The following is a 111566-nucleotide window of genomic DNA, read 5'->3' as shown; positions in this document are numbered from 1 at the left end:
CCTCGCCGACCATGTCGATCACGATGGGGTTGTTCAGGTACTTCTTCGACAGGCGGTGAATGTCGTTGGTCAGCGTGGCGCTGAACAGCAGCGTCTGGCGGCCTTCGGGCGTGCGCTGGAGGATCGTCTCGATGGCGTCGGCGAAGCCCACGCTGAGCATCTCGTCGGCCTCGTCCAGCACCGCGAACTCGACGGCAGCCAGGTCGATGTTGCCGCGTTCGATGTGGTCGATCAGGCGGCCGGGGGTGCCGACGATGACGTCGACGCCGCGGCGCAGCGCGTTCTCCTGCGGGGCGTAGGCGGCGCCGCCGTACACGGTGACGGTCGTCAGGCCCTGGCCGCTCTTGCTGAACTCCTCGGCGACCTGCTTGGCCAGCTCGCGGGTCGGGGCGACCACGATGGCGCGGGGCAGACGGCCGCGTTCACGGCTGGGTTCCAGCTTGGTGATGATGGGCAGCGCGAACGCCAGCGTCTTGCCGGTGCCGGTGCGGGCGCGGCCGATCATGTCGCGGCCCTGCAGGGTGTGGGGCAGGCTCTCGGCCTGGATGGGGCTGGCTTCGGTGATACCGCGCTCGGCGAGACGCGCCGCGAGTTCGGGCGCAATCAGTTGGTCAAAGTTCATTTGTGGTCCTTTCGGGAAAGCACAGCCCCAGTGACCAGCAAACGCCTTGAATCCCGGCATCACGCATGTCCTGAAAGTGGGGGCACTCTCCAGCCGCCCGGGTATCTCCCGCTGCGGCGCACGAATTAAGAGATTACAGCAAGTTCGCCCGGAATGCAAGTGACAGACGCACGAGAACAGCCGGACCCGGCCTGACCGCCTGTCCATCCTGATCCGCGCCGCGAGACGCACCGGGTTTGATCTGCCCGGCAGTCTAGCGCACGCCGGGCGCCGTGCGGTGCGCTGACCTGCCCCCTGCGCGCCGCAGCCTGGGCCGGGGTGCGTCGGCAGGGCGGGGCCGCAACAACGGACGGAGTCCGTATCACCCGTCGCGCGGCGGAACGTCCAGGGTGACGGGCAGGCGGCCGCCCAGGCTGATCCAGGCGCTCAGCATGTCGTCCGGAACCGGAGCGTGCAGGTGCAGCGCGCGGCCCGTCACCGGGTGCGGGATGGTCAGGAACTGCGCGTGCAGCGCGTGCCGGGGCATGAGTTCACTCTCGCGGCCGTACACGCTGTCGCCCAGGATCGGGCTGCCTAGGTGCGCCAGATGCACCCGGATCTGGTGCGTGCGGCCTGTGCGTGGCTGCGCCCGCACCAGCGTCAGCGTGCGCCCGTGCCCGTCCGGCAGGCTGTCCAGCGGGGTGAACAGCGTCTGCGCGTCACGCGGTTGCGCGCCGCCGACCGTCATGCGTTGCCGCTGCACCGGGTGCCGGCCCACCGGGGCGTCCACCTGCGCGGGCCCCTGCGCCTTCCACTGCCCCGCCGCGATCGCCAGGTACGTCTTGCGGGTCCGGCGGTCTTTGAACGCCGAGGCCAGGGCTGCGTGCGCCGCGACCGTCTTGGCGACCACGATCACGCCGCTGGTATCGCGGTCCAGGCGGTGAACGATGCCGGGCCGGTAGCCGTCCGGGCCGTCGTGCCCGTCCTGCTGCGGCAGGCTCATGCGGCCCAGCAGGGCGTTCACCAGCGTGCCGGTACTCACGCCCGGCGCGGGGTGCGTGATCATGCCGGCCGGTTTGTTCACGGCGATCAGGGACTCGTCCTCGAACAGCACGTCCAGAGGCACGTCCTCGGCGCGGACGGTCGCGTCGGGTGGGGGCGGCACGCTCACGCCGATCACCTCGCCGCCACGCAACTTCAGGGCGGGTTTCAGGGCTGTCTGTCCCGCCACCTGCACGGAGCCGCCCGTGATCCACCCGGCCACCTGCGAGCGGCTCGCGCCGGTCAGGGCCGACAGCACGGCGTCCAGCCGGCCCGGCGTGGCGGTCAGGAGGCTGGACTCGGGGCGCGGCGCGTCATTCACGGCGCGCAGTGTACCGCCCGTCGCCGCCGCGCACGCCGGATTCTTCATGCGGTCTTCACCCTGCGGCCGGCCCGTGATCCGATCAGCCGGACCCTGCATATGGCTGTTCGAGTGAGGACAGGAGGGGGGCGTACGCGCCGACCTACCCAGCCGGAACTGGAGCTTCTGCCCAGCAGGGAAGAAGGTCAGGTCGGCGCACACCGCTCAAGGAGGCTTCAATGCCGGACGACACCCAGATCACATCTGCCGTCAACAGCACCTCACGCCGTCAGTTCATGGGCTACGCCGCACTGTTCGGCGGAGGCATGGCCCTCGTTTCCTGCTCTGTCACCCTGCCCCCCAAAACGGCAGCCGAGCAGCAGGACATCGACATCCTGAACTACGCCCTGACCCTAGAATACCTGGAAGCAGAGTTCTACAGCGCCTTCATCGGCAGCGGGCCCTACGCCAGCAAGCTGACTGACCCCCGCGTGATCGAGTACGCCAAGGAAATCGCCGCGCACGAGATCTCGCACGTCGAGGCGCTCAAGAAGACGATCGACAGCCTGGGCGGTAAGTTCGTCGCCAAGCCCAACTTCGACTTCAGCCCCCTGATCGGCAACGCCACCGTGAACGATCAGCTGTTCCTGCAGCTGGCCGCTACCCTCGAACCCGTCGGCGTGCGCGCCTACCTGGGTCAGGTGGCCCGCCTGAGCAACCCCCAGCTGATCGCTGCCGCCGCCGCCATTCACGCGGTGGAAGCCAACCACGTCTCCGCCGTGCAGGAACTGCGCGTCAAACTGGGACACAACACTGCGCCCACCCGCCAGACGGACATTGCCCCCCAGAGCGCCGCGAAGCCCACCAGCACCGCCGCCGCCGACTTCGACGCGAACTACTCCCCGACGCCCACCGCGTTCTGGAAGCCCCTGACGATGGCAGAAGTCCTGGCGATCGTCAAACCCGTCATCAAGTGAGCGGCACTGCACGGAAAGGAGACCACACCATGACCACACCCAACCGCCGTTCCTTCCTGAAATTCGCCGGCGTCAGCGCCGGGGCCATGACCCTGGGGGGCCTGAGCCTGCCCGCGCTGGCTGCGACCAGCGTCAGCACCAAGAGCGCCGCGCAGGACCTCGTGATCCTGAACTACGCGCTGACCCTTGAGTACCTGGAAGCCGAGTTCTACAACGCCTTCACCGGCAGCGGTGCCTACGCCAGCCGACTGGTGAACGCCCGCGTGCGCGAGTACGCCCGCGAACTGGCCGAGCACGAGAACATTCACGTGAAGGCCCTTCAGGACACCATCCGGAAACTGGGCGGCACGCCCGTCGCCAAACCCAACATCGATTTCAGCCCCCTGCTGACCAACAGTGACGGCACGGCCAAGACCGTGAACGACGAACTGTTCCTGGCACTGGCGAACACCTTCGAACCCATCGGCGTGCGCGCCTACCTGGGTCAGGCGGACAAGATCATGAACGGCGACGTGCTGACCGCCGCCGCCAGCATCCTGGCCGTCGAGGCCAACCATGCCAGCGGCATCCAGGAACTGCGTACCCAGCTGAACCTGAACAAGAAACCCACCCGCCAGACCAGCCGCGCCCCGCAGAGCGACGCGAAGCCCACCAGCACCAACGTCGCGGACTTCGACGGGGACTTCTCACCCACCCCCACCGACTTCTGGGCACCGCTGAGCATGGACGAGGTGCTCGCCATCGTTAAGCCGCTGATCAAGAGCTGACACCGGACACCAATCCTGCATCATCCGGGGGGATGAGGAGGTCGCCGTCTGCGGCCCCCGTCCCCCACGTCCTTCCGGCCCCGCCTTCCCACCACAAGGAGAACACCATGCCCAACATCGGAGCCCCTGAACTGCTCGTGATCCTGCTCGTCGCCCTGGTCGTGTTCGGCCCCCGCAAACTCCCGGAACTCGGCAAGAGCCTGGGCAACGGCCTGCGCGAATTCCGCAAGAGCACCCAGGGTCTGAAGGACAGCATGAACATCGACGCGCCCACCCCCGCTGTCACGCCCGCCGCGCAGCCCGTGCCGGTCACAGCCGCCGCCGTCAGCGCCACCCCCATCAGCGCCCAGGCCGTGACGGCCGTGCCGGTCAGCAGCGTCACGCCCCAGGCCTGATACGGCTTCCGGTTCCTGCCGCAGGTGCCCGACTGATCGCCCAACTGGTGGATGCACGACCAAACCCTCCCCGGCGGGCCTGATAGGCTGACCAGTACCCCATGAGCCTGCCTTCCCTTCATCCCGACCTGCCCGACGAGGCACTCATCCAGGCGATGGCCCAGGGCCGCGAGGACGCGCTTCAGGAATTGCACCGCCGCTACGCGCGACTCCTGTACTCCCTCGGTCACCGGATGCTCCGCCAGACCGACGATGTGGAAAGCTGCGTGCAGGACGCGTTCATGAACGCCTGGCGTCACGCCGGACGCTTCGACGCACGCCGGGCCGCCGCGAAGACCTGGCTGGTCAGCATCGCCCACCACCGCTTCCTGCAGGAACTGCGCGACCGTCCCGACACCAGCCTCGAGATCGAGGACTGGGACGCCCCAACCGCCGCCGCCGACCCCGCCGACCGCATCATGGCCGAACGCGCCGTGCAGGGCCTCGAGGGCACGCACCGGGAACTGGTGGAACTCGCGTACTACCGGGGCTACTCGCACAGTGAACTGGCCGTCATCACCGGCCTGCCCGTCGGTACGGTAAAGTCTCGACTGCGCGCCGCGCTCGACCGGATGCGCGCCCACCTGAGTACCGGCGGCCCCGCTTGAGCCTCCCATCCCGCTCCATCCCGCTGCCCGACCGCCCTCTCACGCCACCCAAGGCAGGTGAATGACACGTGACCATCAACCGAGACGACCTTCTGGCCCTGGCGCTGGGCCTGTTGACTCCCGAGGAGGAGGCGCGTGTGCAGGCCGCGCTGGACGCCGACCCGGCCCTGATGGCCGAGTACCGCGCCGACCTGGAGGCCCTGCACCACCTGCCGGACGACCTGCCTCCCGCCGAGGTGCCCGCCGGGGCCGAGGAGCGACTCCTGGCCCGCCTGCACGCCGAGCGGCCTGCCGCCCCAGTCCAGTCGACCCCAGCCACACCAGCGCCCGCCACGCCAGCACCCGCCGCGCCAGCCTCCGCCGCGCCGGTCAGTCAGCCGCTGTTCCCCACCGGCCGCGCCGCCCCGGCCGCCCGACCCGCCCGATTGAACTGGCGCGGGGGCCTGCTGGGACTCGTGGCGGCCGTCGCGCTGGGCGTGCTGTTCCTGCGGCCCGCCGCGCCCACCGACCTGCTCAGCGAGTTCGCCGGAGCGCCCGGCGCGGTCACGCAGGAACTCGCCACGGCCGGGCAGCCGCTGGGTCAGCTGATCCGCCTGCCGGACGGCCGCGCGTACCTGCACCTGACCGCCGCCGCCCCCAGCGAGCGCGTGTACCAGCTGTGGCGCATCGAGAACGAGACGCCAGTATCGGCCGGCGTGTTCGACGGGCAGGGCATCCTGATTCCCACTCTGAACGAGGGGCAGACCATCGCGGTCAGCGTGGAACCGCGCGGCGGCAGCCGGCAGCCCACTACACAGCCGATCCTGGTGCAGTCGCTGTAACGCGCGGGGCGTGGAGAAGGCGGGCCGGGAGATCATGCTCCCGGCCCGCCTTCTCCTATGCCATACGGGTTCCGTCTGTTTCGTTGACAGATCGGAACACCACCGATCTGCCAACTCCACGCCCGGAACCCGTTTCTCTCCTTCTCGCTCCGCTCGGATTGAACGGCTCTGCAAGCCACTCAATCGGAGTCCGTAGCATTCAGTACAGCCAGTCCTCGCCGACTTCCTCGACCTTCTTGCCCTGCAGGTCGTCCACCTCGTCCAGGCGGGTGGCCCAGGCGGGGAAGGGGTAGTTGACCAGCACCGGGTTGGGCACGTCCGGCTGGCTGACCAGCATGGTGCCGGGTTGCAGGATCCCGGCGCGCGCGCGGAAGCTCTGCGGCAGGAAGCGGTACTCGGGCCGCTCGGCCTCCGCGAGATCCAGGCGGCCCACCACGCGGATCGCGGCGTTCGACACGATGCGCCGCTCGACCTCGCTGGCCGTCTGCTGCGCGCCGATCAGGATGATGCCCAGCGAGCGGCCACGCTCGGCGATGTCCAGCAGCACGTCCTTGATGGGGCTGTCGCCGTCGCGGGGGGCGTACTTGTTCAGCTCGTCGAGAACCACGAACACCGTGTCCTGCCGCCCCACGCGTTCCTTGTGCTCGAACAGGTCGCGCAGCAGCACGCCCACGATGAACATCTGCGCGGTGGCGGACAGCGTGTGGATGTCGACCACGGTCGTCTGCACGCCGGGCTTCAGCGGGTCCGGGCGGAAGCGGGCGGCCTGCTCGGCACTCACGTCGCCGCGCACCAGGGGCGTCAGGTGCTTCTGCACGCCCCGCAGGCGTCGGATGAACGCCTGGAGGGTGGCCGGGGACTGCTTGCCGACCCATTTGCGGTCGCCCTCGCCGTCGTTCGCGTCGAGCAGTTTGTATTCCAGGTACGCGACCAGCTGCGCGAAGGTGCTGATGCGCACGCTGCCCATCTCGTCGAAGCGCACGTCCTCGTCCAGTACCTGCTCGGTGTCGGGCTGCCAGTCGTCCACGGTCAGGTACGGCGTATCGGCCGTGCCGCCCGCGCTGGGCTGCGCCATGCGGTACAGGCGCTCCTCGATACTGCCGATCACGAAGCCCAGGTTCACGCTGGCGTCCCGGTCCACGAACACGTACGGCAGCATCCGCCGCGCGCAGAACTCCCGCAGCGAGTACAGGAACGGCGTGACCCCCTCGCCGCGCTGCTCGACGTGCGGCACGATGGCCGCGCCCGCACTGCCCGGCCGGGGCGGCGCGAGGAACTGCACGTCCCGGAACGCCTCGACCGGCAGACCCATCAGCGCGTACCGGTGGTCCGGCAGCCCCTTCTGCGTCTGCGCCTGCGCCTCGCGGGACTCGACCTCGCGGTTGCGCTTGTCCAGGAACAGCAGGTCCTCGCCCTTCACGTTGAAGATCAGCGCCCGCCCCGCCGACGCGCCCGTGCCCATCACGCCGCTGCGGAAGATGGAATGCAGCAGGAACAGCGCGTAACTGGTCTTGGTCGCCACGCCCGAGATCCCGCTGATGTTGATGTGCCCGCCGTTCTCGCCGTTCACGAAGCGGTAGTTGATGGGCAGCACCTGCCCGTCGGCCAGCAGCCCGCCGGGGAAGGCCTTCTCGCCCATCTTGTCGGCGCTCAGGGCCATGCGCAGGTCGTCGCCCCGCGCGTGCCGCACCCCGTCGCCCGGCTGCGGCGGAATGAAATTCTCGGGGTTCACGCGCGTCACCAGCACCCGCGCCGCGTAACTCACGCTGGCCGGCAGCAGGCCCGCCGCGACGTCCTGCACGTCACTGTCGAAGGTCACGCCCTCATGACGGGTGCGCACATGATCCACGATCCCGTAAAAATTGACGAACGAACCGTCCGGTTTGCGCGTCTGCACCGCCACCAGATCATCCAGTTGCACGCTCGCGCCGGGCAGCACCGCGAACCAGAAACTCACAGGCGTCACGTCCTGCGTGCCCAGCACCATGCCCACCTGCGCGCCCGCCACGTCCGGGCCGCCGAACTTCAGGTTCGTCACGCGACCCCCTGCAGGCCCGCAATGTGCGCCCGGATGCGCCGCGTCACGAGGTCCGCGCTGCCCATGCTGCGGCCCATCGCCTGCTCCAGCGCCGCCGTGGGAATCAGGTTCTGCGGCGCGCGCGGGTCCTTGTGCGCGTGACTGCCCAGCCGCATCAGCAGCGTGCCGCTGAGGTTGGCGACCTCGCGCACGGTGGGCGGCAGGAAGTCCGGTTCGGGCGGCGCGTACATCTCCAGACGCATGACGCCGCTCATGGGGTGCTGGTAGAAGGCGGCGCCGGACAGGCGCACGTACCACGTGAAGCGCGTGCTGCGGCCCGTCTCGGATTTCATGTGCAGGATGGGGGTGCGTTCGCCGGGTTTCAGGTCGCTCAGCAGGCCCACCCGGTCGGCACTCAGGTACTGCGTCTGCATGGTCTTCACGTACCCGACCACCGCGCCGCCCAGCGTGGCCCCGCCGCGCCGCAGCGTGCCGTCCTGCAACGTCAGCGAGGTCAGAGCCTCGCGGTCATCGGTTTCCTCGGACGGTACCAGCGAGGCGTACCCGTGCGAGAGGGTCTGTTCGGCGTCCAGCATCAGCGCCTGAAGGCGGTGCAGCGGCGCCATCGGGTCGGCGCTGTCGGTCGGGACCGGGTTGTACAGCAGCGTGCCGCTGTGCGGGTCGCGCGGCGAGAGGCTGGTCGGGTCGAGTTTCAGGGCCGGGGCATGGGCCAGAACGCGCATGGCGCGCACGTCCAGCAGTTCGGCGGCGCGCGAGCCGTGCGGGCACAGACTGACGGCGCCGACCACGTACGCCCCGAAACCGCCCGTCCCAACGTTCCCGTGATCATCCTCCACGAACACGCGGCCTTCCATGCGGCGTTTGCCGTCCACCACCTGCACGGTGCTCAGCTGACGGGGGATGGGGCGGGCGGCGATGGCGGCCCAGCGCGGCGTTTCAATGTCGATCAGGGTGCCGTCGAAGGGGTCCAGGGTCAGCTGGCCGCCCTCGATGTCCACGGGCCAGGGGTCCAGGCGAATACGCATGCCCGCAATTCTACGCGCTGGACAGAATGTTTGGTCGTTGCTCTGGTGCGCCGGTGCCTGGGGTGTGTGAAAACGCCGCCGGTCCGGGTCGGGACAGGCGGCGCTGGTGGGGTGGTGCGGTGTTCAGCCGTGGTAGCCGCTCAGGAGGCGCAGGCCGTCCTCGTCAGTCAGGGTCAGGCAGCGGTAGGCGGGGCTCAGCAGGCCATCGTCGCGCATCTCGCCGATCAGTTTGCTGACGCTCTCGCGGGTGGCGCCGGTGCCCTCGGCGATCAGTTCGTGCGTGGCCCGCACGAAGCGGGTGCCGTCGCTGTGCGCGCCGCCCAGGGTGCTGTCGGCGAGGTTCAGCAGGTAGCGGGCGATGCGTTCGCGCAGGTCGCCGTCCTGAATGTGCACGCCGTCGGTCATCATGCGCTGCAGCTGGGCGCTGAGGCTGCGGGTCAGGTCCCACAGTTCGGCGGCGCTGAGGTGCTGCGGGTGAATGGGCACTAGGACCGTGTCGGTCAGGGCGACGACCTGATGGCCGCGCGTCTGGCCGTGCAGGCATTCCTCGCCGAAGATGTCGCCGGGGCGGATGTGCCGCACGGTCAGGTTGCGGCCCTGGGGCGTGAGGCGCACGGCGCGCATCAGGCCGCTCTCGAGGCGGTAGAGGCTGGGGGCGCTGTCTCCGGCGTAGTACAGGGTCTGGCCACGGCGCACCGTGCGGTTCAGGTCATGGTTCTGGGGCAGGGTGATGGGGGCAAGGTACGTCATGGCGACTCCTGTGGACTGGCGCTGAAAAACTGGCGCTGAGGGGGAAAACCGGGGGCTGAACCTGCTCTTGTGCCCAGAGTGTACAACCCTTGTACAACCCTGAAACGTTCACAGCTCACACTGTGAAAAGTAAATCAATCCAGTTCGGAAAGTAGCCCCCCGGTCGCCCGGTCCTCACCCCCTTGTCTGCGTTCAGGTCAGCAGGTCCAGACCGTCCAGCACGACACTCGCGTGCGCCTCGACCGTCAGCGCATGATCGTGGTTGTACCCGCCGGCCATCATGGTCACCACCGGCACGCCCGCCGCCCGCGCCCAGCCCAGCACCGTGCGGTTACGCTCGCGCACGCCGTCCAGCGTCAGCGCGAAGCGCCCGAACCGGTCCCCGGCCAGCACGTCCGCTCCCGCGAGGTACAGCAGCAGGTCCGGCCGGAACGCCTCCAGCGGCGGCAGCACCCGCTCCCGCACGACAGACAGGTACTCGTGGTCGGTCACGCCGTCCCCCAGCCCGATATCCAGCGAACTGACCTCCTTGCGAAACGGGTAGTTGCGCTCGCCATGCACGCTCAGCGTGAAAGCCCGCGCCTCGGTACCCAGCAGCGCCGCCGTGCCGTTGCCCTGATGCACGTCCAGATCCACGACCGCCACCCGCTGTGCCAGCCCGTCATCCAGCGCGATGCGGGTCAGGATCGCCGCGTCGTTCACCAGACAGAACCCCTCGGCGCGGTCCCGGAAGGCGTGGTGCGTGCCGCCCGCCAGATTCGCGCCCCACCCGACCCGCAGCGCGTCGTGCAGCGCCGCCAGCGACCCCCCGGCCGCCCGCTGCGCCCGCTCGACCACGCCCGGCGACCACGGCAGCCCGAAGGCGCGCTCCTCGTGCCGGTCCACCTCGCCGCGCCGCCAGCGCCTCAGCCAGTGCGGGTCATGCACGCGCGCCGCGTCCGCCCAGCGCAGCGGCGGGGTGTCCAGCACCGGCAGCAGCGGGAGCAGGCGCCGCCGCACCCCCTCGTACTTGTAGTACGGAAAGCGGTGCCCGTCCGGCAGCGGAAACCCGTAATCCGCCGGCGAGTACGCCCGGAACGCGTGCCGGAACCCCGACTCCGGCGGGACAGGCTCAGCGGCGTCAGGCTCAGTGGCGTCAGGCACGGCAGCGGCCGCTCCCCGTATGAAGTCAGTCACGCCCGGCAGTCTGCCGCAGCCCGCCCCGCCGCACGGCAAGCGAAGCCACAGCCCAGGCCACAGCGCGGCATGCAGGTGCCCTTCAGTCCTGCCCGCGCAGGCCGCGCAGCACCCGGAAGCCCAGCGCGTCCACCACGATCAGCGTCACTAGCGAGCCCAGTCCCGCCAGCCACTCGCCTCGCCCGAGTTGCAGGATCACGCTCATCAGGCCGCCCAGGTTGATGCTGAGCAGCATCAGCACGACCAGACCGATCAGCACGCCCGCCTCCCTGCACACTGCCACCCGTTCACGGCCCGCAGTGTACCCGCGTGCTTCACACTGGAGGGGTGACCCTGCGCCCGTCCGTCCGCCTCGCCGCGCTGCCCCTCGTGTGCGCGCTGCCCGCCCTGCTGTCCGGGTGTCTGCCCGCGTCGGTCGGCCCGGACCTGGGCCGCCTCATGGTCGTGCCGGACGCCGCGTGGCAACCCGCCGACCTGATCTACCGCTCGCGCCTGCCGCAGTCGCGGGTGCTGCCGCTGTCCGAGGCGATCCGCCGCGCCCCGGTCGGCAGCGTGATCGTCGCCTGCCAGACCACCCGCGCGCTGTGGGGCGCCTGCACGCACCTGACCCGCAAGGTGGCGGCCGCGACCCTCAGCGAGGAGACCGGCGTGGTCGGTACCGGCGCGCGCCTGCGACCCGCCGACAGTCTGCTCGACCGCGACCTGATCCTGGTGATCGACGCCGGGATCCGCGAGCAGCACCTGGACGCCCTGAACGCCGGGATCCGCCGCCTGAGCGGCGCGCCGTACCAGCTGAACGGGCAACTGAACGCCTTCGACTGCTCCACGTACCAGAACGCCCTGCAACGCGCCGCCGGGCTGCCGGACGCCGTGCCCCTGGACCCGCGCTGGGGGGCGTTCCTGCCGCTGGGGGCGCTGAACGTGCCCGGCCATTCGCTGCTGTGGGCGGGCGTCAGCGACCGCGTGACCGTGGCGCCCGTCACCCCGTCACCCTGACCGGCATCCCACTGCCCGCCGCCCGGACTGGACACCGCGCGGCGGGCAGGTGCGCGGGCGTGTTAGCGTCGGGGGCGTGATTGACCGTTACCTGACCCCCGAGATGAAGGCCCTGTGGAGCGAGGCCAGCCGATACCGCGCGTGGCTGCGCGTGGAACTGGCCGCCATGCACGCCCAGGCGAACCACGGCGAGGTGCCCGCCGAGGCGCACGCCGCCCTGACCGCCCGCAGCGAGGCCGACCCCCTGGACGACGCCTTCGCGCACAGGGTCGCCGAGATCGAGGCCGTCACCCGCCACGACATCGTCGCCTTCACCCGCGCCCTGACCGAACGCTACGGCGAGGAAGCCCGCTTCGTGCACCACGGCCTGACGAGTACCGACGTGGTCGACACCGCCCAGAACCTGCTGCTGGACGAGGCGCTGGGCATCATCATCACGGACGCCGAGGCGCTGCGCGAGGTCTGCCGCACGCAGGCCGTGGCGTTCAAGCACACGCCCACCGTGGGCCGCACGCACGGCATTCACGCCGAACCCATGACCTTCGGCCTGAAATTCCTGAACTGGATGGCCACCCTGGACCGCGACCTCGAACGCCTGCACGCCGCCCGCAAGCGCGTGCAGGTCGTCATGCTGTCCGGCAGCGTGGGTACGTACGCGCACGTCTCCCCGAAAGTCGAGGAGGAAGTCGCCGCCGCGTGGGGCTGGCAGGCCGCGCCCGTCACCAACCAGACGCTCGCCCGTGACCGCCACGCCGAGGTGCTCTCGGCCCTGGCGATCTTCGGCACGACCCTGGAACGCATCAGCGTGGAAATCCGCCACCTGCAACGCAGCGAGGTCCGCGAGGCCATGGAACCCTTCGGGAAGGGCCAGACCGGCAGTTCCTCCATGCCGCACAAGAAAAACCCCATCCTGACCGAGAACGTCACGGGCTTCGCGCGGCTGCTGCGCGGCTTCCTGACCACCGGCCTGGAGAACGTGGCCCTGTGGCACGAACGCGACATCAGCCACTCCAGCGCCGAACGCGTCATCCTGCCCGACGCCACGAGTGCGGCCAGTTACGCCGCGCGCCGCCTGACCGGCGTGCTGCGCGACCTCGTGGTGTTCCCGGACCGCATGCTGAAAAACCTGAACGACCTGGGCGGACTGGTGTTCAGCCAGCGCGTCCTGCACGCCCTGATCGACGAGAAAGGCATGATGCGCGAGGCCGCCTACACCCTGGTGCAGCGCAGCGCCCTGCAGAGTTGGGAGACGGGCGAGGGACTGCGCGACCTGCTCAGGGCCGACCCGGAAAACCCCCTGAACGACGCGGAACTCGACGCCGCCTTCGATCTGGCGTGGTACCTGCGGCACGTGGACGACATCTACGCCCGCTTCGGGCTGTAAACCCGGCCCACTCCGTCCGGCGCGCAGGGAAATGGGGGAGAGGCCCCCTTCCTGCGCGCGTTCCCATTCCGGCGCGGCGCATCCCGTATCCTGCGGGCATGGGTTTCATTCTTCGGTTGCTGGTGAACGCACTGGCCCTGTACCTGCTGGCCCGCGTGTACGCAGGCGTGAGCTTCGAGCCGGGCGCGGACATCGTGAGCGTCCTGATCGCGGCGGTGGTCATGGGCATCGTGAACGCCCTGATCCGCCCGGTGCTGCTGCTGCTGTCGCTGCCCGTGAACGTCCTGACGCTGGGCCTGTTCACGCTGGTCGTGAACGGCGTGGTGCTGTACCTCGTGGCGGCCGCCACCGCCCTGAACGTCGCGGGCTTCGGCGCGGCGATCATCGGAGCCATCATCCTGGCCGTGATCTCCTGGGTGCTGGACGCCGTGGTGGGCGCCCTGAAACTGGACGGTGGCCGGGATTAACGCCGTGACCCTCCCGCCCGAACCGCAGGTCGGCCCGCAACCCACGCTGATCACGGACCCGGCCGACCTGCGCGCCGCGCTGCGCGGGCACGCGGTGGCGTTCGTGCCCACCATGGGCGCCCTGCACGAGGGGCACGCTGCCCTGATCCGCGCGGCTCGCTCGGCCGTGCCCGGCGGGCGCGTGGTCGTCAGCGTGTTCGTGAACCCCCTGCAATTCGGGCCGAACGAGGACCTCAGCCGCTACCCCCGCGACCTGGAAGGCGACCGGCGTGTGGCGGGCGCAGCCGGCGCGGACCTGCTGTTCCACCCGGACGTGCCCACCATGTACCCGGACGGCTTCAGCACCAGCGTCAGCGTGTCCGGCGTCAGCGAACCGCTCGACGGCGCGGCGCGGCCCGGTCACTTCACGGGCGTGGCGACCGTCGTGCTGAAACTCCTGAACCTCGTGCGTCCGGACGTGGCGCTGTTCGGCGAGAAGGACTGGCAGCAACTGGCCGTCATCCGCCGCATGGTCCGCGATCTGAACCTGAACGTGGACGTGCGCGGCGTGCCCACCGTCCGGGAGGACAGCGGACTGGCCCTGAGTAGCCGCAACGCCTACCTGAACGCCGATCAGCGAGCCCAGGCGGCCGTGCTGTCGCGGGCGCTGCGGGCCGTGCAGGCCGCGTACGCGGGCGGGGAACGCCGCAGCGCCGCGTTGCGGCAGGCCGGACTGGATGTCCTGAACACCGCCGCCGACCTGAGTCTGGATTACCTGAGTGTCGTGGGTAGTGACATGCATGAAAGGGAAATCATGGACAATGACCCCATGAACCGCGTCCTCGTGGCCGCCCGCCTGTTCGGGGTCCGGCTGATCGACAACATGCCCCTCGCCGCCCATTCCACAGCGAGCCAGCCCACGGTGAGCCCGGCGTGACCCTCGACGAGCTGCTGCGCGAGATGGTCACCCGCCGCGCCTCGGACGTGCACCTCCAGGCCGGCAGCCCCCCCATGGGCCGCATCGACGGGCAGCTCGTCCCGTTCGGCACGCAACCGCTCATGCCGCCCGACACGCAGATGCTGGCGCAGGCCCTGATGACCGCCGACCAGTGGGACGACTTCACGTACCGCAACGAACTGGACCTCGCGTACAGCGTCTCGGGCCTGGGCCGCTTCCGCTGCAACGTGTTCCGTCAGCGCGGCGCGGTCGGCATGGTCATGCGTATCGTCTCGGACGCCATTCCCGGCTTCGACGCACTGGGCCTCCCGGCCGACGTGCTGCGCCAGCTGGCCGACGCGCCGCGCGGCCTGATCCTCGTGACCGGCCCCACCGGCAGCGGCAAGACCACCACCCTGGCCAGCCTGATCGACCACATCAACCGCTCGTTCGCGTACAACATCATCACGGTCGAGGACCCCATCGAGATCCTGCACAAGAACAAGAAGAGCATCGTCGTGCAGCGCGAGATCGGCAGCGACACCCGCGACTTCCGCACCGCCCTGAAGTACGCCATGCGCCAGGACCCGGACGTGATCATGATCGGCGAGATGCGCGACAAGGAAACCGTGGAGGCCGCCCTGAGCGCCGCGCAGACCGGCCACCTCGTCCTGAGCACCCTGCACACCCAGGACGCCGTGCGCAGCGTGAACCGCATCATCGATTTCTTCCCGCCCTACGAGCGCGATCAGGTGCGCCTGCAACTGGCCGAGTCGCTGGTCGGCATCATCAGCCAGCGCCTGCTGCGCCGCGCCGACGGCGTGGGCCGCGTGCTGGGCCTGGAAATCATGATGAACACCCCGCTGATTCAGGAGTACGTGAAAGACGAGGACAAGACCCACCTGATCAAGGACGCCCTGATCGAGGACAACATCCGCGGCATGCACACCTTCGACCAGCACCTGTCGCAGCTGTACCGCAACACCCTGATCACCATGGACGAGGCCCTGGCCGCCGCGACCAGCCCGCACGAACTGAAACTGATGCTCACCCGCAGCGGCGTCGCGTACTGACCGGACCGGTCTTCCGGAACCGTTACCCCTGACCCGCCCCCACCCGTCCGGCCAGCCGCGCCGCCCGGGCCTGGGGGCGGGTCACTGTCTGTACACCGGCCCCCAGGGGCACTGGCAACGGCTGGGTGGCGTGGTAAACTGCAGGCTGTCAGCAAGGCGTCAGCGTAAACCCCGGGCATTCTCGTTCATGCACCCCGGTTACCCGATCTCCAACCCCGGTTTCACGGGCGTTGGGCCACTCGCGGGTAAGAGTAGGGGCAAAGGTAGGCACACCATGGCAGAAGTCATCCTCGAGCACATCAACAAGCGCTACGGCAGCAAGCACCACGCGGTCAAGGACTTCAACCTGCACATCCAGGACCGTGAATTCATGGTCTTCGTCGGGCCGTCCGGCTGCGGGAAGTCCACCACGCTGCGCATGATCGCCGGCCTCGAAGACATCAGTGACGGCATCCTGAAGATCGGTGACCGCGTCGTGAACGACGTGCCGCCCAAGGACCGCGACATCGCCATGGTGTTCCAGAACTACGCCCTGTACCCGCACATGAACGTGTACGACAACATGGCCTTCGGCCTGAAGCTGCGCAAGACGCCCAAGGACGAGATCGACCGCCGCGTGCGCGAGGCCGCCAAGATCCTCCAGATGGAGCACCTGCTGGGCCGCAAACCCAAGGAACTGTCCGGCGGTCAGCGTCAGCGCGTCGCGATGGGCCGCGCCATCGTCCGCGAGCCGAAAGTCTTCCTGATGGACGAGCCGCTCTCCAACCTGGACGCCAAACTGCGCGTCGAGATGCGCTCGCAGATCAGCCAGCTGCACCGCCGCCTAGGCGCCACCATCGTGTACGTGACCCACGATCAGGTCGAGGCCATGACGCTCGGCAACCGCATCGTCGTCATGCGTGACGGCGTGATCATGCAGGTCGACACGCCCATGAACCTCTACGACTTCCCGCAGAACAAGTTCGTGGCCGGCTTCATCGGCAGCCCCAGCATGAACTTCGTGACCGCCCGGATCCAGAACGGCGAGTTCGTGATCGGCCAGAACCGCGTGGCCCCCATGGGCCGCCTCGCGCAGAGCGTCAAGGCCTACGAGGGCAAGGACGTGTTCATGGGCATCCGCCCCGAGCACGTGGGCGTGGTCGGCATGAGCGACCTGCCGCACGGCACCAACGTCCTGAAGGGTCAGGTCGTGGTCGTCGAGCCGCTCGGCGCGCAGACCGACCTGATCATCGACGTGAACGGCCAGAACCTGACCGTGAAGGTCGAGGGGCAGGCCACCGTGCTGCCCGGCGATCCCATCGAACTGCTGATCGACCAGACCCGCATGCACGCCTTCGACACCACCACCGAGGCCGCCATCGACCGTGGTACGCCCGCCGGAACGCGCGGTCAGGCCGACACCCCCGGCCTGGGCTACGAGTACGCGCACGCCGTCAGCGCCGACTGAATACCGCCCGTCACGCGCCGTCCCCTGTGCGGGGCGGCGCGTTGCTACGTGTCCAGACCTCCCCCCCCGCGCGGGGTCCTGCGTGCCCGCCCGGATGGGATAGAATCGCGGTATCCAGCACTGGAATCTGCTTCTGATGAGGCCCGCCCCGGCGGGACCACAGCCGAACCGGAACAAGGAGTCCCGATGAAGAAAACCCTGCTGACCCTGACCGCCCTGGCCCTGCTGGCCACCACTGCCCAGGCCCGCTCCTGGGAAGAGATCAAGAAGAGCGGCACCATCAAGATCGCCACCGAGGGCGCGTTCCCGCCCTTCAACGTCATCAAGGGCAAGGAACTGACGGGCTTCGAGGTGGACCTCGCCAACCAGCTGGCCCGTCAGCTGGGCCTGAAAGTCCAGTGGGTCACGCAGCCCTTCGACAGCCTGCTGATCGGACTGCAACAGGACCGCTACGATTTCGTGATCGCCAGCCACGGCATCACGCCCGAGCGTGCCAAGGCCGTGGATTTCAGCAACCCGCACTACTGCACGGGCGGCGCGGTCGTCAGTCGCGTGGGCGGCCCGAAAACGGCCGCCAGCCTGAAAGGCAAGACGGTGGCCGTGCAGGTCGGCACCACCTACCTCGAGAACGTCCGCAAGGTGCCGGGCATCAAGGAAGTCAAGACCTTCCCCAAGGACACTGACGCGCAGGCCGCGCTGATGGCGGGCCGCGTGGACGCCTGGGTGGGCGACAAGTTCACGGGTCTGGACCTCGTCAAAGCCCAGAAGGGCAAACTGGTCGCCGGAAGCCTGCTGTTCAACGAGCGCATCGGCATGGCCGTCAAGAAGGGCAACTCGGGCCTGCTGAAGGAACTGAACGCCGCCCTCGCCAAGTCCCTGAGCGACGGCAGCTACGCCAAGCTGAGCGGCCAGTACTTCGGCACCGACGTCCGCTGCAGCAACTGATCCGGACTCCGGTTTTTTCTAGCCATTTAACCGGAGTCAGGATGAGAGCGGCCGACGGGTCGGCCCGGGGATAAGCGGTCGGTCAACACGGTTCAACCGGTACCGGAACGCCGGTCGGGGGTGGCGGCCACAGCCCTCCCGGCCGGCGTTCCTGTCTGCCTGCAAGGGCCGGAGTTACGGGCCGGACGGTTCGGGCGGGACGGCCCCGGCGCTGCCCCGGTAGGCGCGGCTGGTCATCCAGTACCGTTCCATCCAGCGTTTCAGCAGGGTCGTGAGCGGAACCGCCAGGATCGCGCCGGTGACGCCCGCGACGGCCAGTCCGACCAGCAGCGCGATCAGGATCGCGGCCGGACTGAGGCGGACGGTGCGGCCCATGATCAGCGGCCCCAGCACGTTGCCCTGCAGCTGGTTGATGATGAAGTACAGCAGCGCCACCAGCGCGACGGTCCCGGCCCCCTGACCGACAGCCAGCAGCATCGGCACGGCGGCCGCCACGACAATCCCCACGTAAGGAATCAGGCTCAGCAGGCCGCTCAGCAGGCCCAGTGCCAGTGCGTTCGGGACGCCCAGCCCGATCAGGCCTGCGCTGGCCAGCACGGCGCTGGTGATCATCAGGAGCAGCTGGCCGCGCAGGAACCCGCCGAAGGAGCCGCTGACGTCCTCCGAGAGGCGCAGCACGGTGGGCTGCCAGCGGCGCGGGAACACCCGTAGCAGGCCGTGACCGACCCGGTCGTAGTCGAGCATGAAGTACATGGCGAGCGTCACGATGAAGCCCACCTGTCCCAGCCAGCCGACCAGGTACGTCAGGGTGCCCAGCACGTCCGGGCCGGCACTGACGAGCCGTTCCATCAGCAGGCCCGTGTTCGTGGTGAGGTTCGCGGTCTGCTCGTCGATGTACTTCGAGAGGCTGTCCTTGATGCCCTCGGCGCCCTTCACGCTGTCCAGCCGGTCGAGGCTGGAGTTCAGGAGACCCTTGAGGTTCCGCGCGAGGTCCGGCAGGCCGTTGATCAGGCCCGTCACCTGCGAACTGACGGTCATGAACAGCAGCGTGGTCACGGCCAGCGTCAGGACGACGATCAGCAGCACGCCCACCATCCGGCTCACGCGGCGGCGCTGTAGCCACGACAGCACCGGGTTGGCCAGGAACGCCAGTCCGTAGGCGACGAGGACCGTCACGATCACGCTGGTCAGCAGTTGCGACCACCACAGCAGGGTCCGCACGCCCACGATCAGCAGCGCGGCGTACACGATCAGACGAACGGCCGGCAGTTTCCACAGGGCGCGGAGCAGTTCCGGAACCGTGCGGGCCTGCCGCCAGTCCGCTGCCGGTACCGCCCGGCGCGGCGCGGAAGGAGAGGAGGGGGAAGGGGAGGGGGAACTCACGCTTTCCATCCTGCCACCCGCACCGGGCCAGCGGAACGCCCCGGACGGGGAATCCGGGGCGTGAAAGCTTGGGCGTTTCTTCAGGCAACCCTGAAGTCAGCTGAGGACCGGCGTGACCGGGGGCTGCGCGGGCGGTTCGGAGCGCGCGGCGGCCTTCTGCCAGAAGTACACGGCGGCGATCAGCGCCAGCGCCGCGAGGTTCCACAGGAGCTGCGTGGGAATGATCAGGATGAACGACGCGATCAGCAGCAGCAGGATCTGCACGGGGTTCGTGCGGCGGTGCAGGAACCGCATGGTGGCGGCCGTGAACGCCACCAGCCCGATGAACGCGAACACGATCATGGGAACGGCGTCCGCGAAGCTCAGGCCGCTCAGGCGTCCCCCCGCGATCAGCAGCAGGGCCGGGTTGAAGAACATCATGTACGCCAGCAGCGCCGTGCGCAGCTCGTACTTGAAGGCCTGCACGCCGGTCGCGACCGGGTTCCCGCCGCTGATGGCGGCCGCCGCGAAGGCCGCGAGCGCCACCGGGGGCGTGCTGTCGGCCATGATCCCGAAGTAGAACACGAACATGTGCACGGGCAGCATCTCGGCCGGGTTGCCGGTATCCAGACCCGCGACCTTGGCGATGATCGGCACGATCAGGGCGCTCATCAGGATGTAGTTCGCGGTGGTGGGCAGGCCCATGCCCAGGATCAGGGCGATCAGCTGCGCCATGACCAGCACGATCAGGATCGCCGCGAAGCCCGCGACCTCGGGTCCCGCGAAGCCCAGCAGCGAGCGCACGCCGTCGCTGGCGAGCTGCACGATGTCGGCCAGTCCGAAGCCCAGGCCCGTGATGGTCACGATGCCCACGATGATCCCGGCGGCGGCCGTGGCGATGGCGATGCCGATCATGGACCGCGCGCCGCCCTCGAAGGCCTCGATCAGTTTGCGCCCGCCGTCCAGCAGGCCCCGGCCCGTGCCGCGCCCGTCACGCGCCGCGAAGAAGGCCTCCTGCACGAACATCATCCCGATCATCCCGAAGATGGTGTTCAGCGCCACGCGTTCCGGATTGGCTTCCGGGTTGATGGTCAGCGTGCCGATCAGGTACCCCAGCGGCAGCAGGTAGTACCAGCCGCTGATCAGCGTCTGCCGGACGCGCGGCAGCTCGTTTTTCGGCAGGCCCCGCAGGTTCAGTTTCAGCGCCTCGATGTGCGTGGCGACCAGCAGCGCGCCGTAGCACAGGAACGCCGGGATGGCCGCCGCGAGAATCAGGGTGCGGTACTCGATGTTCAGGTTCTGCGCCATGATGAAGGCCGCCGCGCCCATCACGGGCGGCATCAGCTGGCCGTTGCTGGAGCTGGCGACCTCGATGGCCCCGGCCTTCTCGGCGGTGTAGCCCACCCGCTTCATGGTGCCGATGGTGATGTTCCCGCCGGTCACGACGTTACTGACCGCCGAGCCCGAGATGATGCCGTTCAGGGCGCTGCTGAACACGCTGGCCTTGGCCGGGCCGCCCCGGAAACCGCCCAGCAGTCCCTGCGCGATGTTCATGAACCACTCGCCGGCCCCGAGCTTGTCGAAGATCGCGCCGAACAGCACGAACAGGAACACGATCTGCGCCGAGACGCCGATGGCCGTCCCGAAGATGCCCTCGGTATTCGCGAACAGCTGGCCCACCACCTGCGGCCAGGTCTGCCCGGCGTGCAGCTGCAGCTGCGGGCCCAGGTCACCCCGGATCAGGCCGCGCGGGCCGGTCAGGGCGTACAGCATGAACACGCCCGCCACGATCGGCATGGCGATCCCGATGGTTCGCCACGCGGCCAGCAGCAGCAGGATCACCATGCCGCTGCCCACCCACACGTCGGTGGCGTTCAGGACGGCGCCCTGCTCGCCGGCGATCTTGGGGTACTGCGTGATCAGGTACGCGGCGGTGCCGGTCGCGCCGATGCCCAGGACCCAGTCGTACCAGGGCACGCGCGTCTGCGGGCGGCCCGGCGTCTTGCGGAAGGGGAAGACCAGGTACGCCAGGAAGAAGGCGAACCCCAGGTGCGTGGCGCGCAGGGTCAGGGTGTCGATGTTGCCGACCTGCGCGGCGTACATCTGGTACAGGCACCACGCCACGGCGACCACCGTGACGAGGGGCCGCTGCCAGCCTCCGAGTTTGCGTCCGCCGGTCTCGGCGGCCTCGACCATCTCGATGGCGCGGCGTTCGCCCTCGGTCATCTCGGTGCCGGGCGGGGTCAGGGCAGGGTCAGTGCTGATCGGTCGGGTAGGGTCACTCATGAATTCCTCGGTATGTGTTCAAGGCGAGGGGGCCAGCGTCCTCACGGTAGCTGGCCCCGGCTGGTCTGATACGGATTCCGTCTGTTCCGCTGACAACCCGGAACTTCACCGGATTGCCAACTCCACGCCCGGAACCCGTTTCTCTCCTGCTCGCTTCGCTCGGATTGAACGGCTCTGCAAGCCATTCAATCGGAGTCCGTATTACTTGACGTTCAGGCCCTTTTCCTTGAAGAACTTCACGGCGCCCGCGTGCAGCGGTGCGGGAATCCCCTTGACCGCCTTGGTGTAACTGAAGTTGCTGTTCAGGCTGGGGTGCAGGCCCTTCACGTCGGCCTCGCTGTCGAAGATGGCCTTCATGGCGCGGTACACGGCGTCCTCGCTGAGCGCCGTGCTGGTGACCAGGGTGGCCTGCACCGCCACGCTGGGCACGGTGGCGTTCACGCCCTTGTAGCTCTTGGCGGGCACGTTGAAGCGCACGTAGAAGGGGTACTTCTTGATCAGGCTGGCCGCCTGGTTGCCGCTGACCGGCACCATGTTCACGTCCACCGTCTGCGCGATCTGGCTGATAGCGCTGGCGCCCACGCCCACCGTGTAGAACAGCGCGTCGGCGCGCTTGTCCTGCATCAGGGTGATGCCCTGCGCGGGCGACACGCGCAGCGCCTGCCCCAGGTCGTCGAAGCTCACGCCGTACGCCTCCATGACCTGCTTGGCGGTCAGTTCCGTGCCGGAACCCAGGTCACCGATCACCACGCGCTTGCCCTTGAGGTCCGCGATGGTCTTGATGCCGCTGTCCTTGCGGGCCACGACGTGCAGGACCTCGGGGTACAGGACGGCCATGGTGCGCAGCTTGCTGTTCGCCTTGCCCTGGAAGGCCTGCAGGCCCGTGCCCTTGTAGGCGTAGTACACGACGTCGTTCTGCGCGACGGCCGCGTCGAGTTCACCGCTGGCGATGGCGTTCATGTTGAACACGCTGCCGCCGGTCGAGCGGGCGTTGGCGCGCAGGCCGTTACCGCCGTCGTTGACCATCTTGGCCATGCCGGTCGCGACCGGGAAGTACACCCCGGTGGTACTGCCGGACCCGATGGTGAGGAAAGTGGTGCCCTGCGCCAGAGCGGCAGCGGTCACGCCGAGAATCAGGACAGCGGTCAGCTGACGGGTGCGTTTGTTCATGGGGTCCTCCAGAGGGTGGCACAGAAACGAAACCGTTCCTGAAGCCGGGTTGAGAATAGCCCTGATGCTACCACGCACCCGCCAGCAGAGGGAATTCCCGGCTATCCACACGGTTGCCCAGAGGCGCAGTCGCCTGACGAACGAAAGCCGGAACGGCCCACCGGCATCAGACCGCAGAAGGCCCCGGTGCGGCGGAAACCCCAGCGGAACTCGTGGCACGGTACGGACGGATCAGGCGTCCCGGCGCAACTTCCCGCACTGCCACCACGCGGCGGCGCACAGCGCGCCACTCAGGACGAACACCGGCGTGTACCCTACCCGGTCGGCCAGCAGGCCACCCAGGACCGGCGTGAACAGCGCCGCGCCGACCAGGGTATTCAGCGTCCCGATGTAACGGCTGCGGGCGTGTTCCGGCGCGATGTTCAGCAGGTGGTTCGTGTGCCCCAGGTTGAACCCCTGCGTGGCGACGCTGGACAGCACGAACACACCCAGGTAGGCCCAGGCGTTCAGGCCCAGCGCGCCGACCAGCACGGCGTACAGCGGCGCCAGACCGTAACAGACACTGGCGTACCGGATGATGCGCCGCGAGCCCTTGCGCTCCGCGACCCGCTGCCACACGATGTTCGACAGCGGGGCCGCGCCGGTCAGCGCCATGACGAAGATGCCCAGCGTGGCCGCCGGGTAGTTCAGTTCGCGCAGCGCGTTCACCGCGAAGAACGGTTCGCTCATGCTGGCCCCGGCCAGCAGCAGCCGCACCGTCAGGAACGCCCGGAAGTGCGGGTCACGCAGCGTCTGCGGCATGGCTCGCAGTTCCCCGCGCAGCCCCAGCGCCAGCAGCGGCGGGTCCGGCGGTTCCTTCACCAGCCCGAACACCCAGTACCCGAACGTGAACGCCGCCGTGCCCAGCGCGAAGATCAGCGCGTAGTTCAGCGGGAACGGCAGGTCCGACGCCAGAATCCAGCGGACCAGCAGGCCCGCCGCGAAGGCCAGCAGCCCCCCGTACAGGTTCCGCGTCCCGAAGAACCGGGGGCGCCGCTCGGCCGGGACGGTCTTGCTGACCACCTCCAGGAAGGGCAGGCCCGACACGCCGGACGCCAGGGCATTGAGCATCATGGCCAGCACGAACAGCGTCAGGCACAGCGCCGGGTCGTGGCTCAGCAGCGCCGCGATCAGGACCATCGCCACGTACGTGCCGGTCCGGACGAGCGCCGCCGAGCGGTACACCGGTAACTTGAACGGCAGGCTCCGCACGCGCGCGGCCACCAGCAGCTGCGGCAGCATCCACCCGCCCGCCGCGATGGCCGGGAGCAGCCCGATCACCCAGTTGGGCGCGCCCAGCCGCGCGGCGAACCCCACCACGACCACCGACACGTTCAGGAACCCGTCCCCGGTGAACACCGCCCAGCCGTTCAGGATGCCCAGCCGTTCGTTCCGGTCCCAGGCGCGGGGGGGCGCAGGCGTCATGCGGGGCATTATCCGCGCCCGGCATGGCGGGGCGTGCAGTTCCGGGTGGGCCCGGTTCCGCATGCCGGGACGCTTCGGCTACGGGTTCAGCTGCCCGGCAGGCGCAGGATGCCTTCGAGCGCGTTGTAGGCGTCCGGGCGCGCCAGGAACACCAGTTCGTCCTGCGAGGTCAGGCGCAGCTCCGGGCGGGGCAGCCGCACCGCGCCGTCCCGCACTACACCCACGACCTCTACGCCGGGCGGCAGGCTCAGCAGGCTCAGGCGCGCGCCGCGCCAGCTGGGCGGCACACCCCGGCGGTACAGCTCCCGCTCGGCGGTGGGGCCGGGAAGCAGGTCCGTGTCGAGCGGCACGTCCGTTCCGGGCGTGGGGGCCGGGGCGTCGAACGGGACGCCCGGCTGGTCCGGCGTGGCCCGGCGCACGATCCGGACCGTTTCCGGCAGCCACGCGGAACTGGCGTGCACGGCGCTGTCCCGGCGCGACTGGATCTGCGACGGCACGAGGCCACTGGTGCCGCTCAGCAGGTGCGCCACGCCACTGGCGACCAGTGCCAGCGGCAGCAGCGTCTCGCCGCCCCACGCGACTGCCAGCAGCGCGGCCGCGAGCGGCACGTTCAGCGTGACGGTCAGGAACGCGACCGCGCCCACCATGCTGCCGGTCGCGGTATCCACGCCCAGCAAGCTGCTCAGGCCCGCGCCCAGCAGGCCGCCCACCCCCACGGACGGCAGCACGCCGCCGCCCAGCGCGATCTGCGCGCCCAGCGCCAGCAGCAACCAGCGCCACGCGCCCTGGCCGACCCCCTCGGCGCCCACGAACCCGGCGGCGCCCAGTTGCACCCAGCCGCTCCCGTCGCCCAGCACAGCTGGGGTGCTCAGCAGGGCGATCCCGGCGGTCAGCGCCCCGAAGATCAGGCCCAGCAGCGGCCGGTACCGTCCCTCGGACCACGCCTCGGGCACGACCCGGCACGCCAGCAGCGACAGCCAGCCCAGCAGCGTGGCGATCAGTGCCACCAGCACGAACGACAGCACCTGCGAGCCGGCCGGGACCTGCACGTCCGGGAACGACAGCAGCGGCGCGAATCCGAACGCCAGTCCGTACACGGCGGTGCCGGCCACGGCGGCCAGCACGCAGGGCATCAGCACCTCGAACTCGAACTCGAAGCGGCGGTACAGCACCTCGGCGATCAGCACGGCGGCGGCCAGCGGGGCGTGCAGCACCGCGCCCAGCGCCGCCGCCGCGCCCGCCAGGGTCAGGGTGCGGACCTCCACGGCGTCCAGGCGCGCGACGCGCTGCATCAGGCGTGCGCCCAGCTGACCGGTCATGGTGAACGCCGCGTCCCGCCCGACCAGCAGGCCCGACCCGTAGGCCAGCACGGTCGCCAGCAGTGTCCGCGCCTGCATGAGCGGGCCGGGCCACTGCCCGCGCGCGTGGTAGCCGCGCACCAGTTGCGTCAGCGGGTCGCCGCTGCGGGCCGGGACCAGCCACGCGTACAGCGCGCCCACGGCCGGCAGCAGCGCCAGCCCCCACGGCGCGGCGGTTCCGAAGGCCATCATCAGGCCGCCCTCGCCGGTCGTGCCGGGCGGCGCGTAGTCCGTGATCAGGGTGCCCAGCCGCACAGCCGCGTCCAGGGTGAGCCGCAGGATGATACTCAGGCCGCCTACCAGGGCGCCCAGCAGAACACTGAGCACCACCAGCCGCCCGGTTTCCAGACGGTTGAGAACGGCGCGGGGCAGGGGAGAACGCATTGCCCGCCATGCTAGAGCATTTGCCGGATACCGGCACGCGCCTGGACGCCGCGGGGCCGCGCCGTGCAAGATAACCGTCCACAGGCCGGATCACCGACGGGACAACATGAACCTCCCCTTAACCCGCCGGGCCTCCACGCGGCGGCGCGGCGGCGCGTAAGATACACAGCGGTCGCCGGGAACGGCCCGCACCGTGCGGGACCGTCCACCCGGCCTGTAAAGGAGCTCATCATGGCTTACGAACTTCCCCAGTTGCCCTACGCCTACGACGCCCTCGAACCCCACATCGACGCGCGCACCATGGAAATCCACCACACCAAGCACCACCAGGCGTACATCGACAACGCGAACAAGGCCCTCGAAGGCACCGAGTTCGCTGGCCTGAGCGTCGAGGAACTGATCACCAAACTCGATCAGGTGCCCGCCGACAAGAAAGGCGCGCTGCGCAACAACGCCGGCGGCCACGCCAACCACAGCCTGTTCTGGACCGTCATGGGCCCCCAGGCCAGCGGGCAGCCCAGTGGTGAACTGGCCGACGCCATCACCGCCGCCTTCGGTTCCTTCGACGCTTTCAAGGAGAAGTTCGAGGACGCCGCCAAGACCCGCTTCGGCAGCGGCTGGGCGTGGCTGGTCGTCAAGGACGGCGCGCTGGCCGTCGTGAGCACCGCCAACCAGGACAGCCCCCTGATGGGCGAGGCCGTCGCCGGCGTCAGCGGCACCCCCATCCTGGGCGTGGACGTGTGGGAACACGCCTACTACCTGAACTACCAGAACAAGCGCCCGGACTACCTGAAGGCCTTCTGGAGCGTCGTGAACTGGGACGAAGTCGCGCGCCGCTACACCGCCGCTAAGTAACCCCAACCATTAGCAGACAGGCGCCCCCGACCGTGATGGCCGGGGGCGCTGTCTGGCTCGATTAGCCCCGGCGGGACGCGCGGGCTTTCAGGACAGCCGGGACGATCAGGGCGGCCAGGACGGTCAGCAGGATGAACACCGTCAGGGGGCTCTGCAGGAAGATGGTGGGGTTGCCGTTGCTCTGCTGCAGCGCCGTGCGGAACTGACTCTCGGCGACCGGCCCCAGGATCACGCCGATGATGGCAGGCGTGACCGGGAAGTCGAAGCGGCGCATGCCGTACCCGATCACGCCGAAGATGGCGAGCAGGATCAGGTCGAACACCGAGTTGTTCAGCGAGTACACGCCGACCGTGGAGAACACCAGAATCCCGGCGTACAGGAACGGGCGGGGAATCAGCAGCAGCCGCGCCCAGACGGGGGCCAGCGGCAGGTTCAGGGCCAGCAGCATGACGTTCCCGATGTACAGGCTGGCGATCAATCCCCACACCAGGTCGGCGTTCGTGATGAACAGCAGCGGCCCGGGTTGCAGGCCGTACTGCTGGAACGCGGCGAGCAGGATGGCGGCGGTGGCGCTGGTGGGCAGGCCCAGCGTCAGCAGCGGCACGAGTACGCCCGCCGCGCTGGCGTTGTTCGCGGCTTCCGGCCCGGCGACGCCCTCGATGGCGCCCTTGCCGAATTCCTCGGGGTGTTTGCTGAGTTTCTTCTCCAGGGTGTACGACAGGAACGTGGGAATCTCGGCGCCACCGGCGGGCACCGCGCCGAACGGGAAGCCCAGGGCCGTGCCGCGCAGCCAGGGTTTCCAGGAGCGGCGCCAGTCGTCGCGGGTCATGCTGGCGTTGCCGTCCAGCTTGATGACACTGGCCTTGTCTTTTCGCAGGCGGCTGGCGACGTACAGCGTTTCGCCCACGGCGAACAGGCCGATGACCACGGTCACGAACTCGATGCCGTCGAGCAGTTCCGGGCGGCCCAGCGTGAAGCGCGCCTGTCCGCTCTGCAGGTCCGTGCCGATCAGGCCGATGGTCAGGCCGAAGAACAGGCTGATCAGGCCGCGCAGCGGGGACGTGCCGAAGGTGGCGCTGATGGTCACGAACGCCAGCATGATCAGCGCGAACTTGGCGCTGGGCGGGATCATGACGGCCACGTTGGCAATGGCGGGTGCGGCGAAGGTCAGCAGGATCGTGCCGATGGTCCCGGCCACGAACGACCCGATGGCTGCCGTGGCGAGCGCGGCGGCGGCGCGGCCCCGGCGGGCCATCTTGTTGCCTTCGAGCGCCGTGATGATGCTGCTGCTCTCGCCGGGCGTGTTCAGCAGGATGCTGGTGGTGCTGCCGCCGAACATGCCGCCGTAGTAGATCCCGGCGAACATGATGAACGCACTCACGGGCGGCAGCTTGGCCGTCACGGGCAGCAGCAGCGCGACCGTCAGGGCCGGGCCGATGCCGGGCAGCACGCCTACCAGGGTGCCCAGCGTCACGCCGATCAGCGCCCACAGCAGGTTCATGGGCGTCAGGGCCGTCTCGAAGCCCGCGAGCAGGGAGGCGACGGCTTCCATCACAGCACCCCGTTCAGGAGGCCCGCCGGGAGGGTCAGGCCCAGGCCGCGCGTGAACACCACGTACGTGACGAGCGCCACGATCAGCGCCACGCCCGCCAGCAGCGGCGCGCGCCGCTCACCGAACGCGAAGCCCACCGTGAAGTACATGATGGCCGTGCCGATCACGAAGCCCAGCGGTTGCAGCAGCGCCGCGCCCAGCAGGAACCCGCCCAGGATCAGGGCCGGCTGGCGCAGGTCCGGCCGGGCGTCCGGGTCGGTGTCCTCCTCGGCGGCCGGTTCGGCGCGCCCGCCTCGCAGGACGTTCACGGTCAGCAGGGTGCCCAGCAGCAGCGTGCCGACCGACACGATCAGCGGAAACACGCGCGGGCCGACCACGGCGTTGATGCCGAACGGAATCTGGAGTGTGCCGATCAGCAGCAGCGCGCCCAGCAGCACGACGCCCAGCGCGACCAGCAGGTCCGGGACGCTCAGACCGGGCCGCGCGCCGGCACCTGGGGGGGTGGGTGGAAGGGTGGGGTCAGACATTCAGGACACCTCGAAAGGAGAAGGGGGACACGACAGAGCCGGGCGGGGCGAAGGAAACTCGCCGCCGCCCGGACTGCCGAAACTGTCGGTATTACTTGACGAGGCCGATGTCCTTGAGGACTTCGCGCGTGCGGACCGCCTCGAGTTTCAGGAACACGTCGAACCGGCTGCCGCTCATGTACAGGTCCGTCCAGTTGCGGGTCTTGAGGGTGTCCTTCCAGGCCTTGCTTTTGTGCATCCTGTCCATGGCGGCGACCAGCGCGGCCTTCTGGCTGCTGCTGATGCCGGGAGGGGCGACGATGCCGCGCCAGTTGGCGAGGTCCACGTTGAAGCCCTGCGATTTCATGGTGGGCACCGGAATCCCGGCCTGCGCCTTGGGCGCGCTGATGCCCAGTGCGCGCAGTTTCCCGGCCTTGATCTGCGCCTCGAACTCGCCGTACCCGGCGACGCCCGCCGCGACCTGATTGCCCAGCACGGCTGCCAGGGTCTCGCCGCCGCCGCTGAACGGCACGTAGTTCATCTTTTTGGTATCCACGCCCGCTGCCTTGGCGAACAGGCCGACCAGCATGTGGTCGGTGCCGCCGGCGCTGCCCCCGGCGAAGGCCAGGGCGTTGTTCGCCTTCCAGGCAGTGGCCAGGTCGCCCAGCGTCTTGTAGGGGCTGCTGGCGGGCACCACGATGACCTCGTACTCGCCGGTCAGGCGGGCGATGGGCGTCACGCGGCTCAGGTCCACCTTGGAGGAGTTCGTCTGGATCGCGCCGACCATCACGAGGCCCATGGTCATCAGCAGGTTGCCGTCGCCCCGGCTGTTGTACAGCTGCGCCAGCCCGATGGTGCCGCCCGCGCCGGGCACGTTGAACACCTGCACGGGCTTGGCGATGCCCTCGTCCTGCAGGACGGTCTGGATGGCGCGGCTGGTCTGGTCCCAGCCGCCGCCGGGGCTGGCGGGCGCCATGACGCGCAGGTTCAGGGTCTGCGCGGCGGCAGGGGCGGCGGTACTCAGCAGGGCCGACAGGGCAAGGGCAGCAGTTTTCACGTTCATGGTGAACCTCCGGTGGGTGGGCTGCCGCTCGGATGGGCAGCCGGTCTGGGTTGTCAGTACCCGGCCACCCTACTCCGGCGCCGGGCACGCCGCAAGGGATTTATTGCGTGCAGCACGGCCGTCGGCGCGCACGCAACGCACAGGTGTGAACTCAATGAACGCAACCCGGCGCGCCGGGCGCCGCCGCCTACAATCAGGGACGATACCCATGACCGTGTTTTCCCGCCGCCCCGACCTGCAGGGCCGACTCGTGCGCCTGCACCTGCTGGTGCTGTGCGGCATGACCATCCTGCTGGTCGCCGTGCAGACCACGCACCTGTACTCCGAGGCCCGCGCGCGCCTGGGGGAACGCGCCCTGACCGCCAGCCGCATCGTGGCGCGCATTCCGGTCGTCGTGCAGGGCGCCGGGGCCGGCGTTCAGAACCCGGAACTGAACGCCCGCGTGAACGACCTGCGCCTGGAGGCCGGCGCGGACTTCATCGTGGTGGGCAACCGCGCCGGGGTGCGGCTGGCCCACCCGCTGCCGGAACGGCTGGGCCTCCCGATGGAGGGCGGCGACAACGCCGCGCCCCTGGCCGGACGGGAGGTCGTGAGCGTCGCGCGCGGCAGCCTGGGCCTGAGCGTGCGCGGCAAGGTCCCGGTCTGGCAGGACGGCCGGAGCGGCGGGACCGTGGTGGGCGTCGTCAGCACCGGTTACCTGATGCCGCAGGTGTGGCAACTGGTGGGCCGCGCGCTGGTCAGCCTGCTGCCCTGGTTCGTGCTGGCCCTGGCGCTGGGCACGGTGGGCGCCGTGTGGGCCGCGCGGCGCCTGCGCGCCGAGATCCTGAACCTGGAACCCGAACAGATCGCCGCGCTCGCCCGGCAGCAGCGGGCGGTGCTGGCCGCGCTGCGCGAGGGCGTGCTGGCCGTGGACCGCGCCGGGCAGGTCACGCTGACCAGCGCCCGCGCCGCCCGGATGCTCGGGGACCGCGCCGCGCCCGCCGCCCTGACGGACCTGTGGCCGGAACTGGCGCGGGTCGCCGCGCCCGCCGCGCCGGAACGCCTTCACAACCTCGAACTGACCCTGCGTGGCCAGCCGGTCCTGGTGAACCTCGAACCGCTGGACGGGGGCGGGTTCGTCGCCGTGTTCCGCGACCGGGCCGAGGCGCTGGCGCTGGCCGAGGAACTCACGCACGCACGCGGTTTCGTGGACGTGCTGCGCGCCCAGACGCACGAGTACCAGAACCGCCTGCACGTCCTGTCGGGCCTGCTGCAACTCGGGCGCGGTGACGAGGCCCTGCGCGTCCTGAACGCCGAGATCCACGCCGACGCGCAGTTCCGGCAACTGCTGCGCGACGTGCAGGTGCCCCGGCTGGTCGCGCTGCTGGCCGGCAAGCGCGAGCGGGCGCAGGAACTCGGCATCGACTTCAGCGTCACCGAGGGCAGCAGCCTCGGCCCGCAGTGGGAACGGCACGCCGACACCCTGGTCAGCGCCGTCGGGAACCTCACGCAGAACGCCTTCGAGGCGCTGGCCGGGCAGCCCGGTCGGGTCACGGTCCTGATCGGCGAGGACCCGGAAGGCATGCAGATCGAGGTCGAGGACAGCGGCCCCGGCGTGCCCGCCGACCTGAGCGGCGCGCTGTACACCCGCGGCGCGAGCAGCAAGGGCGAGGGCCGCGGCTACGGCCTGCACGGCGTCATGGGGCGCGTGCAGGCGCTCGGCGGGCAGCTGCGCCACACCCGCCGCGACGGCCGCACCGTGTTCCAGCTGAGCCTCCCGGCCCCCACGCCGCCCACCCTGACCGTCCCCGACGAACCCGGCGTCCGGAGCGGCCCGTGACGCCCACCCTGCCGGTCCGCGTGCTGCTGGTCGAGGACGACCTGCGCGTGGCCCGCGTCAACCGCGACCTGCTGGAACGCGACCCGGACGTGCATGTGGTCGGTAGCGCCGCCACCTGCGCGCAGGGCGACGCCCTGGCCCGCGCCCTGAACCCGGACCTGATCCTGCTGGACGTCCACCTGCCCGACGGCAGCGGCCTGGGCCTGCTGCGCCACTGGCGCGCCCAGGGCCTGACCACCGACGTCGCCCTGATCACCGCCGCCGACGACGAGGCCAGCGTGCGCCTCGCCCTCGCGCACGGCGCGTTCGACTACCTGATCAAACCGTTCACCGGCGCGCGGCTACAGGAACTGCTGGCCCGGCACCGCGCCCGCCGCCAGTCCGGCCCGACCGACACCCGCCTCGACCAGGGCCGCCTGGACCGCCTGCTGGGTGTCAGCAGCCTGCCGCCCGCCCTGCCGCGCGGCATCGACCCGCACACCCTGGAACGCGTCGCGCAGGCCCTCGCGGACGCCGCCCAGCCGGTCAGCGCCGAGGAGATCGGCGAGCAGGTCCACCTCAGCCGCGTGACCGCGTGGCGGTACCTCGAACATCTCGTGCGCAGCGGCCGCGCCCAGCTCGACCACCAGTACGGACAGGCGGGCCGCCCCGCGAAGCTGTACCGGGCGCAGCGCCGACCGCCCTCACCGCCCTGACGCCCGCCAGACCTGAGCGCCACGACTGACCCCTACACTGTGGTTCCGAATGCGTGCCCTGCCCCACCCTCCACTGCTGTCACAGATCCGCCTTCCGGCCCCGCGGCCGACAGGACTGCTGCTGGCGGCCCTGCTGTTGCCCGCGCTGCTGGCCTGCTCGCCACGCCTCTCGCCGCAGGTGACCCGGACCGCCCCGCTGGACCTGACCGGCCCCGCGCCGGACGTGGTGATCCTGAGCGTGTCGGGCCGCTGCGCGCCGTCGTGCGCCGCGCCGCGCGACAACTGGGATTACCTGGGGTCGCGCGGCACGCTGGACGCCCTGGCCGACGCGTTCACCACGCGCGGCCTGAGCGTGCAGGCGCGCGGGTACGCCAGTCACCCCGCCCACACCTTCACGCCGCCCGCCCTGAACGTCCCCCAGCGCGGGTACGCGGCATTGCAGGACGACCTGAACGCCCTGAAACCCTGGCTGGGCGCGCCCCGACCGCCCCGGCTGGTGCTGCTGGGCCACTCGCAGGGCGCGGTGTGGCTACACCACCTGACCCGGGTCAACCCGTCCGTGCCCATCGACGTGCAGATCGACCTGGACGGCATCTGCCTGGGCTGGCGCGGAGATTTCGCCTCCCTGCTGCGCGCGCGGCCGGCCGACCCGTCCCCGCTGGAAGCCTGCGACGTGATCCGCGTGGCAGGCCGGAACCTGAACATCAAGGACGTGGTCTGGCCGAACGTGAAACTGAACCTGGAAGTGCAGAGCAAACGCCTGCCGGCGCGCACGCAGACGCTGGGCCTGCCTGTGAACTACCTGTTCGAACTGACGCCGAACACCCGCCTGGACGGCACCCGCACCGGCCTGGAACGTTTCGTCTCGACCCGTGAGGACCACAGCGCCGTGTCGTACCCGCGCAGCGAGGCGATGGGCTGGGTCACGGGCCGCCTGCTGGCCCTGACGCGCGACTGGACGCCCGCGCCGCCCGGCCCGGCCACCACCGACGTCGGTTCCCGGCCCTGACGACCGCGCCCAGACGACGGTGCTCAGACGACGGTGCCCTCAGACCGTGCCGGTTCAGTGGGAGGTCGGCGGCGTCAGCCCGACCCCGGCCAGCCACGCGGCGGCCTGCTCCGGCCCGAGCAGCTGCGCGCCGCGTTCCGGCGGGAACCAGTCCAGCAGCGCCTGCACGGCGACCGGGTCCGGCGCGGCGTCCGGCCCGGCGAAGATGACCTTGTGATCCCCGTCGAGCAGGTGCAGCAGCCCGGCCGGCGGGAGCGTCAGCTGCGTCCCGACCGGCAGGGGCGCGCCCAGCCACACGGCGTCCACCTCGGCGTCGTCGGCGGGGTTCAGGGTGCCGGGCAGGCAACCGTAATTGACGGGCGCGTTCCAGCGTTCGGTGCGGAGCGGTTCCAGTGTGCCGCCGCGCCAAACGAACCGCTCGCGGGTGCCGGCCGTCCACTCGACCACGCCCGTCCAGGTGCCGCCGGCGTCACTCACGGCGCGACCTCGTACAGTTCGACCTGCCGCAGCGCCGCCCCGCCGAACGACAGGACCGCGCGGTACGTGCCGCGTGCGGGCGCGTCCAGCGTGAAGGTCGCGGCGCGCTGCCGGTCGTCCAGGTAGACGCTGTCGGTGCCCAGTTCGCGGCCCCCGTCGAACCAGCGGACCGTCAGGAAGCCCGGCTCGAAGCGTCCGTCCAGTTGTGCCGTGACGCGCAGCGTGTCCCCCTGCCGGGTCAGGGTGGCGTTCGTGAGCCGCGCGGGCAGGTCCACGTTCACCTGCGCGGGAATCAGTGGCACGAACGCGTAACGGCAGCCGCCCAGCAGCGGCGCGCACGCCAGGGCAACGAGGAGCAGGGCGGAGCGGGACATGCGCCCAATCTACCGCCCCGCCCGTCCCGCCGGATTATCTGCCGATCACTTCAGGCGGCCGTCATTTCAGGCGGCGTTCCTCGATGAAACGGATGACCTGCGCGCGCGTGTCGCCCAGGAACGTCAGCGGCCGGGACATGGCCGCGATGATCGTGATGTGCCCCACGCCCGGCAGCACCTTCAGTTCCACCGGCACGCCCGCCGCGCGCAGGGCGCGTTCCATGTTCACGCCGTTCTGCGGCGCGACCGTGTCGTCGTTCTGCGCGACCAGCAGCAGGTGCGGGGGCGCGTCGGCGCGCACGTGGCGGTCCGGCATGACCTCGTCCGGCGTCGCTCCTTTCGGGAAAGCGACGGCCGACTGGAAGGACCGGAAGTCGAAGGAGTACGGCCCGGCCACGCCGATCACGCCCCGGATACTCCCCACGGGCACGTTCACCTCGGCCAGCCAGCGGGCGTTGTCGACCATCTCGACGGCGTTGAACCCCCCGGCCGAGTGGCCCATCACGAACAGGTTGTCGGGGTTCCCGCCGAGGCCCGTCGCGTCGGCCCGCAGCACCTTCAGCGCCTGCGCGGCGTCCTGCACGTACGACGGGTACACGTTCTGCGGCGCCAGACGGTAACTCATGACGCCCGCCACGTACCCGGCGCGCGCCAGGGACTCACCGACAAACTTGTGACCGTCCTTGTCGCCGCCCTGCCAGGAACCCCCGTGGATGAACAGCACCACCGGCGCGCCCTGCGCGTTCTGCGGCGCGTAGATGTCCATGACGTTGCGGCCGTCCGGGCCGTACGACACGTCACGGTTCACGGTCAGGCCGCCGGTGCTGGTCAGGTTGTTCAGGAAGCCCTGCGCGCCGTCACGCGAGCAGGCGGCCAGGGACAGGCCCAGGGCCAGGGCGCCCGCCCCGAGCAGCAGGCGGCGGGCGGCGGGGCGGCGGGAGTGGGCAGGAGTGCTCATTCGCGCAGGTTAGAGTGCCGTCCGCGCGGGCGGCTGCGTGCCGGGGCACACTCGGCCCTTAGAGGCCCTTGATGCTTTCGCCGCCCCCGGCTCCTGTGGCCCGGCCGGTGCGGGCGGGTGCGGGCGCACACTCGCGCCGGGCCGGGCCGCGCTAGCCTGCGGGCCAGATGACCGCCGACGCCCCACTCCTGTCCGGACCGCCCACGGACGCCCTGATCGTCGGCGCTGGCCCCGCCGGACTGGCCCTGGCCGCCGAACTGACCGCGCGCGGCCTGAGCGTCCGCGTGACCGACCCCGCCCCGCACGCCCCGTTCCCGGCCACGTACGGCGCGTGGCACGACGACCTGCCCGGATGGATGCAGGACTGCGCGGCGCACACCTGGGCGGACGTGCGCGTGCACACCGGGCCGCAGCCCACGCCGCTGCTGCGCCCGTACACCCTGCTGGACAACGCGGGCCTGCGTGCCGCGCTGCTGGGCCGGGCCGGGCCGGGGCTGACCCTCACGGCCGCGCGGGTGGACGGCGCTGTCAGGATGGACGGGGCTGCACGCAGCGGAAACGGCTGGACGGTGCAGGGCACCCAGGACGGCCAGCCCGCCCGCTGGAAGGCGCGCGTGGTCATCGACGCCAGCGGGCACCGCCCTGCGCTGCTGCGGCAACCGGACCGCCACCCGGACGGCGCGGCCCTCCAGACCGCCTACGGGATCGTGGCGACCTTCGACCGGCCCCCCAGCGCGCCCGGCGCGGCCGTGTGGATGGACTACCGCACGCCACACGGGGACCCGCCCGCTGACCGGCGCGGCGGCGCGACGTTCCTGTACGCCATGCACCTGGGCGGCGACCGGTACTTCGTGGAGGAAACCAGCCTGATCGCCCGGCCCGCCCCCACCCGTCAGGATCTGGAAGCCCGCCTGCACGCCCGCCTGCGCGCCCAGGGCACCCCACCGCGCGAGATTCTCAGCGACGAGTGGGTGTCCTTCCCGATGAACACCGCGCCCCCCGCCCCGGACGGCGTGCTGGCCTTCGGGGCGGCCGCCGGACTGGTCCACCCGATCAGCGGTTTTCAGGTGAGCGGCGCGCTGCGGGACGCTCCGGCCGTCGCCGACGCCATCGCCGGGGCGCTGCGGGATGGCCGTGACCCCGCGCAGGCCGGCTGGGACGCCCTGTGGCCCCCGGAACGCCGCGCCGCCCGCGCCGTGCACCTGCTGGGCGTGCAGGCACTGCTGAACCTGCCGCCGCGCGCGCTGCCCGCCTTCTTCGCGGCGTTCTTCGCGCTGCCGCCCGCGCGCTGGCACGCCTTCCTGGACCCGCGCACCCCGCCCGGCCCGCTGGCACGCACGATGTTGCGGCTGTTCGCGCACGCGCCCGCCCATGTGCGCCTTCCGCTGGCCCGCGCGGCCCTGCGCCATGCCGGGACCAGCCTGCACGCCCTGAACGCCGCCGCGCGTACACTGACCGCATGAGCCTCCTGGACATGATCGGCCCCGTCATGATCGGCCCCAGCAGCAGCCACACGGCCGGCGCCTGCCGTCTGGGACTGGTCGCGCACCACCTGCTGGGCGAGGAGGCCCGCAGCGCGGTCATCGACCTGCACGCCTCGTTCGCCAAGACCGGACGCGGGCACGGCACGCACCTCGCGCTGATCGCCGGACTGCTGGGCATGCGGCCCGACGACCAGCGCCTCCCTCACGCCTTTGCAGAGGCGCAGGCGGCCGGGCTGACCTTCGAGTTCCGGGACGCCGACCTGGGCGACGTTCACCCCAATACCGCCCGGATTGCCGTGCGGGGCGACACGCAGGCCGTCACGGTGCAGGGCAGCAGCACGGGCGGCGGCGTGATTCAGGTCGCGCAGGTGCAGGGCCTGGGCGTGAACTTCAGCGCCGCCAGTCCCACCGCGCTGCTGCGCTACTCGGACGCGGTCGGCATGATCGCCCGCATCGCCAGCACCATCGCCGCCGACGCCGTGAACATCGCCACCCTGACCTGCACCCGCGACACGCGCGGCGGGCAGGCGCTGCTGGCCATCGAACTCGATCAGGCCCTGAGCCCCGAGGCGCTGGCGTTCCTGAACCGCTGGCCCGACGTGAACTGGGTGCGGATGCTGCCCAAACTGATGGACGGCTAGCGCCTGAAGGTCACGGAAGTGTGACGTTTCTGTGGTGCGCCGCCCCCTACTGTGAGCGCAGGATCCGCGCTGGCAGGAGGTTCCCCCGTGACGCAATCAGGCCGCTCCGTCCCCACCCCGCCCGGCACGCTGCTTGGGCAGTTGCAGGCGCTGGAAGCCGCGATGTACCACACGCCGGAACGCTCGCAAGGCGAGATCGCGGCCCTGCTGCGCCGCGCGGAGGCGCAGGGCGACCGGGCAGCCCGCGCGCAGGCGCACCTGCTGCTGGCCGGGTGCGCGCTGTACACCGGGGACCTGCCGGCAGTCCTGACGCAGATCAGCCACTGCCTGCCGCTGGCGCGTGAACTGGGCGACCCGCAGACCGAGGCCCGCGCCCTGAACGGCCTGGGCCTGGGACACGACCGCCTCGGGCAGTACGATCAGGCGCTCGAGGCGTTCCTGCACAGCCTGCGAATCACGCAGGACACCGGGGACCGCATGGGCAGCTTCCGGGCGCTGAACAACCTCGCGAGCCTGTACACCGACACCGGCAATACCACGCAGGCCCTCGCCTTTCACCGGCAGGCGCTGGAGATCGCCGAGGCGCTGCGCTCCCCGGTGATGCTGGCGTCCTCCATGACGCACCTGATCGCCATTCGCGACCAGATGCACCGCAGCGAGGAAGTCCTGACCCTGGCCGCCGAGCACCTGGACGTGATCCGCGAGTCCGGACCGCCCCGCTGGACATCCACCGTGCAGGAGTGCGTGAGCCGCGCCCTGCTGCGCCAGGACCGCCCCGAGGAGGCGCTGCGCGTGGCGCTGGACGACCTGAACGCCAACCGCGCCCGGCAGGACCTGGAAGCCGTGTGCCGTCAGGGCGTCACGGCCGCGCGCGCCCTGCTGCGCCTGAACCGCCCCGACGAGGCCGAACCGCTGCTGCGCGAGAGCCTGCGCATCAGCCGCGAGGCCCGCACACGGCCGCAGGAGGCGCTGGCCCTGGAAGCCCTCGCCGAGCTGTTCGAGCAGCAGGGCCTCCACGCGCAGGCCCTGAGCGTCGCCCGCGAGCACTTCGACCTGGAACGCCAGATGCACGCCCGCGAGGTCGACGCCCGCTCGCAACTCCTGACCGCCGAGATCCGCCTGGAACTCCTGAACCGCGAGGCGGAAATCGAGCGGCTGCGCAACGTGGAACTCGCGCAGGCCAACCGCGCCCTCCAGGAGACGCAGCAGGTACTGCTGCACCGCGCCACGCACGACCCCCTGACCGGCGTCGCGAACCGCGCGCACTTTCATCAGGTGACGCACGACACGCTGGGCAGCCTGGAATGCGGGCAGCAGGCCGCGCTGATCTTCATCGACCTGGACCGCTTCAAGCAGGTCAACGACACGTTCGGGCACCCGGCCGGGGATAACCTGCTGCAACAGGTGGCCCGCCGCCTGGGCGAGAGCGTGCGCGGCACCGACCTGGTGGGCCGCATGGGCGGCGACGAGTTCACGGTGCTGCTGAGCCGCGTGACCGCCCGCGAGGACGTGACGCTGGTCGCGCAGAAACTCGCGGACGCCCTGGCCCGCCCGTTCACGCTGGGCGGGCAGCGCGTGAACATCACGGCGTCCGTGGGGTGCGCCGTGGCCCCCGCCGACGGCACGGACGCCGGGGCGTTGCAACAGCACGCCGACCTCGCCATGTACCGCGTCAAACGCAGCGGCGGGAATCAGGTCCTGCACTTCGAGGCGCAGATGGGTGAACCCGGTGAGCGGCAACAGCTGGAACGCGACCTGCGCGGCGCCTGCGAACGCGGCGAGATGCGCCTGCACTACCAGGGTCGCCACGACCTGTGCGGCCGGCGGCTGGCGGGGTTCGAGGCGCTGGTCCGCTGGGAGCACCCCACGCGCGGCCTCGTGCCGCCCGGTCAGTTCATTCCGCTGGCCGAGGACAGCCGCGCCATCCTGAACATCGGAGAGTGGGTCCTGCGCGAGTCGTGCGCGCAGGCCGCCGCGTGGGACTTCGAGCCGCGCGGGCTGTGCATGTCCGTGAACGTCAGCCCCCTGCAATTCGAACTGCCGGACTTCGTGCAGACCGTCCGCAGCGTGCTGGAGCACACCGGCCTGAATGCCCGGCACCTGATCCTGGAAGTCACGGAGAGTCTGGTCATGCACGACCTGGAACGCGCGCAGACGCATGTGCGGGACCTCAAGGCGCTGGGCGTGCAGATCGCCATCGACGATTTCGGCACCGGGTACAGCAGCCTCAGCATGTTGCAGGCGCTCCCGTTCGATCAGTTGAAGATCGACCGGTCGTTCACGAACGCCCTGACCGGCCCGCGCGGCCCCAGGGTCACGGCCCTGATGACCGCCATGATTCAGCTGGCGCAGACGCTGGACATGACCGTGACCGTCGAGGGCATCGAGACCGAGGAGCAGCGCCGGATCCTGGCCGGACTGGGCTGCGACCACGCGCAGGGATTCCTGCTGTCGCGCCCGCTGCCGCCCACGCAGGCCGCCGAACTCATTCCGGACGCCACCCCAGCTCCCAGCTGACCGCGTCCGCCGCGTCCCGCAGCGAGCGCAGCGGCGCGTCCCGCCCGCGCAGCGCCTGCGTGGGCAGACTGACGCCCAGCGCGGCCAGCACCCGCCCGCCCGCCTCCCGCACCGGCACGGCGAGACTGGCGGTCCCGACCGCCCACTCGTCCGCCGTGACCGCGTACCCGTCCCGGCCGATCGCGGCGGCCTGCGCCTCCCACGCCCGCCCGTCCGTGACCGTGTGCGCTGTGAACGGCGGCGCTCCCGCTGGCAGGGGCCGCCCGGCCAGCGCCAGCAGCAGTTTCCCGCTGGCGGTCGCGTGGGCGGGCAGCTCGAAATCCAGTTCTCCCGCCACGGGCGGCCCGTCCCGGCCCTGCACGCTGCGCGCCACGCACAGCACCCGGTCCTCGCCGTCCAGCACGCACAGGAACGCCAGACAGTGCGTGCCGCGCGCCACGCGCTCCATCGCCGCGTGCGCCGGGGCGTACCAGGGCAGGCTGCCGTACAGGGCGCTCGACAGTTTCAGCAGCCGCCAGCCCAGCCGGTAGCGGCCCCGCCCCACTCGCACCAGCAGGCCCGTCCCACACAGCGCCAGCAGTTGCTCGTGCAGGGTGCTGGTCGGCACGCCCAGCTGCCGGGACAGGTCCGAGAGGCGCCACTCGGTGTGATCCGCGTCGAAGGCACTCAGCACGTCCACCGCGCCGGACAGCAGGGAAGAGGATGATGCCACGGGCGCAGAATGGCACGATTCCGACAGGACCGGAAAGTTATCGCGGGGAGCTACAGCTTCAGTCCCGAGATTACTTTCGCCGCGCGCGCCACGCCGTCCTCCGTGCGGATGCGGGCGCCAAGGGCCGCCGCCCGTTCCTTCATGCCGGCGTCCGTGACGGCGCGCGTCAGGGCGTCCGCCAGCGTCCGCTCGTTCAGGGCGCGGCGCGGCACCGGGGCAGGCCCCACGCCCAGCCTCTGCACACGGTCGCCCCAGAACGGCTGATCCCCGAAGAACGGCACGACGACATTCGGCACGCCCGCCGCGAGGCCCGCCGCCGTCGTGCCCGCCCCGCCGTGATGCACCACGGCCGCCACGCGCGGGAACAGCCAGTCGTGCGGGACGCTGTCCGTCACGAACACCGAATCCGGCACGTCGGCGGCGCTCAGGCCACCCCAGCCGCTCAGGAGGACCGCCCGCTGCCCGCTGCGCTCCAGCGCCCGCACGACCGCGCGGGTGGTCGCCGGCGGGTCCGGGGTGGTCATGCTGCCGAAGCCGATGGACACCGGGGGAGGGCCAGAATTCAGGAACGCCTCCAGCGCGGGCGGGGGCGTCCAGGCCTCCTGCGGGAGGAACCAGTAGCCGGTCAGGTGCTGCGCCGCGTCCCAGTCGGCGGGGCGGGGCAGGACCGCCGGGCTGATGCCGTGCAGGGTCGGCAGGGGCCGCAGCGGGCGCGGGCCGAGCAGCGGGGCGGGAGAGAGGCCCAGCACCTCGCGCCGCGCGCGCGAGTCGGCCGAGCGGAACATCTGCCACATCACCTGCCGCGTCAGGACGTGCGACAGGCGGTTCGCCCAGCCGCCCAGCCGCGCGGTGGCCGGCGGGAAGATCGCCCCCGGAAAGGCCCGCGTGGGATGGAATGGCACCACGTGCGCCTCCACGAGCGGCATACGCAGCTTCTCCGAGAGGGCCTGCGCGACGTTCAACCCGCCGATGCCCGCCACGAGCAGGTCGGCGTCCCGCGCGGCCACGAGGCCGTCCTCGGCCCACAGCAGCGCCCCCTGCTGCGTGGCGCGGGCGGACACCCGGTTGATCGCCAGCATGTTCCCGCCCGCCAGCGCGGCGCGCATCTCGGGGCTGTTCACGACCTCCTGCACGTCCCCGCGCATCGGGGCGAACTCCAGACCCGCGCCCGTCACGAGCGCGCGGAACGCCTCGTGCGAGGCGAGCCGCACCGCGTGCCCCGCCCGGCGCAGCCCCAGCCCCAGCGCCACGTACGGCTGCACGTCCCCGCGCGACCCCAGCGCGATCAGCGTGACCCTCACGCGCGCTCCGCTGCGAGCAGGGCCAGCAGCACGTCCGCCACGCGCGCCGCCGTCACCTGCGGATCGGGGAGAGGATCGCCCGACAGCGCGCCCCGCACGCAGTGACCCAGCACCAGCGTCAGGCCGGTGCGCAGCAGCTCGCCGGTGTCCACGTCACGCAGCTCAGGCCGAGCCGAGAGGGCCTGCGCGCCCAGGTCCGCTGTCCCGTTCAGGCCCTCGGCGAACGCGCGGCCCAGGTCGCGGCGGATCAGGCCCTCGGACAGGATCACGCGCAGCAGCCCCGCCTCGTCCTGCGCCAGCGCCGCCAGTGGCGCGGCCAGGAACGCCCGCAGGAAATCCCGCAGGTTCAGTGCCGCCAGCGCCGCCGGATCGAGCGAGTCGCGCGCCTGCTCCCCCAGGGCGCCGAACAGGCCCAGCAGCAGGTCGTCCTTGCTGCGGAAGTGATGGTAGAGGGTGCCCTCAGCCAGTCCCGCCTGCCGGGCCACGGCGCGCATGGTCGTGCGGTGAAAGCCGTCCTGCGCGAAGCAGACCTGCGCTGCGTGGAGGATGGTGGCCCGCCGCTGGGGGTCGTCTGCCGGGCGGGGCGAGGTCCGCTTCGCCCGTTCATTCCCGTCCGAGTGAGTGTTCACTCATTCAGAATGCTGCATGTGCTGACTGATAGCAAGGGAGGCGGGTCGCTTTCCGGGCAGACCGGAAAAGGCGATTGCGGGAGGCAGATGGCGGATGGAAGATGGCGGCACAGAAATGGGCTGTGAGTTCTGAGCGATGGGCTCTGAGGACAACCACTGAAGCTTGTGCTTCAGCTTTGCCCCAACGCACAGCTCACGGCTCAGAGTTCACAGCCCCCACTCCCCGGAGGACCCCCCATGACCCAGCCCACTACCGAACCCGCTCCCGTCGTCCGCGCCCCCCGTGGCCCACACAAGACCGCGAAGGGCTGGGTGCAGGAGGCGGCCAAGCGCATGCTGATGAACAACCTCGACCCGGACGTCGCCGAGCATCCCGACACCCTCGTCGTGTACGGTGGGCGCGGCAAGGCGGCGCGCAACTGGGATGCGTACCACCGGATCGTGGAGACGCTCGACCGGCTGGAGGACGACGAGACGCTGCTGATCCAGTCCGGCAAGCCCGTCGCCGTGCTGCGGACGCACGAGTGGGCGCCGCGCGTGCTGCTGGCGAACAGTAACCTCGTGCCGCACTGGGCGAACTGGGAGACCTTCGACAAACTCGACCAGGCCGGGCTGATGATGTACGGCCAGATGACCGCCGGAAGCTGGATCTACATCGGCACGCAGGGCATCCTCCAGGGCACCTACGAGACCTTCGCCGGGGCCGCCCGCAAGCACTTCGGCGGCAGCCTGAGGGGCACCGTCACCGTCACCGCCGGGCTGGGCGGCATGGGCGGCGCGCAACCGCTGGCCGTGAAACTCGCCGGGGGTGTGAGCATCACCATCGAGATCGACCCGACGCGCATCCAGAAACGCCTCGACACCCGCTACCTCGACGAGGTCGCCACGAGCCTGGAGGACGCCATCGCCCGCGCCGAGCGGTACAAGGCCGAGGGCGTCGCCCGGTCCATCGGCGTGCAGGGCAACGCCGCCGACCTCGTCCCGCAGCTCGTGACGATGAACTGGACCCCGGACCTCATCACCGACCAGACCAGCGCGCACGATCCCATGTGGGGCTACCTGCCCCTCCTCGCGCCCGACGAGGACGCCGACAAACTCCGCACCGACCACCCCGACGAGTACAAGGGCCGCGCTTACGAGGCCATGGCCGCGCACGTCCGCTCCATCCTCGAACTCCAGCGGCGCGGCGCGGTCGCGTTCGACTACGGCAACAACCTCCGCCACCGCGCGCAGGAAGCGGGCGTGGAGAACGCCTTCGACTACCCCGGCTTCGTGCCCGCGTTCATCCGCGACTCCTTCTGCGAGGGGCGCGGTCCCTTCCGCTGGGTGGCCCTGAGCGGCGACCCCGAGGACATCCGCGCCACCGACCGGGCGCTGCTGGACCTCTTCCCGCACGACGAACGCCTGCAATCCTGGCTGACGTACGCCGCCGACCAGATCGCCTTCCAGGGCCTCCCCGCCCGCATCTGCTGGCTCGGCTACAGGGAACGCGACCGGGCCGCGCGGCTGTTCAATGAGATGGTCGCCGACGGCCGCCTGAAAGCCCCCATCGTCATCGGCCGCGACCACCTCGACGCGGGCAGCGTCGCCAGCCCCTACCGCGAGACGGAAGCCATGCTGGACGGCAGCGACGCCGTGAGCGACTGGCCCCTCCTGAACTTCGGCGTCGGCATCGCGTCGGGCGCCAGCTGGATGAGCTTCCACCACGGCGGCGGCGTCGGCCTGGGCTTTTCACAGCACAGTGGCCTCGTCATCGTCGCCGACGGCACCGAGGAAGCCGCCCGGAAACTCAGCCGTGCGCTGACCAACGACCCCGGCATGGGCGTCATCCGCCACGCCGACGCCGGATACGACCACGCCCTGAACGTGGCGCGGGAACGCGGCCTCGACCTCCCCAGCCTCGGCATACAGTCCGGAGAATGAACACTCCTGTTGCCCGCTCAGGCCTGCTTCGGCAAGCCGTTGCCACGACCCTGACCCTCGGCGCGCTGGCCCACGCGCAGACCGACACGCCCCCCACCCCTCCCGCCTACCCGGTGACACTGATCGGCGGCCGGGTGGTCTCGGTCAGCGCCCCGGCCCCTGACCCTCACCCGGATGGCGGGTGGATGGAATGGCAACTCGATCAGCGCCAGCCCAGCCTGGACGGCCGGTTTCACGCCCTGCTGTTCCGGCAGAGTTCCAACAACCCCAAGCACGACCCCATCGTCGTTCATCTCGTGAAGCCAGATGGTCGTGTCCTGCCGCTGAAGAACGGTGACGTGTTCGACGTGACCTGGATGCCGGACGGGCAGTACCTGCTGGGACGCGGCGGGAACACCCTGCGCCTGTGGAACACCAGCGGCGGCCTGCGCACCCGCGTCCTACCGGGCATGGAGGCGCTGGACGTGAAACCGGGCGTGGTGTGCGTCGCGACCCTTCCCGCCGGGAACACGGTGGGACTGATCGTGCAGCGGTTCCACGTTCCGTCGCTCCGCCCCCTCGGTGAGTACACCATCACGGGTGTTCCGACCAACCGGAGGTTCTGCCGATGACCCAGCCCACACACCTGCCCTACGGCGGAATATCCACCTTCGCCCGCGCACCCATCGTGCAGCCTGATGCTGACTGGACGGCGGACGTGGCCGTGCTCGGCATCCCCTTCGATATCGCGCTGGGCTTCCGCCCCGGCGCACGCTTCGCCCCGCGTGCCCTGCGGGAGGCGAGCCTGCGGAGCGTGCCCCCTTTCACGGGCCTGGACGGCGTGACGAGGCTGGCGGGCGTGACCTTCGCGGACGCGGGGGACGTGGTGCTGCCCAGCCTGGAGCCGGAACTGGCGCGGGAGCGGATCAGCGCGGCGGCGGAGTCCGTGCGGGACCGGTGCAGTCTGCCGGTGTTCCTGGGCGGGGATCACAGCGTCACGTATCCGATCCTGCGGGCCTTCGCGGGCGTGCCGGACCTGCATGTGGTGCAGCTGGACGCGCACCTGGACTTCACGGACAGCCGCAACGACACCCGCTACAGCAACAGCAGCCCTTTCCGCCGCGCCTGCGAGGAACTGCCCAACCTCGTGCACATCACGACGGTTGGCCTGCGTGGGCTGCGCTTCGACCCGGAAGCGGTCGCAGCGGCCCGCGCGCGGGGGCACGCCCTGATCCCCATGACGGACGTAGCGGGCGATCTGCCGGGCGTGCTGGCCCGCCTGCCACGCGGGAAGAACGTGTACCTCAGTGTGGACGTGGACGCCTTCGACCCCAGCGTCATCCCCGGCACGAGCAGCCCCGAACCGGACGGCCTGACCTACGCGCAGGGCCTGCGGATCCTATCGGAGACCGCGCGGCACAACACCATCGTCGGGCTGGACGTGGTGGAACTCGCCCCGAACCTCGACCCCACCGGCCGCAGCGAACTGCTGATGGCGCGGCTGATCATGGAGACGCTGTGCGCCGTGGACGAGTTCGGTTCCGCGCAGCCGGGGTGGACACGATGAGGGAAACTCTCTTCACGAACATCAGCCAGCTCGTCACGCCTGCACCGGGTGCGCAGCGCGGCGCGGCCATGCGCGACCTAGCCGTCATCCCCGACGCGGCGATGCTCGTGTCGGGCGGCGTGATCCGCTGGGTCGGCCCGTGCGCCGACGCTCCCGGCATGGTGCAGGAGTATGACCTGGGCGGCGTGGCGGTCGTGCCCGGCCTGATCGATCCACACACGCACGCGGTCTGGGCTGGCGATCGCCTTGCGGACTTCGAGGCTCGCGTGCAGGGCGTCCCGTACGAGGAGATCCTCGCGCGGGGCGGCGGCATCCGCTCCTCCATGTGGGCGACCGGGTCCGCCAGTGTCGACCAACTCGTGGCACTCGCCCGGCCCCGCCTCCGGGCACTGCGGGAGTCCGGCGCGACCACTATTGAGGTCAAGAGCGGGTACGGCCTGGATTTCGACGCCGAACGGCGGATGCTCTACGCCGTCCGCGCCCTCCAGTCTGAATTCGGGCTCGTGCCGACCCTCCTGATTCACGTCCCGCCCACCGGGGGCCGCGCGGAGTACGTGCAGGCGGTCTGCCACGACCTCATCCCCGGCGTGGTGCGTGAGGGGCTGGCGACGGCTGTGGATGTGTTCACCGAGCGCGAGGCGTTCACGGTGGATGAGACCCGCGCCATCCTCCAGGCTGCGCGGGCACACGGCCTTCAAACGAAGCTGCACGCCGATCAGTTCCACGCCATCGGCGGCACGGAACTGGCGTGCGAGCTGGGGGCGCTCAGCGTGGATCACCTGGAGGCGAGCGGCCCGGCGCAGATCGCCGCGCTGGCCGCGTCGAACACCGTGGCGACCATCCTACCCGGCGTGACGCTGCACCTGGGTCTGCCCGCCGCGCCGGGCCGCGCCCTGATCGACGCGGGCGCGGCGGTCGCCGTGGGCACCGACCTGAATCCCGGTTCGTCGCCCGTGTTCAGCACGCAATTTGCGCTGGCGCTGGCAGTGCGACTGTGCCGCCTCACGCCTGCCGAGGCGCTGACCGCCTGCACCGTGAACGCCGCCGCCGCCCTCGGCCTGAGTGACCGGGGGGCCCTCACCCCCGGCCAACGGGCCGATTTCCTCGCCCTGCACAGCCCCGACTGGCGCGACCTGCCCTACACGCTGGGCGCAAACCCGGTCCGGAACGTGTTCGTCAGCGGAAGTCCCGTCTGAGCCACCTCTATCAACCATCGACCATCCCCTATCAACCCTCCGAAGGAGCCCCCGTGATTCTCGATCAACACCTGTCCCTGTCTGATTTCCTGTCTGTCGTGCGTGGCGGCGAGGCCGTCCAGCTGGCCGATGCCGCGCGGGAGCGCATTCTTCGTGCGCGGGCGGTGATCGAGCGGATCGTGGACGGTCAGGCGGCGGTGTACGGCGTGAACACGGGCTTCGGGAAGTTCGCGTCCGTGCAGGTGCCGCGTGAGGGCCTGGAGGAGTTGCAGTTGAACCTGATCCTGTCGCACGCGATCGGGGTGGGGGAGAATCTGCCGGCCGAGGTGGTGCGCGGGATGCTGCTGCTGCGGGCGCAGTCCCTGGCGTTGGGGCATTCCGGCGTGCGGCCGGAGGTGGTGGAGCTACTGCTCTCGTTGCTGAACGCGGGGGCGCACCCGGTCATTCCGGCGCAGGGGAGCGTGGGCGCGTCGGGGGATCTGGCGCCGCTGGCCCATCTGGCGCTGGGCCTGATCGGGCTGGGCGACATGGAGTTCCGGGGGCAGGTGCGGCCGAGTGCGGACGTGCTCGCGGAACTGGGCCTGAGTCCACTGACCCTGCAGGCGAAGGAGGGTCTGGCCCTGATCAACGGCACGCAGCTGATGGGGAGCCTGCTGGCCCTGGCGGTCGCGGACGCGCGGACGCTGCTGGGCACGGCGAACCTCGCGGCAGCCATGACGGTCGAGGCGCTGTACGGCTCTCACCGACCGTTCCAGCCGGACGTGATCGGCCTGCGCCCCCACCCCGGCGCGGTCGGGGTGGCCGAGGAACTGCGTACCTTCCTGCGCGATTCGCAGATCGCGCCGTCACACGCGGTGGGGGACGGGAAGGTGCAGGACGCGTACTCGCTGCGCGCCGCGCCGCAGGTGCACGGCGCGAGCCTGGACGCCCTGGCGCACGCCGAGCGGGTGCTGGCCGTCGAGTTCGCGTCCGTGACCGACAACCCCCTGATCTTCCCCGACACCGGCGACGTGGTGAGCGGCGGGAACTTCCACGGGCAGCCGCTCGCCGTGACCATCGACGCGCTCAAGGTCGCGGTGGCGGAACTCGGCAGCATCAGCGAACGCCGCTGCGAGCAGCTCCTGAACCCGGCCCTGTCCGGCCTGCCGGGCTTCCTCGCGCCGCAGGGCGGCCTGAACAGCGGCTTCATGATCGCGCAGTACACCGCCGCCGCCCTCGTCAGCGAGAACAAGGTCCTCGCGCACCCCGCCAGCGTGGATACCATTCCCACCAGCGCGAACCAGGAGGATCACGTCAGCATGGGCGCGCACGGCGCCCGGCAACTGCGCGCCATCCTGGAGAACGTGCAGAACGTCATCGGGATCGAACTGCTGTGCGCCGCGCAGGCCCTCGACTTCCAGAACCTCCACGCCGGGCGGGGCGCGCAGGCCGCCTGGGAGCACATCCGGGCGCACATCCCCAACATGACCCGCGACCGCTACTACCGCCCGGATCTCCTGAAGATCGTGAAGATGGTCCGCAGTGGAGAACTGCTGCGCGTGGCGCGGGAGGCGTAGGCGACCCCTCACCCTTCCGTCGCTCCGCGACTCCCTCCCTCTCCCCAGGGGAGAGGGGCTGGGGGTGATGGGTTCCCTTACCGGTTCAGCCACTCCAGTCCGCCCACGCGGCCGTCTGCGGGCAGGTCGAGGAGGGCGGTGCCCAGGTGCGCGAGGTGGAAGGTCGGCGGTGTGTCGGTGACGGGCCAGCCGAGCGCGGCACGGATGAGCGCCCCGGCGAAGTCGTGATGCGTGACCAGCGCGACCCGGTCCTGGGCGTGGTGTCGGGTGCGGAGTTCCGTCAGGACGTGCGTGGCGCGGGCGTGGAAGAGGGGTTCCTCCCAGGCCTCCGCCCCGCCGTCCCAGGGTTGCCCGGTCAGGTGCGCAGGCCAGATCAGCGCCGGGCAGTGCGCGCTGAGGCTGGCGTGGTCGCCGCCCGTGACGGGAGTGAAGCCTCCGGCGGGGCCGGTGGTCAGGCCGCCGTACTCGTAGGCCCGTTCGATGCCGTGCGCGGGGAGGTTCAGCCGCGCGGCGATGGGTGCGGCGGTCTGCACGGCGCGGAGCATCAGGCTGGTGTACAGGTGCGTCACGCCGCCCAGGTCGGCGTCCTGCGCGAACTGCCGGGCGCTGGCGTGCCCGTGCGCGGTCAGGGGCGGGTCGGGTTGCCGCGCCTGCACGTAGTCGGGTCGGTCCTCGATCACGTTGTTCTGCGACTGGGCGTGGCGGATCAGCAGGAGCTTCACGGCTGCACCGTACATTGTCCGGGCGGCACGGACGACCTCATGCGGCGCTGATTCGGCTAGACAGGTCCGGCCTTAGGATGGGAGCCACTTCCCGATGCCCACGCTCCTCACGCCTCACCGAAGGAACCCATGACCACCCTCGACGACATCCTGAACGCCCCCGCCCCCGCCTCCGAGTGGATTCTCGCGCAGGACTGCGCCGAGACCGGCCTGCACCCCGACGACATCCGCACCGAGATGCTGCGCCGCATCCGCGAGATGCGCGACAGCATCCAGCGCGGCCTGAGCAGCGACGCCCGCAGCATCACCGGCATGGTCGGCTGGAACGCCAAGGGCCTCTGGGACGCCCCGGACGCCCTGAATGCGCCCCTGCTGCGCCGCGTGCAGGCCTACGCCATGGCCGTAAACGAGGAGAACGCCCGCATGGGCCGCATCGTCGCCGCCCCCACCGCAGGCAGTGCCGGCACCATTCCCGGCGCGCTGATCGGCGTGGCCGACCACCTCGGCATCCCGGACGAGCGGCTGGTCAGTCCCATGATCCTCGCCGCCGGGATCGGCAAGGCCATTTCAAAGCGCATGTTCATCAGCGGCGCGGCGGGTGGCTGTCAGGCCGAGATCGGCAGCAGCGCCGCCATGGCCGCCGCCGCCATCGTCGAACTGATGGGCGGCACGCCCCGCGCCGCCGTGCACGCCGCCAGCATGGCCCTCATGAACACCATCGGCCTCGTCTGCGACCCCGTCGGCGGGTACGTGGAGGTCCCCTGCGTCAGCCGCAACGCCTTCTACGCCGTGCACGCCGTGAGTGCCGCGCAACTCGCGCTGGCGCAACTGGAATCCTTCATCCCCCCTGACGAGGTCCTGGGCGCGATGGCCAGCGTGGGCCGCATGATGCCCGCCGCGCTGCGCGAAACCGCCGACGGGGGCCTCGCCCAGACGCCCACCGGACTGGCCGTCACCGCCCGCATGGAAGGCAAGGACGGGGACTCGGGCGGCATGATCGAACTCCCGCTGGCGTAAGCGAACAGAAGCGGGCCGACCTGAATTTCAGGTCGGCCCGCTCTCGTCACGGATTCAGACGGTGCGGGAACGACGCACCGCAGCCCAGCTCTGCACACTCCCCGCCGCGCACGCTGCGATCACGGCCAGCACCGTCACCCCCTGATTGGCCACCCCCGGATCACGCGGGGCTGCGTCACCCAGCGTGGCCTGTAACGCCACCAACGCCAGCCACGCGCCCGGCAGGAACGCCAGCGCGCCCGCCCCGGCCTCCAGCGGCCCCACACGGCGCAGGCCCAGCAGGGCGCCCAGTACGCCCGACCCGACCATCACGCCCAGCCACAACTGATCCGGGGCATCGTGCTGCCAGAAGAACTGGGTCAGCCCCACCAGGCCCACGCCCAGCCCGGCGAACACGGCCGCTGCCACACCCGCGCCGCGCCACCCGAACCGTCCCGCCGCCAGTTTCGTCTGCATGGCCCACGACTGGTCATTCACGCTGTCGGCCTCGTTGCGCATGGCGGCCCTCCACTCTTCGGGCGTCACGAGGGGTTCCGCAGGCGTGTCCAGCCGACCTGCACGCGCCGGTACAGGCCCATGCCTCCCAGCGTGAGACCCGTGACTCCCAGGGCCGCGAGGATCAGTGCGGCGGGGGAGGGAGGCTGTGCGGCCCAGCCGGGCAGCAGGTCCGACACTCCAGGCAGGTGCGACAGCAGGCCCCACCACAGCGGTGTGGTCAGGAACGCGGCGGCCACCGCGCCGGGCCGCGTTCGGTCGGCCGCGAGGATCATCCCGGCGATCAGGGGGATCAGGCCGGCGTTCAGGCCCAGCCACCACTCCTGCGAGGGGCTCGGGACGCGTGTGCCTGCGCCGGTCAGCAGGTGCGCTGCCAGGATCAGGCCCACCAGGGACACCGTGACGCCCAGAGCAGCCCCGGTTGCGAACAGCACGTCACCGGGCGCGGTCCGGCGCGGCAGGAGGGCGGCGGCCCGCCGCGTCTGGGCGGCCCAGCGGGCGTCCTCGGTGCTGTCCGCTTCGTTCTGCATGCCGGTTCTCCATTCTTCGGGGGTCATGTCAGGGCTCCTGTGGTGTGGGTGGCGGTGCCCGGTTCGTGGCGGTCGCGGGCCAGTTGCAGGCCGCTCTGGGTCAGGCGGTAGATGTGGCGGGGGGGTCTGCCGGGGTGGGGGGAGTCTTCCCACTGGGCGTCCAGGTGGCCCTGTTCGTGCAGGCGTTGGAGGATGGGGTAGAGGGTTCCGCTTTTCAGGTTGGTGCTTCTGCTCAGGTCGTAGCCGTAGGTGTGCGCGGGGTAGGTCTGCTGGAGGGCGTGCAGGACGGCTTTCGTGTGGGGGCTGGAGTTGGGTGGGCGCGGCATACCCCATTAACAACATATGTAGAGTTTCCTGTCAAGGGGGAGCAGGGCCACCGGCCGCCCCGCCCTTCATACGAACTGCCGTCTGTTTCGCTGGCAACCCGGAAGGTCGCCGGGTTGCCAACTCCACGCCTGGAGGGGCGTTTTTCTCCTACTCTGCGGCGCAGCTCTACGAGTCGCATCCGCTCGGACCCAGCGGGCTTTGCAGCCCATTCAATCGGAGTCCGTATCAGACCGGAACGGCCAGCCCCAGCGCCTCCTGCAACTGCGTGTGCGAGGTCACCACGCGGCTGACTCCGGCGGCCAGCAAGTGCGCGGCGTCGTCCGGGTGGGCGTGCCCGGTGGCGAGCAGGCCGATCACGGTCGCGCCGGCCCGCACGCCCGCCGTGGCGCCGGGAACGCTGTCCTCGACGACCACGCAGCGCGTGATGTCCGCACCGATCTGCGCGGCGGCGAAGGCGTACAGGTCCGGTTCCGGCTTGCCGCGCCCGCCCACCCACGACGGGTCGTAGGCGTGCGCGCCCACCAGCCCCGCCAGTCCCGCCGAGGCGAGTTTCATGTGCAGCCGCCCGCGTTCGCTGTTGCTGCCCACCGCGAACGGCACGCCCGCCCGCCGCAGGGCTTCCAGCGTGGCGCGCGCGCCCTCGATGGCGTCCAGGGTGTCGAAGGCCGCGTTGAAGCGGTCTTCCAGGGTGGGCAGGAACGCGTCGGTGGGCGTCCAGCCGTGCAGGTCGCTCAGGCGCACCAGCACGTTCGGGAAGGTCTGCCCGACCGCCAGGTGCGCGAAGTCGTTCAGGGGCAGCGGCAGGCCGTGTTCGGCCAGCGTGCGGACCCACACGTCCGCCGCCAGCGCCTCGCTGTCCACCAGTACGCCGTCCAGGTCGAACAGCACCGCGTCGAAGGTGCCGGTCAGCGCCGGGCCATGCGTGGGGGCGGTCACTGGCCCAGGCCCGTGTCGTCGGCCGGGCCGTTCTCCCACCCGGCCAGGATGTGCACGTGCGTGTGGAACACCATCTGGCCGCCGCCCGGGCCGCAGTTCACGACCAGCCGGTAATCCTGCGCGTGCTGCCGCGCGACCCGCGTGGCGGTCAGCCACAGCTCGCCCATCTCGGCGGCGTCCGTGATCTCGTCCACCCGCGCCGACACCTTCTTCGGAATGACCAGCAGGTGGATGGGTGCCTTGGGCGCGATGTCGCGGATGGCGATGTAGTGCTCGTCCTCGAACACGATCTGGCTGGGAATCTCGCGGGCGATGATCCGCTCGAACAGGGTGGGAGAGGCTGTCATGCGCCCCACTCTAGCCGCCGCGCCCGCACCGCCCGCCTGCCCGGATCAGCCCGCTTCTTTAGGGCGCGTTCATGTTACGCCGGGAGCCTGATCCGATCCGGAGTGCGCCGCATATACCCGGTTGTCAGGAAGGAACCGCGCGGCCCCCACCGGAAAGCCGCCGGTTCCACCCGAACACCCCAGCCAGCAGCCGCCCAGCGGAACGTCACGCCCGTGACGTCCACGGGTCACTGCGCCCACAGGAGAGACCACCATGGATAACCGCACCAGCACCGAACAGATCATCGCCGCCGCCACGAACGCCGACACCATGAACCGCCGCGCCGCCATGGGCTTCCTCGGCAAGATCGGCATGGGCGCCGCCGCCATGGGCCTCGCCGCCACCAGCGGCACCGCCGCCGCCGCGCCCGCCAAGGACATCGACGGGGCCGTCCTGAACTTCGCCCTGAACCTCGAGTACCTCGAAGCCGCCTTCTACCTCGCCGCCGTGGGCCGCGTGGACGAACTGCGCCGGATCGGCGGCGGCGCGAACATCATCCTGCCCGCCGGCCTCGACCAGAGCCGCGGCATGAACTTCAAGGACGCGAACGTGCAGGCCCTGGCCCGCGACATCGCCGAGGACGAACTGCAGCACGTCAAGTTCCTGTCCGGCGCGCTCGGCAAGGCCGCCGCCCCCCGCCCCGTCATCGACCTGAACGGGGCGTTCCGCGCCGCCGGGAAGGCCGCGTCCGGCGGGAAGATCGACGGATTCAACCCCTTCCTGAACGATTTGTTCTTCCTGCACGGCGCGTTCATCTTCGAGGACGTGGGTGTCACCGCCTACAACGGCGCCGCGACCCTGATCACCAACCCCGCGTACCTGCAGGCCGCCGCCGGCATCCTCGCCGTCGAGGCGTACCACGGCGGCGCCATCCGCACCATGCTGTACCAGCAGCGTCAGGTGAGCGCCGCCGCCGGACTGTACGTCGGGCAGGTCGTGCAGGCCATCAGCAACCTGCGCGGCTCGGTCGGCGGCATGAAAGACCAGGGCCTCAGCGACAACGCCGGCAACATGATCGTCGCGCCCGCCGACAGGAACGGCGTCGCCTTCGGCCGCTCCACCCGTGAAGTGCTGAACATCGTCTACCTGGCCCCCAACGCCACCAAGGGCGGCTTCTACCCCAACGGCCTGACCGGCAGCATCAAGTAAGACGGACTCCGATTGAATGGGCTGAAAATCCCGTTCAATCCGAGCGAAGCGAGTGAGAGAGAAACGGGTTCCGGACGTGAAGCTGACAAGTCGGCGATGTTCCGGGTTGTCAGCGAAACAAACGGAATCCGTAGGAGACGCAGGAGTCAGCAGGGGCAGGAAAGGGAGGCTGGGCCACTTGGTCCGCCTCCCTCCCTTGCGTCGTACCCGCACGTTACCCTGGCTGTGTGACTCTCGATCCCACCCTGGCAGCCCTGCGCGCGGCGGCGGCGCGCACGCTGGAACCGCAGCGGAGCGTGCAGGCGGCCCTGAACGCGATGGGTTTCGTGCAGGCCGACCCGATCCGCTCGCCGGCCCGCGCGCAGGACTTGACCCTGATGGCCCGCGTGCCCGGTTACCGTGCCGGGCATCTGGAGCGGCTGTACCCGACCCTGGACGCCGAGGAGGACATGCTGCCCAACTACGGCTTCATGCCCCGGGCGGTGCAGGCGCTGCTGCATCCGCGTGAGGTGCCGCCCACCCGCCTGGAGGCCGCGCACCCCGACCTGCTGCCCGAGGTGCGCGCCGCCGTGCAGGGCCGCGAGGAAGTGCACCCGCGCGAGGTGGCGCTGCGGCTGGGTCAGGGCCGTACCGTGAACGCCTGGGGCGGCCAGTCGAGCGCCACGACCCGCGCGCTGGACGTGCTGCACCGCCGGGGCGAGTTGCGCGTCACGCGGCGCGTGGGGGGCGTGCGGCTGTACGGCCCGGCCCCGCACCTGCGGGCGCTGCGCGAGTCGCCCCTGCCGGAACCGGAGCGGCTGCGGGGCGTGGTGCATCTGCTCGCGCGGCTGTACGGGCCGCTGCCGCAGGCGAGCCTGGGGTACCTGATCGGCCTGTCGCACTACGGTCTGCCGCACCTGCTGCCGCAATTGCGCGCCGCGTTCCGGGCGGCGGTGCAGGACGACCTGCACTCGGCCCGCGTGGACGGCCTGACGTACGTGTGGCTGCCTGAACAGGACCCCGCGCAGGCCCCGGCGCCGCGCGGCGTGCGGATCGTGAATCCCTTCGATCCGCTGGTGTGGGATCGTCGCCGCTTCGCGCACCTGCACGGCTGGACGTACCGTTTCGAGGCGTACACGCCCGCCCCGAAACGCCAGTTCGGGTACTACGCCCTGCCAGTCCTGCACGCCGGGCGGGCAGTGGGCTGGGCGAACCTGAGCGCGCAGGGAGGTCAGCTGCACACGGATCTGGGCCTCGTGCCCGGCGTGCGACAGACCGGCACCTTCACCCGCTCGCTGGACCGCGAACTCGACCGCTGGCGCGCCTTCCTGGGAGCGGACTGATCCTCACCCGGCCGGTTCCACCCACGCAGCCGTGACCTTCAGCGCCGCCTCGGCCGTGCCCCGCTCCGGCGTGCGGGCGGCCTGCCGCACCACCGACAGCAGATTCAGGGCCAGTCCCGCGCGTTCCTGCGCCGCCAGTTCCGTATCCGTCAGGCGCAGGCCGCAGCGGGCCAGTTCATCCCGGTACGCGCCGCGCAGCTCCGGGCCCAGGCGGGCGCGGTCGGCGGCGTCCAGGCGCACGGCCAGCAGGTGCGCGAGGTCCTCGCCCGGCACGCTGGCATGCACCTGCCCGTAATCGATCAGGACCGGCTCCGGCCCGCGCCACAGCACCTGCCCCGCGTGAATGTCGCCGTGGACCAGGGTCGTCAGCGGGGCCGCCGCCAGCAGCGCCGGCAGCTGCCCGGCGGCCTCCCGCGCTGCCCGCACCACCGGCTCTGGCAGCGGCGCGGGCCGTCCGTCCGGGCCGCTCAGACCGCCTGCTGCCAGCCCGGCGTGCATCCGGGCGGCGCGCTCCAGCACCCGCTCCAGCTGCCACGCCCACGGGCCGCGTAGCGCCGCCTGCCCCGGACCCGCCCAGAACGCGTGGTGCCGTGCCAGCAGCCGCGCGATCTCCAGCAGGGCCGCGCCGCGCGCCGCGTCGTCCTCAAACGCCCCCCAGCCGGTCGTCTCCTCGGTCAGGTCGCGGGTCAGCAGGTGCGCGTGCGGCGTATGCGCGGACTGCGCCGCGTGTCGGAACGGAGCGTGCGGCACCGGCGACAGCGGCGCGAGGTCGCGCAGGTACGCCGCCTCGCGCGTCAGGCGTTTCCAGGCGCGGCGGTCCCGCCAGCCGGCCGGGATGAACTTCAGGAACAGCGGCTCCCCGCCTGCGTTGAAGCGTGCGAAGGCCGCCCCCTCACCCACCCAGCTTTCCAGCGGGCGGCCCGCACCCGGAAACAGGGCGTGCAGGTCGCGCGGCCAGCGGCGGGCGTGCAGGATCACCGGCCCGTCGCCGCGCAGCACGGTCAGCGTGTCGGCCAGCGCGGCGGCCGGCCCTGCGCGCATCAGGCCAGCAGCGTCAGCAGGCCTGCCGCGCCGCCCGCCACGGTGACGGTCACCAGCGCGACCACGCCCAGGCAGCCCAGGCACCCGCCGCGCCGCTGCCGGTAGTGCCCGCGCCGTCCGTAATGGGCGCGGCCCCCGCTGAAACTGCTGCGGCTGTGACGCCCGCCGAGCAGCCCACCCAGACCGCCACCACGTCCGCTGCGACTGAACGAAAACGACCCGCCAGAGAATCCACTCATGCCTCCGGTACGCGGCTGCGCCCCGCCGGGTTGCCGGGACTGAACCCGGTGCAAGAAGACCGTTCCCGCTGGTCAGTCATGATACGGACTCCGATTGAAGGGGCTGCAAAGCCCGCTGGGTCCGAGCGAAGCGACTCGTAGAGCTGCTCCGCAGAGTGGGAGCAAAACGGGTTCCGGACGTGGAGCCGGCAATCCGGTGAAGTTCCGGATTGTTGGCGAAACAAACGGAATCCGTATGAGTCAGGTACTCACGGCACTCCCACGCGTATGATGGGCCTCATCATGAGTGAACGGAAGTACTTTGGAACGGACGGCGTGCGCGCCGTGGCGGGGGCCTTCCCCCTGACGGCCTCCTGGGTCATGCAACTCGGCGCGGCGGCCGGTGAGGTCCTCAAACAGCAGAACCCGCGCGCCAGCGTCGTGATCGGCAAGGACACCCGCCAGAGCGGCGACATGCTCGAAGCGGCCCTGGCCGCCGGCCTGACCAGCCGGGGCGTAAACGTCATCCACGTGGGCGTCCTGCCCACCCCCGGCGTCAGCTACCTGACCCGCCACCTGAACGCCGACGCGGGTGTGGTCATCAGCGCCTCGCACAACCCCTATGAGGACAACGGCATCAAGTTCTTCGGCGCGGACGGCCAGAAACTCCGGGACGCCACCGAACTGGAGATCGAGGCCGCCATCGACGGCGTGGACACCCTGCCACCCGTGACCGGCGTGGACCTGGGCGGCGTCACCAACTACGCCGAGGCCGAGCGCCTGTACGTCAACTACCTCAAGGCGCACGCCCCGGACCTGAGCGGCCTGCGGATCGCCATGGACTGCGCGAACGGCGCGGCGTACCGCGTGGGCCCGAAGGTCTTCCAGGCGGCCGGCGCTGATGTGTTCGCCGTGTACACCACCCCGGACGGCCGCAACATCAACCGCGAGTGCGGCAGCACGCACCTGGACCACCTGCAACGCATCGTGCGCGAAGGGAAGTACGACCTGGGCGTCGCCTTCGACGGGGACGCCGACCGCGCCCTGTTCGTGGACAGCCGCGGCAACGTCGTGCACGGCGACCACATGCTGCTGCTGAACGCCCGCGCGCGCGGCGAGAAGGCGGTGGTGACCACCATCATGGCGAACATGGCCCTTGAGGTGAAACTGAACGAGGCGGGCATCCCCCTGGAACGCACCGCCGTCGGCGACCGCTACGTGCACGAGCGCCTGCACGACCAGCACCTGACGCTGGGCGGCGAGCAGAGCGGTCACATCCTGTTCCTGGACGTGTCGCCCACCGGGGACGGCGTGCTGACCGCGCTGCTCACGCTGGCCAGCATGCGCGCCACGCAGACCACGCTCGACGAGCTGCACGACGACCTCGTCATGTACCCGCAGACGCTGGTGAACGTGCGCGTGGCCGACAAGAAAGCCATCGCCGTGGACCCCGCCGTGCAGGCCGCCGTGACCGACGCCGAGGCGAAACTGCACGGCAAGGGCCGCGTGAACCTGCGCCCCAGCGGCACCGAGAACCTGATCCGCGTGATGGTCGAGGGCCAGGACGCCGCCGAGATCCACGAGATCGCCCGCGTGCTGGCCGGCGTGGTCGAGACGCGCGGTGCGGTCGCCCGCTGACCTGAATCTGACCGCCGGGGGGCCGCAGTGGGGGATGAATGCCCCCAGCGGCCCCCACGCAGCTCATGAACGCCCGCAGTAATCATGGAAGGCACAGGCGCCCACAGACCGGACGCCGCCCCCACCCCCCTGCGCGCACTTCACTTTCGGAGGTTCCACCATGTCCCACCTGATCCGTACTGTCCTGCTCGGCGCCGCTGTTCTCGGCACGCTCGCCGGTGCCGCCGCCACCACCCCCAGCCCCCTGACCCTGACGGCCGCGAACCTGGTCGTCACGCAGGAAACCCGCGACGGCAAGAAAGTTGAGGTCCTGACCGACGCCAGCAAGACTCAGGTCGTGCCCGGCAGCGTCCTGTCGCTCACGCAGACCTTCAAGAACGTCAGCAAGGGCGTCCTGAGCAGCATCGTCCTGAACATGAAAGTCGACCCGGCCACCACCTTCCAGCGGGCGACCTGCACGGTGGGCGGCGTGACCACGCAGTACAGCACCGACGGTAAGACCTTCGCCGCCGCGCCCCTCATGAAGACCGTGACGGTGACCGAGAACGGCAAGACCGTGCAGAAGAAGGTCGAGGTCAAACCCAGCGAGTACACCGCTGTCCGCTGGAATATCGCGCGCCTGACCGCCGGGCAGGAAGGCACCTGCGCCATCCGCGTTACGGTCAAGTAAGCACCAGCCAGAGCAGCGTCAGGCAGGCGGCGACTCCCGAGGGTGGGAGTCGCCGCCTTTTTCGCGGCTCGGCTGCGACAGGCAACGCGAAACCCCGCCTCACCGCTGGGGTGGGACGGGGTTTCGCGTTGCCTGTGGGCTCAGCCCTGCTGGGCGGCCTTGGCCTTGTTGATAGCCTTGGCGAGGCGGCTCTTCTTGCGGGCCGCGGCGTTCTTGTGCAGGGTGCTGCCCTTGGCGGCCTTGTCGATCAGGCTCTCGGCGCGCGCCTGCAGGGTGTTCAGGTCCTCGGCGCCGGTCTGGGCGGCCACCACGGCCTTCTTGGTGAAGGTCTTGATGGTGCTCTTGCGGCTGCGGTTGGTCATGCGGCGCTTGAGGCTCTGGCGGTGACGTTTCTGGGCGGACTTGTGACGAAGGGCCATGTGATTTCTCCTTTTCTCCCGCCGCCGGTCTGGCGGTGCGGGGCGGTTCCCACGCGGGGGAACACGAGCGTCCGGACGCGGTACTTCGCGGTACTTCCGGCGCGCCGGACCTGCGCGCCACGCTGGGCGAACGGGTCCGGGCTGCCACCCGCGCGGGGTGGGCAACCTCGTGACTATACCTGCCTTTGCGGGCCGTGGCAAGCGGCATACTGTCGGGCATGACCGGACGATACAGACCCGGACGCCGCCCGGCCCGCACGCCCGACGTGGGCCTGGAGGACACGCTGCCCGCCCGGCCCGCGCGGGAACGCACCCCGCAGGAGCAGCGCGACGCCCTGATCGGCTACGCCTTCCGCGCCCTGGGCCAGCGGGCGCTGACGCAGGCGGAACTGCGGGCCAAACTGGAGAAACGCAGCGAGAACCCCGACCTGATCGCCGAGGTGCTGGCTCGCGTGCAGGAACTCGGCTACCAGGACGACGCGCAGGTCGCGCGGGTGGAAGGGTCGCGGCGCGGCGTGGGAGAACTGCGCGTCCGTCAGACTCTCAAACGCCGCGGCCTGACCGACGACCTGATTCGCGAGACCGTGGACGCCCGCGACCCCGACGACGAGACGCAGGTCGTGCGCGAACTCCTGCAACGCCGCTGGTCGTCCTTTGCCCGCAAGCGTGATCCGCAGGCCAGCGCCTTCGGGTTCCTGGCGCGGCGCGGCTTTACCGGGAACGTCATCTGGCCCGCCATCCGCGAGCACGTCGCCAGCCTGCCGGAAGGGGAGGACCCGGAAGAGGAGTTGCTGGACGCCCCCGGGGACAGCCCGGAGGACTGGAACGACCCGGAATGACCCGCCCCGCCGCGCTTGACACCCCGCAGGACGCCGCGTAGACTACCCCCTGCCCAGCAACAGCCGGGCGGTGGTCGGGTTCGGGGCGTAGCGCAGCCTGGTAGCGCACGTCGTTCGGGACGACGGGGTCGGAGGTTCGAATCCTCTCGCCCCGACCATCATCAGAAGAGAAGGCCCTCCCGTATCCTGCGGGGGGCCCTTCTGTTACCCGCCCCGCCCCTTCGCCCCCCCGCCCGAGCCCGGAGACGACCCAGACCCCATGCGCGTGTACGCCATTGCCGACCTGCACCTCGCCACTGTCACCCCGAAACCCATGACCGTCTTCGGACCGAACTGGGCCGGGCACCCGCAGGCCATCTTCGACCAGTGGCGGGAACTCGTTCGCCCGCAGGACCTCGTGCTGCTGCCCGGCGACCTGTCCTGGGCCATGCGCCTCCCGGACGCCATGACCGACCTCGCGCCCGTCGCGGCGCTGCCCGGCACCAAGGTCCTGCTGCGCGGCAACCACGACTACTGGTGGCCCACCGCCGCGAAACTCCGCGCGGCGCTGCCTCCCGGCATGCTGGCCGTCGTGAACGACGCCGTGCGCGTGGAGAACGTCGTCGTGTGCGGCTCGCGCGGCTGGCTCACGCCCGGCCACGACCCCCTGAGCGACGACGACACCCGCCTCCTGACCCGCGAGGCCGAACGCCTCAGCCTCAGCGTGAAAGCCGCCCGCGCCCTGCGGCAACCCGGCGACCACCTGATCCTGATGCTGCACTACCCGCCCGCCACGCCCCCGTACCCCGCCAACCCCATCACCCGCGTCATCGACGACGCCCGCCCCGACCTGATCGTGTACGGACACCTGCACGGCGTACCGGTGGAACGCAGCATGCGGCACGTCGGCGGCATCCCCGCGCACCTCGTGGCGGCCGACGGGCTGAAATTCAGGCCCAGACTGCTGCTGGACACAGGGGACTGATACGGACTCCGATTGAAGGGGCTGCAAAGACCGTTCAATCCGAGCGAAGCGAGTGGGAGAGAAACGGGTTCCGGACGTGGAGCTGGCAATCCGGTGAAGTCCCGGATTGTCGGCGAAACAAACGGAATCCGTATGACCCACACCCGGATCCTGGGGCGCAGGGCGCTATCCTGCCGCCATGTCCCAGACGCTGTCCGTGGTGCCCGGCGAGTACGCCGTCTCGCAGCTTCCCGCCGGAAGCGCCGCGCCCGCCTGGGCGTTCACGGGCGACCTGTGGTGCGTCATGAGTGTCCGCGACGAACTGTCGGTCGTGTGCCCCGCCGCGAACGTTCCGCCCGGCGTGACCACGCAGCGTGGCTGGGCGGCCCTGAAACTGCACGGCCCGTTCGCGTTCACCCTGACGGGCATCCTCGCCAGTGTCCTGGATCCCCTGCGGGACGCTGGCGTGGGCATCTTCGCGCTGTCCACCTTCAACACCGACTACGTTCTGGTGGCGCAGGCCGACCTGCACCGCGCCGCCCACGCCCTGCGGGCAGCGGGGCACACGCTGCTGGACTGAGGCGGTGGGCAGGGTGGCCTACTTCCCGCTCCCCACTGCCTACTCCCCGCCCACCGCCGGATTCAGGATCACGTAGCGCGTGACAGCCACCACCTCGCCCGCGTAGGATTCCGGTTCGGCCTGCCCGTCCTCGTGCATGCCCAGGCGGCGCATCAGGGCGTGTGAGCGGGCGTTCGGGGCGTGGACTAGCGCCGTCACGCGCGGCAGGCCCGCCTCCCAGGCCAGCGTCAGCAGGTCCCGGCACGCCCTGAACGCCACGCCGCGCCCCCACCATGCCCGGTCCCCGAGGGCGATGCCCAGTTCCGCGCCGCCGGGCCCGATGCGGCCCAGGTCCGCGTACCCGACCAGTTCGCCGCTCGCCGTGACTCCCCAGCGGCGGAACGTCGGGTCGTTCCCCGCGATGATCGCCTGCCAGTGCCGCCGCACCACCCGCGCCGACAGGCCCGGCGTCCAGTCCACCGCGCGGCAGAACACCGGGTCCGCCGCCCAGCGCACCGCCACTTCCTCGTCACCGGGGCGCAGGGGTCGCAGGGCGACCGTCACGGTGCCGGGCATCAGCGGGTCGGGCGTCATGGGGTCAGGTCCGCCATGATCTGCGCGGCACTTCCGGTGCGGGCCTGCCGGTAGCCCTCCCCGGCCCACAGGCTCAGAAGGTCTGCCTGTCCGGCCTGCGCTCCCGCGGCGCGCAGGGAGCGGGTCAGGGCGTTCTGCCAGGGGAAGGGCAGGGGAGAGTGGACGCCGCCGGTCAGGGAGGTGCGCAGGCCGCGCGCGGTGCGGCCGCTGTACGCGCGGGTCAGGACGGTGGGCCGCCCGCCGTCCTGAAGGGCGTGACGGTAGGGGTCGGGCGTGCCAGCCTCGTCAGTCAGCAGGAACGCCGTGCCGCACGCCGCCAGCGTCACTCCGGCCTTCAGCGCGGCACTCACGTCCCCGGCGGTCATCAGGCCGCCCGCCGCGACGACCGGGAGGCCCGTGTCCTGCGCGACCTGCCGCGTGAGGGTCAGCGTGTCGGCCAGGGCGTCCTCCTGCCAGCAGCCCCGGTGTCCGCCGGCCGCGCCGCCCTGCACGGTCACGGCGTCCACGCCGTCCTGCGCCAGCAGCCGCGCCTCCCGGAGGCTGGTGGCGGTACCGATCACCAGCACGCCCGCCGCGTGCAGGGCACTCAGTGCGGCGGGTGGCAGGCGACCGAACGTGAACGAGAACACGGCGGGCGGGTCGCGCAGGACCGCGTGCAGTTGCGCGCCGAAGTCCTCCTGCACCTGCGGCGGCAGGGTGGGGGGCGGCAGGCGTAGCGCCGCGTGAAAGGGCACGAGTTCCGCGCAGGCCACCTCGATCTCTGCCGGGGTCACGGGCGGCAGGGGCTGCGGCGCGAACAGATTCACCGCGAACGGCTGGTCCGTTCTGGCGCGCACGGCGGCCATCGCCCCGCCGATCTGCGCGGGCGTCAGGTACGCGGCGCCCAGGCTGCCCAGCCCGCCGGCCTCCGACACGGCGGCGGCCAGCGCGGGCGTCCCGGTGCCGCCCGCCATCGGGGCCAGCATCAGCGGGACGCGCAGTGTTGCCTGAAATTCCGGCCAGGACCGCAGTGCGTTCATGCCGCCCAGCGTAGCCTGCGCGGGTGGGGTTCACGCATCCGTTCCGGGCGTTCACGCCGTTTCGCCGCGCGGCCTACCAGGGAGCGCCTGCGCCGCGTCGTCAGTTCCTGCCGCGCGAGTTCATCGCGCCGCTGCTGGACGGCGCGGCCGCCCGCCTGCCGTTGCTGGACGCGCCGGACCTGCCGTGGGCGCTGGCCGGGCGGGTGCACGACCCGGCGTTCCTGGCCCGCTGGCGTGACGGGCAAGTGACCCGTGCCGAGGAACGCGCGCTGGGCTTCCCCTGGAGCGCGGCGCTGGTCGAGCGGGGGCTGGGCAGTTGCGGCGCGACCCTGGCCGCCACCCGCGACGCCCTGCGTGTGGGCCTGGGCCTGAACCTGGGGGGAGGCACGCACCACGCGTACGCAGATCACGCCGAGGGCTTCTCGTTCCTGAACGACGTGGCGATCAGTGCCCGCTGGCTGCTGGACACCGCGCAGGCCCGCCGTATCCTGATCCTGGACCTGGACGTGCATCAGGGCAACGGCACGGCCGCCATCTTCGCCCACGAGGGGGGCGTGCTGACCGTCAGCGTGCACGCGCAGAACAACTACCCCTTCCGCAAGGAGGTCAGCGACCTCGACATCCCGCTGCCCGACGGGACCGGCGACGCCGCCTACCTGAACGCCCTGGACCGGGTGGTCGCGCCCGCCGTGGCGGCCTTCGCGCCGGATTTCGTGTACTACCTGGCGGGCGCGGACGTGCTGGGCGGGGATCAACTGGGCAAACTGGCGCTCAGTCCGGCCGGGGTGCGCCGCCGCGACGACCGCGTGCTGCGCTGGGCCGCCCGCGCCGGCCTGCCGACCGTGACCGTCATGGCCGGCGGGTATCACCGCGACCCGCACGCCCTGATCGCCGCGCGCCTGGGCACCCTGGACGCCGCGCTGGGCGCCTTCGCGCCGGCCGCAGCGGGCGGGTGACGCGGCGCGCGCGGGGCGGTATCATGCGGGAATGACCGTTCTCCTCACGCCACCCTAGTCAGTCGTGCCGGGTCGGCAGCGCGGAGCCTGAAGGGCCGAAGTGCTTCTGAACCGGCGCAGTGAGTGAGTTGTACGGAGCCGCCGGGAGAGTGGGAACGCCGGGATCAGCCGGACGCCGCAGGGACGCTCCTGCCAGAGGCGACACCCGTTCCTTCCGCCGCGTCCTGGCGGCGCATCACCCCGACTTCAGGCGCCCCCCACTCTCCGCAGTGATCTTCACGCCGTTTTTCCCGCTTCGGGCCGCGAACACTTCAGGCCCGCAGGAGTTCCCATGACCAGCCCCGACACCAACCCCGCCGCCCTGAGCAGCGAGATCGCCCGCCGCCGCACCTTCGCCATCATCAGCCACCCGGACGCCGGGAAGACCACCATCACCGAAAAACTCCTGCTGTACGGAGGCGCCATCCAGGAAGCCGGTAGCGTGACCGCCAAGGAAGGCCGCAGCCACACCAAGAGCGACTGGATGAGCATCGAGCAGCAGCGCGGCATCTCCATCAGTTCGTCCGCGCTGACCTTCGAGTACGCCGGGCGGCACGTGAACCTGCTCGACACGCCCGGACACCAGGATTTCAGTGAGGACACCTACCGCACCCTGACCGCCGCCGACAGCGCCCTGATGGTCCTCGACGCCGCGCGTGGCGTGCAGGCGCAGACTGAGAAGCTGTTCGCCGTGTGCCGCAACCGGGGCATTCCCATCCTGACCTTCGTGAACAAGATGGACCGCCCCGCCCAGGACCCCTTCGAACTGCTGGAGCAACTGGAAGGCATCCTGAAGATCACGGCCGTGCCGCTCACGTGGCCCATCGGGGACGGCCCGGACTTCAAGGGCGTGTACGACCTCCAGACCGGGCAGGTGCTGGCCTTCGAGCGCACGTCCGGCGGCAAGCACCGCGCGCCCATGCAGACCAGCGGCCTGAACGACCCGAAACTGGACGCCCTGGTCGGCGCGGACCTCGCCGCGAAACTCCGCGAGGACGTCGAACTGATCCAGGGAGCCATGCCGGAATTCGAGGAAGCCAAGTTCCTGACCGGCGAACTGACCCCGGTGTTCTTCGGGTCCGCCATGAACAACTTCGGCGTCGAGCACTTCCTGAGCAACTTCGTGGAACTCGCCCCGCCCCCGGGGGCCGTCGAGACGAACCTCGGCGACCGCGCCCCGGACGCCCCGTTCGCGGGTTTCATCTTCAAGTTGCAGGCGAACATGAGCAAGCAGCACCGCGATCGCACCGCGTACATGCGCGTCATGAGCGGCCACTTCGAGCGCGGCATGGACGTCACGCACACCCGCACGGGCCGCAAGCTGCGGCTCTCGCAGGCGCACACCCTGTTCGCGCAGGACCGCGAGAAGGTCGAGGAAGCGTACCCCGGCGACATCGTGGGCCTCGTGAACCCCGGCGTGTTCCAGATCGGCGACGTGATCAGCCTCGACGCCAAGGTCACGCTCCCCAGCTTCCCGCGCTTCACGCCCGAGACGTTCGCCACCATCAGCCTCAAGGACGTCGGCAAACGCAAGGCGTTCATGAAGGGCCTCACGCAGCTGGCCGAGGAAGGCGTCGTGCAGGTCTTCTACCCCACCGACGGCGCCCGCGACCCCTACCTGGGCGCGGTCGGCCCGCTGCAGTTCGAGGTCTTCCAGGCCCGCCTCCTCGAGGAATACAGCGTGGACGTCGAGATGCACGTCACCAGCTACGGGCTGGTGCGCTGGCTGGCGGGCGACCCCAGCAACGTCGCCCGCTTTGCCCGCCACGTCGAGGACGACCAGGGCCGCCCCGTCATGCTGTTCCGCAGCAAGTACGACCTGGAATACACCGCCGAACAGCACCCGGAAATCGAGTTCCTGCCGCTGCCCAAAGACCTCACCCGCGTGTAAACAAGTTGAAAGTCGATGGTTGATGGAGGTGAGGAACCGACCATCAACCATCGACTTTCAACCTTCAACCGGGCATCACACCTTGATGAATTCCTGCACGCCCATGACGAACATGACGGCCCCGCCGACCGGCACCTCGACCGGGTCGCCGACCAGGCCCTCGTTCTGCTCGCCCATGGGGACGCTGGGGGCGACGAGGCGGGTGCGGGTGCGGCAGGTGCGTTGCACGTGGCGTTTGAGTTCGTCCAGGCGCGTGTCGTCCACGCCGATCATCAGGGTGGTGTTGCCTTCGCGCAGGAAACCGCCGGTACTGGCGAGTTTCGTGACTTCAAAGGCATTCTGGGACAGGACGCGGACCAGCGCGGTCGCGTCGGCGTCCTGAATCACGGCGAGCACAAGCTTCATACCCCCGAGGATACCAAACGCCCCGCAGCGTGACCGTCAGCGGAGCGTCACGGACTGCGCGCCACCAGACACGGCAGAGGGCCGGCCCTCCCGCGTGGGAAGACCGGCCCTCTGGTCCGGGTCAGGCGACCTGTTTCTTCTTGCCGGTCGCGGCGGGCGCGGCCTGCTCGGTGCCGAGCGCCTGGGTTTCTTTCAGGCGGAAGATCACGAGGCTGCCCACGAAGGTGCAGGTGATCATGCCGTGCGCGTTCAGGAGGCTCAGGGCGGTCATGACGTCCTCGCGGGTCATGCGCAGCTGGTCGCTCATGTACAGGGCGCTGTCGGCGCGGCCCTCGAGGTAGTCACGGACGCGCTTGGCGTCGCTCGTCAGGGGCGTGGCGGGCACGTCGGCCAGACCGGGGTCCGCCAGTCCGTACACGGCGCGGGTGCCGGTGCCGGGCAGGCGGCGCACGCGGCCCTGGTCGAGCAGGCTGGCCAGCGCGGCGCGCAGGTGCGACAGGGCCAGGCCGGTGGTCTTGGCGAGTTCGGTCTCGACCCATTCGGGCTTGCTTTCCAGCGCCTTCAGGACGAGTTTCTCGTTGGCGCGGCGGGTTTCCTGCAGGTCTTCGAGGGTGGGGGGATTGAACATGCGTGCCTCCGGGTGGTGTGGGCGGCGGACACGGGGCGTGACCGGCGCGCTGGAACTGGGTGGGTTGGGCATGGTGGCGGCGCGTGCCTGTGGGGCCGTGACCGCTGCTGCATTGATCTGAACCTGCGCCGATGAGGGTGCCCTGAGCGGGCGGGGGATGGCCGGCTGTCACGGGAAGAACGGTAAGGAAATCGGACGCTCTGGGGAACGCTCCAGGGAAGTGGTCGCCGGATGGACCGGGTGTAACTTTCAGGGCAGGGTGCGCCTGGTAGCGCAACTTTCCCATTGTTACAGATTTTCTCTCATGTTGCATGAGGTGACGGGGGGCTTGATCTTCAGGGGCGTCCTATGAAGTGGAACGCCCCGCCGGGTGGTCCGTACCTCTGCGCGCCGTTTGTAATCCTGGCAACCAAACGGATACGAGGCGCGTAAGGACAGGCGTACACACAGGGTTCAGGGCGGCGGCGGTTCCGGCGTCTGTTCCGGCCACGCCGCCTGCCCTGCACCGTGGGAGGTTCATGAATCCACTTCATTCAGTCTCGTCTGTTCCGGCCCCGTCTACTCCAGCTCCTTCCCCCGCCGCCAGGGGCGCAGACCTCAGTGCCCCAGACCTCAGTTCCCCAGGCCTGGTTGCCCCGCAGCCGACGGGCGCGCCGATGCTGAGCGTCCAGCACCTCGGTAAGACCTACGGCAGCTTTCACGCCCTGCGGGACGTGACCTTCAGCGCCCACGGCGGCGAGGTCTTCGGTCTGCTCGGCCCGAACGGCGCCGGCAAGACCACCCTGCTGCGTATCCTGGCGACCCTGCTGCGTCCCGACAGCGGGCAGGCGCAGGTGGCCGGGCACGACATCACCCGCGACCCCGAGGCGATCCGCGCGTGCATCGGCGTCGTGAACGGCGGCATGGGCCTCCCGGCCCGCCTGACCGGCCGCGAGATCCTGCACTCCTTCGCGCGGCTGTACGGCCTGACCCGCGCCCAGGCCGACGCGCGCATCACGGAACTCGACACCCGCCTCGAACTCGGGCGCACGCTCGACACCCGCGCCGCCGAGTACTCCACCGGCATGAAACAGAAGGTCGTGATCGCCCGCGCCGTCATCCACGACCCGGCCGTGCTGATTCTCGACGAGGCCGCCAGCGGACTGGACATCTTCGCGCGCCGCACCCTGCTGGACTTCGTGCAGGCCAGCCGCGCGCCGGGCCGCCTGACCGTGTACTCCACGCACGTCATGAGTGAGGTCGAGGAAGTCTGCGACCGGGTCGCCATCCTGCACGAGGGCGCACTGATCACGCTCGGCACCCAGGGCGGCATCCTGGAAGCTACCGGGGAACGCACCCTGGAACGCGCCTTCTTCGCGCTGGTGCGCGGCCAGAGCGCCGGAGGCGCGCATGTCTGAGCGTCCCGCCCGCCGGGGCCTGCGCCGCGCGATGGTCTGGGAGGTCGCCGCCCGCGACCTGCTCGCCACCCTGCGCGACCGCCGCACCCTGAACGCCACCATCCTGATGCCCCTGATCCTGATTCCGCTGTTCACGCTGGGCCTGCCGCTGATGCTGGGCAGCTTCATCGGCGGTCAGCAGCAGGAACGCCAGACCATCGGCGTGAGCGGCCCGCTGCCCGCCACGCTGCGCGCCGCGCTGGAACGCGACGAGAAACTCCCGGACGGCACGGTCGTGCGCGCCGGCGTGACCCTGGTGCCCGTCAGCGACCCGCAGGCCGCCGTGCAGAGCGGCGACGTGGACGCCGCCCTGCGCGTCCCCGCATCCCTGCCGGACCGCGCCGGGGCCGGCCAGGGCACCCTGGAACTGCACGCCAAGCTGGGCAACCTGCGCGCCCAGACCGGCGCGTACTCCAAGGTCACGGACGTCATCGACAGCTACAACCGCACCCTGGCCGTGCAACGCCTGGACGAACAGGGCCTGAACGAGAACGTCCTGCAGACCATCACCGTGAAACCCGTGGACGCCAGCACCGCCCAGGAGCAGCGCAGCGGCCAGCTGGCCTTCCTGATCCCCATGCTGATGCTGCAGTTCATCCTGTCCGGCGCGATGGCGACCGCCGTGGACGCCACCGCCGGCGAGAAGGAACGCGGTACCCTGGAAAGCCTGCTGGTCTCCCCGGTGCGCCGCGCCGAGGTCGTCGCGGGGAAACTGCTGGCCACCACCCTCACCGCCCTGACCAGCGCGGCCTTCAGCGTCGCCGGGTTCCTGCTCAGCGGCCTCGCCATGCGCCTGTACCTGCAGCGGCAACCCGACGCGACCGCCGCTCTGACCGGCAGCATGGGCGGCCAGCTCACCCTGAACCCCGGCAGTCTGCTGACCCTGCTCGGCATCGCCGCGAGCGCCGCGCTGATCATCAGCGCCCTGCTGATTGCGGTCGGCATCTACGCCCGCACCTTCAAGGAGGCGCAGACGTACATCGCGCCCATCACCATGCTGGTGGTCCTGCCGGCCGTGATGCTGCAGTTCGCGGACTTCCTGACCTTCGGGCTGGGCGTGTATGCCGTGCCGGTCATCGGCGGCATGATCGCCATCCTGGAAACCGTGCGCGGCGCGGCCGTCCCGTCGCACGCGCTGATAGCCATCGGCGCGAACCTGCTCGCCGCGCTGCTGCTCAGCCTGCTGGCCCTGCGCTCCTTCGGACGTGAGGAAGTCATCTTCCGCAACTGAACCTGGGCGGCGCAACGGCACCAGAGGCGGGAACCGGCGGGCGCACAGCCCGGCCGATTCCCGCCTTCCTTCCCGTCCGGATGGCGGCGCGGCTCTAGAATGCCGCGCGAGATGAGACTGGCGATCCTGGCAGACATTCACGGGAACGCGGACGCCCTGAACGCCGTTCTGCGCGACGCCCGGCAGCGCGGGGCCGAGCGGCTGATCGTGAACGGCGACGTGGTCAACCGCGGCCCGGACTCCGTGCAGGTCCTGCGGACCCTGCTGGACCGCCCGGACGTGACGTTCACGCTGGGCAACCACGACGATCTGCTGCGGTTGTGGCAGGCCCGCAGTGAGGCCCTGCCGGCCGACTGGTTCACGGACCCTTTCTGGGGCGCCACCGACTGGAGTGCCGCGCAACTCGACCGGGCGGGCCTGCTGCACACCCCGGCCGACTGGCCCATGACCCTCACGCTGCGCGAACCCGGCCTGCCGGACATCCTGATCGCCCACGGCACCGCCGAGCACTACCGCGAGAGCCTCAGCGACCGCAGCGCCCCGGAGCGCGTGCAGGCGCTGCGCCGCGCCCCGGACGGCCGCGAGTACGGCGTCCTGATCGGGTCGCACATTCACCGCCCGGTGAACGCCGTGATCGACGGCACACGGGTCCTGAATACCGGCTCGGTCGGATCGCCCGCCACCGGAGACCCGCGCGCCCAGTACCTGCTGCTGGACGCCACGCCGCGCGGCTGGCAGGTCACGCCCCGCCTGGTGCCGTACGACCGCGCGGGCGTCCTGTCCCGCTTCGAGAGCAGCGGCCTGCTGAGCACTGGCCTGAGCGCCGAGATCTTCCGCCAGGAGGTCCTGACCGCCCGCAGCCTGTACACGCCGTACTGGGCCTGGACCGAGCAGGAGGGCCACCCGCGCGGCCCAGCCAGCTGGCAGGCCTTCCAGACCCTCCAGCCAGCCGAAGCGGTTCACTGAAACGGACTCCGATTGAATGGTTGGCCAGAACCATTCAATCCGAGCGGACGCGACCCGTAGAGCTGCCCCGCACAGTAGGAGAGAAGCGGGTTCCGGGCAGAAGGGCCGCGCTTCCCGTCTGTGGGAAGCGCGGCCCTTCTGGTGGGGCTTACTGCAGGGTGGGGGGCAGCATGACCATGTCGATGGGGTAGATCACGCTGGTGCCCGCGTCAATGCGGTTGGCGACGGTGCTGCCGACGGCGCTGGCGGCACTGAGGTTCCCGACGGTGTAGGTGGTGCCGTTGGCTTTCAGGTCGATGGAGCTGCCCTCGAGCGAGCGCAGCTGCGCGACCTTCAGGCCGTCGTCGACCACGCGGCCGGCCACGACGTGGTACGTCAGGACCTGCTTGAGTTTGGCGGGGTCGGCCATCAGGGCGTCCAGGGTGGCCTGGGGGACCTTAGCGAAGGCGTCGTTGGTGGGGGCGAAGACGGTCACGTCGGCGGCGGTCAGCGCACCGACCAGATCGGCCTTCTGCACCAGGCTCAGCAGGGTGCTGAACTGCGGCTGGCTCAGGGCGTCCACCAGGGCGTTGCCGGTCATGGCGGCCGGGGTGGTCGTCACAGTGGCGGTGGTGGTGGTCGCCGTGGTCGCGGCGGTCGTGTCCGTGGTGGTCTCGGTCATGACTTCCTCGCCGGTGGGCGGGTCGGGCAGGACCAGGGTGTCGGGCAGCAGCACCTCGTTGATGGCGAAGATGTTGCCGTTGCTGGCCGTGACAGCCGCGCCGTCGATCATGGCGGTGTTCACCATGACGCTCGTGCCTTCCATGGACAGGTCGAGGCTGGCACCCTCAGCGCTGCGCAGCTGGGTGCCGGCCTTGAGGTCCTCGGCGTTCAGTTTGCCGCTGACCACGTGGTACAGCAGCACCTGCTTGAGGGTGTCGGGGTTGCTGGCGATCAGGGCCAGCTGGTCGGGGTCCACGCCCTCAAAGGCCGCGTTGGTGGGAGCGAAGACGGTGTAGTCGTTGCTCATGAGCACTTCGGTCAGTTCGGCGTCGCTGAGCAGGTCGCGCAGCGTGCTGAAGCGTTCGTCGGCGACGATCATGTCGTACAGGGTGGTGCCCTCGGCCATCATCTCGCCGCTGGCCTCGGTGGTCGTTTCCGTCGTGGTCGCGGTTTCGGTCGTGGTGGTGGTCGTGGTGGTCATGCTCGCGCCGCCCTGGGGCAGGGCGGGGATGCTCATGATGTCGGTGGCGGCCGCGGCGGTCGGGGCGCTCACGGTGGCGGCCGGGGCGGGCGCGGGGGCCGGCGCAGCGGCGGCGGGTGCGGCGGGCTGCATGCCGGTGTCCATGGCGGGCATCAGGACCGTGTCGATCACGTGCACGACGCCGTTACAGGCCATCACGTCGGCCTTGGTGACGGTGGCGTTATCGATCATGACCTTGCCGCCGCTGACCGTGACCATGAACGAGCCGCCCTGCGCGGTCTTGCCCATGGACATGCCCATGACCTGCTTGGCGGTGACCTTGCCGGGAACCACGTGGTACAGCAGCACCGAGCGCAGCAGGGCCGGGTCGTTCAGGACCATGGCGAGCGCGTCGCTGGGCAGCTTGGCGAAGGCGGCGTTGGTGGGAGCGAACACCGTGTACTGGCCGCCCATCAGGGTCTGGCCCAGGCCGGCCGCCTCGACGGCGGTGGCCAGCGTGCTGAAGTTCGGGTCGGCCATGACGATCTGCGCGATGTTCTGGCAGGCGGCCGTGGCGGGGCGTGCAGCGGGAGCACCGGCGCCGCCGGCGAGGGCGGGCGTGGCAAGCATCAGGCTGAGCGTGATAAAGCTGGTCTGCTTCTTCATGAAATCACCTCTGGAGAAATCGGGTTGTGCTGTATGTCCGGCACTTAATCTTCACCACGACGCGGCAGAATGCAACTACAGGAAGGTTTCCGACAATTGATCTAAACGAAAAAGCCCCCGTCTTTGGGGGGGCTCTCATGGGAACTTCACGTAGCGGCGCGTGCAGGGCTCAACGGCGCGGCAGGACACCTACCGGCCGAAGTACTCCGGGAGGTCCGCCTCGGACACCAGCACGTCACGCGGCTTGCTGCCCTGATGCTTGCTGACGATTCCCATCGATTCGAGCATGTCCATCAGCTTCCCGGCGCGGGCGTGCCCCACCGAGAGCCGCCGCTGCAAGCGGGACACGCTTCCCTGACCCTCCTCGATGCAGATCTGCGCCGCCTGACGCAGCAGCGGGTCACTGAAGTCCATGTTCGACCGGTCCGCGCCCGGCCCACTGGCCTCCACACCCCCCTCGAAGTCCGAGCCGTAGGCCTCCACGAACGAGTCCTCGAACACCTGGCGGCGCAACTCGTCGGCAATGCGGGCCGACTCGACCTCGCTGATGTACGGTCCCTGCAGACGCACCGGCTTGATCAGCCCCGGCTGGTAGAACAGCATGTCGCCCATCCCGGTCAGACGCTCGGCCCCCATGGTGTCCAGGATCGTGCGGGAATCGTGACTGCTGCTCACCGCGAACGCAATCCGGGCCGGTACGTTCACCTTGATCAGACTGGTCAGGATGTCCACGCTGGGCCGCTGCGTCGCCAGCACCAGGTGCATACCGGTCGCGCGGGCCATCTGCGCCAGCCGCATGATCGCGCCCTCGACCTCCTTGGGACTGGTGATCATCAGGTCCGCCAGCTCGTCGATGATGATCACCAGGTGCGGCAGTTCCGTCTCGCCGACCTGACGCATCTTCGCGTTGAACTGCTCGAGGTTCTTGGCGCCCACCTGCGACATCATCTTGTAGCGCCTCTCCATGTGCGCCACCGCGCCCAGCAGCACGCCCGCCGCGTCCACCGGGTTGGTCACCACGTTGCGCACCAGATGCGGAATGCCGTCGTACGGCGTGAGTTCCACCATCTTCGGGTCGATCATCAGGAACCGCAGTTCGGTCGGCAGGTACTTGAACAGCAGACTGGTGATCAGCGTGTTCACGCACACCGACTTGCCGCTGCCGGTACTGCCCGCCACCAGCAGGTGCGGCATCTTGGCGAGGTCCCCGACCATCAGTTCCCCGTCGATGCTCTTGCCCAGAATGATCGGCAGTTTCGCGCGGGTCGCGCGGAAACTCGGCGCGGCCGCCGCCTGGTGGAACGTGACGGGTTCGCGTTCGGCGTTCGGGACTTCCAGGCCGATCACGCTCTTGCCCGGCACCGGCGCCTCCACACGCACGCCCCCCACCGCCAGCGCCCGCGCCAGATCGTTGCTGAGGCCCGCGATGCGGCTGATCTTCTCGCCGGGCGCCGGTTCGATCTCGTAGCGCGTGACGGTCGGCCCGCGCGCGAAATCCACCACCCGCGCCTGCAGGTTGAAGTGCCGCAGTGTCTCGTCGATCAGGCTCGCCCGCTGCCGCGCGGAGATGTCGAGCGCCGCCGTGTTCAGCGCCGCCGCCGGAATCGGGTCCAGCAGCGCCTCGGTCGGCACCGCCAGCGGCAGGGCGCCCTGCCGGGGCTGCGGGGTGTCCAGGGCTGCCAGGGCACTCAGGCGGTCGTGCGGCAGTCCTGCCGGGGCGGGCGTAGGCCGCGCCGCCGGAGCAGGGGAGGGGACGGGCGGGTGGGCCGGGCCTGCCTCCCAGGGAGCCGGGGCGCGTGGGGCCACCGCTGCGGGCGAACGGTCCGACGGGCCGAAGGGCAGGTCGTCGTCACCCCAGTCGCTGAACGGGTCCAGGTCGCCAGTCGAAGGATTGACCGGATCGCTGGTCGGGTCGCTGATCGGGGTGAGGGCGCCGGACAGGCCGTCGGGCTCCATGCCCAGGTCGAAGACCGGGTCGGCGGTCTCGGCGGGCGGCATGGCCACCGGGGCGCGCGTCACAGCCGGGGGCCGGGACATCGGAGCGGGCGCGCTGCCCGGCGCGGCGACGCTCAGCGCCACCTGATCCACTGCGGGCCGGAGAGGGGTGCCCTGGGCAGCCGGAGCCGGGACAGCGTGGGCCGGAACAGCCGGGGGCAGGCTGTCCGGGGGGAAAGCGGGGGTTGCCTCGCCGGGCCGGGTCCACAGCGTGGGTTCCGGCGATCCGGACCTGGGGGCCGGGCCGGACGGCAGACCCCCGGTGAAATCGAAGTCCAGCGTGAGCGGGGCCGCTGCGGGCGGGGCGCTCATCGCCTCGGCGCGGCGGCGCGCTTCCTCCTGCGCGCGGGCCAGTTGCGCGCGCCAGCCGGCCGGGTCGGCCAGCGTGCCGTCCGGGTCGGCGGCCAGCGCCTCGGCCAGCTGCGCGGCCACCTCGGTCGGCGCGCGGTCGAACGCGGCCGTCAGGTCCGGCCAGCCGGCGTACGCCTCGAGCCGTCCGCGCCACGCCGTGAAATCCACGGCCAGTTCCTGCCACTCGACCAGCCGCTCGCGGTGCGCGGGCAACTCGCGGGCCAGCAGGGTCGCGTCGGGTTTCCCGAGCGCCTTCTCGGCGGCCCGGCGGTCGCGTTCCAGCCGTCCGGCCCGCTGCGCGAGCCGCTGGATTTCCATGACCATCGCGCGGCGCAGGCGTTCCAGCGCGCCGCTGGCCAGGGTGCTGGGCAGTTCGATGCTCAGTTCGTGCCGTCCGGCCCGCACCTCGTTCGCGGTGGCTTCCACGTTCGCGCCGGCGTCGGGGGCCTCGGCCGCCACCTGTTCACGCAGGTCGCGGGCGGCGTCCCCGACGAAGGTACGGGTCGTCTCCCGCCAGCCGGTCACGTCGCGTTCCAGGTGCGCCAGGCCCGCCTCGTCCAGGTTGCGGACGTCGCGCTGCGCGGCGCGCAGTTCACCCAGCAGGGTGTTCAGCGCCGGAGCCTGCGGGTACAGGCGGCGCAGGGCCTCCACGTCGCGCAGGGTGGCCGCGACGTTCTGCCGGGCCGTCGCGCGCGCCCGGGCGGATTCGCGGCCCTCCTGGCGGGACTCGATGACGCCCTGCACCTGCGCCGCGCCGCCGCCGAGCAGCACGCTCACGAACCGGAAGAAGCCCTTGAGCAGCGTCAGCGGCGGCAGGCGCAGCATCAGTTCCGCGCCCAGCGTGAGCGTGACCAGCGGCAGCAGCGCCGCGAGGTAACTCACGGCGCGCAGCAGCGGCCCCATGGCCGCCTCGGCCAGCAGGCCCGCGCCGCCCGGCTGCGCCGACTCGTGCAGCGCCAGCAGCGACAGCACCATGACCGTGCCGCCCAGCACCCGCCGCGACAGGTTCCCCAGGTCGCGTCCCAGGAACACCAGCACGCCGTACGCGACCGGCACGACCGGCAGCAGCCACGCCGCCCAGCCCAGCTGCGACGTGAGCAGCGTCTGCGCGCCCGCCATGAACCCGGTGCCCGCCTCGCCCTGCGGCAGCAGCACCGTCACCCCCAGAAAAATACCCAGCGCGAACAGCACCAGGCCCAGCGCCTCTCCGTCGAACCGGCTGACCGGAGGAGCACCTCTTGAACGAGCCTTCGCCATGGGGCGCAGTGTACCCCATCCCCGGCACGCCCGGCAGCGGAAGCCTGCGGCCAGCACGGCATTTCACGCCGCGTTCCGGGCGGGGCGCGGGCGCATAATGGAGGGGTGCTGCACCTGCCCGCCTCCCTGCACGCCGCGTTGTGGGCGCACGCCCGTCAGGACCCGGCGCGCGAGTGCGTCGGCGCGCTCGGCGGACGCCGCCAGGGCAGCGGCCTGAAGGCCGTCTGGGACGTGCGGACCCTGTACCCGCTGCCGAACATCGCGCCGCGCCCGGACCGGGAGTACCTTGCCGAACCCCGCGCCCTGCTGCGCGCCCTGAAAGCCATGCGCGCCGAGGAACTGGACCTCGTGGGGCTGTACCACAGCCACCCGCGCGGCCCGCAGGAACCCAGCGAGACGGACCTGCGGCTCGCCAGTTACGAGGTGCCGTACCTGATCGCGGACCTGCGCAGCGGACGGCTCGGTGCGTTCCACCTGCCCGGCGGCCAGCGGGTGCCGCTGCGGATCACCGGGGTCACGCCGGACTGACGCGGGAAGGCGGGCCTGGGCGGAACAGGTGGACGGGGCGGAACAGGTGGCCTGGGCGGAGGAGAAAGAGTGGCAGGGCCGCTTGCGCTGACCTACCGGATGTGAACACAATGAGGACAGCGCATGATGCCCGACCCCCCCGCCGCTTCCCCCTGCGCGACCCTGCCCGGCCCCGCAGGCCCCGGCGCTGCCGATCCAGCCTGGCAGCCCCTGCACGACCAGCCGACCCTGCCGCCCGGCACCCTGCCGTTCGCGCTGCTGGCCCACGAGCACGCCGCCCGCGCCCAGGGCCTGAGTGCGGCGCTCGGACACCCGGACCCGGCCGGATACGCGGCGCGGCTGCTGCGACCCGACTCCCAGCAACAGGGCCCCCACCTGCACGGCCCCCACCTGGACGCCCTGACCGCCCCCCACCCGCCCGCCGTCGCCCGCGCGCTGCGCGAGATCCTCGGGGCGCCCGGAACTCTGGCCGGGCCCGGTTCCGCCCCGGCGGCGCCCCGGACCCTGCGGACGCTGGCCCGGACACCCCGGCTGCTGTGGCGGGCCACCCGCCCCGCCGCCCTCCGGGCAGACCCGCCCACCGACTGCCCGCCTGCCGACCGGCTGAGGGACGCCCTGAACGCCCTGGCCCGCGCCGCCGCGCACCCCGCCCCGCTGGGCGCCGCGCTGGCAACCGCGCTGCTGGGGCAGGTCACCCGCGCGTGGCTGAACGACCCGGGCACCCTGCACCTGGAACTGCTGCGCGGCGACGGCCCGGCCGCCCGCGCGCCTGTCCCGGACGGTCCGGTCACCGCCACGCCGGACCACGCACTGAACCAGCTGCGCACCACCCTGAGCGGTCCGCGCCGCGCGGCGGCCCTGCTGATCCTGCGCGTGGCGCGGCGTCAGCATCAGGCGCTGGCGGAGTACCACGCCGCGCTGCCCACCGCCCGCCGCGCCGCCCTGCGCGCCGCCGTGAGCGCCGCCGCCACACTGCGGGAACGCGGCGCGCTCTCCCGCACCGCCGACGCGCGCTGGCTCACGCCACACGAACTGATCGCCGCGCTCGACGGTACCCTGCCCCGCGCCGACCTGCACGCCCTGATTCACGCGCGCCGCGCCGCTGCCCCCACAGTTCACGGCGCCCCCGCCCGCCCCGCCCCATCCCTCTCCACTGCCGCCACGACCGGCACGCTGAACGCCGCGCCGCTGGCCCCCGGCGTGCGCGACGGCCGCCTGCGCCACTGGACGCCCGGCACGCCCGTCCCTCCCGGCGCGGTCCTGCTGCTGGGCAGCCCACCCTGGCCGCACCAGCTCGCGGCCCTGGGTGCCGCCGCCGCGCTGCTCGCGCCGCTTAGCACCCTGCACTCGCCGCTCGGCGCGCAGGCCCGCCGCGCCGGGCAGGTCGCCGTGTCCCTGCCGGAACCCCACCCCGACTGGCTGGAGGACGGCGCGCTCGTGCGCGTCAACGGCCACACCGGACAGCTGACGCTGCTGCGCCGCGCCGGGCTACCCGACCCCATTCCCGCCTTCGACCTGAACCTCGAAGTTCCGTCCGCCACCCCGGCCACCGGCGCGCAGGACCGGCCGACGGTGCTGTCGCCGCACGTGCGGGTGCTGCCGCGCCCCACGCCGTTCAGCATCGACCTCGCTTGAGAATGGGCCTGATGCCGGGGCGCATCCACGCGCTGCACGGGTTCATCGGCAGCGGCAAGACCACCCTGGCCCGCACCCTGGAAACGCAGCTGGGCGCGCTGCGCTTCACGTCCGACGAGTGGATGACCGCCCTGTACGGCCAGGACCCGCCCGCCGACGAGTTCCCGGCCCTGTTCCGGCGCGTGATGACCGTCATGGAGGCCCAGTGGACCCGTGCCGTCACGCTGGGGGTGCCGGTCATCCTAGATCATGGGTTCTGGACCCGCGCGGCCCGCGACGAACTGCGCGCGCAGGCGGCCGCGCTGGGCGCACCGCTGACCCTGCACGTCCTGGCCGTCCCGGACACCGAGGCGCGGCGGCGCGTGCAGACCCGCAACCTCCAGCCGGACGCGCTGCTGATCGCCGACGACACCTTCGACCTGTTCCGCCCCCGCTTCGAGCCGCTCACCCCGGACGAGGAGGCCTTGCAGCAGGTGATCCGGTACTGATCACGGCAGGCGCGCGATCCGTTCCAGCAGCAGCGCGAAGAACTCCCCGTCCCTCACGCCGACCGCCACCTGCGCGTTCGCGGGCCGCCCGGTCACGCCGTACAGGTCGCAGACGGTGCGGCCCAGGTTCAGTCCCTCCTGCGTCTCGACCTGCACGTCCATGGACTGCCAGTCCAGCAGGTCCGGGCGCAGGGCCGCCGCCACCGCCAGCGGGTCGTGCAGCGCGCCGCCGCTCAGGCCGTAGCGGTCGCGGTACACGCCCGCGTAGAAGGTCAGCAGCTCGGCGCACACGGCCCCCGCGCGGTTTCCCAGGGCGCGCAGGGCGTCCACGCGGTCCGGCGTGGCGACCGCCTGCATGGTCACGTTCAGGCCCACCATCCGCAGCGGCACGCCCGAAGCGAACACGATCTGCGCGGCGTGAGGATCGACCAGCGCGTTGAACTCAGCGGCCGGCGTGCGGTTCCCGTGCCCGGTGCTGCCGCCCATCCACACGATCTCGCGGATCAGGGGCGCGATATCCGGCGCGAGCCGCAGCGCCAGCGCCACGTTCGTGAGCGGCCCGGTCGGCACCAGCGTCACCTCGCCCGGACGCCCCCGCACCGTCCGGACGATGAAGTCCACCGCGTGCCCCGCCTCCGGCGCCCGCAGCGGCTCCGGCAGGTCCGCCGCCGGCAGGCCGGTCGCGCCGTGCACGCTGGCCGCCGTGACACCCTCGCGCAGCAGGGGCCGGTCCGCGCCCGCGAAATACGGCACGTTCCGCCCCGCCTCGCCCGCCAGGGCCAGCACCACGCCCGCGTTCCGGGTTGTCAGGTCCAGCGGCACGTTCCCGTGCACGGCCGTGAACCCCAGCACCTCCACGTCCTCCGGGCTGCCCAGCGCCAGCAGCCAGCCCACCGCGTCGTCCAGGCCGGGGTCACCGTCGAAGATCACAGGCAGGGGCGCGGGGCGGGCCGGGGTGCGGGCAGTCATGCCGGGCAGCATAGCGCCCCCCCCACAGACGCGAAAACGGGACCGCGAGGGCCCCGTCGTCCCGTCCGTTCCTGCGTTCAGGCCTGGGCGGCGCCGCCGTCCTGCGGGCCCTCGCCGCGAATGGTGGCAATGGTGGCCTCGACCATCTCCTGGAAACCGCCCTGGTGCATGGCGGCCATCAGTTCGATGGTCTTGGCGGCGCTGCCCTCGAACACGAAACCGGTCTCGTGGATCTGGCAGCCCTGCATGGCGGTGCCGTCCTCGCCCCTGAAGACCAGCACGCACTTCTCGAAGGTGCAGTTCACGAACTGCGTGCCGTCCAGGGGGATGCGTTTGCCGGTGAACGTCTGATTCTCGATCGTCTGCATGATAGGCGGCCAGCATAGCGCGCCGCAGACAGGGGCGCCCCCCGCCTGCGGAAATCATACGGATTCCGTTTGTTTCGCTGACAATCCGGAACTCCACCGGATTGCCCGCTCCACGCCCGGAACCCGTTTCGCTCCTACTCGCCCTGCTGCGCAGCTCTACGAGTCCGCTCGGATTGAACGGACTTTGCAGCCCATTCAATCGGAGTCCATATCACTTCCCGACGAACACGGCGGTCGTCAGGCCCGGCACGGTCACGCTGCTGCCCGCCGCGCGGCTGCCTTTCACGGTCGCGTCGCTGCTGGCGGCCAGGACCGGGTGCAGGCTCAGGTTCAGTCCGGCCAGGGCCGGGTCGGTCAGGGTGACGTTCTGGCCGCTGCCGTTGAACACCACGACCACGCTGCGGTACGGGTTGGTGGCGCTGGTCGCGCCGCTGAGTTTCATGGCGATCACGCCCGGCACCTGCGCGGGCCCGACGTTCAGGAATTGCAGGCCCGACTGCACCTGCGCCGCCGTCTCCAGGCGGAAGAGGCTGCTGGAGTAACGGACACGCAGCATCTCGCGGTAGTGATCGAAGGCGCGCCGCATCTCGGTCGGGGCGGGTTTCAGGGCGGGGTTGCCCAGCAGCGGGCGGTACAGGTCCCAGTTCCCGGCGTTCTTCTCGGCGGGCGGCAGGCCCTTGCCGAAGCCGTTGCTGGCGAACGTGAAGTCCAGGGTGTTGAACCAGTCGCCGCTGTTGTAACTGTCGGTGTCGAAGCTCTTGGAGCGCAGCATCTCGTCCCCGGCGTAACTGAACGGCAGGCCCTGGCCCAGCAGCACGACGCTGTTGGCGAGGTTCTGCATGCGGGTCCGCTGCGCGGGCGTGGCGCTGGCCGGGGCTTTCAGGGCGATGGCGTCGAACAGCGTCTGGTTGTCGTGCGCGCTGACGTACGTGATCGCCTCGCGGGGGCTGGCGGCGTACCCGGCGGGCGCGCCGTTGTAGTCCACGTTCCCGCCCGTGGTTTCCTTGCCCAGTCCGTTCGTGAAACGGTAGTCGCGCAGGTTGCCGGTCAGGCCGACCCGCACCTGATCCGCCAGTCGCAGCGCGCGGGTGCGGTCGTTGTTCTGCGGTTGCCCGTTCGGGAGCGTGAACAGCCCGGTCGCGAAGCCCTGGTCCTGCAGGCCGCCGAAGGGGTTCCCGCCGCGCACCGCGTCGCGCAGGCGGTCGTTGAAGGTCCCGATGCCCTGCCCGAACAGGTTCAGTTGCGTGGCGTTCCTGCCGCGCGCGCCGCCCTGCACCTCTCCGAAGTCCCAGCCCTCGCCGTACAGGTAGATGCTCCTGCCGTCCACGCCGTCCTTCTGCAGGGTCAGGGCGTCCAGGGCGCGGCGGGCGGCCTGCATGTCCTCGACCATGTGGTGGCCCATCAGGTCGAAGCGGAAGCCGTCCACCTTGTAGGCGCGGGCCATCAGCACCAGGGTGTCCACCATGAGCCTGCGCATCATGACGTGCTCGGTGGCGGTGTTCGAGCAACAGGTGGAGTTCTCGACGCTCCCGTTGGCGTTCAGGCGGTGGTAGTAGCCGGGCACGATGCGGTCCAGCACGCTCCGTTCGGCCTGACCGCTGGCGGCGGTGTGGTTGAACACCACGTCCTGCACGACCCGCAGGCCCAGGCCGTTCAGCGCGGCCACCATGCGGCGGTACTCCAGGGTGCGGGCGTCCGCGTTCACGGCGTAACTGCCTTCCGGGACCATGTAGTGGTACGGGTCGTAGCCCCAGTTGTAGGGGTCGGCGTCCTTGACGGCCGTGACGGCCTTCTGCTGTTCCTCGCTGTCCGGCGCGAACTTAGAGAGGTCGCCCGGTGACTTCCACTTCGTGCGGTCCTCCTCGATGGTGGCGATGTCGAAGGTGGGCAGCAGGTGCACGGCCTTCAGGCCCGCGTCGGCCAGGGCTTTCAGGTGCTTCACGCCGTTACTGCCCGCCTGCGTGAACGCGAGGTACGTGCCGCGCTGCGCCGCCGGCACCGAGGCGTCCGCCGCGCTGAAGTCCCGCAGGTGCAGCTCGTAGAAACTCAGGTCGCTGGCCGAACGCAACGCCGGTTTCTTCAGCGTGTCCCAGCCCGGCGGTCTGGTGGCCGGATCGTTCAGGTCCAGCAGCACCGAGCGGGTGCTGTTCCGGGTCAGTGCCACCGAGTAAGGGTCCGTCACGAGGTTCGTCTCGACCTTCCCGGTACCCGGCGCGTACACCTTCACCTCGAAGCGGTACGCGGCGCCGCGCCAGTTCTGCGCGCCCCTGACCGTCCACACGCCCCTGGCGTCACGGGTCATGGGCACGGTCGTCTCCGGGCCGCCCGCCAGGGTCAGGCGCAGTTTCACGTCCTGCGCGGTCGGCGCCCACAGGCGCAGGGTGGGCACGTTGCCCTGCCACGCGGCCCCCAGCGGGCCGTCGTACGCGAACAGGTCGTCCAGCGCCCGCGCCGTCTGCACGCCGGTCGCGTCCAGCACCGTGCCGTCCGGCAGGACGCTGCTCACCGCCACCTGCCCCTGAAGCACGGCCGGAATGCGCGCGCGGTCCTCCGGGCGGACCCGCAGCAGCGCGTAGCCCTTCAGGTACGGCGCCTTCGCGGTCAGCGCGGGCGTCAGGCCCCCCTCGACCTCCTCCAGGGTCAGGCTGTCGCCGCCGTCCACGCCCGCCCCGGTCAGTTTCAGGCCCCCGGCCCGCGCGGCGTGCAGCGTCAGGAACGCGCCGGGCTGCACGAACGCCGGTTTCACGGCGATCAGGTCCCGCGACAGCATCACCGCCTGCGCGCGGCTCAGGTCGCCCACCGTGCGCACGCTGGTGTCCGGACGGGTGGTGTTCACGGCGGCGCTCCCGCTCACGATCCACGCCTGATTGCCCATCTCGCGGGTGAGCGCCTGATCGGCGCCCGGATCCTTGTTGTCGCCACTGTGCACGATGAACCCCAGTTTCTTCCAGTCTGTCTTCATGGGAACGTCCCAGTACACGCCAAACGAGTTCGTGCCCGTGGGCGTCAGCGGTTTGGTCCACTCGACCTGCGCGGTCGTGTCCTCCCAGGCGTGCAGGCCCCAGCCGTCATACTTGCCGTCCGGGCGGTAGTAGTTGATGCGCGCCACGCCGGCCGGCACGGGCGGGTCACTCAGCGCGGCGGGCGCCCCGTAAGCGAACTCGGCCTTGCCGCTCGTGACGGTCACCTCGTTCCCCTTGCCGGGGTCCGCGAACATGTCGGCGCCGGGGTCCTTCTCGTCGCCCTTATGCACGATGAAGCCCACCTTCGCCGCGCCCGCCTTCAGCGGCACGTCCCAGTACGCGCCACCCGCGTCCACGCCGGTCTGCGCCAGCGGTCGGCTCCACTCGACCGTGGCGGTGGTGTCCTCCCAGACGTGCAGGCCCCACCCTTCGTACTTCCCGTCGGGACGCACGTAGCGCACGCGCAGCACGTTCTTCGGGATGGGCTGCGCCGCGCCCGCCGTGGCTGCTGGGGCCGCTGCCGGGGTGGACGCGGCAGGCGCGGCGGCCTGCGCGACGGGAGGCTGGCTGGCGTCCACGGTGAATGGCCCGCCCTTCGCGTACGCGGCGTTCAGGCTGCCGGACTTCAGGAACAGTTCCCGGCCCCGGCTCAGGTCGAACCACAGATCCTTTTCGGCGTCCTTGGTGTCGCCCTTATGGACGATCAGGCCCAGTTTCTGCGCGCCGGGTTTCAGGGGAATGTCGAAGTACGCGCCGAAGTCGTCCCGCCCGCTGGCCGCCAGGGGTTTCTCCCAGGTGACCTGGGCGGTCGTGTCCTCCCAGACGTGCAGGCCCCAGCCGGCATACGCGCCGTCCGCGCGCTGGTAGTGCACGCGGGCCGTATCGGCGGGAAGGGATGTTTGCGCCGCTGCCGCAGCAGCCAGCGCGACCGTCAGGAAGGTCGCCAGTCGTTTCATGTGTGCCTCGGAGTGTACCCCGCCGCGCGTGGGAGTGCTTCCATGAACCGGTTGCAAGGCAGCCGGCGCTGCACCCCCAACGTTCCTTGAGGCCCGGCACACCCGCCCCGCCGCGCCCCGACCCTACAGTGGGCGCCATGACCGGACATACCAGCGACGAAGTGGTGGGCACCCCCACCGAACCCCACGAGCACAGCGACGCCGAGAGCCTGCGTCACATTCCCCCCAGCCACGACCAGCGCGGTGTGGTGCAGGACAGCCTCGGCAACCCCGACATCGGCGTCGAGCACGGCGAACCCAACCGCCAGAAAGACCCGGAGAACGAGCCTGCCAACGACGGCGTGTAACCCGCTGCCCCGGCATTTATCAGGTTGAGGCCCGCATCCACACCGGATGGGGCCTCATGTTTGCACTCTGGTCAGCTCAGGGAACGACCTGCCGTCCCTCGGGACCGTACTGCGCCAGCGTGGCCTGCGCGACCGCACCGGCCTGCCCGGCCCGCACGAGCGCCACGACCGCCCCGCCGAAGCCCGCGCCGGTCATGCGCGCCCCGAACACGTCCGGGTGCGCCTGAAGTAGCGCCACGAGTTCATCCACGCGCGGGTGGCTGACCGCGTAATCGTCGCGCAGGCTGGCGTGGCTGGCGTTCATCAGCACGCCGAACCGCGCGGCGTCCACGTCGGCGGCCAGCGCGGCCTGCACGCGGGCGTTCTCGCTGACCACGTGCCGCGCCCGCTCGCGCAGCGGGTGGGGCAGTGCCTCCACGCTCTGGGGGTCCTGCACGTCGCGCAGTTCGGTCACGCCCAGCAGCCGGGCGGCCTCCTCGACCTGCGCGCGGCGTTCGTTGTACCCGCTCTCCGCGAGTTTGCGCGGCACGCCGCTGTCGATGACCAGCACCTCGGCCCCGGCGGGCAGGGGCAGCAGATGGCGTTCCAGACTGCGGGTGTCGAGCAGCAGCATGGTCGCGCTGTTCGCCACCGAGCTGGCCATCTGGTCCATGATGCCGCACTGCACGCCCACGAACTCGTGCTCGACGCGCTGCGCGATCAGGGCGATGCGTTCGTCGCTGGCGTCCAGGATGCCCAGGTCGCGCAGGCCGCGCAGGACCGCGACTTCCAGCGCGGCGCTGCTGCTCAGGCCCGCGCCCATCGGCACGTTCGACGTGACGTGCACGTCCAGTCCGTCCGGCGCGCCGCCCAGCGCCAGCGCGCCCGCCACGTAGCGCGCAAAGCCATCCTGGGCGTTCCCGCCGACCGGGAAGACGCTCTGTTCGTTCAGGTCGGCGGCGAACACGCGGTGCTCGCGCGTGCCGTTGGGACCCAGGGCCACGGTCGTCACCTGCGGGATGGCGGTGGGCAGTACGAACCCGCCCTGGTAGTCGGTGTGTTCGCCCAGCAGGTTCACGCGGCCCGGTGCGGACGCCGTCACCTGCGGCGCGCGGCCGAAGTGCTGCTCGAAGGTCGGGAGGTTCTCAGGGGTAGTGGGGGTGCTCACAGGTTCTCTCCGGCGGTGGGGGAGACGGCGCGCAGTTCGGCGGCGGCCGCCTCCGGGAATTTGTCGTTCGCGAACTCCCCGGCGCCCTGCTCGGTCCCGGCGAGGTATTTCATGCGGCCCGGCGCGCGCAGGTACGGGTAGATCTCGATGTGCAGCGGGAACGCCGGGTGCGGCCCGTCCAGCGGCGCCTGATGCACCGTCAGCAGGTACGGCATCCGCACGCCGAACAGCCCGTCCAGGCGCAGCAGGGCGTCCTTCAGGGTGCGGGCGAGGCTGGCGCGCTCCGTGCCGCTCAGGTCGGACAGCAGACTGACCGGGCGGGTGGGCATGACCCACGTCTCGAAGGTGTAGCGCGCGAACGGCGGCACGACGCTCAGGGAGTCGCCGTCGTCGTGGACGATCCGCTCGCCACTCTCCCGCTCGCCCTCCACGAAGTCCGAGAGCCACGGGCGGCCGTTCTGCGCGTGGTACGCCTCCATCTGCGCGGTCATGCGGGCCTGCACGGGCGGTACGTGATCGTAGGCGTAGATCTGCCCGTGCGGGTGGTGCAGCGTCACGCCGACCTCCACGCCCCGGTTTTCGAAGGCCAGGACACTGTGAATCTGCCCCGTGCCCGCCAGCCGCGTGGTGCGGTCGGCCCACACGCCCAGCAGCAGGTCCACCTGCGCGTCCGTCAGGTCACTCAGGCGGCCCTGGGCGCTCTGGCTGAACACCACGACCTCGCACTTACCCACGCCCGCGCGCGTCCCGGCCGGGCCCTGCGGCGGCGTGGGTGCGTTCAGGGTCAGGCTGGGAAAGCGGTTGTCGAACACCGCGATGTCGTACCGGCCCTGCGGCAGTTCCGTGGGGTGCGCGGGATCACTGGTGGGGGCCAGCGGGTTGTACTCGGGCGGCGGCAGGAACGTGCGCCCCATGCGGTGCGCGGCGTACATGACCCACTCGCCGCGCAGCGGGTGCCAGCGCATCAGCGGGCGGGCGTCCACGGGGTCCGGGCTGGGGCTGGGAATCTCGCTGGTCACCTCGACCGGCTCCAGGCCGTACAGCGTCAGGGCGCGCCCGTCGGGTTTCGTGAAGTCCTGCGCGTGCAGGGCGGCGGGGGCCTCGGTATGGGTGGTCATTTCTGGGCCTCACGGTAAGAGTGGGGGGGCAGCGGTCGGCCCTGGGCGTCCGGCGCGGACCGGTCGGTCAGGTTGAACTCGCCGCGCGAGAAGTGAGTCACGGCCGCCCCGCCCCGCAGGCTCAGGCTGACCGGACGGTCCGGCGTGCTCACCTTGAGGCAGCGGCGCAGCAGGTCCAGGCCCTCGTCGTTCAGCAGCGCGATGGGGTCGCTGCTGGCGCGCAGACCGCCGATCACGTCCAGCATCCCGGCGATCGCCTCGCGTTCGGGCGTGCTCAGCATGCTCAGTTCGCGGCGACAGATCGCCACGTCCGGGTCCGGCTGGTACCACGCGCTCTGATACCAGCGGCTCAGGGCGGTGTGCAGCGCGTTGCGGGCGCTGGGGCCGGTCGCGTCGCCCAGCCACACCCGCCGGGACTCCTCGTCCCAGATGGGCGCCACGTCCGGCCCGGTGCGCATGGCGTCCACCACGCCGACGCTCTGCGCGAGCGGCGCGCCGCACCCCAGGATGAACGCGTCCGGCCCGGCCCCCTCACGGAAGGCCTCGATGCCCATGCGGTACGCCCCGGCGCGGCCCACGCTGGGGTCGTGTCGCACACCGGGCAGCGACGCGCCGTACAGGAAGTCGATCTTCAGGTACGTGTACCCCCAGCCGCGCACGGTCGCGCCCAGGTTCCGCAGCCACGTCAGCACCTCCGGGTGGGTGGTGTCCAGCGCGTAGTACGGCCCGCCCCAGTTCTGCCCGACCGGGAGCGGCCGGCCGTCCTCGCCACGCAGCATCCAGTCCGGGTGCTGCGCGAACAGCTGCGAGGTCGGGGACGCCAGGAACGGCGCGAGCCAGATGCCCGGCGTGAACCCCAGCGCCCGCAACCGCTCCGGCAGGTCACGGGCGTGCCCGCCGAAGTGCGCCGACGGCAGTTCCCAGTCGCCCAGGTCCGCCTGGAAACCGTCGTCGAGCTGGAACACGTCGAAGTCCAGGCCCTGCTCGCGGGCCAGCCGGGCGTTGTCCAGCATGGCGTCCAGCGTCACGGCGCGGTAGTACGAGTACCACGAGCACCACACCCGCAGCGGCGCGGGCGTCCGGGCGTGCATGGCCGATCCCAGCTGCGCCGCGTGCGCCTCCAGCGTGGCGATCACGTCCGGCGTTTCTTCCCACAGCACCCCGACCTCCGGGCCTTCCAGGCGGCAGGTGACGGTCACGTGATCGCCCTGCGCGCGGGCCTCCCACTGCACGAAGGTGCGCGTCGCGTCCAGCGCCCCGCCGACCCAGCCGCTGCCGTCCTCGCGGGCCAGGGCCAGCACGGTATGACTGCGCCACACGCCCGCCTCGCCGCCCGGCGCGAAGCCCGGATCGTGCCCCTGCTCGACCTGCCAGTGGTACGACGGGGCCACCTGCCGCGCCGTCAGGGGCTGCAACTCCGCCTCACTCCAGGACTGGAACCCGCTGATCAGCACCTTCAGGCCCTCCGGGGCCTCGTTCACCGTCCACTTATGCATCCTGCTCTCCTTCCAGCGGCTGGCCTGCGTCGTCCGGCCGCACCACGAAACTCACCGGCGGCAGCGTGGTCCCGTTCCAGTCCACGGCCTCCGGATTCCAGTTCTGCACCAGCAGCTTCCCGGCGCGGCGCGACACGCGCACGCCCTCGGGCACCGGCAGCACCGGCACGCCCGCCGCGCCCAGCACCCCCTCCAGCACCGCCCCGATCAGGGAGTCGCTGTGCGCGCCGATCACAGTCACGTTCCCGCGCCGGATCACGGCCGCCTGACCGTCCAGCGGGCCGCCCCGGTAGTGCGCCAGCGCCTGCGCGCCATTCAGGCGGTAACTTTCCGCCCAGGTGGACGCCTCGAAGGTGCCACCCAGGTCGCCTTCGCCTGCGCCGCTCACGGTCTGCGGCAGCGTGGGCCGTAGGCTGTCGTACTGCAACAGGCGCGCCCCCACCAGTTCCGACAGCGGCCCGAACTGCCCGTCCGGCCAGGTTTCCCCGCCGGGCGTGCGGAACGCCGTGCGCGGCCCGCACACCAGCCGCGCGCCCGCGTTCACGGCGTCCGTCCAGCGCGCCGCGCGCTCGGCGCTGACCAGCGTGATGGCCGGCGCGACCACGACCGCGTAAGCACTCAGGTCCGCGTCGGCGTGAATCACGTCCACGTCGATGCCCAGGCGGCGCAGCGCCATGTAGTACGTGACGGTCTGCGTCCAGTAGTTCAGGCCCTGCGCGTGCGGCTGCTGATCGTAGATCCACAGGCTCTCGTAATCGTGCAGCAGCGCCACGCGCGCCGGGACCGGCCCCACCGGGAAGGCGGTCTGGTCCAGCGCCGCGACCTCCTCGAAGCCCCGGTCCGGCGTCTCGTCGTGGCGCAGCAGGCCCGAATGCATGACTTCCTGCGCCATGGTCGCCGCGCGCCAGCGGAAGTAACTCACGACGTCCGCGCCGTGCGCCCACGCCTGCGCCGTCCATAACGCCACCGCACCGTCAGCGGGCATGGGGTTGTACGGCGCCCAGTTCACCTGACCGCACTGCTGCTCCATGACCCACGGGCCGTTCGGCGTGCCCGCCCCGTCGCGGCCCAGACGCTCCCCTCCGCTCAGCAGACCCCGGTACAGGTCGTGATTGAAGCCCACGAGGTCCGGATGCCCGGTCCGCGCGTAGCGGGTCTTGAGGTCCTCGCCGATGCCGGGCGGCGCGAACAGTTCCAGCATCCCGGTCGGGTAGTTGTCCCAGGTCACGAAATCCAGGCCGCGCGCCACGTCGTAATGGTCGAAGCCCGACTCGAAGATCATGAAGTTGTGCGTGACGAACCGGCCCGGCGACAGCTCGCGCAGCAGCTCGACCTGCTCGGCCTGGAACTCACGGATCATGTCCGACGCGAAGCGGTTGTAGTCCAGCACGTGCGACGGGTTCACCTCCGTCACGGTCAGGATCGGCGGCCGGACCTGCGCCCAGTCGGTGTACTCCATGCTCCAGAACACGTTGCCCCACGCGGCGTTCAGGGCGTCCAGCGTGCCGTACTTCGCGCGCAGCCACTCCGGAAAGCGCGCGGCGCTCGCCCCGCCGTAGCTGCGGCTGGTGGCGTGACACCCGAACTCGTTGTCGGTCTGCCAGCCGGCCACGGCCGGGTGCTGCCCGTACCGCTCCGCGATGGCCCGCGTGATGCGCCGCGAGTGCTCACGGAAGACCGGCGACGCGAAATCGTAGTGCCGCCGCGACCCGAACTCGCGCACGCGGCCCTGATCGTCGAACGCCAGGATCTCCGGGTGCGCGCGGATCAGCCACGCGGGCGGGGTGGGCGTGGGCGTGCACAACACCACCCGCAGGCCCTCGGCGTGGTACGCCTCGATGGCGTCGTCCAGCCAGCCCCACTCGAAGGTACCGGGAAGCGGTTCCAGACGGCTCCAGGCGAACTCGGCCAGTCGCACGAAACTCAGGCCCAGGTCGCGCTGCGTCCGCGCGTACACCGGGGGGCGGTCCTGTGGAACATGCTCCGGGTAATCGCAGGTGCCGAGAAGAAGATGGAAGGGGTGTGCGTCAGCTTGGGTCATGAACTCGTCCTTACGGGCAGGCTCCGGGGTGCGGGGGCCTGTGGAAACGGGAAAGCCGGATGAACAGACGGGGAACGCGGGGGCAGGGGAGGCGCCAGGGGAGAGGCCGGGCACCACGACCCGGCCGCCGCCCTCCGGGGGTCAGTCCTTGACCGCGCCGCCCGCGATGCCCGCCACGAAGTGCCGCTGCAACGCCAGGAACAGCATCAGGAACGGAATGGTGGCGATCGCCGTGCCCACCATGATCCCGCCCCACGACACGCGCGTCAGGCCGATCAGGGTGCCCAGCGCCACCGGCATGGTGTAACTGTCCTTGTTGGTCAGCACCAGCAGCGGCCACAGGTAATCGTTCCAGGAGGCCAGGAACAGCAGGATCGCCAGCGCCGCCATGGCGGGCCGCACGACCGGCAGCGCGATCTGCCAGAAGGTGCGCCACTCGCTGGCCCCGTCGATGCGCGCGGCGTTCAGCAGGTCGGTCGGGACCGTCTGGAACGCCTGACGCATGTAGAAGATCCCGATGGTGTTCGCCAGGGTCGGCAGGATCACCGCCCAGTACGTGTTCGAGATCTGCATGTCGCGCGCCACCATGATGAACTGCGGGATGATCGTCACGAACGTCGGGATGGTCAGCGTCGCCAGGATCAGCCCGAACAGCCAGCTCTTGCCGGGGAAATCGAACTTCGCGAACGCGTACCCGCCCATGGAGGTCAGCAGCATGCTGAACACCGTGTACAGCGACGCGATCACCACCGAGTTCAGCAGCGCCCGCAGGAAGTTCGTGTCGGCCTGGAGTCCCCGGAAGTTCTCCCCGAACGACCCGCCGAACCACAGGGGCGGGTTCGCGCTGAAGATCGCGCTTTCCGGGTGCGTGCTGAACACCGCCATCATCCACAGCGGGGCCAGGAACAGCGCCGCCAGCGGAATCAGGGCCAGGTGCAGCCAGAAGGCCTTGATGCGGTTACGGGCCTTCACGCCCGCCTTCTCCTTGGGTGCCTGCATGGCGGTCGTCATTCGTCCCTCCCGAACAGGCGCAGTTGCACCACGCTGAAGATCGCCGCGATGGCCGCGACGGTGTACGCGATCGCGCTGGCGTACCCGAAGTTGAAGGAGCGGAAGCCCTGCTGGTACAGGTACGTGCCGAGCGTCATGGTGGAGTTGCCGGGGCCGCTGTTCGTGATCAGCGCCGGTTCCGTGAACAGTTGCAGCGTGCCGATCACGCTGAGCACCAGGCAGAACAGCAGGCTGGGGCGCAGCAGCGGCAGCGTGATCTTCCAGAACTGCTGCCAGGGCGTGGCCCCGTCGATGCTGGCCGCCTCGTACACGTCCTCGCTGATGCCCTGCAGGCCCGCGAGCAGGATGATGGCGTTGTAGCCGGTCCAGCGCCACGTCATGGCGAGGATCAGCACCGTCATGGCCGGCCCGGACTGGTTCAGCCAGTCCACGGCGGGCAGGCCCAGGCCAGTCAGGCCACGGTTGACCATGCCGAAGTCCGTGTTGAACAGCAGGCGGAACACCGCCGAGTACGCCACGGTCCCCACGACCAGCGGCGCGAAGAACGCGAACCGGAACCACCCGGCGGCCTTCAGGAGTTTGCTGTTCAGGGCCACGGCCAGCACCGTCGCCAGCGACAGCATCAGCGGCACCTGAATCACCAGGATGACCAGGGTGTTGCGCAGCGCCGTGCGGAAGAACTCGTCCTGCACCAGACGCGACCAGTTCGCCAGTCCGAAGGGAGCGGTCTCGCCCAGGCGCGAGTCCTTGAAGCTCATCAGGAACGAGCTGATGATCGGCCACGCCCAGAAGGTCATGAAGATCAGCAGGTAGGGCAGGATGAACAGGTAGGGGGCCTTGGGCGTGCGGGCCCACCAGCCTGCTTTCCGGACGGCTCGGGGTGGGGCGGGTGGCTGCGGAACTGTGGTCATGGGTACCTCTGTGGAACGCGCGCACGGCGGGAATCTCCGCGCTGAAACGAAGGAGGGGGGCGGAGGGAACGACGCCTGTGGTGCGCGCCGTCCTCCCCGCCCCGTCTCATGTGATCAACCGGTCAGGAACCGGAACTTACTTGGCGACCGGCAGGCCGGTGGCGCTGGAGATCTTCTTGGCGGCGTCGTCCAGGGCCTCCTTGGCGGTCTTGTACTTGCCCTTGATGTAATCGGCCTGCACCACGATCATGACCTGACGGGCGTCCTGGAAGTACTGGGTGCCGCGCGCCTGGGGTACGTCGCCCAGCGTGTCGAGGATGGTCTGCCAGACCTTCTGGTTCCCCCAGTACGGCTGCGCGACCTTCACGTAGGAGTCCTTGGTGGCCGTGAGCAGGCTGGGCACCAGACCCTGGCTCTTGAGCATGGTCACCTGACCGTTCGTGGTGGCCAGGGCGTTCTCCATGAAGGCGTACGCGGCGGCCTTGTTCTTGCTGCCTGCGGGCAGGGCCAGGGCGCTGCCACCCAGGTTCGCGGCGCGCACGCCACCGGCCTTGTTGGCGGGCATGGGGTACACGCCCCACTTGCCCTTCTGGTCCGGGGCGTTCGTGCGGATGGTGCCCTCGTACCACGCGCCGAACATGGCGCTGGCGCTGCGGCCCGCCTTGAAGGACGTGATCTGGCCGCCCCAGTCGCCGGTCGCGACGACCTGCGCGTCGTACAGTTTCTTGATGGTGGTCAGGGCGTCCACGCAGCCGGGCTTGTTGACCGTGACGCTGGCGCCGGCGTTGTCGAAGTAGAAGCAGTTGTTCTGGTTGGCGAGCATGCGGAACCACTCGTCGTCCTGGCCGTTGGCGACGACGCCCATCTTGACCTTGCCGTCGAACTTGGCGTTGACCTTCTTGCCGGCGGCGATGAAGTCGTCCCAGGTCTTGATGGCGTTGGCGTTCACGCCGGCCTGCTGGTACAGGTCACGGCGGTAGAAGATCACGACGGGGCCGGAATCCCAGGGCATCGCGAAGCGCTTGTTACCGGCCATCAGTTCGGTCCACTTGAAGGCCGGGAAGTTCTTGGCGAGCTTGTCGGCGCCCAGGGTGTTCAGGTCGGTAAAGCAGTTGGGGAAGCGCGCCCAGAAGACTTCGGCCTCGTTGTTCTCGATGGAGTACACGTCGGGCATGTCGGCGCCGCCGGCCGCGCAGCCGGCCAGACCACGGTCGTACACGTTCTGGTTGCCCAGGTCGACGACGTTGACCTTCACGTTGGGGTACTTCTTGTTGAAGCTGGGAATGGTGCTCTGGAGGGCCTTGGCCGCGGCGTCCCAGGACCAGACGGTGACGGTACCGGACAGGCTCTGGGCCGAGGCGGCGGAGGCGAGGGCAAGGGCGGTCAGCAGTGCGAGTTTCTTCATGGGCATCCTCCAGGGATGGGTGGGAAGGGACAGGGTCGGGGTGCAGCGTGGGCCGAAACGGTGCAGAAGCGGGAGAAGCTACACGAGGTGAAGTTCCGGGATGGCGCGGCGCAGTTCCGGGGGTGGAGCGGGGCCGCTGCGGTCGCTGACGAGGGTGCTGATGCGGTCGGTGGGCGCGATCAGCGCGCGGCTGATCTTGCCGAGTTTGCTGTGGTCCGCGACGACCACGATCTCGCGGGACTGCTGCACCATCACGCGTTTGATCTCGGCTTCCTCGTGGTTGGCGTTCGTCACGCCGTGTTCGGCGTGCACGCCGTTGCAGCCCAGGAACAGCCGGTCGGCGTGAATGTGCCGCAGCACGTCCAGCGCGTAGGGACTGACCAGCGAGTGCTGCAGGGGCCGCAGGGTGCCGCCGGTCACGATGACGCGCACGCCGGGCAGCCGCTCGAGTTCCAGCGCGATGTTCAGTCCGTTCGTGACGACCGTCACGCCCTGCAGGGTGGGGGAGACGGCGCGGGCTACCTCGGTGGTGGTGCTGCCCACGTCGATGAACACGGTCTCGCCGTCGCGGATCAGGGCGGCGGCGGCCCGCCCGATGCGGCGCTTGGCGGCGCTGTGTTCCAGCCGGGTTTCTTCCAGGGGGGATTCGCGGCGCACGTCGGTGGGCAGGCGGACGCTGCCACGGGTGCGGCGGACCTGTCCGGCATCGGCCAGGACTTTCAGGTCACTGCGGACCGTCACCTCGGACACGCCCAGGATTTTCGAAAGTTCCGTAACCGGCAACTCGCCATGTTGTTTCACGAGCGAGACAATCTCGCTTCTGCGCACGTCGATCAAGGCAGCCCCCTGATGTACTGGATTTCGATACTTTCGAAGTTTACGGTTTCCTCATGCGCCCGTCAAGTGGCTGACCGGGCGTCGCGTTCCCCGCATCCCGCCGCACCCCCAGCCCCCTTTCTCATACGGATTCCGTTTGTTTCGCCAACAATCCGGAACTTCACCGGATTGCCGGCTCCACGTCCGGAACCCGTTTTGCTCCCACTCGCTTCGCTCGGATTGAATGGGCTTTGCAGCCCATTCAATCCGAGTCCGTATCAGACTCCTTCCATCCACAGAACGACCCCCCGGTTCGCAGGAACCGGGGGGCGTCATGGAATTCGTATCAGTCGATCAGCGGACGTCGACGAGTTCCACGTCGAAGATCAGGGTCGCGCCGCCGGGAATCACGCCGGGAACGCCCGCCGCGCCGTAGCCCAGGCTGGCCGGGATGGTCAGCTTGGCCTTGTCGCCCACGTTCAGCTGCGCGATGCCCTGATCCCAGCCCTGGATCACGTAGCCCACGCCCAGCGGGAACTCGATCGGCTCGCCACGGTCACGGCTGGAATCGAACTTCTGCCCGTTCTCCAGCATGCCGGTGTAGTGCACGCGCACCATCTTGCCAGCCTGCGCCGGGGCTCCGTTGCCCTCAAAATACTTCTCGACCTTCAATCCGTTGCCTTCAGCAGTCATGCGCGACAGGGTAACGGTTCCGGCCCCCTTCCCGCCACCCAAACTGAAGTGACCATGAAGACAGTCTGCCGCGCGCCCCTCCCGGCCCGGTGTCACCGGCGCGCCGATTCCCCTGTCGGTGCTAGCCTCTGAGCCCGTGACACCCGCCGACCCGACCCCGCCCACCCCGCCTCCCGCGCCGCGCCAGACGGACAGCGCGTGGCGGCGCTGGGTGCTGGGCGGCCTGCTGCCGGCCTACCTGATCACCACCTTCGGCGCGACCCTGGCCCGCGTGGACGGCGACTCCATGAACGACACCCTGCGAACCGGCGACGTGCTCGTGCTCCTGAAATACCCGCGCTGGCTGCGCGCCTGGGGATTGCCCGGCCCCTACCCGCGCCGGGGCGACCTGCTGATCTTCAAGGCGCCCGCCGACAGCGAGTACGCTTTCAGCTCGCGCCTGGGCGTGACCTACCGCCCCTACAACGTCAAACGCGTCCTGGGACTGCCGGGCGACACGGTCGCCATCCAGGACGGGCAGGTCATCCTGAACGGCCGTCCCCTGGCCGAAAGTTACGCCAGTGAAGGCTTCGTGGCCGACCAGCCGGCCCAGACCGTCCCGCCCGGCAAGGTGTGGGTGATGGGCGACAACCGCCGCCTGGGCGCCAGCCTGGACAGCCGCGCCTACGGCCCCGTGGACCTGCGGGACGCCGCCGGCCCCGCCGACCTGCGCCTGTGGCCCCGGCCCGGCCTGGTGCCGCGCTGACTGGCCCCTGACGCTCGACCGGGCATGGCGTTCACACACGCCAACCGGGGCGCTCATGGGGCGCTGATACGGTGCCCCTCATGAAGGTTTTCACTGCCACTGCCCTCCTCGCCCTGAGCCTCCCGGCTGTCGCCGCCGCGCAGACGCCCGTCACGCTCGTTCCGCTGAACGTCCCGGAACTGCCCTTCAGTGTCAGCATGCCCAAGGGCTGGCTGGGCGTGAACTTCGAGGACGGTGCGCTCGGCGTGAGCGCCGTGTCCGCCAAGGCCCCGCCCGCCACGCTGATCCGCCTGCTGTACGCCGCGAAAGCCGGTGGCACCCCCACCCCCGCCAGCGAATTCCAGAAGTTCGAGCAGGGCGTGAAAAGCACCGGCGCCGGCATCAAGCAGACGGCCAGCCGCACCGTCGGGTACGGCGGCGTGCAGGGCGTCGAACGCACCTACGCGCTCACGCACCCCAAGGGTAAGCTGAGCATGCGCGTCTGGTACGGCATCGGCGCCAAGAACCTGTACTCGTTCCAGCTGACCGACACGCCGCAGCGCTTCAGCGCCGCCAGCGCCACCTTCAGCAAGGTTCTGGCCACCGTCAAGTTCCGCTGACCTGCCCCACCCGACCTGACCCGCCCGCGTTGCCCATCAGGGACGCGGGCGGTGTACGGTACGGCCATGCGACGACTGCCTGCCGGCCCGCGTTCCAGTCTGCTGGTCCCCCTCACGCTGTGGGCCGCCCTGAGCGGCGGCGCGCACGCCAACGAACGCCTGCCGGTCACCGGAGTCCAGTTCAGCGCCAGCGGCGAGCGGGTCATGGCCGTCGTGAACGGCGAGCAGGACGGCAGCGGCTTCGGCACCGCCCGCCTGGACGTGCTAAGCACCCGCACCGGGCAGACGCTGCTGGGCCGCTCCCGCACCCTGGAAAACGGCACGGCCGCCCAGGCCCGCGCCGCGCTGCTGACCACGCCGCCCGTCCCGGCGTTCCTGCGCGCCGCCGGACTGACCGGCCGCCCCGCCAGCGTGCCCCGCTACCGCCGCACGTACCCGGCCCCGTACCCCCGCTGGGAGGACGCCGTGACCGCCGGGCGCACCCAGACCACGCCCGTGCGCCTCTGGACCGTGCCGGTCCCCGTGCGCCTGAACGTGTACGCCGTGAACGCTGTCTGCCCGTACCCGGACATGCTGCCGCCCGGCACCCGCCCCGCCGGATTCAGTCTCCGCGTGAACGGACAGGTCATCCACACCGATCCCCTCACGCCCGCCCGGCCCGCCGCGCACCCGCTGAACTGCGCCGCCGGGTACACCGTCGAACGCGTGGACGTGCAGGGCAACCGCGTCCTGGTCACCCTGCGCGCCCTGACGCCCGGCTTCGAGGGGCCGGACGCCGTGCCGATGTTCGTCGCTGCGCTCCTCAGGTAGAAAGTGGAAGGCTGATGGTTGATGGAGAAGAGGTGTCCTCCATCAACCATCACCTTTTGACCATCAACCCATCGCGCCAGCGATCCCCTGCATGACGGCGCGGGCGGCGTTCAGTTCGTCGGTGTTGATGGTGTGGCCCAGGCCGGGAATCACGCGGGCATCCACGTTCGCGCCGCGCGCGCGGAGGTTCGCGACCGTCTCCTCGAAACGGCTCAGGGGAATGTGGCCGTCGCGGGGGTCCACGCCCATGAACACGGGCGTGCCGCTCAGGTCGCCGGTCTGGTCGAGGGTGATCAGGCCGCCGCTGAAGGCGATCACGCCGCCCAGGCCCGGCGTGCGGCTGGCGTACTCCAGCGCCAGGCACGCGCCCTGGCTGAAGCCGCCCAGCACCACGCGGCTGGCCGGGATGCCCTGCGCGGCCAGTTCGCTCATGACGGCGTCCACGGTGGCCAGGGCGCGGTCCAGGTGCGGCTGGTTCTGTGCCAGCGGGGCCAGGAACGACTGCGGGTACCAGGTGTTCCCGTCGGCCTGCGGCGCGAGGTACGTGAACGCACTCAGGTTGAACTGGCTTTCCAGGCTCAGGATGTCGGCTGCCGTGCCGCCGCGCCCGTGCAGCAGGACCATCGCCACCCGCGCGTCGGCCAGGGGGCGCCCGGCGGTCACCACCTGCACGCCCTGCCCGTCCCCCTCGTCCTGCGTGGGGGCGGGCTGGCTGCTCAGGTCGCGCCCGCCGATGGTGACGCCGTACTCGCGGTTCAGGATGCGCGGCACGTGCGCCTCGATCTGCGCGCGCTGCGGTTCGAACCACGCCGGGAGTTTCAGGTGCCGCCCGAGTTCCTCGACTGCCTCGTCGTCGGGGAAGCCGGGGGCGTCGGTGGCGATCTCGAACAGCACGCCGTTCGGTTCGCGGAAGTAGATGGAATGGAAGTACTGGCGGTCCTGCACCGGGGTGGGGCGGTACCCGGCGGCGTTCAGGGACGCCATGTACGCCTCCTGCTCGGCGTCGTCACGGGTGCGCAGGGCCACGTGGTGCACGCTGCCTGCGCCGAAGGTGCCGCGCGGCTGGCCCGGCCGTTCCACGACGTCCACGAACAGGCCCACGCCGTCGCCGCTGCCCCGGAATCGGGTGCGGGGGCCCTGTGGGTCGGCTTCCGTGCCGACCTCCGTGAAGCCCAGTTGACCCACCAGCAGCTGGCGCACGGCGTCCGTGTCGCGCACCCAGGCGGTCACGGAGTGAAAGCCGCGCAGTTCATGGTCGGCCGGGACGGGCGAGGCGGGCCAGGGCTGCACGGGCACGCCGTCGTCGAAGGCCAGTTCGATCCAGGTGCCGTCCGGGTCCTCGAAGGTCAGGACCGGCTGCCCGAAACGGGTGCTGGCCGTGGCGTTCAGGCCGTGCTGCGCGAGGCGCTCCTGCCAGTAGGTGTGGCTGGCGGCCGGGACCGAGTAGGCCAGCGCGACGACCTCGCCGTTGCCGCGCACGCCGCGCCGCGCGCCGGGCCAGGGGAAGTGGGTCATGATCGTGCCGGGCTGCCCGGTCTGGTCGCCGTAATAGAGGTGGTACGTGCCGGGATCGTCGAAGTTCACGGTGACCTTCACCAGCCGCTGCCCGAGCACCTGCGTGTAGAAGTCCACGTTGCGCTGGGGGTCGCTGGCCATGACGGTCAGGTGGTGCAGGCCCTGGACGGGGCTGGTACCGGGAGCGGGGGAGAGGGAGGTCATGGGGATATATTACTTAACATTGAACGATTAAAGGTGGTCTGCGATACATAGCACGGGCTCCCCGGCGGCCACCAGCCGACCGCAGAAGCGAGGAGGAATCACCTTCCCGGCTCCTCCCCGTCCCACAGACGGAATCCGTATCAGGCGCTGCTGCGCGCCCCCCGGCGCCTGCCCGCCCCGACGGGCTCAGCTTGCTCACGCTCCCTCAGCGCCAGCCCCAGCTTCTTCGACAGGCTGGTCAGCTGGGCGCGTTCCTCGCCCGTCAGGACCGAGAACACCTCGCGGATGCCCGCCACGTGCGCCGGCAGCACCCGCCCGATCAGCGCCTCGCCGTCCGGGGTCAGCGACACCCGCATGATCCGGCGGTCCACCTCGTCCCGGTCGCGGCGCACCAGACCGTCGCGTTCCAGGTTGTCGATCACCATGGTCAGGTTCCCGCTCGACCGCAGGATCTTCTCGGCCAGCTCCCGCTGACTCAGCGGCCCCAGGTGGTACAGCGCCTCGATCACCCCGAACTGGCTGATGGTCAGGTTGTGCGCGGCCAGGTGCCGGTTGGAGGCGACCTCCACGGCGTGAGACGCGCGCCACAGTTTCACGTAGGCGTCCAACGCCGCTCGGTCCTCGGGTGAGCCAGCGTAACGGTTCGGCATAAGCTCCATGGTCGCCGCGAGTCTTCATGAAGTCAAGTAAACGCCCCCGGTCGCGTGTGGACCGGGGGCGGCGCGTTCAGGCGCGCGCAGGGTCGGCGTTCACGTCAGCTGCGCGCGCGGTACTCCTCGGTCGCCAGACGCACGCAGGCGGCCACGGCGCGCATCGCCACGTAGACCTCCTCGACCGGCGGGCGGGTCGGCGCGAGGCGGATGTTGCTGTTGTGCGGGTCCTTCCCGCCGGGGTACGTGGCGCCCGCCGGGGTCAGGCTCACGCCCACCGCGTCGGCCAGGGCCACCACGCGGTCCGCGACCGGCTCGGCCGTATCCAGGCTGATGAAGTACCCGCCGCGCGGATTCTTCCAGGTGGCGAACGCGCCGTCCGTGCCGAGTTCCTCGCTCAGGACCTCGTTCACCGCGCGGAACTTCGGTTCGATCAGCGCCGCGTGCGCCGCCATCAGGCCCTCCAGCCCGCCCGGGTAATCACGCAGGAACTTCACGTGACGCGCCTGCTCGACCTTGTTCGGGCCGATGCTCTGCGCGTTCAGGTACTTCGACAGCCACTTCACGTTGTCCTCGCTGCTGCCCAGGAAGCCCAGGCCCGCCCCGGCGAACGTGACCTTGCTGGTGCTGGCGAACACGAACGCCCGGTCCGGGAAACCGCCGTCACGGGACAGCGCCACGAGGTTCACCGGCTTGTCCTGCGCCGCCGGGTCGGGCGACAGGTGATGCACGCGGTACGCGTCGTCCGCGAAGATCGTGAAGTCCGGCGCGGCCGCCTTCAGCGCGGTCAGGCGGCGGGCCTTCCCGGCGCTGATGGTCTCGCCGCCCGGGTTCGAGTACGTCGGCACGAACAGCACACCCTTCACGGACGGGTCAGCCGCCACAAGCCGCTCGATGGCGTCCACGTCCGGCCCGTCGGCCTGCATGTCCACGGTCAGGAGCTCGAAGCCCAGCGTCTCCAGCAGCAGGAAGTGCCGGTCGTAACCGGGCGTCGTGACGATCATCTTCGGCGACTGACCCGCCCAGGGCTTCCCGCCGCGCAGGCCATGCAGCAGCGCGAAGGTCAGCACGTAGCCCTGGAGTTCCAGGCTGGCGTTGTTCCACACGATCATGTTCTCGGGCTTCAGGTCCAGGTACGCGCCGAACAGCGCCCGCGCGGACGGCAGGCCCGCCACGCCGCCCGGGTAGTTGCGCAGGTCCAGGCCGTCCATGTGCGTCTCGTTCTCGCCCAGCGCGCCCAGCAGGCCGTTACTCAGGTCGAAGTCCGCGTCGGCGGGCTGCCCGCGCTGCATGTTCAGTTTCAGGCCCTGCGCCCGCACCGCCTCGTAGGCCGCGCGCGCCCGTTCCAGTCCCGTTCCCGCTCCTGTTCCCACCGTGTCGCTCGTCATGCCCCCAGGGTAACGGCCCGCGCCTTCCGGGATGCCCCCCTTGTGCGGTCAGCTTCCGGTGTGGGGGCGGGAGAGGTCTGCGGCGTGGGCGGGTGTTACACTTCTGGCGCCCGGCCCCCGCGCCGAGCGTCCCTCTTTTGCGTCTTTTCCCTTTTGCCTTCTGTCGCCCGGCCCTTTCCTTTCCCGCTTCACCCCACTGAGCCCTGTCTAATCCAAGACCCGCCCAATCCAGGCACCACCCAACAGGAGAATTTCAATGCAGTACATCGTCCACCGTCCGCGCGTCGGGGTGTTCATCGACACCCAGAACCTCTACCACTCGGCCCGTGACCTGCTGGAACGCACCGTGAACTTCGAGACGATCCTGAACGTCGCCACCGAGGACCGCGAACTCGTGCACGCCATCAGCTACACCGTGGAGCGCGAGAACGAGGCGACCGCCCGCCCGTTCATCTACAAACTCTCCACGCTGGGTTTCAAGGTGCGGCGCATGAACCTCACGCTGCACCACGTCACCGACGGCGGTAAGGCCATCTACGAGGGCAACTGGGACATGGGCATCGTGGCCGACATGGTCCGCATGATGGACCACATGGACATCATCGTGCTGGGCAGCGGCGACGGCGACTACACCGACATCGTCGAGGTGTTGCAGGAACGCGGCAAGCGCGTCGAGGTCATCGCGTTCCGCGAGCACACCGCGCAGAAACTCATCGACGCGGCCGACCGCTTCACGCACCTGCCGGACATCGAGAACGGCCTGATGCCCGCCCGCACGCCCAAGGCCAGCAAGACCGAGGAGTAAGGCCGTGCCAGACGCACCGCAGCCCGGCAGCATGTCGCCCGTCACCACCCTGAGCGCCGAACAGGCCGCGCACGCCGACGCGACCCTGGCCCGCCTGAACTTCGACCTGCCGCCCGAACGCATCGCGCAGACCGGCGCGGAACCCCGCGACGCCTCCCGCCTGATGGTCGTGGGCGAGGCCGTCACGCACCACGTGTTCCGGGACCTGCCGGGCCTGCTGCGTCCCGGCGACCTGCTGGTGTTCAACGAGAGCCGCGTCATCCCGGCGCGCGTCATGGCCCGCAAACCCGTGGACGCCGCCGGACACGGAGGCGGACAGGTGGAAGTCCTGCTGCTGCGCGAGGAGGACCTGCCGGACCTGAGTGCCGAACACGGCCCGCACCTGTGGAGCGCGTACCTGAAACCCGCCCGCCGCGCCGGCAACGAACTGTGGCTCGGCGAAGGCGAGCACCGCCAGCGCGCCCGCGTGGTCGGACAACTGGAGGACGGCGCCCGCATCCTGGCCTTCGACCACGACATCAAACCCTACCTGGACGACATCGGCCGCCTGCCGCTCCCGCCGTACATCGACCCCGGCAGCAGCGACGACACGTGGCGGGAACGCTACCAGACCGTGTACGCCCGCGCGCCCGGCAGCGTGGCCGCCCCCACCGCCGGCCTGCACTTCACGCCGGACCTGCTCTCGGCACTGGACGCCGCCGGGGTGGAGCGCACCACCGTCACCCTGCACGTCGGGGCCGGCACCTTCAAACCCGTCACCGGACCCGTCGCCGATCACACCATGCACGCCGAACGCTACTCCGTGACACCCGAGGCGGCGCAGGCCATCAACCACGCCCGCGCCGCCGGACGGCGCGTCATCGCGGTCGGCACCACCACCGTCCGCACGCTGGAAAGCGCCTGGGACGGCACGCAGGTTCGCGCGGGCGAGGGCGACACCCGCATCTTCATCACGCCCGGCACGCCCGTGAACGTCCCGGACCTGCTGATCACCAACCTGCACCTGCCCGGCAGCACCCTGCTGCTGCTCGTGGCGGCCTTCGCTGGAGAGGACCGCATCCGCGCCGCCTACGACGCCGCCCTGCACGGCGAGTACCGCTTCTATTCGCTGGGCGACGCGATGCTGCTCAGGAACGTGCGCGGAACGCAGGCGGCGGGCAGCGGGACGGAGTGAACGGGGAGTGGGAAGTGGAACGCGCTGAAGGTGGGCGCTGGCCCGCTTCCTACTGACCACCCTCCACGGCCCGCTTCAGGGTGACCATGGCCGCCTCGCGCGTGAAGCCCAGGCGGTCGTTGATGGCCAGCATGGGGGCGTTCCCGGTGTGGTTGCCGGTGTGCGAGTGCGTGAAGCCGCGTGCCAGGGCCGCGCGGGCCGCCGCGAGTTTCAGGGCGAGGCCAAGGCCGTGGCCGCGCCACTCGCGGCGCACGCCGGTCAGGCCGTTGTGCAGGTGGCCCGGCTGGGCGGTCAGCACCTGCGCCAGCTGACTGGTGCCCACCCACGTGCCGTCCGGGGCGACGGCAATCATCAGGCCGCGCGGGTCCAGTTCGCGCTGCGGCATCCGCATCTGCCAGACCTCAAACGGCCAGACCTGCACGGGCGTCGCGCTGGGCACGTCGGTCAGCAGGGCGCGGATCAGGTCGTAATGCTCGTGCGGCTGCGTGTCCCAGGGGTCCGCGCCGGGGGCGGTCAGGTCGGCCAGCGACACGACGCGCACCCCGCTCGCCAGGGCGCGGGCTTCCTCGTCCGCGAACGCCGCGAAATCCACGGTACGCAGGTCCAGGACGCTGCTCCACATGCGGTCGTGTTCCGCCCAGCCGCGCCGCAGCAGGTGCCCGGTCTCCCACCAGCCCTCCCGCAGGCGCGTGACGGCCACCCGCGCGCCCGCCGCGCGCAGCACGTCCAGGCCGTACTCGACCAGTGAGTCAGCCAGCGCGGAGCGGCGGTACTCCGGGTGCAGCGTGACCGTCAGGTCCAGCCACCCGTCGTGGTTGTCCATGCCCGGCACGCCCGTCTGCACCGCCCCGACCAGTGCGCCGCCCAGGAACGCCCCGCGCTGCGAGTGATGCTCTCCCGGCAGTCGTCCCGCCGCCAGCCGCTCCAGGCTCACGGCGTCCGTGGGTTTCTCCGGGTGCGCCAGGGTCAGCAGCGCCGCGTACCCAGCGGTTCCCAGGTCACGAAACGACAGATCCCGGAACGACAGGTCGGCAGGGGTGTCCTGCGCGGAGGGCAGCGTGTGCTCGTTCATGCCGCGTAGCAGATCACACGTCCGCGCCCCGCGCATCCGCTTTTCAGCTCAGGGCGTCATACGGACTCCGATTGAATGGGTTTTGCAACCCATTCAATCCGAGCGGACTCGTAGAGCTTCGTAGAAGAGCGAGTGGGAGCGAAACGGGTTCCGGGCGTGGAGCTGGCAACCCGGCGATGTTCCGGGTTGTCGGCGAAACAAACGGAATCCATATCAGTGATCGCCGGGACCGATCGGCTCGATGGGGAAGATGCGGCCCGCCAGGGACTCCAGCCCGCGCGTGCCCGCGCGTTTCTGGCAGCCCTCGGTGGCGGTGCACAGCGTCATGTACCGCGTGCGGCGCGCGGCGACCTGCACGCGGTACAGCGCGGCCTCGCTGCGGCTGCGGGTGTAATGGCACAGGTCGCAGTGCAGTACGCCACGCGTTTTCGGGTCCAGCGGCGTGAACTCGGCCAGCTGCTCGCCGTGCACCAGCGCCAGCCGGCCGTCCGCGACCGGGTACAGGCCCAGCGTGGGCACGGCGGGCCGGGCGGCGTCCTGCTCGCCGAACAGCTCGCGGTGCGTTTCGGGGAACAGTTCCCGCAGCAGGTCCCTGACATCGTGCGCCTGCGCGGGCGCGCCCTTGTGGTGCGGGTCTTTCATTGTGCCCAGTGTAGGGGGGAGTGCCGCGCAGCAAAGTGGAAACGGGCACAGGGCCGCCCGCACAGGCGCAGTAAACTGGAAGCTGTGACCTGCCTCCTGCCCCGCACCACCCCGCCACGCGGGCAGCGCCCTTGAGGTCCCGCACCGCCAACCGCAGCGGCGTCGTCATCCGCCGCCGCGTGACGCCCGCCGGGGACATCCTGCTCTCGCTGCTGACCCCGCAGGGCAAGCTGAAGGCCGTGGCGCGCGGCGGGGTGCGCGGCCCGCTCGCCAGCCGCCTGAACCTGTTTCACCACGTGCACGTGCAGGTCTACCAGGGACCTCACAACGACCTCGCCAGCGTGCAGCAGGCCGTGCTGGAGGGCGCGCTGCCCACCCTGGCGCAGCCGGAACGCTACGCCTTCGCGCACCTGATGGCCGAATTCGCCGACGCGCTGTTCCAGGAAGGCGAGTTCAGCGAGCAGGCCTTCGAGCTGTTCGCGGGCGCGCTGCGCGGCGTGGCGCACCAGCCGGATCCGGAATGGGTGGCGCTGGTCATGAGTTACAAACTGCTGGCCCTGGCCGGGTTCGTCCCGCAGACCGCGCACTGCGCCCGCTGCCGCGCGCCCGAACCGGCGCACCCGGACCCGCTGGGCGGGCAACTGCTGTGCCGTGACTGCGCCGCGCTGCCCGCCTACCCGCCCGACGCGCTGGAGTTCCTGCGGGGCGTGGCCCGCCGCACCGTGCGCGCCAGCATGGACGCCCCGCTGCCCCCCGCGCTGCGGCCCGCGCTGTGGCGGGCGCTGGAACGCTTCGTGACCGTGCAGATCGGGAACGTGCAGTCCTGGCGGCAACTCGTGCCGTACGCGGAACCCGCGCCCACCCTGTAGCTGTAGCCAGCGGAGTCCGGTTTCTAGAGACCCAGCGCGGCGATGGCGCCCAGCAGCGCGACCGGGGCCGTCTCGGCCCGCAGGATGCGCGGCCCCAGCGTCACCGCGTGCGCGCCGCCTGCCACCAGTCGCGCGACCTCGGCGTCGGTCAGGCCGCCTTCCGGGCCGGTGATCAGGGTCACGGGCGCCGACCAGTCGAGCACGTCGGTCAGGCGCGTGTTCGAGCCGGGCTGCGCGACGAACACCTGCCCGGCCAGCGGCACGCCCGCCAGCGGAATGGGGGCCAGCACGGGTGGAATCACGCTGCGGCGCGACTGCTTGGCGGCCTCCTGCGCCACGCGGTTCAGGCGTTCGAGTTTCTGCGCGCCGATCTCGCGGGCGTCCGCGCGGGATGTGACGGTCAGCTGCACGGCGCTCACGCCGAGTTCCGTGGCGGCGCGCACCACGTCGCTCAGCTTGTCGCCCTTCAGCAGGGCCACGGCCAGCGTGACCGGGTACGGCGTTTCCAGGTGCGTCTCGATGGCCTCGCCCAGATGCAGCGTGGCCCGCACTTCCTCCAGCTCGGTCAGGGTGGCCAGCGCCTCGGCGCCCTGACCGTCGAACACGCGCAGGGCGTCCCCGGCCCGCAGGCGCAGGACGTGCAGGTGCCGCGCCTCGCCCGACCCCAGCGTCATGACCGCCGAGAGGGCCGGGACCCGCACCCGGTGGCGGGGCAGATCGGCACGGGGTTGATCGGGGCGGGACTGGTCGGGCCGGTCGGCGGTCATGCGTTGCGGGCGGTCACGAGCGCCCAGTCGCCGTCGGTTCGCACCTGCACGTCCGTGAAGCCCTCGCGGTCCAGGGCGCCCTGCACCAGCGGCAGTTTGCTGACCAGGATGCCGGTCAGGATCAGCGGCCCGCCCGCGCGCAGGTGCCCCACATACGCGCCCACCAGCAGGTCGTGCAGTTCCGCGTACAGGTTCGCGACCAGCACGTCGAACACACCGTCTGTCACCACGTCGCCCGGCAGGTCGTCACCCAGCGTGCCCACCATGAACGCCGCGCGGCCCGCCGGAACGCCGTTCTGCTCCGCGTTCTCCGTGGCAATCGGAATGGTGACCGGGTCGATATCCACGCCCAGCGCGTAGCGGGCGTCCAGCAGCGCCGCCGCGATGGCCAGAACGCCGCTGCCGGTGCCCACGTCCAGCACGGTCTGCCCGCCCAGGTCCAGCGCCGAGAGCGCCTCGACAGCCATGCGGGTGGTCGCGTGGTGCCCGGTCCCGAAGGCCATGCCCGGCTCGATGATCAGCGGCACCTGGGTGGACGGCACCTCGGCGCGCAGCCACGGTGGCACGATGGTCACGCGCCCGGCAGGCACGGGCCGCAGGTTCGCCTTGAATTCCGCCTGCCAGTCCTGATCGGCCTCGTCCCGCCACTCGCCGTCGCTGATGTCAGCGGGCAGGTCGGTCTGCTCGTCGAAGTACGCGCGGATCAGGCCGGCGCGTTCCTCCAGGCCGGTCGCGCCGGCCTCCCACAGCAGGTCGAGGTGATCCTCGCGCGTTTCGAACGTTCCGGGAAGATGGTAGACCAGCATCCCCTCAGTCTACTGCGCGCCCCGCGCCACTCACGTTCCTGTGCCAGTCACGTTCCTGCACCAGTCACGTTCCTGCGCCAGTCACGTTCCTGCGGCCGGTGTGATGGCCGCTCCCCCCCCAGACCGGAACCTTCCACCCGGTCAGGTCCGGGCCTTACACTGCCGGTCAGCGCACACCGCCCGGAGGACGACGCCCATGGCCCGCAGGACCGACCCACCCATCACCCCACCGGCCCGGCCGGAACCCGGTTCCGCCACCGGAACGGATCACCTGCACCTGACCCTGCCGGAGCGGGGAGGGCCGCTCGACTGGTCCGGTCCCCGCGCCGTCCGGCACGCCGCCCTGCCGTGGCTGGTCATGCTGGGCACCCTGGACCTGCACCGCGCCGCCTGGGGCGAACGGGTGACGCTGCGCCGGCCCAGACACCGGGCCGTCCGGCTGGCCGGCGCGCACCGGCAGGCGCTGTGCGCCGTGCTGGAAGCCGCCGTGCCGGGCGGGCCGGAGTTGCGCCTGGACTGGTCCGGACGGCCCGCCCGGCACGCGGCGGGACCGGCCCTGCACGCGGCCCGGCCTGCCGACCTGCCTGCCGAACTGCTGGGCTGCCTGACCCTGCCGCCCGCGCAGGCGCTGGACGCCGCCATGCCGTTTCTGCGGCGGGCCGGCGTGCTGCGCGCGCAACTCAGTGACGGCGAGGAACTGACCGACCTGCACCTGCACCCGGCGACCCTGCACCCGCCCGCCCCGGCCCTGCACGCCCTGAATATCGGCCCACCGCACGCCACGCTGGGCCGCCTGTGGCTCGGCGCACCCCCCGGCCCGGACGCGCACGCCGCCGCGCACGCCCTGTTCGTCCCGGCGCGCGCCGCCGCCCGGCAGGCCGAACTGACCCGCGTCGCCCGCGCGGCCCGCCTGAGCCTGGACCTGCAGGGGGCCGCGCAGGCGCTGCGCGACGGCCACGCCCTGCCCGAGGAAGCGTTGCAGGCCGCGCAGCGCCTGACCCGCGCGCGCGGCGCGGCCCTGCTGACCACACGCGGCGCGCTGCTGCAGACCGGCACGCTGGACGCCCCGGCCCTGCGCCGCGCCGCGCGCAGCCTCCACCTGATGCGCGGCCCTGGCCGCGCCACGCCGCCCACCCCGGCCCTGCTGGACCTGGGAACGCCCGGCGGGTGGACCCTGCTGGTCCCGCTGACGTCCCCCGAGGCGGCCGGCGGCGCGTGGGCGTTCCAGCTGGACGCCTCGGCGCAGCCGTGGCTGAGCGACCCGGACGACCTGATCTGGGACACGCTGGGCCGCGCGGCCCGCGATCCTGCCCACGCCACCGGCCCGCGCGGTCTGGAGCGGCGGCAGGAGGGCGGCGTGACGCTCTCGCCGACGCTGCTGAGCGTGCTGGGCAGTCTGGGAGACAGTCAGATTCCCAGTCAGATCGCCGGGCGCGGCCTGAGTCACCTGACCGGCGACGGTGGCGCGGTGGGCGGCGCGTACCTGACGGCTCCCGGCGGGCCCGTCGCGGGTGACGCCGGGCGTGACCTGGCGGCCTCGGCCGGCCGCGTGACGGCGCTGCGGGCCCCCGAGGTGCAGACCGAACTGTGGCGCGCGTCCGGTCAGGGTGAGGCGCGTCAGCTCACGCTGCCCGGCCCGGCCCCCGCGTTCCTGAGCGTCAGTCCCGTGCAGGTGGGCGGTCAGACGACCGGCGTGCTGGCGCTGCTGCACGCCGCCCCGCCCCCGCCAGCCACGCTGCCGCTGCTGAGCGTCCTGGCGGGGCAGGTGGGCAAGGCCAGCGAGCAGCAGCGGGTCCTGCGGGACCTCGCGCAGGTACGCGAGCAGACCTTCCGGGTGCTGGGCCGCGTGCTGGAGTACCGCAGTTTCGAGACCAAGGGTCACACCGACCGCGTGACCGCCCTGGCGCTGCGGCTGGGGCAGGCGCTGGACCTGCCGAGCACGCAACTCGCGCACCTGCGCTGGGGCGCGTACCTGCACGACCTGGGCAAGATCGCCATCGCCGACGACGTGCTGCACAAGCAGGGAGCCCTGACCGCCCCCGAGCGGCGCTGGATGCGGCGGCACGTCACGATCGGCGAGACGCTGCTGCGCGAACAGGGCCTCGTGCCGACCGAGGTGCTGCAGATCGTCCGGCACCACCACGAACGCTGGGACGGCACCGGCTACCCCGACGGTCTGAGCGGCCGCGACATTCCGCTGCTGGCGCGCCTGTTCGCGGTCGTGGACGTGTTCGACGCCCTGAGCAGCGAGCGGCCCTACAAGGCCCCGTGGTCGCGGGCCGACACGCTGCGCGAGCTGCGGCGCGTGTCGGGCACGCACCTGGACCCGGATCTGGTCGAGACTTTCCTGATCATGCTGGAATCGCCCGCATGGTCCGGGCCGCCCGCCGAACCGTTCGACACGGCCCTGCACTGAGGGTTGCACTGAGGGTTGCACTGAGGCTTGCACTGCCGGCCGCCCTGCACTGACGGCGGCGCGGCGGTCTGCACATCTGCGGGGCGGCGCGCGCGTGGGCCAGGGGGGCGCACCTATACTGGCCCGCATGAAACTCGTGATCGTCGGTGTGGGAAAGCTGGGCCTGGCCCTGCTGGAAGGCGTGGTGGCCCGCGGCGTGATGCCGGCCTCCGAGATCGGCCTGCTGGACCTGAACACCGCCCGCAGTGAGGAGATCGCCGAGCGGACCGGGGCGCGCGTCGTGACGGCCGCGCAACTGCCGGCCGCCGAGCGGATCCTGATCAGTCTGCAACCCCGCGTGTTTCCGGAAGCGGCCGAGTGGCTGGCGCAGGAGAACGCCGGGTACATCAGCACCATGGCGGGCGTGAGCGCGGCCGCGCTGACCCGCCGCCTCGGCACGAAACGGGTGGTGCGGGTCATGCCGAACCTCGCGGCGACCATCGGGCGCAGCCAGACGGCCATCACGGGTCCGCGCGAGGCGACCGACGCGGGCGACCTGGCGTTCGCGCGTCACCTGTTCACGGCGGTCGGGGACGCCTACGAGCTGCCCGAACACCTGTTCAACGCCTTTACCGGCATGAGTGCCAGCGGCCCGGCCTACGTGGCCGTGGTCGCCGAGGCGCTGGCCGACGGGGGCGTGCGCATGGGCCTGCCGCGCCCGCTGGCGAACGAGCTGGCCGCCAAGCTGCTCGTCTCGACCGGCGAGCTGTTGCAGCTGCGGGCGCATCCGGCGATGCTCAAGGACGAGGTCGCCAGTCCGGGCGGCACGACCATCGCGGGACTGGCGGCGCTGGAATCGGCGGGCGTGCGCGGCGGGCTGATCGAGGCGGTCGTGCAGGCGACCCGACGGGGCACGGACCTGGGCCGCGATCAGGAGTAGGGCCGTGCGGGTGGGTTGATCGGATGCAGGCATGGAATGTGAAAGCGCTTTCAGGTACAGTGCGGGTATGTTTCAAGTGACCGTGCCCACCCACGCACGCCGCTGCGTCCGGACTCCTGCGCGGCCGGCTGGCACCGCATGAACCGCGCCGTCACCCTCAGCGAGGTCGCCCGCGAGGCCGGCGTGTCCCCCAGTACCGTCTCACGCATCCTGAACGGCACCGCCCGCGTCAACGACGCCAAGGCCCGGCAGGTCCGCCTCGCCATCGACAAACTCGGGTACACGCCCAACACCTTCGCGCGCAGCCTCGCCACCGGCGCGTCCGGCAGCATCGGCGTCCTGACCCCGGACATCGCCAGCCCCTTCTACAACGACGCCCTGAGCGGCATCGAACGCGGCCTGATGGGCAGCGGCTACTCCCCGATCATCATCAGCGGCCACTGGCGCACCGACGAGGAAGAACACGCCGTCGCGCTGCTGCTCAACCGCCGCGTGGAAGGCATGATCATCCTGGGCGGCCAGATGCCTGACCACGACCTGCACGCCCTGGCGGCCCGGCTCCCGATCGGCGTGCTGGGCCGCACCATCGACCTCAGCGCGCACGGCGGCGTGTCGCTCGCCATGGACAACCGGCAGTCCGCCCGCGACCTCGTGAACTACCTGATCGGACGCGGCCACCGCGTGATCGGTCACATCAGCGGTCCGGGCGACCACACCGACGCCCGCGAACGCCTGGACGGCTACCGCGACGCCCTGCAGGAACGCGGCCTGCGCTTCGACCCCACCCTGGTCGTGCAGGGCGACTTTCAGGAACCCAGCGGCCTGATCGGCATGCAGCGCCTGCTTCAGGGGCACTCGAACATGACGGCGGTGTTCGTGGC

105 protein-coding genes and 1 tRNA gene (2 of these 106 cut by a window edge) are annotated in these 111566 nt (G+C 70.8%); 51 read left to right on the top strand and 55 right to left on the bottom strand.

Features of this window, described 5'->3' with window-relative positions:
* Together BXU09_RS01045 and BXU09_RS01040 are read right to left on the bottom strand one after the other, a co-directional pair.
* Window positions 1-622 carry the 5' end (the start) of a DEAD/DEAH box helicase gene (locus tag BXU09_RS01045; protein WP_078299888.1) on the bottom strand. It extends 1184 nt beyond the left edge of the window, so 622 of the gene's 1806 nt are visible here — the first part of the coding sequence; the start codon lies at window positions 620-622; the stop codon falls past the left edge of the window.
* Between the two features lie 361 nt (window positions 623-983).
* Window positions 984-1964 carry an RluA family pseudouridine synthase gene (locus BXU09_RS01040; RefSeq protein ID WP_240500875.1) on the bottom strand — a complete coding sequence of 327 codons (981 nt, stop codon included), beginning with the start codon at window positions 1962-1964 and terminating at the stop codon, window positions 984-986.
* Between the two features lie 218 nt (window positions 1965-2182).
* Here BXU09_RS01040 and BXU09_RS01035 point away from each other — a divergent pair, with 218 nt between their 5' ends.
* From BXU09_RS01035 to BXU09_RS01015, 5 genes are all read left to right on the top strand, one after another.
* Window positions 2183-2920: a ferritin-like domain-containing protein gene (locus tag BXU09_RS01035; RefSeq protein ID WP_078299885.1), complete on the top strand. Its 738-nt coding sequence runs from the start codon at window positions 2183-2185 to the stop codon at window positions 2918-2920.
* Window positions 2921-2949: 29 nt separating this feature from the next.
* Window positions 2950-3687: a ferritin-like domain-containing protein gene (locus BXU09_RS01030; RefSeq protein WP_078299881.1), complete on the top strand. Its 738-nt coding sequence runs from the start codon at window positions 2950-2952 to the stop codon at window positions 3685-3687.
* A 107-nt stretch (window positions 3688-3794) separates the two neighbouring features.
* Window positions 3795-4082 (top strand): twin-arginine translocase TatA/TatE family subunit, encoded by a 288-nt coding sequence (tatA, locus tag BXU09_RS01025; protein ID WP_078299878.1) that lies wholly within the window; start codon window positions 3795-3797, stop codon window positions 4080-4082.
* Window positions 4083-4183: 101 nt separating this feature from the next.
* Entirely contained in the window at window positions 4184-4729 is a 546-nt protein-coding gene (locus tag BXU09_RS01020) for a sigma-70 family RNA polymerase sigma factor (protein WP_144011917.1), read from the top strand.
* A gap of 68 nt (window positions 4730-4797) precedes the next feature.
* Window positions 4798-5550 (top strand): anti-sigma factor, encoded by a 753-nt coding sequence (locus tag BXU09_RS01015; RefSeq protein WP_078299874.1) that lies wholly within the window; start codon window positions 4798-4800, stop codon window positions 5548-5550.
* Between the two features lie 199 nt (window positions 5551-5749).
* Here BXU09_RS01015 and BXU09_RS01010 read toward each other — a convergent pair whose 3' ends face one another.
* The 5 genes from BXU09_RS01010 to BXU09_RS20805 form a co-directional block, all read right to left on the bottom strand.
* Window positions 5750-7537 (bottom strand): ATP-binding protein, encoded by a 1788-nt coding sequence (locus BXU09_RS01010; protein WP_078304518.1) that lies wholly within the window; start codon window positions 7535-7537, stop codon window positions 5750-5752.
* Between the two features lie 47 nt (window positions 7538-7584).
* The gene (locus BXU09_RS01005) at window positions 7585-8613 is read right to left on the bottom strand and encodes a DNA double-strand break repair nuclease NurA (protein WP_078299871.1); all 1029 of its coding nucleotides are present in this window, start codon (window positions 8611-8613) and stop codon (window positions 7585-7587) included.
* Between the two features lie 123 nt (window positions 8614-8736).
* Window positions 8737-9363 (bottom strand): cyclic nucleotide-binding domain-containing protein, encoded by a 627-nt coding sequence (locus BXU09_RS01000; RefSeq protein WP_078299867.1) that lies wholly within the window; start codon window positions 9361-9363, stop codon window positions 8737-8739.
* 192 nt (window positions 9364-9555) lie between these two features.
* Entirely contained in the window at window positions 9556-10506 is a 951-nt protein-coding gene (locus tag BXU09_RS00995; protein ID WP_078299863.1) for a histone deacetylase, read from the bottom strand.
* Window positions 10507-10621: 115 nt separating this feature from the next.
* Window positions 10622-10798, bottom strand: coding sequence for a hypothetical protein (locus tag BXU09_RS20805; protein ID WP_168174535.1), 177 nt, complete (start codon window positions 10796-10798; stop codon window positions 10622-10624).
* Between the two features lie 68 nt (window positions 10799-10866).
* Here BXU09_RS20805 and BXU09_RS00990 point away from each other — a divergent pair, with 68 nt between their 5' ends.
* The 7 genes from BXU09_RS00990 to BXU09_RS00960 all read left to right on the top strand — a co-directional run bounded on the left by BXU09_RS00990 (window position 10867) and on the right by BXU09_RS00960 (window position 17767).
* A complete protein-coding gene (locus BXU09_RS00990; protein WP_078299859.1) occupies window positions 10867-11535 on the top strand; it encodes a hypothetical protein in 669 nt (222 codons plus the stop codon).
* A 76-nt stretch (window positions 11536-11611) separates the two neighbouring features.
* Entirely contained in the window at window positions 11612-12919 is a 1308-nt protein-coding gene (purB, locus tag BXU09_RS00985) for an adenylosuccinate lyase (RefSeq protein WP_078299855.1), read from the top strand.
* A 98-nt stretch (window positions 12920-13017) separates the two neighbouring features.
* The gene (locus BXU09_RS00980) at window positions 13018-13386 is read left to right on the top strand and encodes a phage holin family protein (RefSeq protein ID WP_078299852.1); all 369 of its coding nucleotides are present in this window, start codon (window positions 13018-13020) and stop codon (window positions 13384-13386) included.
* Window positions 13387-13432: 46 nt separating this feature from the next.
* Entirely contained in the window at window positions 13433-14302 is an 870-nt protein-coding gene (gene panC, locus BXU09_RS00975) for a pantoate--beta-alanine ligase (RefSeq protein WP_144012142.1), read from the top strand.
* Window positions 14299-15375 carry a type IV pilus twitching motility protein PilT gene (locus tag BXU09_RS00970; protein ID WP_078299850.1) on the top strand — a complete coding sequence of 359 codons (1077 nt, stop codon included), beginning with the start codon at window positions 14299-14301 and terminating at the stop codon, window positions 15373-15375. Before panC ends, BXU09_RS00970 begins: the two co-directional genes overlap by 4 nt.
* 274 nt (window positions 15376-15649) lie before the next feature.
* Complete coding sequence (locus tag BXU09_RS00965) at window positions 15650-16822, top strand: ABC transporter ATP-binding protein (RefSeq protein ID WP_078299848.1); 1173 nt, start codon at window positions 15650-15652, stop codon at window positions 16820-16822.
* A 186-nt stretch (window positions 16823-17008) separates the two neighbouring features.
* Window positions 17009-17767, top strand: coding sequence for an ABC transporter substrate-binding protein (locus BXU09_RS00960; protein ID WP_055362866.1), 759 nt, complete (start codon window positions 17009-17011; stop codon window positions 17765-17767).
* Window positions 17768-17941: 174 nt separating this feature from the next.
* Here BXU09_RS00960 and BXU09_RS00955 read toward each other — a convergent pair whose 3' ends face one another.
* The 5 genes from BXU09_RS00955 to BXU09_RS00935 all read right to left on the bottom strand — a co-directional run bounded on the left by BXU09_RS00955 (window position 17942) and on the right by BXU09_RS00935 (window position 25791).
* The gene (locus BXU09_RS00955; protein ID WP_168174534.1) at window positions 17942-19150 is read right to left on the bottom strand and encodes an AI-2E family transporter; all 1209 of its coding nucleotides are present in this window, start codon (window positions 19148-19150) and stop codon (window positions 17942-17944) included.
* Between the two features lie 96 nt (window positions 19151-19246).
* A complete protein-coding gene (locus tag BXU09_RS00950; RefSeq protein WP_078299842.1) occupies window positions 19247-21415 on the bottom strand; it encodes a TRAP transporter permease in 2169 nt (722 codons plus the stop codon).
* A 201-nt stretch (window positions 21416-21616) separates the two neighbouring features.
* A complete protein-coding gene (locus BXU09_RS00945; protein ID WP_078299839.1) occupies window positions 21617-22585 on the bottom strand; it encodes a TAXI family TRAP transporter solute-binding subunit in 969 nt (322 codons plus the stop codon).
* Between the two features lie 231 nt (window positions 22586-22816).
* Window positions 22817-24058, bottom strand: coding sequence for an MFS transporter (locus tag BXU09_RS00940; protein ID WP_078299835.1), 1242 nt, complete (start codon window positions 24056-24058; stop codon window positions 22817-22819).
* Between the two features lie 77 nt (window positions 24059-24135).
* A complete protein-coding gene (locus BXU09_RS00935; protein ID WP_078299831.1) occupies window positions 24136-25791 on the bottom strand; it encodes a chloride channel protein in 1656 nt (551 codons plus the stop codon).
* A 231-nt stretch (window positions 25792-26022) separates the two neighbouring features.
* On the opposite strand from BXU09_RS00935, the gene sodA reads away from it, so the two are divergent.
* Window positions 26023-26646, top strand: coding sequence for a superoxide dismutase [Mn] (sodA, locus tag BXU09_RS00930; protein ID WP_078299828.1), 624 nt, complete (start codon window positions 26023-26025; stop codon window positions 26644-26646).
* A 61-nt stretch (window positions 26647-26707) separates the two neighbouring features.
* On the opposite strand, the gene BXU09_RS00925 is transcribed toward sodA, so the two are convergent.
* The 3 genes from BXU09_RS00925 to BXU09_RS00915 all read right to left on the bottom strand — a co-directional run bounded on the left by BXU09_RS00925 (window position 26708) and on the right by BXU09_RS00915 (window position 29767).
* Window positions 26708-28198 (bottom strand): tripartite tricarboxylate transporter permease, encoded by a 1491-nt coding sequence (locus BXU09_RS00925; protein ID WP_078299824.1) that lies wholly within the window; start codon window positions 28196-28198, stop codon window positions 26708-26710.
* A complete protein-coding gene (locus tag BXU09_RS00920) occupies window positions 28198-28725 on the bottom strand; it encodes a tripartite tricarboxylate transporter TctB family protein (RefSeq protein ID WP_078299820.1) in 528 nt (175 codons plus the stop codon). The genes BXU09_RS00925 and BXU09_RS00920 overlap by 1 nt, the downstream gene beginning before the upstream one ends.
* 91 nt (window positions 28726-28816) lie before the next feature.
* Window positions 28817-29767 carry a tripartite tricarboxylate transporter substrate-binding protein gene (locus BXU09_RS00915; RefSeq protein ID WP_078299817.1) on the bottom strand — a complete coding sequence of 317 codons (951 nt, stop codon included), beginning with the start codon at window positions 29765-29767 and terminating at the stop codon, window positions 28817-28819.
* Between the two features lie 208 nt (window positions 29768-29975).
* Between BXU09_RS00915 and BXU09_RS00910 the strand changes: the two genes are divergently transcribed.
* From BXU09_RS00910 to BXU09_RS00900, 3 genes are read left to right on the top strand one after another with little or no spacing between them, the layout of a single operon-like run.
* The gene (locus tag BXU09_RS00910; RefSeq protein WP_078299813.1) at window positions 29976-31586 is read left to right on the top strand and encodes a sensor histidine kinase; all 1611 of its coding nucleotides are present in this window, start codon (window positions 29976-29978) and stop codon (window positions 31584-31586) included.
* The gene (locus BXU09_RS00905) at window positions 31583-32281 is read left to right on the top strand and encodes a response regulator (protein ID WP_240500874.1); all 699 of its coding nucleotides are present in this window, start codon (window positions 31583-31585) and stop codon (window positions 32279-32281) included. Before BXU09_RS00910 ends, BXU09_RS00905 begins: the two co-directional genes overlap by 4 nt.
* A 49-nt stretch (window positions 32282-32330) precedes the next feature.
* Window positions 32331-33290: a hypothetical protein gene (locus BXU09_RS00900; protein WP_240500871.1), complete on the top strand. Its 960-nt coding sequence runs from the start codon at window positions 32331-32333 to the stop codon at window positions 33288-33290.
* Between the two features lie 54 nt (window positions 33291-33344).
* Here the strand turns inward: BXU09_RS00900 and BXU09_RS00895 are convergent, their stop codons facing one another.
* From BXU09_RS00895 to BXU09_RS00885, 3 genes are all read right to left on the bottom strand, one after another.
* Window positions 33345-33767 (bottom strand): inorganic pyrophosphatase, encoded by a 423-nt coding sequence (locus BXU09_RS00895; protein WP_078299809.1) that lies wholly within the window; start codon window positions 33765-33767, stop codon window positions 33345-33347.
* A complete protein-coding gene (locus BXU09_RS00890; protein ID WP_078299806.1) occupies window positions 33764-34141 on the bottom strand; it encodes a hypothetical protein in 378 nt (125 codons plus the stop codon). Before BXU09_RS00890 ends, BXU09_RS00895 begins: the two co-directional genes overlap by 4 nt.
* A 61-nt stretch (window positions 34142-34202) precedes the next feature.
* Complete coding sequence (locus BXU09_RS00885) at window positions 34203-35099, bottom strand: alpha/beta hydrolase (protein ID WP_078299801.1); 897 nt, start codon at window positions 35097-35099, stop codon at window positions 34203-34205.
* A 167-nt stretch (window positions 35100-35266) separates the two neighbouring features.
* On the opposite strand from BXU09_RS00885, the gene BXU09_RS00880 reads away from it, so the two are divergent.
* From BXU09_RS00880 to BXU09_RS00870, 3 genes are all read left to right on the top strand, one after another.
* Window positions 35267-36562 carry a lycopene cyclase family protein gene (locus BXU09_RS00880; RefSeq protein ID WP_078299795.1) on the top strand — a complete coding sequence of 432 codons (1296 nt, stop codon included), beginning with the start codon at window positions 35267-35269 and terminating at the stop codon, window positions 36560-36562.
* Complete coding sequence (gene sdaAB / locus BXU09_RS00875; protein ID WP_078299789.1) at window positions 36559-37224, top strand: L-serine ammonia-lyase, iron-sulfur-dependent subunit beta; 666 nt, start codon at window positions 36559-36561, stop codon at window positions 37222-37224. Before BXU09_RS00880 ends, sdaAB begins: the two co-directional genes overlap by 4 nt.
* Before the next feature lie 87 nt (window positions 37225-37311).
* Entirely contained in the window at window positions 37312-39741 is a 2430-nt protein-coding gene (locus tag BXU09_RS00870) for an EAL domain-containing protein (protein WP_078299785.1), read from the top strand.
* Here the strand turns inward: BXU09_RS00870 and BXU09_RS00865 are convergent.
* From BXU09_RS00865 to BXU09_RS00855, 3 genes are read right to left on the bottom strand one after another with little or no spacing between them, the layout of a single operon-like run.
* Window positions 39710-40453: an IclR family transcriptional regulator gene (locus BXU09_RS00865; RefSeq protein WP_078299779.1), complete on the bottom strand. Its 744-nt coding sequence runs from the start codon at window positions 40451-40453 to the stop codon at window positions 39710-39712. The two genes, BXU09_RS00870 and BXU09_RS00865, sit on opposite strands and share 32 nt — an antisense overlap.
* 50 nt (window positions 40454-40503) lie before the next feature.
* The gene (locus BXU09_RS00860; protein ID WP_078299771.1) at window positions 40504-41754 is read right to left on the bottom strand and encodes a glycosyltransferase; all 1251 of its coding nucleotides are present in this window, start codon (window positions 41752-41754) and stop codon (window positions 40504-40506) included.
* On the bottom strand, window positions 41751-42383 hold the full coding sequence (locus tag BXU09_RS00855) for a TetR/AcrR family transcriptional regulator (RefSeq protein ID WP_078299763.1): 633 nt from the start codon (window positions 42381-42383) through the stop codon (window positions 41751-41753). The genes BXU09_RS00860 and BXU09_RS00855 overlap by 4 nt, the downstream gene beginning before the upstream one ends.
* Before the next feature lie 237 nt (window positions 42384-42620).
* On the opposite strand from BXU09_RS00855, the gene hutU reads away from it, so the two are divergent.
* The 5 genes from hutU to hutH are packed head-to-tail and all read left to right on the top strand — an operon-like array spanning window position 42621 to window position 48604.
* On the top strand, window positions 42621-44306 hold the full coding sequence (gene hutU, locus BXU09_RS00850) for a urocanate hydratase (protein ID WP_078299747.1): 1686 nt from the start codon (window positions 42621-42623) through the stop codon (window positions 44304-44306).
* Entirely contained in the window at window positions 44303-44917 is a 615-nt protein-coding gene (locus BXU09_RS00845) for a hypothetical protein (protein ID WP_144011915.1), read from the top strand. Before hutU ends, BXU09_RS00845 begins: the two co-directional genes overlap by 4 nt.
* The gene (locus BXU09_RS00840) at window positions 44914-45852 is read left to right on the top strand and encodes an arginase family protein (protein WP_078299738.1); all 939 of its coding nucleotides are present in this window, start codon (window positions 44914-44916) and stop codon (window positions 45850-45852) included. The genes BXU09_RS00845 and BXU09_RS00840 overlap by 4 nt, the downstream gene beginning before the upstream one ends.
* The gene (gene hutI / locus BXU09_RS00835; protein ID WP_078299734.1) at window positions 45849-47048 is read left to right on the top strand and encodes an imidazolonepropionase; all 1200 of its coding nucleotides are present in this window, start codon (window positions 45849-45851) and stop codon (window positions 47046-47048) included. The genes BXU09_RS00840 and hutI overlap by 4 nt, the downstream gene beginning before the upstream one ends.
* Window positions 47049-47101: 53 nt before the next feature.
* Complete coding sequence (gene hutH, locus BXU09_RS00830) at window positions 47102-48604, top strand: histidine ammonia-lyase (protein WP_078299730.1); 1503 nt, start codon at window positions 47102-47104, stop codon at window positions 48602-48604.
* A gap of 77 nt (window positions 48605-48681) precedes the next feature.
* Here hutH and BXU09_RS00825 read toward each other — a convergent pair whose 3' ends face one another.
* The gene (locus BXU09_RS00825) at window positions 48682-49326 is read right to left on the bottom strand and encodes a histidine phosphatase family protein (protein ID WP_168174533.1); all 645 of its coding nucleotides are present in this window, start codon (window positions 49324-49326) and stop codon (window positions 48682-48684) included.
* A gap of 129 nt (window positions 49327-49455) precedes the next feature.
* Here BXU09_RS00825 and sdaAA point away from each other — a divergent pair, with 129 nt between their 5' ends.
* The gene (gene sdaAA, locus BXU09_RS00820; protein ID WP_078299723.1) at window positions 49456-50343 is read left to right on the top strand and encodes an L-serine ammonia-lyase, iron-sulfur-dependent, subunit alpha; all 888 of its coding nucleotides are present in this window, start codon (window positions 49456-49458) and stop codon (window positions 50341-50343) included.
* Between the two features lie 54 nt (window positions 50344-50397).
* On the opposite strand, the gene BXU09_RS00815 is transcribed toward sdaAA, so the two are convergent.
* The 5 genes from BXU09_RS00815 to BXU09_RS00795 form a co-directional block, all read right to left on the bottom strand.
* Window positions 50398-50841 carry a hypothetical protein gene (locus BXU09_RS00815; protein ID WP_078299719.1) on the bottom strand — a complete coding sequence of 148 codons (444 nt, stop codon included), beginning with the start codon at window positions 50839-50841 and terminating at the stop codon, window positions 50398-50400.
* A gap of 23 nt (window positions 50842-50864) precedes the next feature.
* On the bottom strand, window positions 50865-51368 hold the full coding sequence (locus BXU09_RS00810) for a hypothetical protein (RefSeq protein WP_078299715.1): 504 nt from the start codon (window positions 51366-51368) through the stop codon (window positions 50865-50867).
* Between the two features lie 23 nt (window positions 51369-51391).
* Window positions 51392-51694 (bottom strand): PadR family transcriptional regulator, encoded by a 303-nt coding sequence (locus BXU09_RS00805; protein ID WP_078299711.1) that lies wholly within the window; start codon window positions 51692-51694, stop codon window positions 51392-51394.
* Between the two features lie 226 nt (window positions 51695-51920).
* Window positions 51921-52631, bottom strand: a complete 711-nt coding sequence (locus BXU09_RS00800; RefSeq protein ID WP_240500868.1) for an HAD family phosphatase — start codon at window positions 52629-52631, stop codon at window positions 51921-51923.
* Window positions 52628-52978, bottom strand: coding sequence for a histidine triad nucleotide-binding protein (locus BXU09_RS00795; protein ID WP_078299707.1), 351 nt, complete (start codon window positions 52976-52978; stop codon window positions 52628-52630). The genes BXU09_RS00800 and BXU09_RS00795 overlap by 4 nt, the downstream gene beginning before the upstream one ends.
* 253 nt (window positions 52979-53231) lie before the next feature.
* Here BXU09_RS00795 and BXU09_RS00790 point away from each other — a divergent pair, with 253 nt between their 5' ends.
* Complete coding sequence (locus BXU09_RS00790) at window positions 53232-54167, top strand: ferritin-like domain-containing protein (protein ID WP_078299703.1); 936 nt, start codon at window positions 53232-53234, stop codon at window positions 54165-54167.
* Window positions 54168-54394: 227 nt separating this feature from the next.
* Complete coding sequence (locus BXU09_RS00785; RefSeq protein WP_240500865.1) at window positions 54395-55489, top strand: crosslink repair DNA glycosylase YcaQ family protein; 1095 nt, start codon at window positions 54395-54397, stop codon at window positions 55487-55489.
* Between the two features lie 3 nt (window positions 55490-55492).
* On the opposite strand, the gene BXU09_RS00780 is transcribed toward BXU09_RS00785, so the two are convergent.
* The gene (locus BXU09_RS00780) at window positions 55493-56530 is read right to left on the bottom strand and encodes a phosphotransferase (RefSeq protein WP_078299700.1); all 1038 of its coding nucleotides are present in this window, start codon (window positions 56528-56530) and stop codon (window positions 55493-55495) included.
* Window positions 56530-56769, bottom strand: coding sequence for a hypothetical protein (locus tag BXU09_RS00775; RefSeq protein WP_078299696.1), 240 nt, complete (start codon window positions 56767-56769; stop codon window positions 56530-56532). Before BXU09_RS00775 ends, BXU09_RS00780 begins: the two co-directional genes overlap by 1 nt.
* A gap of 282 nt (window positions 56770-57051) precedes the next feature.
* Here BXU09_RS00775 and glmM point away from each other — a divergent pair, with 282 nt between their 5' ends.
* Window positions 57052-58386 (top strand): phosphoglucosamine mutase, encoded by a 1335-nt coding sequence (gene glmM / locus BXU09_RS00770; RefSeq protein WP_078304487.1) that lies wholly within the window; start codon window positions 57052-57054, stop codon window positions 58384-58386.
* A gap of 160 nt (window positions 58387-58546) precedes the next feature.
* On the top strand, window positions 58547-59056 hold the full coding sequence (locus tag BXU09_RS00765; RefSeq protein WP_078299691.1) for a hypothetical protein: 510 nt from the start codon (window positions 58547-58549) through the stop codon (window positions 59054-59056).
* Window positions 59057-59196: 140 nt separating this feature from the next.
* On the opposite strand, the gene rpsT is transcribed toward BXU09_RS00765, so the two are convergent.
* Entirely contained in the window at window positions 59197-59475 is a 279-nt protein-coding gene (gene rpsT / locus BXU09_RS00760; RefSeq protein WP_055363480.1) for a 30S ribosomal protein S20, read from the bottom strand.
* Window positions 59476-59693: 218 nt separating this feature from the next.
* On the opposite strand from rpsT, the gene BXU09_RS00755 reads away from it, so the two are divergent.
* The 4 genes from BXU09_RS00755 to BXU09_RS00740 all read left to right on the top strand — a co-directional run bounded on the left by BXU09_RS00755 (window position 59694) and on the right by BXU09_RS00740 (window position 61837).
* On the top strand, window positions 59694-60314 hold the full coding sequence (locus BXU09_RS00755; RefSeq protein ID WP_078299687.1) for a RecX family transcriptional regulator: 621 nt from the start codon (window positions 59694-59696) through the stop codon (window positions 60312-60314).
* 81 nt (window positions 60315-60395) lie between these two features.
* Window positions 60396-60472, top strand: a tRNA-Pro gene (locus tag BXU09_RS00750).
* A gap of 101 nt (window positions 60473-60573) precedes the next feature.
* Window positions 60574-61278 (top strand): metallophosphoesterase, encoded by a 705-nt coding sequence (locus tag BXU09_RS00745; RefSeq protein WP_078299684.1) that lies wholly within the window; start codon window positions 60574-60576, stop codon window positions 61276-61278.
* A 178-nt stretch (window positions 61279-61456) separates the two neighbouring features.
* On the top strand, window positions 61457-61837 hold the full coding sequence (locus BXU09_RS00740) for an ACT domain-containing protein (protein ID WP_078299682.1): 381 nt from the start codon (window positions 61457-61459) through the stop codon (window positions 61835-61837).
* A 39-nt stretch (window positions 61838-61876) separates the two neighbouring features.
* Here the strand turns inward: BXU09_RS00740 and BXU09_RS00735 are convergent, their stop codons facing one another.
* Both BXU09_RS00735 and BXU09_RS00730 read right to left on the bottom strand, forming a co-directional pair.
* Window positions 61877-62410 carry a GNAT family N-acetyltransferase gene (locus tag BXU09_RS00735; protein WP_240500863.1) on the bottom strand — a complete coding sequence of 178 codons (534 nt, stop codon included), beginning with the start codon at window positions 62408-62410 and terminating at the stop codon, window positions 61877-61879.
* Window positions 62407-63429 carry a nitronate monooxygenase gene (locus BXU09_RS00730; protein WP_078299680.1) on the bottom strand — a complete coding sequence of 341 codons (1023 nt, stop codon included), beginning with the start codon at window positions 63427-63429 and terminating at the stop codon, window positions 62407-62409. The genes BXU09_RS00735 and BXU09_RS00730 overlap by 4 nt, the downstream gene beginning before the upstream one ends.
* A 23-nt stretch (window positions 63430-63452) precedes the next feature.
* On the opposite strand from BXU09_RS00730, the gene BXU09_RS00725 reads away from it, so the two are divergent.
* Window positions 63453-64385 carry a histone deacetylase gene (locus BXU09_RS00725; RefSeq protein ID WP_078299677.1) on the top strand — a complete coding sequence of 311 codons (933 nt, stop codon included), beginning with the start codon at window positions 63453-63455 and terminating at the stop codon, window positions 64383-64385.
* Window positions 64386-64716: 331 nt separating this feature from the next.
* The gene (locus BXU09_RS00720; protein WP_078299673.1) at window positions 64717-66315 is read left to right on the top strand and encodes a peptide chain release factor 3; all 1599 of its coding nucleotides are present in this window, start codon (window positions 64717-64719) and stop codon (window positions 66313-66315) included.
* Between the two features lie 75 nt (window positions 66316-66390).
* Here BXU09_RS00720 and BXU09_RS00715 read toward each other — a convergent pair whose 3' ends face one another.
* Window positions 66391-66720, bottom strand: a complete 330-nt coding sequence (locus tag BXU09_RS00715; protein ID WP_055363479.1) for a cyclic-di-AMP receptor — start codon at window positions 66718-66720, stop codon at window positions 66391-66393.
* A gap of 121 nt (window positions 66721-66841) precedes the next feature.
* Entirely contained in the window at window positions 66842-67348 is a 507-nt protein-coding gene (locus tag BXU09_RS00710; protein WP_078299670.1) for a transcriptional regulator, read from the bottom strand.
* Between the two features lie 656 nt (window positions 67349-68004).
* Between BXU09_RS00710 and BXU09_RS00705 the strand changes: the two genes are divergently transcribed.
* The 3 genes from BXU09_RS00705 (at window position 68005) to BXU09_RS00695 (ending at window position 70981) form a co-directional block, all read left to right on the top strand.
* Window positions 68005-68745: an ATP-binding cassette domain-containing protein gene (locus BXU09_RS00705; protein ID WP_078299667.1), complete on the top strand. Its 741-nt coding sequence runs from the start codon at window positions 68005-68007 to the stop codon at window positions 68743-68745.
* Window positions 68738-70015, top strand: coding sequence for an ABC transporter permease (locus BXU09_RS00700; RefSeq protein WP_230284722.1), 1278 nt, complete (start codon window positions 68738-68740; stop codon window positions 70013-70015). The genes BXU09_RS00705 and BXU09_RS00700 overlap by 8 nt, the downstream gene beginning before the upstream one ends.
* Before the next feature lie 111 nt (window positions 70016-70126).
* Entirely contained in the window at window positions 70127-70981 is an 855-nt protein-coding gene (locus tag BXU09_RS00695; RefSeq protein ID WP_078304482.1) for a metallophosphoesterase family protein, read from the top strand.
* Between the two features lie 148 nt (window positions 70982-71129).
* On the opposite strand, the gene BXU09_RS00690 is transcribed toward BXU09_RS00695, so the two are convergent.
* On the bottom strand, window positions 71130-72809 hold the full coding sequence (locus tag BXU09_RS00690; RefSeq protein WP_078299659.1) for a fasciclin domain-containing protein: 1680 nt from the start codon (window positions 72807-72809) through the stop codon (window positions 71130-71132).
* A 189-nt stretch (window positions 72810-72998) separates the two neighbouring features.
* On the bottom strand, window positions 72999-76412 hold the full coding sequence (locus tag BXU09_RS00685; RefSeq protein ID WP_078299656.1) for a DNA translocase FtsK: 3414 nt from the start codon (window positions 76410-76412) through the stop codon (window positions 72999-73001).
* 108 nt (window positions 76413-76520) lie between these two features.
* On the opposite strand from BXU09_RS00685, the gene BXU09_RS00680 reads away from it, so the two are divergent.
* The 3 genes from BXU09_RS00680 (at window position 76521) to BXU09_RS00670 (ending at window position 79063) form a co-directional block, all read left to right on the top strand.
* Window positions 76521-76940 (top strand): M67 family metallopeptidase, encoded by a 420-nt coding sequence (locus BXU09_RS00680; protein ID WP_078304479.1) that lies wholly within the window; start codon window positions 76521-76523, stop codon window positions 76938-76940.
* A 123-nt stretch (window positions 76941-77063) separates the two neighbouring features.
* Window positions 77064-78575, top strand: coding sequence for a hypothetical protein (locus BXU09_RS00675; RefSeq protein ID WP_078299652.1), 1512 nt, complete (start codon window positions 77064-77066; stop codon window positions 78573-78575).
* A gap of 11 nt (window positions 78576-78586) precedes the next feature.
* A complete protein-coding gene (locus BXU09_RS00670) occupies window positions 78587-79063 on the top strand; it encodes an AAA family ATPase (protein ID WP_168174532.1) in 477 nt (158 codons plus the stop codon).
* Here BXU09_RS00670 and BXU09_RS00665 read toward each other — a convergent pair whose 3' ends face one another.
* From BXU09_RS00665 to pulA, 3 genes are all read right to left on the bottom strand, one after another.
* Window positions 79064-80032, bottom strand: coding sequence for a nucleoside hydrolase (locus BXU09_RS00665; RefSeq protein WP_078304476.1), 969 nt, complete (start codon window positions 80030-80032; stop codon window positions 79064-79066).
* A gap of 77 nt (window positions 80033-80109) precedes the next feature.
* On the bottom strand, window positions 80110-80400 hold the full coding sequence (locus BXU09_RS00660; RefSeq protein WP_078299645.1) for a hypothetical protein: 291 nt from the start codon (window positions 80398-80400) through the stop codon (window positions 80110-80112).
* 211 nt (window positions 80401-80611) lie between these two features.
* The gene (gene pulA, locus BXU09_RS00655; RefSeq protein WP_078299641.1) at window positions 80612-84319 is read right to left on the bottom strand and encodes a pullulanase-type alpha-1,6-glucosidase; all 3708 of its coding nucleotides are present in this window, start codon (window positions 84317-84319) and stop codon (window positions 80612-80614) included.
* Between the two features lie 137 nt (window positions 84320-84456).
* Here pulA and BXU09_RS00650 point away from each other — a divergent pair, with 137 nt between their 5' ends.
* Window positions 84457-84666, top strand: a complete 210-nt coding sequence (locus BXU09_RS00650) for a hypothetical protein (RefSeq protein ID WP_144011914.1) — start codon at window positions 84457-84459, stop codon at window positions 84664-84666.
* A 76-nt stretch (window positions 84667-84742) separates the two neighbouring features.
* Here BXU09_RS00650 and galK read toward each other — a convergent pair whose 3' ends face one another.
* From galK to BXU09_RS00605, 9 genes are all read right to left on the bottom strand, one after another.
* Window positions 84743-85813 carry a galactokinase gene (galK, locus tag BXU09_RS00645; RefSeq protein WP_078299633.1) on the bottom strand — a complete coding sequence of 357 codons (1071 nt, stop codon included), beginning with the start codon at window positions 85811-85813 and terminating at the stop codon, window positions 84743-84745.
* A complete protein-coding gene (galT, locus tag BXU09_RS00640; RefSeq protein WP_078299630.1) occupies window positions 85810-86931 on the bottom strand; it encodes a galactose-1-phosphate uridylyltransferase in 1122 nt (373 codons plus the stop codon). The genes galK and galT overlap by 4 nt, the downstream gene beginning before the upstream one ends.
* Window positions 86928-88427 carry a glycoside hydrolase family 36 protein gene (locus BXU09_RS00635; protein ID WP_078299626.1) on the bottom strand — a complete coding sequence of 500 codons (1500 nt, stop codon included), beginning with the start codon at window positions 88425-88427 and terminating at the stop codon, window positions 86928-86930. Before BXU09_RS00635 ends, galT begins: the two co-directional genes overlap by 4 nt.
* Complete coding sequence (locus tag BXU09_RS00630) at window positions 88420-90468, bottom strand: beta-galactosidase (protein ID WP_078299622.1); 2049 nt, start codon at window positions 90466-90468, stop codon at window positions 88420-88422. Before BXU09_RS00630 ends, BXU09_RS00635 begins: the two co-directional genes overlap by 8 nt.
* Before the next feature lie 141 nt (window positions 90469-90609).
* Window positions 90610-91479 carry a carbohydrate ABC transporter permease gene (locus BXU09_RS00625; protein ID WP_230271047.1) on the bottom strand — a complete coding sequence of 290 codons (870 nt, stop codon included), beginning with the start codon at window positions 91477-91479 and terminating at the stop codon, window positions 90610-90612.
* Window positions 91476-92390: a sugar ABC transporter permease gene (locus tag BXU09_RS00620; protein ID WP_078299619.1), complete on the bottom strand. Its 915-nt coding sequence runs from the start codon at window positions 92388-92390 to the stop codon at window positions 91476-91478. The genes BXU09_RS00625 and BXU09_RS00620 overlap by 4 nt, the downstream gene beginning before the upstream one ends.
* A 136-nt stretch (window positions 92391-92526) precedes the next feature.
* Complete coding sequence (locus tag BXU09_RS00615) at window positions 92527-93795, bottom strand: sugar ABC transporter substrate-binding protein (RefSeq protein WP_078299616.1); 1269 nt, start codon at window positions 93793-93795, stop codon at window positions 92527-92529.
* 78 nt (window positions 93796-93873) lie between these two features.
* Window positions 93874-94623, bottom strand: a complete 750-nt coding sequence (locus tag BXU09_RS00610; protein WP_078304474.1) for a DeoR/GlpR family DNA-binding transcription regulator — start codon at window positions 94621-94623, stop codon at window positions 93874-93876.
* 342 nt (window positions 94624-94965) lie between these two features.
* A complete protein-coding gene (locus BXU09_RS00605) occupies window positions 94966-95304 on the bottom strand; it encodes an FKBP-type peptidyl-prolyl cis-trans isomerase (protein ID WP_055362289.1) in 339 nt (112 codons plus the stop codon).
* A 136-nt stretch (window positions 95305-95440) separates the two neighbouring features.
* Between BXU09_RS00605 and lepB the strand changes: the two genes are divergently transcribed.
* From lepB to BXU09_RS00590, 3 genes are all read left to right on the top strand, one after another.
* Complete coding sequence (gene lepB / locus BXU09_RS00600) at window positions 95441-96049, top strand: signal peptidase I (protein ID WP_346417546.1); 609 nt, start codon at window positions 95441-95443, stop codon at window positions 96047-96049.
* Between the two features lie 80 nt (window positions 96050-96129).
* Window positions 96130-96648 (top strand): hypothetical protein, encoded by a 519-nt coding sequence (locus BXU09_RS00595; RefSeq protein ID WP_078299612.1) that lies wholly within the window; start codon window positions 96130-96132, stop codon window positions 96646-96648.
* Window positions 96649-96714: 66 nt separating this feature from the next.
* Window positions 96715-97458 carry a DUF2259 domain-containing protein gene (locus BXU09_RS00590; RefSeq protein ID WP_078304470.1) on the top strand — a complete coding sequence of 248 codons (744 nt, stop codon included), beginning with the start codon at window positions 96715-96717 and terminating at the stop codon, window positions 97456-97458.
* Window positions 97459-97521: 63 nt separating this feature from the next.
* Here the strand turns inward: BXU09_RS00590 and BXU09_RS00585 are convergent, their stop codons facing one another.
* From BXU09_RS00585 to BXU09_RS00575, 3 genes are all read right to left on the bottom strand, one after another.
* Window positions 97522-99177, bottom strand: a complete 1656-nt coding sequence (locus BXU09_RS00585) for a VOC family protein (RefSeq protein WP_078299608.1) — start codon at window positions 99175-99177, stop codon at window positions 97522-97524.
* Between the two features lie 140 nt (window positions 99178-99317).
* Entirely contained in the window at window positions 99318-99827 is a 510-nt protein-coding gene (locus BXU09_RS00580) for a MarR family transcriptional regulator (RefSeq protein ID WP_078299605.1), read from the bottom strand.
* A gap of 104 nt (window positions 99828-99931) precedes the next feature.
* Complete coding sequence (locus tag BXU09_RS00575) at window positions 99932-101215, bottom strand: aminopeptidase (RefSeq protein WP_078299601.1); 1284 nt, start codon at window positions 101213-101215, stop codon at window positions 99932-99934.
* 256 nt (window positions 101216-101471) lie between these two features.
* On the opposite strand from BXU09_RS00575, the gene BXU09_RS00570 reads away from it, so the two are divergent.
* Window positions 101472-102020, top strand: coding sequence for an NYN domain-containing protein (locus tag BXU09_RS00570; protein WP_078299597.1), 549 nt, complete (start codon window positions 101472-101474; stop codon window positions 102018-102020).
* A gap of 31 nt (window positions 102021-102051) precedes the next feature.
* A complete protein-coding gene (gene queA, locus BXU09_RS00565) occupies window positions 102052-103194 on the top strand; it encodes a tRNA preQ1(34) S-adenosylmethionine ribosyltransferase-isomerase QueA (protein ID WP_078299593.1) in 1143 nt (380 codons plus the stop codon).
* Window positions 103195-103243: 49 nt separating this feature from the next.
* Here queA and BXU09_RS00560 read toward each other — a convergent pair whose 3' ends face one another.
* Window positions 103244-104266 carry a GNAT family N-acetyltransferase gene (locus tag BXU09_RS00560; RefSeq protein WP_240500861.1) on the bottom strand — a complete coding sequence of 341 codons (1023 nt, stop codon included), beginning with the start codon at window positions 104264-104266 and terminating at the stop codon, window positions 103244-103246.
* Window positions 104267-104479: 213 nt separating this feature from the next.
* Entirely contained in the window at window positions 104480-104908 is a 429-nt protein-coding gene (locus tag BXU09_RS00555; RefSeq protein WP_078299589.1) for a hypothetical protein, read from the bottom strand.
* Window positions 104909-105039: 131 nt separating this feature from the next.
* Here BXU09_RS00555 and recO point away from each other — a divergent pair, with 131 nt between their 5' ends.
* Window positions 105040-105777, top strand: a complete 738-nt coding sequence (recO, locus tag BXU09_RS00550; RefSeq protein ID WP_078299585.1) for a DNA repair protein RecO — start codon at window positions 105040-105042, stop codon at window positions 105775-105777.
* Between the two features lie 23 nt (window positions 105778-105800).
* Here the strand turns inward: recO and BXU09_RS00545 are convergent, their stop codons facing one another.
* Window positions 105801-106544 (bottom strand): 16S rRNA (uracil(1498)-N(3))-methyltransferase, encoded by a 744-nt coding sequence (locus BXU09_RS00545; RefSeq protein ID WP_078299581.1) that lies wholly within the window; start codon window positions 106542-106544, stop codon window positions 105801-105803.
* A complete protein-coding gene (locus BXU09_RS00540) occupies window positions 106541-107350 on the bottom strand; it encodes a 50S ribosomal protein L11 methyltransferase (RefSeq protein WP_078299578.1) in 810 nt (269 codons plus the stop codon). The genes BXU09_RS00545 and BXU09_RS00540 overlap by 4 nt, the downstream gene beginning before the upstream one ends.
* Window positions 107351-107546: 196 nt before the next feature.
* Here BXU09_RS00540 and BXU09_RS21270 point away from each other — a divergent pair, with 196 nt between their 5' ends.
* From BXU09_RS21270 to BXU09_RS00525, 3 genes are all read left to right on the top strand, one after another.
* The gene (locus BXU09_RS21270) at window positions 107547-109766 is read left to right on the top strand and encodes an HD-GYP domain-containing protein (RefSeq protein ID WP_078299574.1); all 2220 of its coding nucleotides are present in this window, start codon (window positions 107547-107549) and stop codon (window positions 109764-109766) included.
* A gap of 127 nt (window positions 109767-109893) precedes the next feature.
* Window positions 109894-110685 (top strand): pyrroline-5-carboxylate reductase, encoded by a 792-nt coding sequence (gene proC / locus BXU09_RS00530; protein ID WP_078299570.1) that lies wholly within the window; start codon window positions 109894-109896, stop codon window positions 110683-110685.
* Window positions 110686-110823: 138 nt separating this feature from the next.
* Window positions 110824-111566 carry the 5' portion of a LacI family DNA-binding transcriptional regulator gene (locus BXU09_RS00525; protein WP_078299566.1) on the top strand. It continues 271 nt past the right edge of the window, so the window shows 743 of its 1014 coding nt (coding positions 1-743); its start codon is at window positions 110824-110826; the stop codon falls past the right edge of the window.

This window comes from Deinococcus sp. LM3 (assembly GCF_002017875.1).
Classification (GTDB): domain Bacteria; phylum Deinococcota; class Deinococci; order Deinococcales; family Deinococcaceae; genus Deinococcus.
This window is presented reverse-complemented; position numbering and strand designations above follow the sequence as displayed.

Excerpts from the sequence above, each read along its gene's own strand:
- BXU09_RS01005 (WP_078299871.1), bottom strand. The coding sequence starts at position 8,613 with ATGCGTATTCGCCTGGACCCCTGGCCCGTGGACATCGAGGGCGGCCAG.
- BXU09_RS01000 (WP_078299867.1), bottom strand. The coding sequence starts at position 9,363 with ATGACGTACCTTGCCCCCATCACCCTGCCCCAGAACCATGACCTGAAC.
- BXU09_RS00660 (WP_078299645.1), bottom strand. The coding sequence starts at position 80,400 with ATGCAGACGATCGAGAATCAGACGTTCACCGGCAAACGCATCCCCCTG.
- BXU09_RS00915 (WP_078299817.1), bottom strand. The coding sequence starts at position 29,767 with ATGAACGTGAAAACTGCTGCCCTTGCCCTGTCGGCCCTGCTGAGTACC.
- BXU09_RS01030 (WP_078299881.1), top strand. The coding sequence starts at position 2,950 with ATGACCACACCCAACCGCCGTTCCTTCCTGAAATTCGCCGGCGTCAGC.
- BXU09_RS00965 (WP_078299848.1), top strand. The coding sequence starts at position 15,650 with ATGGCAGAAGTCATCCTCGAGCACATCAACAAGCGCTACGGCAGCAAG.
- pulA (WP_078299641.1), bottom strand. The coding sequence starts at position 84,319 with ATGAAACGACTGGCGACCTTCCTGACGGTCGCGCTGGCTGCTGCGGCA.
- BXU09_RS00730 (WP_078299680.1), bottom strand. The coding sequence starts at position 63,429 with ATGAACGCACTGCGGTCCTGGCCGGAATTTCAGGCAACACTGCGCGTC.
- BXU09_RS00595 (WP_078299612.1), top strand. The coding sequence starts at position 96,130 with ATGAAGGTTTTCACTGCCACTGCCCTCCTCGCCCTGAGCCTCCCGGCT.
- hutU (WP_078299747.1), top strand. The coding sequence starts at position 42,621 with ATGACCCAGCCCACTACCGAACCCGCTCCCGTCGTCCGCGCCCCCCGT.
- BXU09_RS00940 (WP_078299835.1), bottom strand. The coding sequence starts at position 24,058 with ATGCCCCGCATGACGCCTGCGCCCCCCCGCGCCTGGGACCGGAACGAA.
- BXU09_RS00755 (WP_078299687.1), top strand. The coding sequence starts at position 59,694 with ATGACCGGACGATACAGACCCGGACGCCGCCCGGCCCGCACGCCCGAC.
- BXU09_RS00715 (WP_055363479.1), bottom strand. The coding sequence starts at position 66,720 with ATGAAGCTTGTGCTCGCCGTGATTCAGGACGCCGACGCGACCGCGCTG.
- BXU09_RS00745 (WP_078299684.1), top strand. The coding sequence starts at position 60,574 with ATGCGCGTGTACGCCATTGCCGACCTGCACCTCGCCACTGTCACCCCG.
- BXU09_RS00570 (WP_078299597.1), top strand. The coding sequence starts at position 101,472 with ATGCAGTACATCGTCCACCGTCCGCGCGTCGGGGTGTTCATCGACACC.
- sdaAB (WP_078299789.1), top strand. The coding sequence starts at position 36,559 with ATGAGCCTCCTGGACATGATCGGCCCCGTCATGATCGGCCCCAGCAGC.
- BXU09_RS00935 (WP_078299831.1), bottom strand. The coding sequence starts at position 25,791 with ATGCGTTCTCCCCTGCCCCGCGCCGTTCTCAACCGTCTGGAAACCGGG.
- BXU09_RS00545 (WP_078299581.1), bottom strand. The coding sequence starts at position 106,544 with ATGACCGCCGACCGGCCCGACCAGTCCCGCCCCGATCAACCCCGTGCC.
- queA (WP_078299593.1), top strand. The coding sequence starts at position 102,052 with ATGTCGCCCGTCACCACCCTGAGCGCCGAACAGGCCGCGCACGCCGAC.
- BXU09_RS01020 (WP_144011917.1), top strand. The coding sequence starts at position 4,184 with ATGAGCCTGCCTTCCCTTCATCCCGACCTGCCCGACGAGGCACTCATC.
- BXU09_RS00690 (WP_078299659.1), bottom strand. The coding sequence starts at position 72,809 with ATGAAGAAGCAGACCAGCTTTATCACGCTCAGCCTGATGCTTGCCACG.
- BXU09_RS00740 (WP_078299682.1), top strand. The coding sequence starts at position 61,457 with ATGTCCCAGACGCTGTCCGTGGTGCCCGGCGAGTACGCCGTCTCGCAG.
- BXU09_RS01010 (WP_078304518.1), bottom strand. The coding sequence starts at position 7,537 with ATGGTGCTGGGCACGCAGGACGTGACGCCTGTGAGTTTCTGGTTCGCG.
- BXU09_RS00585 (WP_078299608.1), bottom strand. The coding sequence starts at position 99,177 with ATGACCTCCCTCTCCCCCGCTCCCGGTACCAGCCCCGTCCAGGGCCTG.
- BXU09_RS00790 (WP_078299703.1), top strand. The coding sequence starts at position 53,232 with ATGGATAACCGCACCAGCACCGAACAGATCATCGCCGCCGCCACGAAC.
- BXU09_RS00775 (WP_078299696.1), bottom strand. The coding sequence starts at position 56,769 with ATGAGTGGATTCTCTGGCGGGTCGTTTTCGTTCAGTCGCAGCGGACGT.
- BXU09_RS00885 (WP_078299801.1), bottom strand. The coding sequence starts at position 35,099 with ATGAGCACTCCTGCCCACTCCCGCCGCCCCGCCGCCCGCCGCCTGCTG.
- BXU09_RS00620 (WP_078299619.1), bottom strand. The coding sequence starts at position 92,390 with ATGACCACAGTTCCGCAGCCACCCGCCCCACCCCGAGCCGTCCGGAAA.
- BXU09_RS00880 (WP_078299795.1), top strand. The coding sequence starts at position 35,267 with ATGACCGCCGACGCCCCACTCCTGTCCGGACCGCCCACGGACGCCCTG.
- BXU09_RS00560 (WP_240500861.1), bottom strand. The coding sequence starts at position 104,266 with ATGAACGAGCACACGCTGCCCTCCGCGCAGGACACCCCTGCCGACCTG.
- BXU09_RS00910 (WP_078299813.1), top strand. The coding sequence starts at position 29,976 with ATGACCGTGTTTTCCCGCCGCCCCGACCTGCAGGGCCGACTCGTGCGC.
- galT (WP_078299630.1), bottom strand. The coding sequence starts at position 86,931 with ATGACCACCCATACCGAGGCCCCCGCCGCCCTGCACGCGCAGGACTTC.
- BXU09_RS00900 (WP_240500871.1), top strand. The coding sequence starts at position 32,331 with ATGCGTGCCCTGCCCCACCCTCCACTGCTGTCACAGATCCGCCTTCCG.
- BXU09_RS00605 (WP_055362289.1), bottom strand. The coding sequence starts at position 95,304 with ATGACTGCTGAAGGCAACGGATTGAAGGTCGAGAAGTATTTTGAGGGC.
- BXU09_RS00710 (WP_078299670.1), bottom strand. The coding sequence starts at position 67,348 with ATGTTCAATCCCCCCACCCTCGAAGACCTGCAGGAAACCCGCCGCGCC.
- rpsT (WP_055363480.1), bottom strand. The coding sequence starts at position 59,475 with ATGGCCCTTCGTCACAAGTCCGCCCAGAAACGTCACCGCCAGAGCCTC.
- BXU09_RS00555 (WP_078299589.1), bottom strand. The coding sequence starts at position 104,908 with ATGAAAGACCCGCACCACAAGGGCGCGCCCGCGCAGGCGCACGATGTC.
- tatA (WP_078299878.1), top strand. The coding sequence starts at position 3,795 with ATGCCCAACATCGGAGCCCCTGAACTGCTCGTGATCCTGCTCGTCGCC.
- BXU09_RS00795 (WP_078299707.1), bottom strand. The coding sequence starts at position 52,978 with ATGACAGCCTCTCCCACCCTGTTCGAGCGGATCATCGCCCGCGAGATT.
- BXU09_RS00925 (WP_078299824.1), bottom strand. The coding sequence starts at position 28,198 with ATGGAAGCCGTCGCCTCCCTGCTCGCGGGCTTCGAGACGGCCCTGACG.
- BXU09_RS00945 (WP_078299839.1), bottom strand. The coding sequence starts at position 22,585 with ATGAACAAACGCACCCGTCAGCTGACCGCTGTCCTGATTCTCGGCGTG.
- BXU09_RS00980 (WP_078299852.1), top strand. The coding sequence starts at position 13,018 with ATGGGTTTCATTCTTCGGTTGCTGGTGAACGCACTGGCCCTGTACCTG.
- BXU09_RS00840 (WP_078299738.1), top strand. The coding sequence starts at position 44,914 with ATGACCCAGCCCACACACCTGCCCTACGGCGGAATATCCACCTTCGCC.
- BXU09_RS00575 (WP_078299601.1), bottom strand. The coding sequence starts at position 101,215 with ATGACGAGCGACACGGTGGGAACAGGAGCGGGAACGGGACTGGAACGG.
- BXU09_RS00780 (WP_078299700.1), bottom strand. The coding sequence starts at position 56,530 with ATGCGCGCAGGGCCGGCCGCCGCGCTGGCCGACACGCTGACCGTGCTG.
- BXU09_RS00635 (WP_078299626.1), bottom strand. The coding sequence starts at position 88,427 with ATGCATAAGTGGACGGTGAACGAGGCCCCGGAGGGCCTGAAGGTGCTG.
- BXU09_RS00845 (WP_144011915.1), top strand. The coding sequence starts at position 44,303 with ATGAACACTCCTGTTGCCCGCTCAGGCCTGCTTCGGCAAGCCGTTGCC.
- BXU09_RS00615 (WP_078299616.1), bottom strand. The coding sequence starts at position 93,795 with ATGAAGAAACTCGCACTGCTGACCGCCCTTGCCCTCGCCTCCGCCGCC.
- BXU09_RS00810 (WP_078299715.1), bottom strand. The coding sequence starts at position 51,368 with ATGCAGAACGAAGCGGACAGCACCGAGGACGCCCGCTGGGCCGCCCAG.
- BXU09_RS00950 (WP_078299842.1), bottom strand. The coding sequence starts at position 21,415 with ATGAGTGACCCTACCCGACCGATCAGCACTGACCCTGCCCTGACCCCG.
- BXU09_RS00735 (WP_240500863.1), bottom strand. The coding sequence starts at position 62,410 with ATGACGCCCGACCCGCTGATGCCCGGCACCGTGACGGTCGCCCTGCGA.
- sdaAA (WP_078299723.1), top strand. The coding sequence starts at position 49,456 with ATGACCACCCTCGACGACATCCTGAACGCCCCCGCCCCCGCCTCCGAG.
- BXU09_RS00630 (WP_078299622.1), bottom strand. The coding sequence starts at position 90,468 with ATGACCCAAGCTGACGCACACCCCTTCCATCTTCTTCTCGGCACCTGC.
- BXU09_RS00815 (WP_078299719.1), bottom strand. The coding sequence starts at position 50,841 with ATGCGCAACGAGGCCGACAGCGTGAATGACCAGTCGTGGGCCATGCAG.
- BXU09_RS00695 (WP_078304482.1), top strand. The coding sequence starts at position 70,127 with ATGAGACTGGCGATCCTGGCAGACATTCACGGGAACGCGGACGCCCTG.
- BXU09_RS00685 (WP_078299656.1), bottom strand. The coding sequence starts at position 76,412 with ATGGCGAAGGCTCGTTCAAGAGGTGCTCCTCCGGTCAGCCGGTTCGAC.
- BXU09_RS00765 (WP_078299691.1), top strand. The coding sequence starts at position 58,547 with ATGTCCCACCTGATCCGTACTGTCCTGCTCGGCGCCGCTGTTCTCGGC.
- BXU09_RS00920 (WP_078299820.1), bottom strand. The coding sequence starts at position 28,725 with ATGTCTGACCCCACCCTTCCACCCACCCCCCCAGGTGCCGGCGCGCGG.
- BXU09_RS00540 (WP_078299578.1), bottom strand. The coding sequence starts at position 107,350 with ATGCTGGTCTACCATCTTCCCGGAACGTTCGAAACGCGCGAGGATCAC.
- BXU09_RS00805 (WP_078299711.1), bottom strand. The coding sequence starts at position 51,694 with ATGCCGCGCCCACCCAACTCCAGCCCCCACACGAAAGCCGTCCTGCAC.
- BXU09_RS00625 (WP_230271047.1), bottom strand. The coding sequence starts at position 91,479 with ATGACGACCGCCATGCAGGCACCCAAGGAGAAGGCGGGCGTGAAGGCC.
- BXU09_RS00960 (WP_055362866.1), top strand. The coding sequence starts at position 17,009 with ATGAAGAAAACCCTGCTGACCCTGACCGCCCTGGCCCTGCTGGCCACC.
- BXU09_RS00665 (WP_078304476.1), bottom strand. The coding sequence starts at position 80,032 with ATGACTGCCCGCACCCCGGCCCGCCCCGCGCCCCTGCCTGTGATCTTC.
- proC (WP_078299570.1), top strand. The coding sequence starts at position 109,894 with ATGAAACTCGTGATCGTCGGTGTGGGAAAGCTGGGCCTGGCCCTGCTG.
- BXU09_RS00720 (WP_078299673.1), top strand. The coding sequence starts at position 64,717 with ATGACCAGCCCCGACACCAACCCCGCCGCCCTGAGCAGCGAGATCGCC.
- BXU09_RS00590 (WP_078304470.1), top strand. The coding sequence starts at position 96,715 with ATGCGACGACTGCCTGCCGGCCCGCGTTCCAGTCTGCTGGTCCCCCTC.
- BXU09_RS01035 (WP_078299885.1), top strand. The coding sequence starts at position 2,183 with ATGCCGGACGACACCCAGATCACATCTGCCGTCAACAGCACCTCACGC.
- BXU09_RS21270 (WP_078299574.1), top strand. The coding sequence starts at position 107,547 with ATGGCCCGCAGGACCGACCCACCCATCACCCCACCGGCCCGGCCGGAA.
- BXU09_RS00700 (WP_230284722.1), top strand. The coding sequence starts at position 68,738 with ATGTCTGAGCGTCCCGCCCGCCGGGGCCTGCGCCGCGCGATGGTCTGG.
- BXU09_RS00675 (WP_078299652.1), top strand. The coding sequence starts at position 77,064 with ATGATGCCCGACCCCCCCGCCGCTTCCCCCTGCGCGACCCTGCCCGGC.
- hutI (WP_078299734.1), top strand. The coding sequence starts at position 45,849 with ATGAGGGAAACTCTCTTCACGAACATCAGCCAGCTCGTCACGCCTGCA.
- glmM (WP_078304487.1), top strand. The coding sequence starts at position 57,052 with ATGAGTGAACGGAAGTACTTTGGAACGGACGGCGTGCGCGCCGTGGCG.
- BXU09_RS00890 (WP_078299806.1), bottom strand. The coding sequence starts at position 34,141 with ATGTCCCGCTCCGCCCTGCTCCTCGTTGCCCTGGCGTGCGCGCCGCTG.
- sodA (WP_078299828.1), top strand. The coding sequence starts at position 26,023 with ATGGCTTACGAACTTCCCCAGTTGCCCTACGCCTACGACGCCCTCGAA.
- BXU09_RS00705 (WP_078299667.1), top strand. The coding sequence starts at position 68,005 with ATGCTGAGCGTCCAGCACCTCGGTAAGACCTACGGCAGCTTTCACGCC.
- BXU09_RS00650 (WP_144011914.1), top strand. The coding sequence starts at position 84,457 with ATGACCGGACATACCAGCGACGAAGTGGTGGGCACCCCCACCGAACCC.
- BXU09_RS00670 (WP_168174532.1), top strand. The coding sequence starts at position 78,587 with ATGCCGGGGCGCATCCACGCGCTGCACGGGTTCATCGGCAGCGGCAAG.
- BXU09_RS00580 (WP_078299605.1), bottom strand. The coding sequence starts at position 99,827 with ATGCCGAACCGTTACGCTGGCTCACCCGAGGACCGAGCGGCGTTGGAC.